Source organism: Variovorax paradoxus, from assembly GCF_040544635.1.
Lineage (GTDB): Bacteria > Pseudomonadota > Gammaproteobacteria > Burkholderiales > Burkholderiaceae_C > Variovorax > Variovorax paradoxus_R.
This window is the reverse complement of record NZ_JBEPKJ010000019.1, coordinates 1-85,068: the sequence shown is the minus strand read 5'-3', so window position 1 is coordinate 85,068 and position 85,068 is coordinate 1. Positions and strand designations below refer to the sequence as shown.

Here is an 85,068-nt window from a genome sequence, read left to right as displayed (position 1 = left end):
CGCCGCCGTCGCCGCCGTGGGCGTTGACGGTGCTGTCGTTGAGGCCGCCCGTGCCGCCCTGGCCGTCGCTGCCGCCTGCGCCCGCGTGCAGGGTGGGGTCGCCCACGGGCTGGCCGCCGGCGCCGCCTAGGGAGTCTGCGGCACCGGCGGGCAGCGCCGCACCGGCGGCCAGCAGCAGCACCGACACGGCGATGGCGTGCAGGTGCAGATCGCCCAAGGTGGGGGCGCGGTCGCCCGAAAGTTGACGGGCAGCAACCTCGGCGTCGGGCGCAGGATTCCAAAATGCGCGAATAGTCTTGTTCACAGCCTTTTCCTTAATGCTTAAGTTCTTGCGGCCACATCCAGAAAAGGCATTCGAAAAGTTGCCTCCAACAACCTGGACCTCACTCCGCCAGAGCAATGTAAACAGACGTATTAACTCGTGACATACCCCGCCGGGTACCTCATTTGAGGCAGGCCGGGGGAAGCCGCATCGTTTCGCAGCGGCCGAGCGGTAGGTGGAATCGGAGGCAAATCGCGCCGCCACGGGCGGGCAAATTCATCCCATCGCCAATGATTGCGTCGAGATGTAATTAATGTTTCTTTAGACGAAATGGCCGCCGAGCTCAATGCCGGTCAACGCTGCATCTCGATGGTCGAGCGGCGCTCAGAGAGCTGCCTGCCCGATGACGAAAGAAGATGCTGGCGCCGGACGAATTGCGAAATCCCATGCTGATTCGCAGGCTCACTTCAACCCGGGGGCGAAGACCCGCGCTCCTATGCTCATAGCGCACGACATCCCATATCCATCGCCGCTACGGCGCCCTCGCCTCTCCCTGTACCGATTGGAGCTTTTCGCATGCCCTTGCAAGATTTCAAGGTTCTCACGTTCGACGTCGTCGGCACGTTGATCGATTTCGAGGGAGGCATGCTCGCCTACCTCCGCTCGGCCGTGCCTGATGCACGCGTGAGCGACGATGAATTTCTGGCCGCTTACCGAACCGCCCGCGCCGACGGCAAGGCCGGCTGGTATCCCGACGACCTGGAGCGCTGCTGGCACGCCATCGCACCCGGACTGGGACTGCCCGACACCGATGCGCTGGCACAAGGCCTGCGCGATTCGGTCGCGCAATGGCCGGCATTCCCGGATTCGGTGGAGGCGCTCAAGCGGCTGCACAAGCGCTTCAAGCTGGTCACGATGACCAACGCGCAACACTGGGCGCTGGCCCACTTCGACAAGACGCTGGGCTCGCCCTTCGACATGCTGCTGAGCTGCGACGACGCGCTGTGCGAAAAGCCCGACGCGCGCTACTTCGCCTATGCGCGCGGCCGCTTCGAAGGCGCCTGGGGCTACAAGCAGGCCGACAACCTGCATGTGGCCCAGAGCCAGTACCACGACATCGGTATCTCCAAGCAACTGGGCATTGCTACCTGCTGGATCGAGCGCCGCCATGCGCAGAAGGGCTCCGGCGGCACCATCGAGTCGAAGCGCACCGAGCCCGACTACCACTTCCACACACTGGCCGAACTGGCCGACGCGGTAGAGGCAGGACGCTGACCATGAGCATTACCGTTCTGCCTCAGTCCGCCACCATCGACGGCCTGCAAGACCAGGGAACGCCTGCGCGTCCGCTGAGCCAACCACCCTGCCAGCTGCGCGGCATCGACGTCGAACTCGCCGGCGCGGGCGGCAACAACAGCGGCATCTGGGAATGCGAGCCCGGCCGCTTCGAGCGCCAGCTGTCCAACGCCGAAGTCATGCACATTCTCACGGGCGCCTGCACCTTCAAGCCGACCGACGGCGAACCATTGAACATCCGCGCGGGCGACACGCTGTTCTTTCCGGCGAACACCACCGGCGAATGGCATGTGCACGAGACCTTGCGCAAGGTCTTTGTGGTGATGGCGATTTAGCTTTGCTCTTGTTAGCACCAATTCTGAGAACAGACAGCATCGGAGTTTTCTGAAAAACTGATAACCCGATGCTGCGCGTGAGGCCTGCTTTGGGGCGAGGTGAACTTCGGCTTGGGGCCCGAAGCGGAATTCGGCGGCTCGCGAAAGCGGCCATTTGAAAGGAATGTCCTGAACGAGAACAAGGCGAGTTTGCTGCCGTGGCTTTCTTTATCGTTCGTGGCACCTGCACGGTTCCTTAGGGTCTAATTCCACTATGTTTCAAGATGACGGCCTCGATGAACTCTCCGCAGCGCTAGCGGCCGTGGGGGTGCGCAGCGAACTATTTCATGACTGCATCCACATTCCTTTGTTGGAAGATCAAGGCTTTGTCGAGGTGAAATCTTGGGGCGGCAGAGAGCGCTCCGTACAGCTCCTCAGGGGGAGAGATTCTCGCGACCTGGCGGTAGCGCCAGGGGAGTTCGATTGCGCACCGACTGAAGCCGTAGAGCGTCTGCTTCAAAGGCTTACGGAATGCCGGGTGTACACCCACCCGATAAGCGAAGAATAGATGTCCGGGTGTGGCCGGCAGCTGCGTCACACTTGAGCGAAGATCAGTTGAACGCCACCCTCGGTCGCCGCAGGCACAGCGATGGTCGCCAAGAAGTGCTCTACGCATGGCACCAATTGCCACCCGGCATTGGCGTCGAACGGTGCCGGCGCACCCGAAGCGTTGTAGATAACTTTGGCGGCGTTCTCGGCGACAAATAGAAGGCTCTTCAGGCTCGGGTCGATGGCACTGTCTCGCGCTTCGGCCACCAACGTCATCCTGCGGACCTCATTGAAGGCCGCATGCGCGAGCCGCCAATCGGATGGAACCTTTGCCAACTCCACGACGCGGTCGATGGCAGGTAACGAGGGGCTGTATTGCATGCAGAACATCAAGAGATTTGCCGCCCAGTTGACCCGCTCTTGTGGCTGCAACGGCTCGTATAGCGCCTGCCCACAGTCTAGGAAGCGCCCCTCTGCCCAGGCTTCCTTCGCTTTGACGATCGACAGAGTCTGCTTCATGCTTGCAACTATGGCATGGCCACGGAGCTAACGTTCGCAAGAGGCCGCTTTTGGTCGGATGTGACCTTTTTCTACTGCCGGTTTTTCTCGAGGTTGTCGGCTTGGACACGCGCGATATCCCCAAAGGCTTTCCAAGGGCATGAGCTGGCAAAAGATCGCAATGCCGAGATCGCGGCCTGCAAGTTTCCTTCCGACCGTTGGTCGTCCGCATGTATTAGCGCTTCACCGAGGGCTCGATTCCACCCACGTTGGTTGGCCCTGAGCTCGAGGACCGTCGTCGCAAATTCGGCGGGTGGTTGGTTATCCGGTGGCACGTGGCCCGGCAGGCTCGCAGTCACAAACTTCTCGAACCTCGTGCGGTTGGCGTCAGTCGCTTGCTGGACAAGTTCTTCGACAGGCAGCTTTGCCAAATCATGGAACCATTCGACCTCGTTGTGAGGCGCTGCTTCTTGGCTCATCGTGCGGCTTCTCTGATCGGAGGACTGGTTCTGGCCGCTTGAGGTCGGTTGCTCATTGAGCGCCTTCAAGGGCCTCGATGTATGGCAGCACCTGTGGATGAGCCTGAACCCACTGCTCGCCCAAGTACGCCGCTACGGAGCCCGAGCCGATGACGCTCTCGATTGACCCGCATTTCGAAGCGGCCTGCAGCAGGCCGTGGGCCGCATGCATTGCCTCCTCGCTCGCGGCCGACTCCGGCTCCCCAGCTTCGATGCTCCACTCCTTTTGTATAGCCACAATGAGTTTGCCAGCGGCAGACTCAAGTGGTGTTCGTGAGCGTGTCATGGATGCCAATCTAACCTGCTTGTGAAGGTCCGGTTATGGGCCGCTATTAGACTCGGCCGGCATGTCGCTCGACGAACAGCTTAGCTTCGGCCAAGGTCGCAGGGTAGTCCACGAGTGATCCACTCGGCTGCTCGTGGATAGATTGAAAGCGAAACCCGTGGCTGACCAGGAACTCGACCTTGCGCCACTGCTCAACGTCGGTCATTCTGGGCGCTGAAAATTTCCGACTCAGCATCACCATCGGTCCGTGGCACTGCGGGCAGAGCCGAGCAATCTCCCGCGTTGGCTTCTTGAAGGACTTACGGCACGAGAAGCAGACGTGCGGAAACAGATGCCTCTGCTCCTGGCGCGGCTTGGCAAAGTACACGTGGTGTTTGAACTTCTTCATGGCTTCTGGGGCGGCGACCAACAGATGCGAAGGGCAGCTTTTGGCTGGGGGGTTCAACCCATTCGCGCATCGGCTTCGGCGCTTGGATAGACGATCACAAAATCGGCAGGACGCGCAGTTTCATCGAGCATGAAGGTCATAAAGCTGATTCTCGATGCTGAGCCGAACTTCCGCTAGTGGCCGATTGTTGCCCGAGTCAGTGCACCCGCGCTTCAGAGCGTCGTTGCAGCATTGCACCAAGGATGAATGCTGGCACAGGCAGCACGACGGACGCCACTCTGGACCAAAGCGGGATGGGCAGGGAATACGGCACAAGATTGCTGAGCAGCGCAAACGCTGCCACCAGGGTCCCAGCAACGGCGGCGCTTCGAATGTGCGAGCTTTCGCTTAGCTTTGCCGCCCATAGGCCGCCGGGCAAAAGGCATAGAAATCCGACAACGTGGGCGAATAGAAGATACGAAGTGGACCCATACGCGCGGACATAGGATTCGTTCCCTGGCACACCTTGGGCTACAAGCACCCACAGAAAAACTAGCCCAAAGATGAAGAGGACGACGTAGCTCAAGGCGTTGCCGACCGCTGCGCCAATCAACACCGCCGTGACTGGGCGAATGGCCCGAATCTTCTGTCCGCTTGACGTTGCTTCGTTTGTCATATGTCTACCGCTCAGCGGATCGCTGGCTGAAATGTCTGGTGTTGGCCGCATCCTGCCACACCTGCACTGCCAGCAACGGACTTGATGTCGAGCGCAAAGCGTCCCGAGAAACGGAAACTCAAGGCTGCGCGGCACAATGGCTTTCCCGACCAACCGGAAATCACGATGACTCATCCGAGCTTCGGCAAGGCAATCCCTGTACTCGCTTCACTCGACATGAGGCGCACCCTAGATTTTTACGAGAACGTGCTCGGCTTCCGGACGCAGCACTTTGAGGGATTTTCGTACGGTATGGCGGTGCGCGACGACACGGAGATTCACTTCTGGGCCTGCGATGAAAAGCACATTGCCGAGAACACCTCGTGCTACCTCCGCGTCGAGGACATCGCGGCCGTGCATCGGGAGCTCAGCCCGAAGCTGCCTGCGCTGCAGGCCGTGGCTCGCACGGAATGGGGAATGGATGAACTCTACGTCATCGACCCGGACGGTAACCTAATCAAATTTGGGCAGGAATCTCCGGCCGAGTAGTACGGGGGCGATACTGGAGGAGGCGAACACCAGGTTGGGAAAGACGCATCGAAGGTCCGCTCCTGGCCGCATTCTGCCCGTCGGCCGGCGTCGCACTCATGAGGAAAACCGGCCAACAAGGCGCGCACATGCAGCGCGAACCTGCTGCCGGTGAAGAACCTCGAGCTCTCGCGCCTCGCGTTCACACTGTTCTAGCCAGGCCGACGCACACTGACTGCGGAGCTCGTGCGGCGGCAGGTGGTCCGATTCGCTCGCAATAGCGACGAACAACGTGAAGTCCGGGTCATGGTCAAGCCGTGACACCTCGAATCTCAGGGCTGCCAACTGCCTTACACCCTCAACAAATAGGACCGTGCCATCCGCGAGGCCCCGAGCGGTGTCCACCACTGCCTTGCGCGCCGCGCGGAGATGGCCTTCGTCAAGCATGCTCACGTCGCTCCCCTACACATGTTCACTGTCATCCGGTCCGGCTCTTCGAAGATCCGCTATTGGCCGAAGCCGGGTGGTCGGCAGGAGTCAACGCGCAGCGTCGGAACGGACGCGCGGCGCGCTGCAAGAGGCGCAGTAGTTCGCGGCGGGAGTGCGAAGCGGCTTCCCGCATTCAGAGCAAGGTGGCCCATAGAGGCTCAGGCGATGGTGGTAAAGAGCAAGAGGATTGGTCTCTTTGAAGCCGGTGATGCGCTCATAAGTTGCTAGCGCTTGCTCTCCAACGTCCGCCTGTGCCTGACGTAAGTCGGCCCCTGTTTTCTCGCGATATTCCCGTATCTGGTCGATGAAACTCTTAGGGAAGACCAGTTCATATTCCTCCTCCGTAAGAATCGGGAGATCGATCTTGCATCGCCAGCAATACATAGTGGTGGCCACTCTTCTCGATCCTTTCTATGAGGCACATGCTTCTGGAAGACAAAACTGGACGTCCGCCCGAATGTCCGGTTCTGGCCGCAATACGACTATAAGCGTGCTATCGAAAATAACCCGCCTCGACTGCACAGGCTGCAAACGGCGCGTCTTGTCTCCAGGCGGATGCAAGGTCGAATATTTGAAGAATCAAAGTAGTTGGGTCGATGGAAGTTGGCTGCGCATTGACGATCAATCGGTTATCGACAGTTTGAAACAGCCCCACGCTCGATTCAAGCTCTATAAAACGGCGAAGTGAAGGTGGCAGGCTAGGCTTTTGCGCCTCGACCAACTTCTCACCCACTACATCTGTCGCAAGCTCTTGCGGGGAGCTTTTCTTTCGTACGATGAACCCCACGCCGAAGGCTTGATCGATCCCGGCTCGGATCTGAATACCGATCCGCGTGACCTCTGCCAATTTCCCTGCTCTGCAGAGTGGCTTACCTGTCGCCGCGACCTCGACGAAGCCCGCCGCACAGAGAGGTATGTGAATGCGACCTCTCTCACCGAGGAGGCGAGCCAGCGTTTCGACGTCAAGGGTGTCGAGAAGAACTGCCGGGGCGGGACAGGCCTCATCTGCCCGAACATTGACGCCTGCAATCAGCAGCAGCCAGAGCATGCATACAGCCGCTAGACTTCGAACGTTGAGGCTTTTTCTTTGCGGGATCATGGGATTTAAGCGCAGGGCGAATGTCTGGTTTTGGCCGACTGTAGCCGGTCGTATCGCCGTCGTGAACGGGCCCCGGGCGGGCATTGCGATTGCTTCGAAGCGGGCGCTCGACACTATCTCGCAGGCAAATTAATTCAAGCACTCTCCCGTCTGACCCTCCGTGTGGGCATCGATCCACGCGTCCAATGCGGGGCCGCTTCGCACAATTCCACGCGCCGTAAGCACGTGTAGGCCTGCGTCAAACCTCCACGGCTGGCCGCGGCCGCCGTTCTGCAGCAGCCATGCCGCTACGACGCCGGGGTCGTCCGATTCGAAGCGGCGCTTGTCAAGAAACCAGTGCTCCTGAATGACGCGAAACTTCGCCATAGGTTGCCGCGTGAACTTGAAAATCGACAACATCGAAAGACCTTATGCCGTTAGCTCTGGTTGCAGTGGAGTGTGGCGCATCGGAGATCCTCGGACGACCGACCGCATTCGGCCGTATTCTGTCGCAGCGAGGGATCAGCTCTCGGCTGCGGCAGCCTCGAGCGCACGCCAGTAGGAAGTGAGGCGCAGGCTCGCTCGAGACAGATGTTGCATACGCAGCATGACGACACGGTCCTGTCTCACCCTTTCCCAGAAGGCATCGACTCGGCGCCTACGGTCTTCGAACACGCCTTTCTTGTCAGAGTCATCGAACCCACAAAAGAAGAAGGTGCGACGCAAAGCTTCATAGGCAACGTCCTCGTCCGAATCGTGCAGCGCGCCTACTAGCTCTTCACCTTCGTCTGCCGCTGATGGATGAAGAATGCTAACCAGGCATCCGCGCCAATTCGCTGGCCTCACCTTCGCTGAGCGGAACAGCACTGCGCGTTCATCTGTGTTCAGTTTCGCCAGGAGCGCCTCACCATCCTCGTACTCATACTCACCCCAGTCGGAAGAGTCTTGATTGGATTTCTCCAGCAGAACATCGAGTTCGGCAAGTGAGTTGGACGGCTGCATAGGCGATGTGATGTGCGATTACCGGTTGCGAATGTCCGCTTGCGAGCGGATTGATAGGCGCCCGGCGAACGACCGGTGTTGGCCGATCGCGGTCTGTCGTGCGTCTGCAATTGACGTCCGCTTCTTGCTAGTGAACTGCCCTTCAACGCGGCTGCTCCGACTACCAGCGGGAAGAAAAGCTGGCCACAAAAGCCGGGGTGATTCAGTTCGCCCTGTGCTGTTAGCCTTACTTGGTCGGCAGGGCCTCTGCCACGCCAACTCCGGCCATCGTGCCCAATTTTAGAAGTGAACTCACTATGACCAGCCCGCTGTACAACGCCTCCGTTCCCGTCATGCAGCAGATGCTGCGCGCCCTGTCCGACGTGCTCAAGAAGGCCGAAGACCACGCGACGCAAAAAAATATCGATCCAAATGCGCTGCTGCAGGCGCGGCTGTTCCCTGACATGTTTCCGCTGGTACGTCAGGTACAGATCGCCGCAGACTTCTCCAAGGGCATTGCCTCCCGCCTGGCTGGTGCCGAGGTGCCGTCCTGGCCCGACACTGAGGTCAGCTTCGCCGACCTGCAAGCGTTGATCGCCAAAGCTTTGGCCCATATCGGCTCCTTCAAGTCTGAGCAATTTGATTCAAGCGAGAGCCGCGAGATCGTATTGCGCCCCGGCACCCCCAAGGAAAAGAAGCTGACCGCAGGCGCATATCTTCTGCACTATGGACTGCCGCAGTTTTTCTTCCACGTGACCACCACCTATGCCATCTTGCGCCACAACGGTGTTGAGATCGGTAAGCGCGACTACATGGGTGCCTACTAACCCAAGACAGACAGGAGTTCAGCCACTCTGGCCACTGCCGCTCGATAGCAACTAGAGCCTCCGTCGCTGCGCGATTTCAGCTAGCTGTGGATGGCGGCTTTATCTACCCCAATTTGCCTGGCGCCTGGTCAAAGCTGACCAAATGTCTGCTGTTTAGTCTGTGAATTACACAGTCGACCCGTTGCGAGCGTTCGACGTTGGTCTGCTGATGGCGGCTATGCAGCGATTGCTGCCGGTGATGTCGGCCCCCTGAGTTCACGGTCTTGGCCATGCAGCGGTCATTCATGCGCCAGTGTCATCTCGGACCCAGTGGCCGGTTTCAACGGACTGCTGACCTTGCCAGCCAGCCGGTATGTTCACGACGCCTGAACGTCTGCTGACCTCGGCCAGTTCGGCGTGAACTTGCTTGCGGCTTAATGAACCCGCAGCACCTCAAACTGCCGTCGGGTTAGAGCCACCTGTATTGACACCTCATCACCCTCGCATTTGCCCAGCATGGCCCTGCCTAAAGGTGCTTCGCTACTGATGACCTGAACGAGCTGAGCGCCGCTGACCAACTTCATGCTGCCCCCATCCGGCCCGAGAAAGAGCTGTTGCTGCTTGTCGTCGGAATCGACTAGGCAAACCAGCGCGCCGAGCTGTATACCTTCGCTGGCGTCGTAGGGGCGCGGGCGGAATTGGCGCCAATTGGCCATCGCCTGGCGGATCGCTTCGGCACGCCGAGCTTGGCCGGTGGCCAGGTAGGCGGCTTCGAGCCCCAATGTGTCGTATTTGTTTTCGGCGATGTTCTCTTCGTGAGTCGCCGTTTCATGGGCCGCCCGCACTGCCTGCTCGGCTTGCAGCAGGTCTTCAGCGAGCCGTTCCAGCACCTGCTGTTGCAGCAAGAATTTATCCATGACGAAAGTTCGGCATCTCGAGCAAGCGGGGGGTAGGTTTTGAATATGAAGGGCTCCAGAACCTTCGACGCTTATGTTGGCTGCAGGTTAACCTCAGCTATGGGCCCCACTGCGGTCTTCCGACATTGTCCAAAGCTGCCGGTCGTCGCGCCAAAGCCAAGAGACATCTCCTTCCACGCATTGTCTAGCCAGGCACGCTGAATAAAATCCAGCCATGTCCGCCGCTTTAGCCCCACGCCCCCGGTGCACCGCTTGCCTGCGCCCGCTCCGCGCCTGCATTTGCCGCTGGGTCGCGCCCACCGCCCACGCGGTGGAGGTAATAGTGCTGCAGCACCCGCTGGAGGTACACGAAGCCAAAGGCAGTGCCCGCCTGCTGCACCTCAGCTTGGCGCACTGCCGCTTGGTGGTGGGTGAGGCATTTGCCGTGCCCGTCTGGCCCGTGGACGGCAAGCACACGCTGCTGCTGTACCCGGACAGTCTGCAAGATACCGCCCCGGACCTGCGGGCCCCGCCCCCGCTACCGCCCGAGTGGCCGGAAGCCCAGTCGCGCCTGCGCCTGGTCGTGCTGGACGGCACCTGGCGCAAAAGCCGAAAGATGCTCTATCAAAGCCCGCCACTGCAACAGTTGCCCCGCTTGGCCCTGCACAACCTGCCGCCTTCGCACTACCGTATCCGCAAAGCCCATGGGCCCGACCAACTTTCCACGCTGGAGGCGACCTGCTACGCCTTGTGCCAACTGGAAGGCGGTGCTGCGCGGTTCCAGCCCTTGTTGAATGCCTTCGACGGGTTTGTAGAGTACTTGGAGCAGGCTGGCGGGCAGCGAAACGCGCAAACCGACAAGTCCTGCCCTCGACCGAGGGTTACGGGGTTCATTTAAGTGACCAGCTAAATGGCTGGTTTTGGCCGACTGTAGCCGGTCGCTTGCGAGCGGCAACTCTTGGCTATGGAGGCGAGGTGTGGCTGCACAGCAAATTCGGTCAAGACGCGAAGCCATCCCTTTGACATGATTCAGCCATGAACAGCACGGCACCACCAGTGCTCGACCCGCTCTCGAGCGTCGTTGCCTGGATAGAGCAGCAGCTCGACCAATCGTTGACTCTGGAGTTGGTCGCGGCGCAGGTTGGCCTGTCGCCGTATCACTTCTCACGGCTGTTCACCGCACGCATGGGCCGCAGCGTCATGGCCTATGTGCGCGGCCGCAGACTCGTGCGCGGGGCCCGACGGCTCTGCGATGAGCCAGACCTGAAGCTCGTCGATCTTGCGTTCGACTGCGGATTCGAATCCCAGGAGGCGTTCACGCGCGCGTTCAAGCGCCTGTTCGGCGTATCCCCGGGCCGGTTCCGCAGCGGATTCGCGGTCGAACCCATTGAAGGCCAATATCCTATGAACCTCCCTCCTGCACAGAATACATTCGTCTCTCGTTTGCCCGAGCTCGTAACGATGCCTGCTTTCCGCGTCGCCGGCCCTTCGCGCCGCTTCGACGAGGCTACCAAGTCGGAGATCCCGCAGCTGTGGTCCGCGTTGATCGGTGCGCTGCCATTCGCAGGCCAGGTCCAGAGCTGGGCGACCTATGGTGTTGTCTCCATTGTTGACAAGGCTGAGGGCTCTTTTCAGTACATGGCGGGTGTCGGTGTCGAATCCACCTGCGTGCCGCCGCCCTATTTCTCGACGATGGAGATCCCGGCCGCAACCTACGTCGTGTTCCGAATCACACTCAATGGCACGGCGCTGCAACCGCAAGTCAAAGAGGCTCTGGCATCCATATGGGGCGAGTTGATCCCGACCTCGGGCTTAAAGGTCGCCGACGGTCCCGACTTTGAGCTCTATGACGGCCGTTTCGATCCGCAGCAGCCAGGAGCATTTATCGATTTCCATGTTCCTGTGGAGGCCTGAATTGAAGGAAGGCGACGAATGTCCGCTGCTGGCCGGATGTGGCCACGGCCGCCGGAGCCAAGATGCGCCAGCGGTGCCCTTCCCAATCCTCAATAGCGTCCTGCTCAGGCGGCGCTCTTCGCCAGAATCCTGCGAGCGATCACATCAACCCCTTCGTCGCTTTCGCCTGGGCTCGGATTCAGGGCCATGCGCAAAAGGTGCGGCTCGACCGCCGCCGCGAGTTGAGACGACGGATCAACAAGTTTCTCGAGTACCCAGTACTTCCAGACGTAATCCTCGGATTCGAAGATCGCGTGTAAATGAGGTGCCAGCGGCTCACCAATTCCGGCCAAGAAGGGAGTGAGGACCTTTGTGGCAGGCCAGTTGATGTCTTGCATCCAGGCGAGCAACGCAGGAAGCAGCGCGTCGACGGCAGGGTAGCCGAGAGCGACGATTGCTTCTGCCTTCGGGAGATCGTGTTTGTCGACTGGTAGAAGGTGCGCCGTGTTGGGCAAGAAATTCTCCTTCGTCTTCAACAGCCGCTACTGGCCGAATTCTGCAGTACGGTTGGCCGTCAGTGTTCATCCAGGGGCGTTCGCAATCGCCATATGACACCGCAGCTCAAGGTCGCTCGGCAGCTCACAACCATTCGCCTCGGCCAGCGCTTGAAGGAGAAGGGAGACAGCGACGCGCTTATCTTCTGGCGATAGGGGACCCCGCGGAGAGTAGAGGCACACCGTTTTCTCCTTGAGATGTATCGAAGTCCGCAAGTTCTCGCCTCTGGCAAGAAGCACCTTGCCAACAGCCGTTCCCCATGAGGGTGGAAGATGTTGAATGACTGCCTCTGCTTCGCTGCGGGCTAGGCAGTGGTCTGCGCCGTTTTGGATTACAACTTTCACGGCTTGCTCTGGCTTACAGCTTGCATGGTTCGCCTTCAAGAGAGGGCTGGGGCGGAGGTCGGCTTGTGGCCGACTGTAGCCTCCCGCGCCGCCGGCAAAAAGTGGCCCTAAAGCGGTCCTCGTTATTGCCAAATAGCGGGCGCTCAGAAGCGACGTGTTGCGTTGAAGGCTAGGCCAATCAATTGGGTGACATGCTCTTCAAGGCAGGGTTAGACGTTACCGTCGTACTTCTCCTTCAACTCGAAGTACACCTTCTTGCAATGCTCGTAATACTCGCGCTCGTCATCCGCTCTTTGCTGAGCTGGTTCTCCACTTTGAACAGGATCTGCCGCAGCGGCTTCGATGACCTCCAAGGACACCTTGTCTCCCGGCTTGAGGTCGTAGTCCTCAAACCAGACTAGATGATCGTCCTGGATGCCGGGGCCCCGCGAAGTAAGCCCACCAAGACGGAGGTGAATGTCAACGTCTTCGACGGCTCTGTGGGGGCGGCTTGCAGACCCAAGCTTACCAACAGCACTAATGGTTGTCGTCAGAACGCCCAAATCATCTGCCCCTCCAACTACTGGCTGCTGATCGTTGAGTTGGACTCGAAATGCAAGCATGCTGTGCCTTGTTGAAAGGATGTAGAAAGTCGCCTCTGGCGCATTCTGCCGCAGCGCGAGGGCCGGCCTGCCCAAAACAGGCGGCTCAGACGTGCTTCAGTGTGTCGTTCTCTGGTACTCAACGAAGAGCCGGTGCCGGACCCATCGCGTCCTGTCTGGCGCCATCACCCTGGCATAGCGGAACCTGATGGCTCCAGACTCGTAGGGAAGCTCGGCGATGTTGAGCTCAGCGTCCGATGGTTATGCTTTTGGGATTGACGGGCAAATTGGTAGGCCGTCAGGAACGTCCGATGTTGGCCGAGGATTGACTATTGCCATCTTGCAGATGCAAGAGCCGCTTTGAATCGCGCAAAGGCTTCAAACGCATCGCCGTCGCCAGAAACCATGATGAGACTGAAATCACCTTGCGGTGAAACGACTGCGTAGTTCAAGACATAGCCCGGAATGTTGTTGGAATCGCTTTGCATCGCGCTTGAGATATGGACATCACCCGCGGTCGATACGGTGGTTCTCAGCGGCCAGAGCGACCGCCCGAACTCCCGTTCGATGTCACGAAACTCTCGCGTTGTCTGCCCAACAATTGTGCGAGCCTCGCCACGCGCCTCCTCCGCAGTTCGATTGCGCCGCGTAGGCACCGTGACTATTCGAACGCGCTCACCAGCAGGGCCCCTGTAGATTGCGGGGCTGGTGCCATCAACATGAGAGAACCCGTCTGGCCAAGACATGATGAATCGGCCGAACGTCAGCTCTTCGGCCGGGACACGCCCACATAGGAAGAGGACGAATAGGAAGGTAACGATTCGGATCATCCGATTTGGCATCTGGTTTACGGTCGACTGCAGCAGCGAACTTCCGCTCAGGGCCGCATTCTGAACTGGCTATAGCAGCAGAATGTTCCGACTTGGCAGGTGCGACACCTCGTGCAATTGTTGGTGGGCAAAGCCATCCCACACGATGGGCTGTTGGCTTTTCGCGTGCAGATAGTGGTGGGTAAACACCGCCAGGTATGCCTCCAGCGTTTGCTCGGCAACGCGTTCGCCCGCGAGCTTCATGCACAAGGCGGCCACCTCGCTGGTGCAAAGGTGGTCGGTGCGCCCGGACCTGCGCAGCTTGTATTGCGATGTCCGGTCGGGCTCCAGGCTCAACACCGGCAGTCGGTCCAGGTAAGGGCTTCTTCGGAACATCTTGCGCGCCTCGGACCAGGTCCCATCTAGAACGATGAAGAGCGGGCGCTTCTGCTGAGCCTCATCCCGGAGGCTGTTGGTAGGTTCAACGGTGCGCACCACCCGTTCGGGCGCTGCGTACTGGCCCGGGAACACTACGTATGGCTGCCATTGCGGGTCACGCAACAAGGCCAGGAGGTCTCGGTCGGTTTCGGTGCGCGTCCAACCAAAGGCGAAGGTATCGGCCACCACATCAGCGACCAACCAGCCCGTGTTGCTCGGTTTGAGCGGCTCAATGTCCGCCATTAGCAAACACACCCCTGCGCGCGTGGTCAACGAAGGGCGCAAGGTACACATGCAATGGCTGGGCACCAGCCGGCAATCCACACAGCGCTCGCGCTTGAAACCACCACGGGCGAGAAAGGGTTTGGAGCTGCGCGCCAGGCGGGCGGAGCGCAGGCGGGAGACTGCATGGGGCATGCGGAGATTCTCGGGCATCCTGGACGGCAAGCGGTCCGAACCGAACAGACACATCATTGCGCGGGCGCCCGCGAACGTCGGCTAGGTTTGCTCAACTAATTTCCGTGCTTGTGCATCCGTAGGTCGAGACTCGGTTTCTGGGAACGATGGGGAAACCTATTGCGTTGGGAGTTCGATAGGCAACTGCTGCGCGAAAGCGGCAGCCGAGGCGATTGCGGGAATCAAGACGCAGAGAATTGTTCGCATTTTCGATGCCTAGCGTTTGATATGAGAGGGCCGACGTCCAGAAACGATTCAGCTACTCGTTGAATGGCAGCATGATTTCTGAACCTTGGACGTCGATGGTCACGACGCCCTCCTTGACTGCGAGCGCGGCAATGTTGTCCATGAAAGCGACCGTATCGCCTGGCCCGCGGGCTGTCACCGAGAGCGAGGAGTCATGTGGGGTTAGTTCGAAACTCATCTCATCCCGAACGGCAATGGCTGTGCCGCCGGTCCAAGGCACGGGTCCAAAAAGCCTTTCGGCGAGGTCTGTGTAGTCGTTCCGCTTGAATGCGGCATCTTCTTTGATTTCCGACAGTACGCGCGGTTGCCCGTGCGACCTAACAAGAACGAAATCGAGACTCATAGTTTTGCTTCCACCGGCGAATGTCCGATCTTGGCCGACTGTAGCCGGTCGCTGCCTCCGGAGCTTTGGGGCCCAAGCCGTCGGGCAGTCGTTCGAGGCTCTTGCCCAAACCTGCTGCAACAGCATGTGGCCTCGCACGCGCACTTCGCCGCGGGTCAGGCGGCCTCTCGCTTTTGCCGTGCGGCCCTCGGCGCCTCGATTCGCGCCAGCCACAATCCGCTCGCAATAATCAACGCGCCGCCGCCCAGCGTCCATGCATCGGGTGCGGCCTGCCAGAACGCCCAGTCCAGCACAAGCGCCCACGCGAGGGCGCTGTATTCGAAGGGGGCGATAGCGGCGGCCTGGCCGTGGCGGAAGGCTTCGGCTATGGCCATCTGGCCCAGAAAGCCGCTGATGGCCAAGCCCGTCAGCACCCACGTGTGCTGAGCCTGGATTGGCCCCCATTGCGGCGCCGATAGCAGGCAACCGCCCACAGCCATGCCGGCCGTGGTCCAGAAGACCAGGGCGGCGCTCGATTCGGTGCGGCTGATGAGCCGGCCCAGCACGTTCGACAGCGCGTAGCAAACTGCGGCCACCAAGATTGCCAGAGCGCCCATCGAGAGGAAGGCTCCCTGCTCGGGCCGCAGCGCGATCACGACACCGACGAAGCCCAGCCCGATGGCGATCCAGTGTCGCGGCTGGACCGACTCGCCCAGCATCGGCACGGCGATGAGCACCATCAGCAGCGGAGCGATGAAAGTGAGTGTGTAGGCCTCTGCCAGGCCCAGGGTCTTCAGGCCATAGACGAAGAGCACAAGCATCGTCATGTTCAGCGCGGTGCGCAGCAGGTGCAGGCGCCAACGCAGCCGACGGCTAAAAACGCCGGACGCCTCGCGCCGCCACGCGATGTACAGGCACACCAGGGGCAGCGCCGTGAGGCCGCGCAGTGCCATCACCTGCACCGGCGGGTAGTGTCCGGCCAGGCTCTTGAGCAGCGCGTCCATGCAGGCGAAGAAGGCGCATGCCAACAGCATCGCGGCGATGCCGCGCAGGGTTCCGGTCGAGTGCATGGTCGGGTTATCTCGCGGCAGTGGCCAGGGGACGGGACTTGTTCTTGACGGCCTAGCATAGGTGCTGAGAACGTCCGGTCTTAGGCCGGCTACGGCCAGACAAAACTATTGCGTGTGGGCTCTGAATCCCAGGTAGAGAAAAAAGCGACGACAGCGCCAATGATGGCAAGCGCCATCGGCCACGGAATGTCCGTGTCGCGATGGTCGCGAGGCGGAACACCACCCAAGCGGGCCAGCGTTGCTCGTCGCTGGTCCGGTGTATTGGCGATGAACTTGACGGTGCGGAAACGAAACGCGGATGACTGCTCTCGGCCAAATGTCGCTGGTTCCAGGCTTCGGCCAACAACGATGGGCTAGGCATCCTGGCTGGGGTCAATCTCAAAGACATCGCCGTTCGTGGGCGTCGCAGACTCATGGTAGATGTCGTAGAGATACTGCGCTAGCTCGGCGCGGGGCAACTCGGACGGAATCGCGAGTCCTGCAGGCCGACGCTTGCCCTCGTTCCCTGTAAGGTGAGCTGCCCATACGTCACCGACCCGCTCGATGGCAATGATTCGTCCGAAAACGTTGAAGCGATATCGCATAGCTCATCCATTTTCAACAATCTTGAGTCGAGGCTGCTCGAGCTCATCTACTCGGAGAATGCTACGCCATACGAAACGTATATACTTCATATACATTTCATACAGAGGCCACTGATGGGTATCGTAAAAATTTCGGACCTGATGCACGAGAACCTGCGCGTGGCTGGGAACGCGCTCAGCAGGTCCATCAATGCGCAGGCAGAGCACTGGATGCGCGTCGGCATGCTGACCGAGATGCACCCGGAGTTGGACCACCGGGAAATCTGCCAACTGTTGATACGAGCCGAACTCGCGGGGGGCCTGGACATTACCGTGGCTGTCACGCCCCCTCCCGGCAAGCCACGCGCATCCTCGACGGGGAAGCACTGATGGCTCACGGTGTTCCCATCAAGTCCACCGGGGAACTCGAGATGGCGCGGCGGGCCGCCCTCCTTGCCGCAGAGGTTCTAAGTGTGGTCGAGCCCTACGTCGTGCCGGGGGTGAGCACGGAGGCGCTCGATCGCATCTGCCACGATCACATCGTGAATGTCCAGGGCGCCATTCCAGCCAACGTGGGGTACCAGGGGTATCCGAAGACCATCCTCACCTCCGTCAATCAGGTGGTTTGCCACGGCATCCCCTCTCCGACCAAGATTCTGAAGAAGGGCGACATCATCAACATCGATGTCGCGGTCATCAAGGACGGCTGGTTCGGTGACACCAGTCGCATGTACTTCGTCGGAGCCCCCAGCGTGCTGGCTCGGCGCTTGGTGGAGACAACCTACGAAGCCATGCTGGCCGGCATCCGGCAGGTCAAGCCTGGCGCGACGCTGGGCGATGTTGGCCATGCCATCCAGATGGTCGCCCAGCGGGAGCATTTCAGCGTGGTGCGCGAATACTGCGGCCACGGCATCGGGCAGGTCTATCACGATGAACCGCAAGTGCTGCACTACGGGCGGCGCGGGGAAGGCCTCGAGCTGGAGCCGGGGATGGTCTTCACCATCGAACCGATGCTCAACGCCGGCAAACGCGAAACCAGGCAATTGCCCGACGGGTGGACCGTCGTGACCAAGGACGGATCTCTGTCCGCACAGTGGGAACACATGGTCGCCGTGACGCCCGAGGGATATGAAGTGCTCACGGCCTGGCCAGGAGGCACAGGTGCCTACGCACCGGCTTGACGCTCAGCATGGGCGAGCAACAATCCCCAAGTCGCACCAGATTGGAGGTGAAGTATGAATGTCACTGTTGCAACCCTGCAGGCCTTCGCCGATGCCTGGAACAGGCACGATGTTGAATCGCTCATGAGCTTCATGACGGACGACTGTGTGTTCGAAGCGTCCGCCGGCCCCGAGGTTTGCGGAACCTCGTACATCGGCAGAGAGGCCGTTCAGGCCGGCTTCTCCGACGCCTGGAAGACTTTTCCCGACGCGCGGTGGCTCTACCCTCATCACTTCGTTTGCGGCGACCGCGGGGTGTCCGAATGGACCTTCACCGGAACGCGGGCGGACGGCTCGCGCGTCGAGGTCAACGGCTGCGACGTGTTCACTTTCCGGGAGGGAAAGATTGCGGTCAAGAACTCGTACCGCAAGAATCGCCCGCCACTTCCGGCGAGATAGCGCTCCCCTTCAACCGTTGAAGCTCCCTATCTGCACCGGACTCGATTGCTCAAAAGACGAGCGGAACATCTCTCAAGAACACCGGCAAGTCCATGGTGGGTGGGCGAAATGACGCTTGGTACAGCATCTGCGCGACGTATCCGCGGTGATAGGTTTTGTGATTCACCACATGGAGCAGTATGTCGCCCCGGGTCATTGCCCCTTGACCACCGTCGACGAAGTCGAAATGCACGATTTCATCGTGCGCCTCGCCGGAGATTTGATCGGCATACTTGACGTACCAATCGTCAATGAGCGCTTGGGCACTGCGCAGCTCCTCAAAGCCTGGCTGCACATCTGTGTTGCGCGACGTGAAGCCATGACGTCTTCCCTCGAGATGAGCCCTCCAGATGAGGTCAACCACGTACGCGTGATTTAACGTCTTGACCATATCGTCCAGTATGGGCGCCTTACTCGCGCTGGTCTCGCCCTCGGGCAGCTCGGCCAGCACGCCGAAAAGGCGCGAGTTGGCCCAAGCCGTGTAGCGCGCGAGCATGCGTATGTTCCTGGTGTCGGTCACATTACCTCCCTGAATTGCAGGCGACAAGCGGCCTCCTCCAATTCCCGCCGCCCTTACGAGGCAAGGACGACGAAAGCCTGCAGTTCGGCCATCTTGCCATCACGGAATCGCCAGACATCGCAGTACGCATGGGGCCGCGTGTTCCCCTCCTCGTCCGTCAACGTGATCTCGCCGAGCGCGGCAACGAAGTCGCCGTCGCCGATCATGTGATGAACCTGGAAGCGGGGCGGCTCTTTATACGTGACCGCCATCCACTCGCGAACGGCCTGCTTGCCTCGCAGGATCGTGTCACCCACGAAGTTCCAGACGGTGTCTTCGGTGCAGCACTTCAAGAACCCTTCGAAGTCGCCGTCCATGATGGCGGCGTTGGCGGTCGCGAGAATTGTCTTGTGATCTTCGGGCATTTCAGCGTCTCCATTCATGAATGGCGGTGGGGGCCGCGCGAGTGATCAATGAATCACGGCCGTGACGCGTATTTCGAACCGCATGGCCGGTGCTCCGAGTGCAGCGACCCCGACCTCGGTCCAGATGGGGGCGTGGTCCGGCATGTAGTGGCGGTATAGCCGCGCGATTGTCTGATTCACCTCGGGAGGAAATCCTCCGACGTGGTACGTGTTCACATGCACGACATGGCCCCAGTGCGCCCCGGCGGTCGCCAGGGTCTTCTCGACGTTCCGGAATGCCTGGGCGATCTCCTCCTCGAGCGACTCGGGGAACTCCAGTTCATCGTTCCAGCCTCCCTGGCCGGAGATCTCGACACGGTCGCCGATTTTCACGGCTTGCGAGTAGTGCAGCGCCTCATGCTGGCGGGGCCCATATCCTGGGGTGACAAAGAATTCGGGTTGATTCATAGCTGCCTTTCAGTAGTTCGCAAAGGCGATGTCCTTGTGCGTGATCTGAACTTTAGTGACCGGACGTGCGTCGATAAAGACGCAATGCCCGAAATCACATTTTGGCAAGCCCAAACAATCGCGGCCCGCGGAAGGAGCAATGGACCGAAGCTAGCCCAAGCGAGGACCCGCTGCGCCGCGAATCGTGATTTCCGTGAGGCTGCTTCTGGCCCAGAAGCGGCACTGCCCTTTATGAAAGGCTCTCCGGGAATCGGTGATACATGAAGAACTGATCGTCCTGCTTCCAGCCCCTCTCCTCGTAGAGCCTCTGGGCCGAAGTGTTGCCACGCGCGACATTCAACGTCACGCGAGCGGATCCCAGCGACCAGGCATAGGACTCGAGGGCCGAGAGCAGCTTGGACGCCAAGCCTTTGCGACGCCCCGACTCCTGAACGAAGAGGTCATTCACGACAAAGACCCGGGAGAGCGAGACAGAAGAAAAACTCGGGTAGAGCTGAGCAAATCCCACGGCCGTTGTGCCGTCGTGGCAGATGAAAAGCACCGACTCTCCGTGATCGAACCTTTCGCGCAGAAACGAACGTGCGGCGGCCACATCGCTTGCCTGTCCCTGGAACTGCCGGTACTGGTCAAAGAGCGTGGAGAGCTCATCGAGATCGGCCAGAACGGCTTGGCGGACGGAAGTTGAGTTCATGTCGTGTTGAAACGAGTGTTGGGAACTGGACGTTCGAGCTGATCCGCGAACGCCCGCGCGCCGGTCGGCCCTCCCGATCACCCATGCTGCTGGTCGCATTCTGCCGTCGTGCACGACTCCGGCATAGGGCAACACCATTACTGCCGATGTAGCTGAAGTACTTCGAGATGCCGGTGTTGCGTTCGAGCAGTTCCTCGATCACTTCCTGGTAGTGGTTGACGCCACGCTTCAGAAAGCGCAGCAGGTAGTCGTAGCCGCCGCTCACCAGGTGGCATTCGAGCACCCATCGCACCCGTGGGTGCGTTCCTTCAGCGGGGCAGGTCGTCGGCCGCGGACTGCGTGCCGCCGCGCCGTGCCACGAGATCGATCTCGATGCGCGCGCCCTTGGCCAGCCCCGTCACGCCGACGCAGGTGCGGGCGGGCCTTCGCCCGCTCGCGAAATGGCTGGCATAGACCGCGTTCATCGCCGCATAGTCCTCGTCGAAGTGCGTCAGATAGACGCGAACCGACAGCGCGTGCTCCAGGCCAAGCCCGCAGCCGGCCAGAACCGTCTGGAGGTTCTTCAATACCTGGCGCGTCTGCGCCTCGATGCCCTCGGGATAGGGCGCGTCCAGCGAAACGCCGGTGAAAGGCATCTGCCCGGTAACGAACACCCAGCCGTCGGTTTCGACCGCGTGGCTGAAAGGAGCGACCGGTTCTGGTGCACCGGCAATCATGTGGAAGATGGGAGACATCGCGGCAAATTGAGGCGGCTGCGGCAGCCGCTGTCGGTGCGGCTGCCGCCCCGGGCCCCGGAGTTCGACATGCACCTGCGGCAAGCCAGTAGCGTGCCAACTTCGGGCATGGCGCGTGGCACGTGTCTTGCGCACTCTGCGCAAGCAACCAGAAAGCGCCGCCGTGCAGTTCGAACAGTTCTCGACCGACTCCTATCCGGTGCACCAGCGGCCCCACGCCTGGCGCGATGCCTTGCATCTGCACCGTCTCAGGCCCGAAATGGCGCCGGCAGCGGCTCCCTTGTACGGCACCCTGACGGCGGGCCGCACCGCACGCGGGGTCGGCATGGCGCGCATCACCTCGTCGCCGCAGACCATCCAGCGGCTGGGCGACACGGCCGACGCCATCTGGCTCGCGCTGCACCTGAGCGGCGATGCCGCGCTGCACGACGGCCAGCGGACGATCGAACTGGCTCCCGGCGACATCGTCTTCGGACCGGCCCAGGCGCAGGCGGGGCTGGATTTCCGCTCCAACTTCCGGCAGTTCATGGTGTCCATGCCACGCGCCAGCCTGAAGGCGCGGCTGCCCGGCAACCCTGGCTTCGCGCTCGGCCACTTGCCAGGCCGGGCGGGCCTGGGCCGCATGTTCGCGGGCACGCTGACCGCGCTGGCCGACGCCTTCGACACATTGAGCGATGACGACGTCGCACCGGTCGAGTCCGCCTTGTCGGAGTTCATTGCAACCAGCCTGGCCGCACAACGGGACACCACCCTGCCCACCATCAGCAGCACCCAGGCTGCCACGGTGCGCCGGCTTTGCCAGTACGTCGATGCCAACCTGAGCGATGCATCGCTGTCGCTGGCCGCCGTCGCGGCCCACGGGCGCGTGTCCGAGCGCCTGGTGCAGAAACTCTTCGAAGGCCTTGGCCAGACCTTTACCGCCTATGTGCGCCAGCGCCGCCTCGAACGGTGCCGCGCCGACCTCGCGAACCGCCAGTACGGACACCTGTCGATCTCGGACATCTGCTTTCGCTGGGGCTTCAATGACCCGGCGCATTTCAGCCACTGCTTCCGCGACCGCTACAGCATGTCGCCACGGCAATACCGGCAGCAGGCCAACGAGGTGAGCCAGCAGTCGCTGCGCAAGCGTATACGGCGCGGCTGGCCTTCGGGCTACTTCGAGTCTCCGGCCGAGGACCCGGTGCCCTTCACCGCGCGCATCGACACGCGGGCAGCGGCAGGCGATGCCACCGGCACCACCGGAATTGCCGCGCAAGCGGCAGCGGCCGTGCCGCACGACACCAGCGCCGCGACGGGCCATCACCACCATCTGCCGGCCACCGCGCAAACCATTCACTGGGGCTACTTCGGCCGCTCGATTCCGCCTGTGCTGACCATTGCCTCCGGCGACATCGTGACGATCGAGACGCTGACCCAGCACGCCTACGACGACCACGAGCGCATGATCAAGGGCGACTCCGGCGCCGAAAGCGTTTTTCATTGGACGCGCGAGCACAAGGCCGTGGACCGCCGCGGCGCCGGTCCCACCGATGCATCGATCTACGGCCGGGGCAGCGGCGAGGGCTTTGGCGTGCACATCTGCACCGGGCCCATCTACGTGAAGGACGCGCAGCCCGGCGACGTGCTGGAGGTGCGCATCCTCGATCTCGCTCCACGCCTCGCGGCCGACGCCAAGTACGAAGGCCGGGCCTTCGGCAGCAATGCCGCCGCGTGGTGGGGCTTTCACTACGACGACCTGATCGAGGAGCCCCGGCAGCGCGAGGTGGTGACGATCTACGAGGTCGACTGCAGCCAGGGTCATGCGTGCGCCCACGCCGTCTACAACTTTCGCTGGACGCCGCAACTCGACCCAAACGGCGTGCTGCACCCCACCATCGACTATCCCGGCATTCCGGTCGACCGCGCATCGATCATCGAGAACCACGGCGTACTCCAGGGCGTGACTATTCCTGTGCGCCCGCACTTCGGCGTGATCGCCGTCGCGCCCGCCGAGACCGGCCTCGTCGACTCGGTGCCGCCCTCATGCTTCGGCGGCAACCTCGACAACTGGCGCATCGCCAAGGGCGCCACCGTCTACCTGCGCGTCGGGGTCGACGGCGGGCTGCTGTCGGTGGGCGATCCGCACGCCTCGCAGGGCGACAGCGAACTGTGCGGCACGGCCATCGAATGCTCGTTGACCGGCGTCTTCCAGATCGTGCTGCACAAGGCCGATCAGCTGCAGGGCGAACCCTACGCCGACATCGACTACCCGCTGGTTGAGACTGCCGACGAATGGGTGATCCATGGCTTCAGCCACCCGAACTACCTGAAGGAATTCGGCGACAAGGCACGCAGCGCGATCTACGAAAAGTCTTCGCTCGACCCGGCCATGCGCGATGCCTTCCGCAAGACCCGGCGCTTCCTGATGACCGCCATGCGGCTGAGCGAAGACGAGGCGATTTCGCTGATGTCGGTTGCCGTCGACTTCGGCGTGACGCAAGTCGTCGACGGCAACTGGGGCGTGCACGCGGTCATCCGCAAGTCACTGTTTGCCGGCCGCCAGTTGCCGGCGGCTGCGGCTGCGGCAGTCAACGGTTCGTGAAGACGCTCTTGCGGATCGAACCATGGACGCCCCAGTTGGCGTCCACCACCTGCGTCACGCCGAAGTCGGCCGCCACCGACAGCAATGCAATGGCTTCATCCTCGCTGAGGCGGTGCACCGTCATCAGAAAGCGGCGCAGCTTGCGGAAGGCATCGCGCATAGCCGGGTCGAGCGACGACTTGCCGGCAATCGCCGTCTGCGCGTCGGGCCCCAGAGCGGCCAGGTAGTTGGGGTAGGTAAAGCCGTAGACGGACCATTGCTCTTCGGTCTCCAGCAGCGGATGGTCCAGGCCTTCGAGCAAGGTGCCGCCCAGTTCGGACTGCTTGTGCAGAATGAATTCGAAGTCTCCCGTCAGCGAGGTCTCGATGGCCGTGCCACCCAGCTCGCTGTCGCCCTGCGCCGCGTGCGGGTCGCCCACCGAAAAGAACGCACCGGGCACGGCCACCGGGTAGTACATGCGCGCACCCTTGCCGATGCGCCAGTCGTCGATGTTGCCGCCGGTGTAGCTGGGTGGAATGGAGCTGACGAAATCGGACTCCGAAGGCGCAAGGCCCATGGTGCCGAAATGCAGCCGCGCCGGCACCTTGACGTTGCGCAGGATGTCTTCCCGCTTGCGCACCAGCGTGTGGTCGACCGGCACGCCGGGGTAGCCGATGGTGGCATGCACCACGCCGTCGGGGTCGGTCTGCGGCGTCCACACGTAGTTGTACACGGCACGTGCGAAAGGCTCGCCCGAGGTGTCGAGCTCGAAGATCGTCACCACCTCGCGCGGCTTGGGCTCTTCGATCAGGTCGCGGTAATGAAAGCCCCACGACGCGGCCGCGTTCGAGCCGAAGCAACGGCCCGCATAGCAATGGTTGCAGCTGGGCCGCAGCCGCACGTCGAGGATGCGCACTTCCAGCACGTCGCCCGGCTCCGCGCCTTCAATGACCACCGGGCCGGTCAGCAAATGCACGCCCACGCCTTCGCCCTCGCCGAGCTTGAAGGGCCCCGTTACCGGACCGGCGCCGCGGCGCGGCACGGCCTTGTGCTCGCGCGTCCACGCGAACACCGATTCGGCGCCGGGGTCGCCGGCGATCATGCGCTCGTGATCGTCGTTCGCATGGTGCGTCAGGGTCTCGATGGTCACGCGGTCGCCGGACTTCACGACCAGCGACGGCGCGACCGCCTTGCTGAAATAGCCCCAGTGGATGGTCTGGGGGGAGACGGGCAGGATGTGGTGTTTCATGGGGTCCTATAGGGGCGGGCTCAGGCGGGCACGGGTGTCGAAGCGACCGGCAGCACGTCGGCCGACATCACGCTCAGGAATCGGGCGGTTTCGCGCTGCCGCGGGTGCTGCAGCACCTCGAGCGCCGGGCCGCTTTCGACGATGCGGCCGCCGGAAAGAAACACCACGCGGTCAGCCACCTCGGCCGCAAACCGCAGCTGGTGGGTGGAGATGACCATCGTCAGTCCTTCCTCGACGGCCAGGCGCCGGATCACCTCCAGCACCTCGTTGACCAGTTCGGGGTCGAGTGCCGACGTGGGCTCGTCCAGCAGCAGCATGCTCGGCCCCGGCGCCAGCGCACGGGCGATGGCGACACGCTGCTGCTGGCCGCCGGACAGGTGGCGCGGCAACGCTTCGGCGCGGTGCGCCAGGCCCACGCGCATCAGCAGTTCACGTGCGCGCCGGTCGGCGTCTTCCGCCGTCCAGCCGTGCACCCAGCGCAGCGGGCCGGCCACGTTCTCCCGCGCCGTCAGGTGGGCGAACAGGTTGAACTGCTGGAACAGCATGCCCACACCCAGGCGCGCACGCTCGCGGGCCAGGTCGCTCGGGGTCATCAACTGGCCGTCGGGCCGGTAGCCCAGGCGCTGGCCGCCGACATGGACCTGTCCCGCGTCCCAGCTTTCGAGATGGTTGATGCAGCGCAGGAGCGTGCTCTTGCCAGAGCCGCTCGGTCCCAGCAGCGCGACCACTTCGCCGGCGTGCACCGTCAGGCTCAAATCCTTGAGCACGGCCTGCGGACCATAGGCCTTGGACACGCCGTTGATGCGCAAGGCCACCGGCGCATCGGCCAGCCGGGAAGCGCGGGCCGTGCGTTCGCTGGACGATGCGGCGGGAAGCGGCCGAACAACGGGGGCCGCATCCTCAGGCTCGACCGCTGAAACCTCTGCGCCTGCGTCTTCTTTCGAAACCGAAGGGCTGGCGGACGATGCCGCGGCACGGCGCCACGGCAGCCACCGCGCCAGTCCGCTCAGCGCCTGCGGGCGGTCCAGGTCGAAGCGCGCTTCGAGCGCCAGCTGCACCAGACTGATCGCGCCGGTCAGCATCAGGTAGATCAGCCCGGAAGCGAAGAAGACCGAGAAGAAATCGAAGGTCGACGAGGCCAGCTGCGAGCTGCGCAGCGTGAGTTCCTGCACCGCGATCACCGAGGCGAGCGAGGAGTTCTTGAGCGTGCTCACCGCCTCGTTGCCCATCGCCGGAATCATCGATCGCAGCGCCTGCGGCGCGATGATGCGGCGCATGAGCACGCGCGGCGTCATGCCCAGCGCCTGCCCGGCCACCACCTGGCCGCGGTCGACGCCGACGACGCCCGAGCGGAACATCTCGGCGATGAACGTGGCCTCGTTGAACGCCAGCGCCAGGCCGGCGGCCAGGAGCCCGGGCAGCACGATGCCCACGTGCGGCAGCGCGTTGTAGAAGAAGATCATCTGCAGCGCCAGCGGCGTGCCGCGGAAGATCACCGCATAGCCCCGGGCAAACGCGGCCAGCGGCTTGAAGCGGCTGAGCTGCATTGCCGCAAGCACCAGCCCCACCACCACCCCGCCCGCCAACCCGATGCCAGTGGCTGCAAGCGTGAAGACGATGCCCTGGATCAGGTAGGGCATGGAGAGGTAATGGAGGAACAGGTCCATGTCAGTACCGCCCGGCCGTTCCGAAGGTACTGACAGCCCCCTCGGGGGGCAGCGAACGGAGTGAGCGTGGGGGCCTCATTTCACTTCGCCACGAGCAGGCGCGGCGCCTCGAGGTTCTCGACCGGCAGGCCGTTCTTCTTGAGCAACTCGGTCTGGATTCCGGCCTTCTGTATGGCCACCAGCGCGGCCATCACCGCGTCGCGGAACTCCGGCTTGCCCTTGGGCACGGCAATGCCCACCGAGTACGGAAGCGTCACCGCGGCCGCCTTCTCCAGCTTGTCCGGGTAGGCCTTGACGGCGCTGTCCACCGTATTGACGTCGTTGATGTAGGTGTCCGCACGACCCGCGAGGATGGCCTGGATGCAGTTCTGGTTGTTATCGTAGAGCTGGACCTCGGGCTCAGGCTTGCCCATGGCCTTGCACTGCGGCGCGAGCGCCTGGATGAGCGGCACCTCGACATAGCCGGTGTTCTCGGCAGCCACGGTGCCGCACAGCGAGGTGTTGATGCCGGTGATCTTCTTCGGGTTGCCCTTGGCCACCAGCACGCCGTCGAACACCTTCGAGTAAGTGATGAAGTCGGCCGCCTTGGCACGCTCTTCGGTGGCGTAGATGTCAGAGATGACGATGTCGGCCTGCCCGGCCTGCAGCGTGGTCAGCAGCGCCGCAAAGGTCACGGGCTTGTAGGTGAGCTTGAAGCCCAGGCAGCCGCCGATGGTCTCGCCCAGGTCGATGTCGAAGCCGATGTACTTGCTCGGATCCTTGGGATCGATGGTTTCGTAGCCGGGGGTGTGCGGGTTGATCGCGTTGACCAGCGTCTTGCCCTTGAATTGCGGGTACTTGGCCTGCAGCGTGGCGCATTCCGCCGGTGCCTTGACGGCCTCGGCGTGTGCGGGTGCGGCGGTCAGCGCAAGGGCCGACAGGCCGATCGACACAGCGGCCGCAGCGCGCATGCCGGCCAGTGCGAGCGCGCGAAGCCGGACGCAGCGTCCGGCCGGGAGGGGAAGGGTTTGCATGGTCCGAGGCTCCTGTGGAGACGGCGCAAACCGGCTGGCACCACGCCAGCCTGTTGCACCGCACCATGTGAGCGTAGGAGCTGCGCCGCCGCCGCACTTGTGTGTGGGCGCACGACTGCTTGTGCGAACCGCGATACGACCAGGGCAAGCCCTGCCCTTCCAGACGCAATCAGCGCGGGTGTGGGAACAGCCGCTCGATCGGGCAATGCGTCTTGATGAACGGCGACTTGATGACGATGTAGCTGAAGTACTTCGAGATGCCGATGTTGCGTTCGAGCAGTTCCTCGATCACTTCCTGGTAGTGGTTGACCCCGCGCGTCAGAAAGCGCAGCAGGTAGTCATAACCGCCGCTCACCAGATGGCATTCGAGCACCTCGTCCACCTCGCGGATCGCGGCCTCGAAGCGCACGAAGTCTTCGCGGTGGTGGTCTTGCAGCGTGACCTCGGTGAACACGGTGAGCGTGTCGCCGAGTTTTTCGAGCCGCAGGTGCGCGCCGTAGCCGGCGATGTAGCCCGCCTGCTCCAGCCGCTTCACCCGGATGAGGCAAGGGCTGGGCGACAGGCCGACCGCGTCGGCCAGGTCGACGTTGGTCATGCGCCCGTTCTGCTGCAGTTGGGCCAGGATGCGCAGGTCGAGTCGGTCGATCTTGAAAGCTTCAGACATAGCGGTCCTGAGTAACGGAGAAAGTCCGATTCTGCTTTGCCGGCGGAGCCCTGGGGCAGTACTTTCCCGGTCAGGCGGCCAGCGCCGCGCGCACGTCGGCGGCGTCCAGCACCTCGTCGAGCGTTTTCTTCAGGCGCACGAACATCTGGGCGAACTCGTCTTCTGTGAAAGTCAGTGCCGGCGCAAAGCCCAGGATGTTGTCGCCGAAGGCGCGGAACACCAGGCCATTGCGGTAGCCCGCGGCAAAGATGCGGTCCGCCAGCCCGAGCGATGCATCGAAGCCGCGCTTGCTTTGCTTGTCGCTCACCAGCTCCAGCGCGCCCAGCAGGCCGCGGTGCCGCGAATCGCCCACCAGCGGATGCGCGCGCAGCGCATCGAGCCCCGCCGCAAAATGCGCCGCAACGCGCTGGCCGTTGGCGAGCACCCCGCCCTCTTCGTAGAGACGCAGCACTTCGAGCGCGACCGCCGCGCTCACCGGATGGGCCGAGTAGGTTGCGCCGTGGCCCACCGAAACGCCCGCGGGCGCGCCGTCGGCGATGCCGGCATAGATCTTCTCGGACATCATGGTCGCGCCCATCGGCACATAGCCCGATGTCAGGCCCTTGGCCATGGTCATCAGGTCGGGCTCCACGCCTTCGGCCTCGCAGGCGAACATGGGGCCGGTGCGGCCGAAGCCGGTGATGACTTCGTCCACGACGAAGAGAATATCGAGCTCGCGCGCCGCATCGCGCATGGCCTTGAGCCAGCCCTTGGGCGGCACGATGACGCCCCCCGAGCCCTGGATCGGCTCGCAGAAGAATGCGGCCACGTTCTCGGCGCCGAGTTCGGCCACCTTGGCGCGCAGAGAGGCCACGGAGGCGGCGATGAGCGCCTGCGGGTCGCTCCCTTCGGCGTGGCGGTACGGGTTGGGCGACGGAATGTAGTGCTGCGTGGGCAGCGGCAGGTCGAAGCCCCGATGAAAGGCCGGCAAGGCCGTGAGCCCCGCGCCGGTCGACGAAGAGCCGTGGTAGCCGCGCTCCAGCGCGATGAACTGCTTTTTCGATGGCTTGCCGATGGCGTTGTAGTACTGCACGATGAAGCGCACGGCGGCATCGATGGCTTCGGAGCCACCGAGCGTCATGTACACGCGGGTCAGCGAAGCGGGAGTGATCTGCACCAGCTTTTCCGCAAGGCGGATGGCCGGTTCGCTGCTGAAGTGAAAGTAGCCCGTGGCGTACGGCAGGCGCCGCATCTGGTCGGCCGCGGCTTGCACCACGCTCTCCTGGCCGTAGCCTACGTTCACGCACCACAGGCCCGCGAAAGCGTCGAGCAGTTCATGCCCGTTCGCATCCGTGAGCCATGCGCCGCGGGCCGAGGCCAGCACGGTGGGGCCGCGCTGCTCGTGGGTGCGCCACGGCGAGACGGGATGGATGAGGTGGGCCCGGTCGATGGCGTCGAGCGTGGCGAGGTGCGGCAATGCGGTGGGATGCGTCATGGCGGTGTCGAGTAAAGCGAGAGCGAAGGAAGCTTTCGAATGCCCTCAGCTTAGGCGGCCCGCCGCATGGCGTGGTGCTGCTTTGGGGGTGCTGCGCGAAGCACGCTGCGGTTATGCGCCCTCCGACAGCACATCATGCGGTCGGGCTTTTTTTTCAGTAGCCCTTGGCGCGGTCCACCCGGCCGACCATGGGCTCGCCTGCTTCGAAGCGGCGCAGGTTGTCGAGCAGAGCCTCCGCGGCGCTCAGCGGCTGCGTCATGCTCGCGATGTGCGGCGTGAGCTGAATACGCGGATGGCGCCAGAAGGCATGCGCGGGCGGCAGCGGTTCGGGGTCGGTCACGTCGAGCACCGCATCGCCGATCTGCCCGCTGGCGAGTGCTGCCAGAAAGTCGGCCTCTACCAGGTGCGGCCCGCGGCCCACATGCACCAGGCCCGCGCCCACGGGCAACATCGAGAACAGCTTCGCATCGAGAAAGCCGCGCGTCGAATCGGTGAGTGGCAGCAGGCACACGAGGATGTCGGTGCGGGCAAGAAACGCGGGCAGCTCGTCGGCACCCGCATGGCACTGCACGCCTTCGACTTCATGCCGCGAGCGGCTCCAGCCCGCGCAGACGAAACCCAAGGAGACCAGCTGCGCCAGCACCGCCTGGCCGAGCGATCCCAGCCCCAGAACACCCACGCGCCGCTCGCCGGCGGGCCGCACCGGCAGCGCCTTCCACTGGCCTTCCTGCTGCTGGCGCCGGTACTGCGGCATGTCGCGATGCAGACCGAGCACCGCATGCGTCACATACTCGACCATGCCGCGAACGATGCCCGGCTCGACCATTCGCACCACGGGCAGCTCGGGCGGCAACGCTGAGAAGTCGAACTGGTCGACTCCCGCGCCTGAAGAGAACAGCACCTCGAGATTCGGGAAGAGCTCGGCGATGTCTTTGGGCGGCTCCCAGGCCGCCAGGAAACGCACCTTCGCCGGATCGCCGATGTCGGGCCAGATGCGAAAGTCGATGTCGGGCCGGTGGCGGCCGAACACCTCGGCCCATTGGCGTCCGCGCACGGGATCGGACTTGTAGAGAAAGGTCGTTGTTTTCACAGGCGGCTCCTTCAGCCCACGGCCTGCGTAACGATGGCAAAAAGCGAAGGCCCGCCCGGCGGAACGGCAAGCGACTCACCCCTCACCATCGTCGTCGGCGCATCCACGCGCAAGAGCCCGATGCTTTCGAGCCACTCGGCCAGCCCGCTGTCGAAGTCGATGTCGATGCGCGTGAAGTTACCGGCGTTCAGGCTCGCAAGATGCGCGATCAGCGCCTTCGCACCCTGGGCATCCGGCGCGACCACCGGGCCGATGGCATGGCCCCGCCCGAAGCGCCGAAGCATGGCGAAGCCCTTCGGCTGGTTGTCGTGGTCGAGCACCACGCAGGCATCGGCGTTTTGCAGCAGCTCGGCGATGAGTGCATCGCGCGGCATGCCCCGCGATGCTGCGTCGAGCGCCTGCAGCGCGGGCAGTTCGTTGAGGCCCGCGGGCCGCAGGCGCCAGCCCGGCTTCAGCGCAACCAGTGGTGCCGGCTGCGCAATGCCCTGGTGCTGCCGCATCTCGCCGGTACGCACGAAGCCCAGCCGTTCGTAAAGACCCCGCCCTTCGGCGGTGGCGTGCAACAGCACCGTGCGGTCTTCGAGCCCTTCGAGCAATGCGCTCATGAGCCGATGCCCGATGCGGCGGCCCTGGCAGGCAGGCGTGACGATCACCAGGCCGATGGTGGCGTGGCTTTCGCCCCAGCGCCAGCGCAAGCCGGTAGCGATGATCTCGCCGTCGCGTTCGACCGCAATGCCGTCGGCGTGCGCGAACATCTGCTCCCAGTCCGCGGGGCGATGCGGCCAGCGCAACTCGGCAGACAGCGCATGCGCATGCGGAAGGTCGGCGGCCGTCATCGGTCTGAGCACCACGCCGTCCACGGCGGGTGCGTTCGAAGTAGGTTCGGGCATAGGGAAAACTCTCTGTTGCGAAGGAATGGCGCATCCATCTTGGACGACATTGCGGCGCCGCACCAGACCGAAATGGCCCTCTTTTGCAACTTGCAAGCTTCGGTTGCCGCATGCCCCGGTTTCGCAATTCGCTGCGGCGGTGGGCTCGCATACGCACACAAATGCTGCGCCAACCTGCCTAGGATCGACCGCCACTTCCTACGACCTGCGCCATGCAAGCCTTCGACCCGCTAAACATCCATCTGCAAGGAGCTGAAACGCCGGGCGGCCGAGGCCAACCTGCGGTTCAAAAGCGTGCTCATCGGCTTTGCGGTGACGCACCAAGGTGCACGGCCGCACGCATCAAGGGCACACCGCATGGCATGCCGTCGCTGCCCCCGCAAACCGCAGCTTCGTTTCGCCAAGCACCGTTTTTCCCTACATACCTCGAGCGAGGGCGTGCTGCAATCGCTTCGTAATTAGTTCGTCATCAGTTCGTCGCATTTCCCACCCTTTACACAGGATCAGAGACCATGACTTTCCGTCCCAAATACGTGACCTTCGACTGCTACGGCACCCTTACCCGGTTCCGCATGAAGGAGCTGACCGTCGACCTCTTCGCCGACCGCATCCGGCCCGAGCAGATGGAGCAGTTCGTCACCGACTTCACCGCCTACCGCTTCGACGAAGTGCTGGGCGCCTGGCAGCCCTACGAGGTGGTGCTGAAGAACGCGGTGCGGCGCCTGTGCAGGAAATGGAAGATCCAGTACCGCGACAGCGACGGGCAGAAGTACTACGACGCCGTGCCCACCTGGGGCCCTCATGACGACGTGGCCGCGGGCCTCGCCAAGGTGGCCAAGGAAATCCCGCTGGTCATTCTGTCGAACGCCTCGGACGACCAGATCCAGAAGAACGTGGCCATGCTCGGCGCGCCGTTCCACCGCGTCTACACCGCACAGCAGGCCCAGGCCTACAAGCCGCGCCTGCAGGCCTTCGAATACATGCTCGACTCGCTGGGCTGCAACCCCGAAGACGTGCTGCACGTGTCGTCCAGCCTGCGCTACGACCTGATGTCGGCGGACGACATCGGCATCGTCAACAAGGTGTTCGTCAATCGCGGCCACGGACCGGGCAACCCGGCCTACCGCTACACCGAGATCCAGGACATCGGCGGCCTGCCAGGCGTCGTCGGTCTCTGATCCTTCCAGATTGAAACGCCCCACGCCATGAAGCTCGACTCCTACTGGACCGATTCCGCGCCGGCCTTCTCTCCCGCGGCGCATGCGCTGCCGGCGCAGGTCGACGTCGCCATCGTGGGCGGCGGCTTCACCGGCCTGTCGGCAGCGCGGGCGCTGGCCAGCCGCGGGGCCCGCGTGGCGGTGCTGGAGGCCGGCACCCGCGTGGCGGCAGAGGCATCGGGCCGCAACGGCGGACACGTGAACAACGGGCTGGCCGTGGACTATGCCGAGGTAGCAGCCAAGGTCGGCATTGAAAAGGCCCGCGCCTGGTACCGCGCCTACGACGATGCGGTGGACACCGTGGCGCGGCTGGTGCGCGACGAGGCGATCGACTGCGACTTCATGCGCCACGGCAAGCTCAAGCTCGCCACGCGCGCCAACCAGATGGCGGCGCTCGAACGCAGCGCGCAGCGCCTGGTGGCTGACGGCGTGGACACCGACGTCGAGATCCTCGATGCAGCGCAAGTGCACAGTGAGGTGCAGAGCGAGCGCTTTCACGGCGGCCTGCTCTACAAGCGCAGCGGCCAGATGCACATGGGCCGCTTCGCCCAGGGCCTGGCCGCGGCCGCGCAGCGCCATGGCGCGCAGATTCACACCGGCACCGCGGTGAACCGCATCGAACGCCTGGGCCAAAGCCATGCGCACCGGCTGCACACCGCCGGCGGCACCGTCACGGCGCAGCAGGTGCTGCTGGCCACGGGTGCCACGCGTCACGGCGGCTATGGCAGCTTCGGCTGGCTGCGCCGGCGTATCGTGCCGATCGGCAGTTTCATCGTCGTGACCGAGCCGCTCGGCGCGGAGCGCGCACAGGCGCTGCTCGCGGCCCGGCGCACCTACACCACGGTCGCGAACATCCATCACTACTTCCGGCTCACGGCCGATCACCGGCTGGTGTTCGGTGGCCGCGCGCGCTTCTCGGTTTCCAGCCCGCAGGCCGATGCCGCCAGCGGCGAGATCCTGCGCGCCGGGCTGGCCGAAACCTTTCCGCAGCTCGGCGCCGTACGGCTGGACTACTGCTGGGGCGGACTGGTCGACATGACGCAAGACCGCCTTCCCCACGCCGGCGAGCGCGACGGCCTCTACTACGCCATGGGCTACAGCGGCCACGGCACGCAGATGTCGGTTCACATGGGCGAGCGCATGGCGGCCGTGATGAACGGCGACGCCAGCGCCAACCCCTGGCAGGGCCGCGACTGGCCCGCCATTCCCGGTCACTTCGGCGCGCCCTGGTTCCTGCCGGCGGTCGGGCTTTACTACTCACTCAAGGACAAGCTGGCCTGAGCGCCGCGCGAGTCCATCGTTTTCGTTCCGTGTTTGTTTGTTCTTCAACCATCAGTCATCGGCTTCACAGGAGTACCCCACCATGAGCGACAGCAGCAACAAGAGGTTCGAAAACCTCGTCGGTCCCGGCGAAAGCCTTCGTGTGATGGAGTCGCTGAAACGCGGCGCCTCGCGGCGCGACATCCTCACGATGCTGATGGCCGGCGGCATGCAGGCCACACTCGCCGGCAGCCTCGCCGGCATGGCGGTGTCCGCCCATGCGCAGACGCCCAGGAAGGGCGGGCGCATTCGCGTGGCAGGCGCCACGGCCGCCGCCACCGACACGCTCGATCCGGCCAAGCAGTCGAACCAGACCGACTACTCGCGCTGCAACATGATCTACAACGGCCTGACCTCGCTGGACGCCAGCCTCACGCCGCAGCCCGCGCTGGCCGAATCGTTCACCACCAAGGACGCCAAGACCTGGGTCTTCACGCTGCGCAAGGGCGTGGCCTTCCACGACGGCAAGGCGCTCACGCCGGCCGACGTGGTGTTCTCGGTGATGCGTCACAAGGAACCGGCCACGGCTTCCAAGGCCAAGGTGCTGGCCGACCAGATCGAGAGCGCCAAGGCCACCGGCCCGAACGAGGTCACCTTCGTGCTCAGCGCGCCGAACGCCGACTTGCCGGTGATCCTGGGAACCTTCCACTTCCAGATCGTCAAGGAAGGCACCACCGACTTCAATGCCGGCATCGGCACCGGCCCCTACAAGCTCAAGGAATTCAAGCCCGGCGTGCGCTCGCTGATGGTGCGCAACGACGCCTACTGGAAGCCCGGCAAGCCCTACCTCGACGAAATCGAGTTCGTGGGCATCGGCGACGAGAGCGCGCGCGTCAACGCGCTGCTGTCGGGCGGCGTGGACCTGGTCGGCTCCGTCAACCCGCGCTCGGTGGAGCGGGTGAAGGGAACGCCCGGCTTCGGCATCTTCGTGACCCAGTCCGGCCAGTATTCCGATCTGGTGATGCGCAAGGACGTGGGCCCCGGTGCCAACCCGGACTTCGTGCTCGGCATGAAGCACCTGTTCGACCGCGAGCAGATGAAGAAGACCATTGCGCTCGACTACGCCGTGGTCGCCAACGACCAGCCCATCGACCCGACCAACCGCTTCTACTTCGCCGGCCTGCCGCAGCGCCCCTTCGACCTCGACAAGGCGAAGTTCCATCTGCAGAAGTCCGGCATCACCGGCAAGGTGCCGATGGTGGCCTCGCCCGCGGCGCTGTATTCGGTGGAGATGGCGCTGCTGCTGCAGCAGACGGCGCAGCGCGCGGGGCTGGAGATCGACATCAAGCGCATGCCGGCCGACGGCTACTGGTCGAACCACTGGCTCAACAGCCATGTGGGCTTCGGCAACGTCAACCCGCGCCCGAGCGCCGACGTGCTGCTGACGCAGTTCTTCCAGTCGGGTGCGGCCTGGAACGAGTCGCGCTGGAAGAGCGAGAAGTTCGACCAGTTGCTTGTGGCTTCGCGCGCCGAGACCGACCTGGCCAAGCGCAAGCAGATGTACGCCGACATGCAGACCATGATCCACCAGGACGCCGGCATCGGCATCCCGTTGTTCCTCTCGAGCATCGACGGTCACACCTCCAAGCTCAAGGGCCTGTCGCCCATCCCGCTGGGCGGCCTCATGGGCTACAACTTCGCCGAGAACGTATGGCTGGAGGCATAGGAGTGAGCTCTCCCCCAAGCTTGCTCACTTCGTGTAGCCGCCACCCCCCTCACCGGGGGCAACACCAGCGGCCCGGCAAAGCCGGTTCCGCGGTGTTCCCCGAACGGGCCTGGCTTCGCCGGCCGCGGTGGGCGTGAAGCGCATAACGCAGGGAAGTCACTGATATGAATCACGTCATTCTCAAACTCCTCGCCCAGCGCATCGCGCTGGCGCTTCTGTCGCTGCTGACGGTATCGGTGATCGTGTTCTCGATCACCGCGGTGCTGCCCGGCGATGCCGCGCAGGAGCAGCTCGGCCAGGACGCCACTCCGGAGGCCGTGGCCGCGCTGCGCGCGCAGATGGGCCTGGACGTGCCGGCGCCCGAACGCTACGCGAAATGGCTGTTCGGCATGGTGAAGGGCGACCCCGGGCTCTCCGCAACCACGCAGCTGCCGGTGGCCGAGCTGATCGCCAGCCGCCTGCCCAACTCGCTGCTGCTGGCCGCCGTCACGGCGCTGTTCTCGGTGCCGATCGCGCTGGCGCTCGGCATTGCCTCGGCGGTGTGGCGCGGCTCGTGGTTCGACCGCGCCGCCTCGACGGCGGCGGTAGGCGTGGTGTCGGTGCCGGAGTTCCTGGTCGCGACGCTGGCGGTGCTGGTGTTCGCGGTCCAGTTGCGCTGGCTGCCGGCGCTCTCCTTCGTCAACGACATCGAGTCGCTGGGCCAGTTGCTGCGCGCCTTCGCAATGCCGGTGCTGGTGCTGTGCTGCGTGATCGTCGCGCAGATGATGCGCATGACGCGCGCCGCGGTGATCGACCAGCTCGAAGCCCCCTACATCGAGATGGTGCGGCTCAAGGGCGCCTCGCCGATGCGCATGGTGCTGGCGCACGCGCTGCCCAATGCGGTGGGCCCGATCGCCAACGCCGTGGCGCTGAGCCTGTCGTACCTGCTCGGCGGCGTGATCATCGTCGAGACCATCTTCAACTACCCCGGCATCGCCAAGCTGATGGTCGACGGCGTCTCGCAGCGCGACATGCCGCTGGTGCAGACCTGCGCCATGATCTTTTGCTGCGCCTACCTGATCCTGGTGACGACGGCCGACATCTGCGGCATTCTCGCCAACCCGCGGCTGCGGCACCGCTGAAGGAAGCTCCATGGAAACGTCCACCTCTCCAACGGTCGCGAGCGCCACGGCTTCCCTCGCGCCCATGCCGCAAGAGCGCCGCGGCGGCCCGCTGCGCTGGCTCACCGGCTTCGGCCCATCGGGCCTGCTCGGCCTCGCGGTGCTGCTGTTCTGGCTGCTCGCGGCGCTCCTCGGCCCCTGGATGCTCTCGCACGGCACGGCGGCCGCGGGCACCTCGAACGTCTTCGCACCGATCAGCGCGAAGCACTGGCTGGGCACCGACTACCTCGGCCGCGACATGCTGGCGCTCATCATCGAGGGGGCGCGCTACACGATCGGTGTCGCGTTGTTTGCCACGCTGCTGGCCAGCGGAACCGGCATCACGCTGGCGCTGCTGGCCGCCGCCAGCGGCCGCTGGATCGACGCGGTGCTCAGCCGCGGCCTCGACACGCTCACGGCAATCCCGAGCAAGATGTTCGCGCTCATCATGGTGGCGGGCTTCGGCTCCTCGGTGCCGATGCTGGTGGTCACGGCGGGCATCATCTACGTGCCGGGCGCCTACCGCATGGCGCGCTCGCTGGCCGTCAACATCAACGCGCTCGACTACGTGACCGTGGCGCGCACGCGCGGCGAGGGCACGCTCTACATCATGCTGCGCGAGATCCTGCCCAACATCCTGGGCCCGATGCTGGCCGACCTCGGCCTGCGCTTTGTCTACGTCGTGCTGCTGCTGGCGAGCCTGAGCTTCCTGGGCCTGGGCATCCAGCCGCCGGCGGCCGACTGGGGCTCGCTGGTGCGCGAGAACATCGGCGCGCTGGCCATGGGTGGCGCCTCGGTGATCGTGCCGGCGCTCGCCATCGCGAGCCTGACCATCGCGGTCAACCTTGTGATCGACAACCTGCCGGGCCGCACCGCCCGCGAAAGAGGAGCACGCTGATGGGCGCACCACTCACTGTCCAAGGCCTGCGCATCGTGGCCGGCGACACCACGCTGGTCGATGACTTGAGCTTTTCCGTGCAGCCCGGCGAGGTGCTGGCGCTGATCGGCGAATCGGGTTCCGGCAAGACCACCACCGCGCTGGCGCTGATGGGCTATGCACGCCACGGCTGCCGCATCTCGGCCGGCCGGGTGCAGATCGGCGACACCGATGTGCTGGCACTCGACGCGGCGCGGCAGCGCTCGCTGCGCGGCCGCACGGTCTCCTACATCGCGCAGAGTGCGGCCGCCTCGTTCAATCCCTCGCGCACGATCATGGACCAGGTGGTCGAGCCGACCGTCATCCACGGCCTGTGCAAGCGGGCCGAGGCCGAGGCGAAGGCGGTGCAGCTGTTCCGCGAGCTGGCGCTGCCCGATCCGGAAACCATCGGCGCGCGCTATCCGCACCAGGTCTCGGGCGGCCAGCTGCAGCGGCTGATGGCGGCGATGGCGCTGATCGGCGACCCCGACCTCGTGATTCTCGACGAGCCGACCACCGCGCTCGACGTGACCACGCAGATCGAAGTGCTGCGCGCCTTCCGCCGCGTGGTGCGCGAGCGCCGCGCCACCGCCGTGTACGTGAGCCACGACCTGGCCGTGGTGGCGCAGATGGCCGACCACATCCTGGTGCTGCGCAACGGCAAGATGAGCGAGCTGAACGCCACCGAGCAGATCCTTTCTGCCCCGGCGGACGACTACACCAAGTGCCTGCTGGCGGCCGCGCGGCCCGCGGTGCGCGCCTCGGGCCAGGTCTCGGGCGATTCCGGGCTGCTGCTCCACGTGAACGAGCTTTCGTGCGGCTACGGCGCTGTGGACTCGAAAGGCCAACCGGCCAAGCTCATCCTCGAGGACATCAACCTCAAGCTCTACCGCGGGCAAGCCATCGGCGTGATCGGCGAGTCGGGCTCCGGCAAGACCACGCTGGCGCGCGCCGTCGCCGGCCTTTTAAAGCCCTGCCACGGCAGCGTCATGTTCGACGGGCACGCACTCAAGCCCACGCTGCAGCAACGCAGCCCCGAGGAGCTGCGCCGCATCCAGATCGTCTTCCAGATGGCCGACACGGCGTTGAACCCGTCGCAGACCATCTGGCGCATCCTGGCGCGGCCGCTGCAGTTCTACAAGGGCTTGCGCGGCGAACCGCTCAAGCGGCGCATTCATGAACTGCTCGACCTGGTGAAACTGCCGCGCTCGGTGGCCGACCGCCTCCCGGGCGGACTTTCGGGCGGGCAGAAGCAGCGTGTCAACCTGGCACGCGCGCTGGCGGCCGAGCCCGACCTGATTCTGTGCGACGAGGTGACCTCCGCGCTGGACACCGTCGTGGCCGCGGCGGTGCTCGACCTCATGGCCGAGCTGCGGCGCGAGCTCGGCGTGTCCTACCTCTTCATCAGTCACGACCTGCACACCGTGCGTTCGGTGTGCGACGAGATCGTCGTGATGCAGCACGGGCGCAAGCTCTCGCAAGTGGCGCGGGTCGACTACGACCGCGGGCCGCATCACCCCTACTACGAACTGCTGGCGCGCTCCGTGCCCGAGCTGCGCCGCGGCTGGCTGGACGACATGGACCGCACGGCGGCCGCAGCGGCAAGGGCAACCGCCCCATCAACCAGAGAGGCTCGGATATGACCCCCACGTTCCGGATTGCGCTGATTGCCGGCGACGGCATCGGCAAGGAAGTGATGCCCGAGGGCCTGCGCGTGGTGCTGGCCGCCGCCGAGCGCTTCGGCTTCGAGCTCGACTGCCGCACCATCGACTGGGCCAGCTGCGACTACTACGCCGAGCACGGCCAGATGATGCCGGACGACTGGAAGGAGCAGCTGCGCGGCGTGGACGCGCTCTACTTCGGCGCCGTCGGCTGGCCGGGCACCGTGCCGGACCACGTCTCGCTCTGGGGATCGCTGCTCAAGTTCCGCCGCGAGTTCGACCAGTACATCAACCTGCGCCCGGTGCGCCTGTTCGAAGGCGTGCCCTGCCCGCTGGCTGGCCGCAAGCCCGGCGACATCGACTACCTGGTGGTGCGCGAGAACACCGAGGGCGAATACACCTCGCTCGGCGGCGTGATGTACGAAGGCACCGAACGCGAGATCGTGATCCAGGAATCGGTCTTCTCGCGCCACGGCACCGACCGTGTGCTGCGCTACGCCTACGAGCTTGCCGAAAGCCGCGCGCGCAAGCACCTCACGGTGGCCACCAAGAGCAACGGCATCGCGATCAGCATGCCGTGGTGGGACGGCCGCGCCGATGCCATCGGCCGCGACTACCCCGACGTGACGGTCGACAAGCAGCACATCGACATTCTCTCGGCGCGCTTCGTGCTGCAGCCCACGCGCTTCGACGTGGTGGTGGCGAGCAACCTGTTCGGCGACATCCTCTCCGACCTCGGTCCGGCCACCACCGGCACCATCGGCCTTGCGCCGTCGGCCAACCTCAACCCCGACCGCAAGTTTCCGTCGCTGTTCGAGCCCGTGCACGGCTCGGCGCCCGACATCTACGGCCAGAACATCGCCAACCCCATCGCCATGATCTGGTCGGGTGCGCTGATGCTCGACTTCCTTACACAGGGCCAGGGCGCGGGCCGCGCCGCGCACGACGCCATCCTCGGCGCCATTGAGGCGGTGCTGCGCGAAGGACCGCGCACGCGCGACCTGGGCGGCACGGCCTCGACCACGGAGCTGGGCATGGCCATTGCCGAGCGCGTGTCCGCGGCCTGAAGCCCACCCCCGCCAAAATTTTTCAAGAACTTTTCAGACCATGCCACTCACCCTCCAACGCCAAGACCTGCTGCCGGGCCGCCAACTCATCGGCGCCGAATGGCGCGAAGCCAGCGATGCGCGCCGCCTCGACGTGACCGACCCCGCCACCGATGGCGTTTTTGCAAGCGTGCCCGACGGCACGGCCGCCGATGCGCGCGCCGCGGTAGCTGCCGCTCACGCCGCCTTCCCGGCCTGGCGCGCCGTGCCCGCCAAGCAGCGCGCACAAATCCTCAAGCGCTGGAACGACCTCATGCTGGCGCACCAGGAAGACCTGGGTCGCCTCATCTCGCGCGAACAGGGCAAGCCGCTTGCCGAGGGCCGCGGCGAAGTGGCCTATGCGGCCAGCTACGTCGAGTGGTTCGCTGAAGAAGCCACGCGCGCCAACGGCGACGTGATTCCCGCGCCGGTCACGGGCCGCCGCATGCTCGCCGTGAAGGAACCGGTGGGCGTGGTCGCCGCGATCACGCCGTGGAATTTTCCGGCCGCGATGATCGCCCGCAAGATCGCGCCGGCCCTGGCCGCGGGCTGCACCGTGGTGTGCAAGCCGGCCGAGGACACACCGCTGACTTCGCTCGCGCTCGTGAAGCTGGCCGAGGAAGCGGGCGTGCCGGCGGGCGTGCTCAACATCGTCACCGCCTCACGCGAACGCACGCCCGAGGTGGTCGATGTGTGGCTCGCCGATCCGCGTGTGCGCAAGATCAGCTTCACCGGCTCCACGCCGGTCGGCAAGCACCTGGCGCGCGCCTCGGCCGACACGCTGAAGAAGCTGTCGCTCGAACTCGGCGGCAACGCACCCTTCATCGTGTTCGAAGACGCCGACATCGATGCCGCGGTCGAAGGTCTCATGGCCGCCAAGTTCCGCAACGGCGGCCAGACCTGCGTGTGCCCGAACCGCGTGTTCGTGCAGTCGAAGGTGCACGATGCCTTCGTCGACAAGCTGGCGGCACGGGTCGGCGCACTCAAGGTCGGCCCGGCCGCCGAGCCCGATTCGCAGATCGGCCCGATGATCAACGCGCGCGCGGTCGACAAGATCGAGCGCCACGTGCACGACGCCGTGGCCCGGGGCGCACGCATCGTGGTGGGCGGCGAGCGGCTGCGTTCGGCGCGCTGCAACGGCCCCAACTACTACGCGCCCACCGTGCTGGTGAATGCCGACGCAACCATGGCGTGCAGCTGCGAAGAGACCTTCGGGCCCGTGGTGCCGGTCACGCGCTTCGAGACCGAAGCCGAGGTGGTGGCCGCCGCCAACGACACGCCCTTCGGCCTTGCCGCCTACTTCTATTCGAACGACGTGCGCCGCATCTCGCGCGTGGCAGACGCGCTCGAATCCGGCATCGTCGGCATCAACGAAGGCGCGCTCGCCGCCGAGGCCGCGCCCTTCGGCGGCGTGAAGGAGTCGGGCTACGGCCGCGAAGGCTCGGTGCACGGCCTCGACGACTACATGCACACCAAGTATCTCTGCCAGGGCGGCCTTTGAGCGTGCTCCCGCGGGTGGCCTCGGCGCGCCCGCGGAATTGACCCCGGGGCCTCCCGGCCCCGTGGCTCGGCCTTGTATTTTGAAGCCCGACTTCAAAAGGCATGCTGTATTGGCCACTATCTCTTTCAGCCCCCCGTCTCTACAGTCGCGCATCACACGATGAGCGCCGCAACACAAGGGGCCTGAAAGAAATGAACGAAGACCGGAAACCGCAACGCGGCCCTGGCCGCACCACCACCATCCCGCGCGCCTTGCTGGCTTCGCTCGTGGCCGTGCCGTGCATTGCCGCAGGCATTGCCTGGCCAGCGCCTGCCGCGGCCAGCCAGGCGCTGGCCCAGAAGTACGCATGCGTTGCGTGCCACCAGGCCACGGCAAAAGTAGTGGGGCCCTCCTGGAAAGACATCGGCGCAAAGTATGGCGACGGCAAGGGAACGGCCGCGCAGCTGGCTGCAAGCATCAAGGCCGGCAGCTCCGGAAAGTGGGGGCCGATGCCGATGCCCGCGCAAGCACAGGTTCCCGATGCCGACGCACAGTTGCTCGCGCAATGGCTGCTCGACGGCGCCAAGTAGTCACAAGAAATCATCCCCCACCTTGCGGAGAAAAGAACATGAGCGCGCTCCACGTCAATGGCCGTGAACACACGGTCGACGCCGACCCCGGCACCCCCATCCTCTGGGCCCTGCGCGACTCGCTGGGCATGACCGGCACCAAGTTCGGCTGCGGCGCCGCGCTGTGCGGTGCCTGCACCGTGCACCTGGACGGCCAGGCCATCCGCTCGTGCATCACGCCGATTTCGGCGGCCGAAGGCAAGAAGATCGTCACCATCGAAGCCGCCACCGACGGCAGCGACCGCGTGGGCGCGGCCGTGCACGCCGCATGGGTCAAGCACGACGTGGCGCAATGCGGCTACTGCCAGAGCGGCCAGATCATGAGCGCCACGGCATTCATCAAATCGCTCCCACCCGGCAAGCAGCCGAGCACCGACGAGATCGACTCGGCCATGGCCGGCAACATCTGCCGCTGCGGCACCTACGCCCGCATTCGGGCCGCGGTGGCAGACGCCGCCAAGACCCTGGCCTGAAGGAGCACCCGACATGTTGTTGCCCACCCATATCGATCCGAGCGAACTGCCGCGCGCCCTGCAACGCCTGATGGCCGCAAGCCAGCCTGAGCCCGGCGCCGGCGCCGCCGCCCTGCCCCGCCGCAGCTTCCTGAAGCTGGCCGGCGTCGGCGGCCTGGCGATCGGCGCGTTTCCCCACATGGCCATGGCGCAGGCCGACGGTGCGGCCAAGCCGGCCGGCGGCCTCAAGCCCACGCAGCAGCCGCTTGCCTTCGTGCAGATTGCCCCCAACGGCGAAGTCACCGTGACCCACAACCGGCTCGAATTCGGCCAGGGCGTGCAGACGGGCCTGCCGATGATCCTGGCCGAAGAGCTCGATGCCGACTGGAGCCTGGTGCGCAGCAAGAGCGGCACCAACGATGCCGCCTACCACGACCCCGTGTTCGGCATGCACCTGACCGGCGGCTCCAACTCCATCAAGAACAGCTTCACGCAATACCGCGAGCTCGGCGCGCGCGCACGGGCCATGCTGCTTTCGGCCGCCGCTGCGCGCTGGAACGTCGACGTGGCCACGCTGCGCACGCAGGCCGGCACGGTGCTGGGCCCGGGCGGACGCAAGCTGGGCTACGGCGAACTGGCCGAAGCCGCCATGGCGCTGCCGGTGCCCGAGAAGGTCACGCTGAAAGATCCGAAGGATTTCAAGATCATCGGCCGCCCCACCACGCGGCTGGATGCACGTGCCAAGAGCAGCGGCCGGCAAGACTTCGGCATCGACGTGAAGCACGCCGGCCAGCTCACGGCCGTGGTGGCCCATCCGCCGGTGTTCGGTGCGCGCCTGAAGTCGATCGACGACAGCGCGGCGCGCGCCGTCAAGGGCGTGAAGGCGGTGCTGCGCGTGCCGCTCGATCGCGGCGCCGAAGGCGTGGCGGTGGTGGCCGACGGCTACTGGCCAGCCAAGCTGGGCCGCGATGCGCTGAAGCTGCAGTGGGACACCTCCGCCGTCGAGAAGGTCGACAGCGAAAAGCAGCTGGTGCAGTACCGCGAACTGGCCGCCAAGCCCGGCCCGCGCAAGTTCGACGCCGACATGGCGCCGCTGGCCAAGGCGCCCAAACAGCTCGAAGCCGAGTTCGTGTTCCCCTACCTGGCCCATGCGCCCATGGAGCCGCTGAACTGCACCGTGAAGCTGTCGGCCGATCGCGCCGAGCTCTGGGTCGGCACGCAGAGCGCCGGGCTGGACGCCGCCGCGGCGGCACGTGTGCTCGGCCTCAAGCCCGAGCAGGTGAGCGTGCATGTGCAAATGGCGGGTGGCGGCTTCGGCCGGCGCTTCGTGGGTTCGAGCGACTATGTGGTCGAGGCCTGCCAGATCGCCAAGGCCGCGCGCACCGCGGGCCTGACTGCGCCGGTGCGCCTGCTGTGGAGCCGCGAGGACGACATCAAGGGCGGCTACTACCGCCCCATGCACCTGCACCGCGCACGCATCGGCTTCGACGAGCGCGGCAAGGTGCTGGCGTGGGACCACGTCATCGTGGGCCAGTCCATCCTCACGGGAACGGTGTTCGAGTCGTTCCAGGTCAAGGACGGCATCGACGCTTCGGCGACAGAAGGCATGCGCGAGCCCTATCCGCTGCCGATGCGACTGACCGTGCACCACCCCAAGGTCAACGTGCCGGTGCTGTGGTGGCGCAGCGTGGGTTCCACGCACACCGCGTTCGTGATGGAAACGCTGATCGACGAGATCGCGCACAGCACAAAGCAGGACCCGGTGGCCTATCGCATGCAGCTCTTCGGAGACAAGCACCCGCGCCATCGTGCCGCGCTGCAGCTGGCGGTCGACAAGAGCGGCTACGGCAAGAAGCAGCTGGCACAGGGCCGCGCCTGGGGCGTGGCGGTGCACGAGTCCTTCCAGTCGGTGGTGGCCTACGTGGTGGAGGCTTCGGTCAAGGACGGCCAGCCGGTGCTGCACCGGGCGACCGCCGGCGTGCATTGCAACCTGGCCGTCAACCCGCGCAGCGTGGAGGCGCAGGTGCAGGGCGCCGCGGTCATGGGCCTGTCGATGTGCCTGCCGGGCGGCGCCATCACGCTGAAGGATGGCGAAGTGCAGCAGAGCAACTTCGGCGACTTTGCCGTGGCCCGCATCACCCACATGCCGGAGTTCGATGTTCATGTCGTGCCCAGCGCCGATGCGCCCACCGGCATCGGCGAGCCCGGCCTGCCGCCGCTCGCGCCGGCGTTCGCCAATGCGCTCGCGCGGCTGACGGGCAAGCCGCTGCGCCAGCTGCCTTTCAACCTGGCGTAAACGCTGCGGGGCCGGCCTGCCCCGCCAGTGCCGGTCAATCCTTCGTCAATCCGCCTGGACGCCCGCCGCGCGAATCACCTTGCCCCACTTCTCGGTTTCGGCCGCGAGGTGGGTGCGCAGGGCTTCGGGCGTGACCTTGTCCATCGGCACGGCCTCGGTGCTCAGTTCGGCGAAGCGGTGCTTGACCATGTCGTCCTGCAGCGCCGCACGCAGCGCCGTGTTGAGCTTTTGCATCACCGCCGGCGGCGTGCCCTTGGGCGCGTAGATGCCGTGCCACACCTTCACGTCGAAGCCCTTCAGGCCCTGCTCGTCGAGCGTCGGGATGTTGGGCATGCTCGACAGCCGCTTGGGCGTGGTCACGCCGAACACCTTGACGCGGTTGCCGTCCTTGATGACCGGCGCGGTCTGCGTGGTCTGGTCGCACAGCAGGTCGACCTGCCCGCCCATGAGGTCGTTGAGCGCGGGGCCGGCGCCCTTGTAAGGCACGGTGGTGAGGTGCACGCCGATCTGATGCGCCAGGAGCATGCCGCACAGCTGCGACACGGCCCCGATGCCGGCGTTGGCGAGCGTGACCTTGTCCTTGTTCGCCTTTACGTAGGCCAGCAATTCCTGAAAATTGTTGGCCGGAAAGTCCTTGCGCGAAAGCAGCGTCATCGGCACGTCCATCACCTGGCCGACGTATTCGAAGTCTTTCAGCGGGTCGTAGCTGAGCTTCTTGTAGAGCGCGGGCGCGGTCGCCATGCCCATGTGATGGATCAGGATGGTGTAGCCGTTGGGCGCCGCCTTGGCCACGCGCCCGGGGGCAATGGTGCCGCCCGCGCCCACGGTGTTCTCGACGATGACGGTCTGCCCGAGCGACTTGCCCATGGGAATCGCGAGCATGCGCGCCACCACGTCGGTGGGGCCGCCGGCCGAATACGGCACGACCATGGTGATGGGCTTGTCGGGCCAGGGTGCCTGCTGCGCCGTGGCCGGCGCTTGAACGGCCAGCAGGCAGGCGCCCAGCGACGCCGCCAGCACGGCCCGTGTTTTCCAGTTCTTCGTTGCTTTCATTTCGTTGTCTCCTTGAGGTTATTGATCTGGAATATCCGAAGCCCGTCACCCGTCAGGACGGGGCTTTTGCGAATCGAATGCCAGCAGGCGTTCCGCAAGGCGCACCACGGGTGCGTCGACCATGCGGCCGTCGAGGCTCACGACACCGCCGCCCGCGGCCTGGGTCGCGTCCATCACGCGGCGCGCCCATGCCAGTTCGTCGGCTCCCGGGCCAAGCGCGGCATGCACGGGCGCGACCTGGTCCGGGTGAATGCAAAGCTTGGCGCCGAAGCCACCGCGTCGGGCGCGCGCTGCATCGGCGGCGAGCCGCGCCGCATCGCGCCAATCGGGCGTGACACCGTCGATGGGTGCTGCAAGGCCGGCGCGCCGCGAGGCGAGGACCAGCGCCAGGCGCACGGGCAGCAGTTCGGCTTCGTCGGCATCGCAGGCCAGCCCCAGGTCGGCCTGGAAATCAAGGTTGCCGAATGCGAGCCGGAGCACCTGCGGCGCCGCCGCGAGTTCGCGGGCGGCGTCCAGGCCCGCGGCCGATTCGATCAACGGCACGAGCACGCCGTTGGGCCCGATGCCCGCGGCGAGCTGCTGCAAGTCCGCAGCGCGCTCAGCCTTCGGAAGAACGACGCCGGCAATCAAGCCTTCGGCGGCGAGTTCGCCCACCAGCGCGCGGTCGCCGTCGAACCACGGCGTGTCGCGGGCATTGATGCGCACCAGCAGGCGCCCTCTTTCCGCGGCGCTCAATGCCGCGAAAGAAGCTCTCAGTTGCGCACGCGCCGCCGCCTTGCGTTCGGGCGCCACGGCGTCTTCGAGATCGACGATCACACCGCCCGCATGGGTGGCCAGCGCACGCGCATGGCGCTCGGGCCGGTCCGCAGGAACGAACAGGAAAGTGCGCGCCAATGCCAGTGCGAGCGCTGCAGGCGTCGCGCTCACACCGCCCCCGCCTCTCGCAGCGCGGCGATCTCGGCATCGCCTCGCCCCAGGCTGCGCAGAATGGCTTCGGTGTGTTCGCCGACGGCCGGTATCGCATCCATGCGGTAGTCGAAAGCGCTCTGGCGCCCTGCAGGCAGCAAGGCCGGAATGTCGCCGGCCGGAGAACCCACCTGCCGCCAGCGATCGCGTGCCTGCAATTGCGGATGCGCCCACAGCCCGGCCATGTCGTTCATGCGCGCATTGGCAATCTGCGCGGCGTCGAGGCGTTCGACCACCTGCACGGTGCCGAGCGCGGCGAAGGTCTCCACGATGATGGCGCGCAGCGCATCGCGGTTCTCGTTGCGCCGCGCGTTGCTGTCGAAGCGGGCGTCGGTGGCAAGCCCCGACTGCAGCAGCACCTTCTCGCAGAACACGCGCCATTCGCGCTCGTTCTGCAGCCCCAGCATCACCGTGCCGCCGTCGCCCGCGGGAAACGGACCGTAGGGGTAGATGGTGGCGTGCGATGCGGCGCTGCGCGGCGGAGGCGGCGCGCCCTCGTAGGCGTAGTACATCGGGTAGCCCATCCACTCGGCGAGCGACTCGAGCATGGACACGTCGATGTGCGAGCCCTTGCCGGTCTTGCCGCGTTGCAGCAGCGCCGCGAGGATGCCCGTGTACGCATACATGCCCGCCGCAATGTCGGCGATGGAATTGCCCGACTTGCACGGATCGTCCGGCGTGCCCGTGACCGACAGGAAACCCGCTTCGCTCTGGATGAGCAGGTCGTACGCTTTCTTGTCGCGGTAGGGCCCGTCTTCGCCGTAGCCCGAAATGTCGCAGACGATGAGCCGCGGGTGCTTCGCCTGCAGCGCCTCGGCGCCCAGCCCCATGCGCGCGGCCGCGCCGGGCGCGAGGTTCTGCACCAGCACGTCGGCATCGGCCACCAGCTCCTGCAGCACCGCGAGCGCGGCGGGCTGCTTGAGGTCGAGCGTGAGGCTTTCCTTCGAGCGGTTCACCCACACGAAGTGCGAGGCCTCGCCGCCCACGCGAGCGTCGTAGGCGCGCGCGAAGTCACCGACGCCCGGGCGCTCCACCTTGATGACGCGGGCGCCCAGGTCGGCCAGCTGCCGGGTGCAGAACGGCGCCGCAATCGCGTGCTCGAGCGAAACGACGGTGATGCCGTCGAGGGGTCTTGTCATGCGTTTTTTCTCCCTGTGTTCATGCGAGCACGGCCGTGGCCTGCATCGTGAGCCAGCCATCGGCGTCTTCGCCCCACAGGCTGAACGTCTTGCCGTGGGCGCTGCCTTCGGCCGGCTTGCCGTGCACGCGGAACGGCGCAATGTCGAAGGTCGGCCGCACGGCGCGGAATTCGAAGCGCGCAAGCTGCGCGCCCGGCACGTTGCGGCGCAGCAGGTCGACCAGCAGTGTCGCGATGAGCGGGCCGTGCACGATCAGGCCCGGGTAGCCCTCGACCTGCGTCACGTAGCGGCGGTCGTAGTGGATGCGGTGGCCGTTGAAGGTGAGCGCCGAGTAGCGGAACAGCAGCACGTCGTCGGGGACGAGCTCGCGGCTGAAGGCGGCGTCTTTCGGCGCCGGTGTGGGCGGCGGGGTTTTCTTGCCGGGCTCGGCCGCGGCGCGGTAGACGATGTCGTGCTCCTCGGTAAGCGCGAGGCCGCGTTCGTTGCGTACCTCGTGGCGCACGAGCACGAACACCAGTTCGCCGGTGCGGCCTGCCTTGTGGGTGACAGAAGCGATGGTCGAAGTTCGCTCGACCTTGTCACCTACTTGCAGCGGATTGCCCTTCTCCCACATCAGCCGTCCGCCGGCCCACATGCGGCGCGGCAGCGGCACCGGCGGCAGGAAGCCGCCGCGCTTTGCATGGCCGTCTTCACCGATTTCGGATTGGCGGTGGTGCGGCAGAAAGTAGAGCCAGTGCCAGAGCTCGGGCAGGCGCGTGCCGGCGGCAGGCGGCGAGTCGTCGCGGTCCAGCGTGGCGGAGAGTGCGCGCACGGGTGCGGCGGTGACTTCGTCGGCCAGCGTTTCGCTGCGGCCTTGCCATGCCTGGAGCGTTGCCAGCGTATCGCCGTCCATCGGGCGGGAGGAATTCTCTGGGGTGTGATGGCTCATGGTTCTTTTTTCAGTCGACCGCCGCACCGGATGCCTTGACGATGCGCGCCCACTTGGCGAGGTCGTCCTGCAGCAGTTTCGAGAATTGCTCCGGCGTGGTGGGTGCCGCAATCTCGACCCCTTGCTGGTCGAGCTTGTCGCGCAAGTCCTTCGCGGCCAGCGCCTTGCGCGTGGCGTCCTGCAGCGTGGCCAGCACGTCGGCCGGCACGCCCGCGGGCGCGAACAGGCCGATCCAGAGCGTGCCGTTGTAGCCCGGCACCGCCTCGGCAATGGTGGGCACGTCGGGCAGCACCGGCGAACGCTTGTCGCCGCTCACGGCCAATGCGCGCAGCTTGCCGGCCTTGATATGCGAAAGCGCCGAAGGCAGGCTCGCGAACACGATGGGCAGTTGCCCGCCGAGCACGTCGTTGATCGCGGGCGCCACGCCCTTGTACGGCACGTGCTGCATCGAGATGCCGGCCATGCTGTTGAGCATTTCACCGAGCAGGTGATTGAGCGTGCCGTTGCCCGCGGAGGCGTACTGGTAGTTGGCGCCCTTCTGCCGTGCGAGCTTCAGGAATTCGTTGAAGTCCTTGGCCGGAAACGAGGGGTTGACCAGCAGCACGTTGGGCACCGCGCCGATCAGGCCCACGGGCTTGAAGTCCTTCACCGGGTCGAAGCCCGGGTTCTTGTAGAGCGCCGGGTTGATGGCCTGGCTGCTGCTGATGGTCATGAGCAGCGTGTAGCCGTCCTTCGGGCCCTTGGCGACCAGTTGCGTGCCGATGTTGCCGCCCGCGCCGGGCCGGTTGTCGACCACCACGCTGGCGTTCATCATCTCGCCGATCTTCTGGCCCACCAGGCGCCCGACGATGTCGTTGGTGCCGCCCGCGGCCTGCGGCACGATGAGCGTGATGGGACGCGAGGGATACGGCTGCGCAGCGGCCGGGCCAGCGTGAATCAGGGCGGCTGCGGCGGCAAGCGCCAGAGTCGCGAATACGCGAAAACCCATGTTTGCAGGGTTGGTAGAGCAGCGGACTTTTAATCCGTTGGTCGCTGGTTGGTGTTGTGTCTCCATGGCCGCATGGTGTTCCGCCCTATCGCTGCGCGCAATCTGCGATTTCGGAACCCAGCCTTCTGAATTAACGAAGGCTTGGGTACCATGGCACCATGCTTTTCGATCTGACCGACCTGCGCCTTTTCGTTGCCACGGCCGAACTCGGCAACCTCACGCGCGCGGCCGAGCGGCAGCATCTGTCGCTTGCGGCGGCCAGCGCGCGCATCAAGGCGCTCGAAACCCAAGCGGGCTTGCAGCTGCTGCAGCGCGAGGCACGCGGCGTTCGCCTGCTGCCGCCGGGAGAAGCCTTTCTGCACCACGCGCGCCTGGTGCTGCACCAGACCGAGCAACTGCGCGCCGACCTGCTCGAATACGGTGGCGGCCTCCGCGGCCATTTGCGCGTGTTCGCCAACACCACGGCGGTGACGGACTTCCTGCCTGAAATACTGCCCGGCTTCCTTGCGCAAAACCCGCGCATCAACGTCGACCTTCAGGAAAAACCGAATGCTCAGATCCCGCGCGGCGTGCTCGACGGCCGTGCCGACATCGGCATCGTGGCGGGCCGCGTCGACACGCTGGGCCTGGAAGCCATTCACTTCAGCACCGACCGGCTGGTGCTCGTCACTTCGCGCAAGCACCGCTTCGCAAAGCGCCGCAAGATTTCGTTTGCCGAGACGCTCGACGAAGACGCTATCGGCATGCAGCAAGGCAGCACCTTGCAGACCTTTCTCGCGCAAATTACCGACAACCTGGGCAAGCGGCAGAAGCTGCGCATCCAGCTGGGGAGCTTCGACGCCATGTGCCGGATGATCGGTAGCGGCGTGGGCATTGGCGTGGTGCCCGAGTCGGCGGCACGCCGAAACCAGGAGAGCATGCAGCTCGCGCTGATCGACCTCAGCGATGCATGGTGTGTGCGGGAGCGGTATCTGCTGGTGCGAGACCGGGCTGCACTGCCGATTTATGCGCAGGCGCTGGTCGAAACGTTGTGCCGACACTATGCCGACGAGCAGGCTGCCGTCGACTGATATCCGGCTTCTCTGCCTCGGAAAATCAAGTACTTACTGTCGAATTGCGAGGAAGTCGGTGCCGTCCCCAATTTCCGTGGACAACTTTGGGGATAACTGATGTGCTTCCTTGTAAACGCGATTTAAGTTGTTGTTTTACAAGGGGAATAATCAGTTTGCTGAAAATTTGGGCGGTGAACAAGCTTAGGCTGCTGTTCAGGGCTGGTGCAAAGGCCACCGGGTACTCCCCTCCGCGAATGTCCCCCGGGGCTGCGCCCCTCCTCCTTTATTTCGCTGCGGGGAGCACCCGATGCCCTGTGCACCGGGGCACGCTGCTGGTGTTCCGCTGATCAACCACGGCTCTGCGCAACGCACCCGCTGATGGGGTGCCTTGCGCAGCGAAATAAAGGAGGAGGCCGCAGGCCGGGGGACATTCGCGGAGCAAGGTACCCCGTCGGCGGGTGCGCCGCCCTGAACAAGCGGCGCCCAAACACCGAATCAGCCTAAGGGAAACCCCGTCTGCCTCGCCCCCATGCCGTCGAGATACTCCGGGAGTCACACCCCGGAATCTCCGAAGCGGGTCCACTCCAAAGGCACAACACCCATGGCAGGCAAAAACTCGCTCTATCCGATCCCGCATCCCGCGAAGAAGCCGTTCGTCGGCAACCTGCTGTCGATCGGGTCCGACTCTCCCGTGCTCGACATGTGGAAGATCGCACAGGATCTCGGCGGCATCTACTGGCTCGACATGCCGGGCATGCCGGTCATCGTGGTGTCGTCGCCCGCGCTGGTCGACGAGCTTTGCGAAGAGGCGCGCTTCGACAAGAGCACGCGCGGTGCGCTGCGCCGGTTGCGCGCGGCATCGCACGGGCTCTTCACATCCGATACGCATGAGGAGACCTGGTCGAAGCCGCACAACATCCTGTTGGCCAACTTCAGCCAGCGCGCCATGCAGGCCTATCACCCGATGATGCTGGACATCGCGGGCCAGCTGGTCACCAAGTGGGAGCGGCTGAACTTCGACGAAGAGGTGGACGTGGTGCGCGACATGACGGCGCTCACGCTCGACACCATCGGCCTGTGCGGCTTCGGCTACCGCTTCAATTCGTTCTACCGCGAAGGCTTTCACCCCTTCGTCGATGCGATGGTGCGCACGCTCGAAACGGTGCAGAACCGCCGCGGGCTGCCGCTGGAAGAGTTCATGCTCAAGAAAGAGCTGACCCAGCAGCGAAAAGATATCCGCTTCATGCACAAGATGGTGGAAGACATCATCGAGGAGCGCCGCGCGAGCGGCGCCGACATTGCCACCAAGCCCGACTTGCTGAGCTACATGATCGCGGGCGTCGACAAGAAGAGCGGCGAGAAGCTCACCGACAAGATGATCCGCGACGAGTGCATCGAATTTCTCATCGCTGGACACGAGACCACGAGCGGGCTGCTTTCCTTCGCCATCTACTTTTTGCTCAAGAACCCCGAGGCGCTTGCCAAGGCGCAGGCCGAAGTCGACAGCGTGTTCGGGCCCGACACCTCGCAGAAGCCGACCTATGCGCAGGTCAACCGCCTGCAGTACGTGATGCAGGTGCTGAAAGAAGCGCTGCGGCTTTACCCGACCGCACCCGCCATCGCCATGCGCGCCAAGGAAGACACGACCATCGGCGGGCAGTACACGATCAAGAAGAAGAACATGGTCATCATGCATGCGCTGGCGCTGCATCGCGACAAGGGCGTGTGGGGCGAGGACGCCGACGAATTCAACCCGGACCACTTCAGCCGCGAAGCCGAGCGCGAACGGCCGGTGAATGCCTTCAAGCCCTTCGGCAACGGACAGCGCGCCTGCATCGGGCGCCAGTTTGCACTGCAGGAAGCCGTGCTTACGCTGGGCATGATCCTGCAGCGCTTCAACCTCGTCGATCACACGGGCTACAAGCTCAAGATCAAGGAAGCGCTCACGATCAAGCCGGAGAACTTCAGGATCAAGGCGCTGCTGCGCGACCCGGCCTCGCGGCCGCGCGGCAACGGCGAAGCAGCCGCGACACCGGCAACGCCGGCCCAACCCGCCGTGCGCAAACCGCAGGCCGCACGGCACGGCACTTCGCTGCTGGTGCTGCAGGGCTCCAACCTCGGCACGGCCGAAGACCTGGCACGGCAGCTGGCCGAAGCCGGCGAGCTGCGCGGTTTCTCGACACAGGTGGCTTCGCTCGACGATTACGCCGAGCGGCTGCCCGCCAACGGCGCGGTCGCCGTCGTCTGCGCGTCGTACAACGGCGTGGCGCCCGACAACGCCGCCGAGTTCCATCGCTGGCTCGACAAGGCCGACGACTCGCTCAACGGCGTGCGCTTCAGCGTGTTCGGCTGCGGCAACACCGACTGGGCCGCCACCTACCAGGCCGTGCCGCGGCGCATCGACGAGCGGCTCGGAGCGCTGGGCGCCACGCGCGTGCATCCGCGTGGCGAGGGCGACGCGCGCGAGGACATGGACGGCGCCTTCCAGGATTGGAGCGACGCACTCTGGCCCGAGCTGGTGAAGGCCTTCGGCATCCAGTCCGGCGCCGATACGCCGGCCGAGGCCGAACCGCTCTACACGCTCGAGGAGCTGCCGCCGCCGCAGAAGAACGCACTCGTCGACGCATTGGGTGCGGTGGCGTTGCGCGTGGTCGAGAACCGTGAACTGCAAAGACCCGGCAACGACGCCGAGAGCAGCCGCTCCACGCGCCATGTCGAGCTGATGCTGCCCGAGGGCCTGAACTACGTTCCCGGCGACCACCTGAGCGTGGTGCCGCGCAACAGTCCGGCGCAAGTGGAGCGCGCGATGGCGCGTTTCGGTTTCGACCGTTCCGCGCATGTGCGGCTGCATGCCGCTTCCGGCCGCAAGACGGCCTTGCCGGTCGACCAGGTGATGGCGGTCGATCGCCTGCTCGGCGACTATGTCGAGCTGCAGGACGTGGCCACGCGCAAGCAGATCGCCACGCTCGCGGCGCACACCGAATGCCCGTTCACCAAGCCGAAGCTCGCCGCCCTCTCGGGCAGCGACGAAGCCTCGCAGGCGGCCTACAAGGCCGAGGTGCTCCACAAGCGCAAGTCGCTGCTCGACCTGCTGGAGGAGCATCGCGCCTGCCAGGTGCCGTTCGCGGTGTTCCTCGAAATGCTGTCGCCGCTTTCGCCGCGCTACTACTCGATCTCGTCGTCGCCCTCGATGACGCCGGGGCGCTGCAGTGTCACGGTGGGCGTGGTGAGCGCACCAGCGCTCTCGGGCAACGGCACCTTCGAGGGCGTGTGCTCCAACCACCTGGCGCGCGCCGAAGCGGGCGACACGGTGCACGGCGTGATCCGCGAAACCACGGCCGAGGGATTCCGCCTGCCCGAGGATGCGCGGCGCCCGCTCATCATGATCGGCCCCGGCACCGGCCTTGCGCCGTTTCGCGGCTTCCTGCAGGAGCGTGCAGCGCAGGTCGAGCGCGGCGAAGCATTGGGCGATGCCATGCTGTTCTTCGGCTGCCGGCACCGGGAGCAGGATTTCATCTACGCCGAGGAGCTCGAGGCCTGGTCGCACCGCGGCCTGATGACGCTGCACACGGCTTTCTCACGCGCGGGCGAACGCAAGGTCTATGTACAGGACCTGATCCGCGAACAGGGCGCGGCCGTGTGGAAGCTGCTGGAGGCCAATGCGATTGTTTACGTGTGCGGCGACGGCTCGCGCATGGAGCCCGACGTGCGGCGCACGCTCACCGATCTGGCGCGCGAGCATGGGCACGACAGCACGGCCTGGATGGACAAGATGATTGCCGACCAGCGCTACGTGCTCGACGTCTGGGCAGGGGCATAGCCCCGGCGGCTCAGACCTCCCGGTCAGGATCGGGATAGACCAGCGGCCCCAGCAGGCCGCGGTTGAACGGCTTCCACTGGCCCTCGGGCTGCGCCAGGCGGTCGGCCACCGCATAGAGCACGGCGGGGTGCCCGCCCAGCCCCAGATGGCTCGCCACCACTTCGATGTTTTCTGCCTGCGGCCCCGGCTTTTCGAGGCTGCAGCGCCACGCGACGACGCCGTCGGTGCGGCTGAAGATCGAGGTCGTGGGCACCGGCGGCGTGGGCTCCACGAACTTCATGCGGCGCGGGTCGTGCGAACTCTGGCCGCTCACGCCTTCGTACACGCGCCAGGCGTTGGTGGCGCGCGGGCTGCCGGAGAACGGGCTGCCCAGGGTGATGACGTTGCGCACCAGGTCCGGCTGCGCGGATGCCAGAAGGCGCGCATAGATGCCGCCAAGGCTCCAGCCGATCACGCTGACCTTCTGGCCACTCTTCTCGCGCAGCGACTGCAGCAGCTCGACCATTGCGTCTTCCACGCCTTTGCGCGGACCGAAATTACGGCCCAGGCCCCAGCCGTGCGCGTCATAGCCGCGGCTGCGCAGGTATCGGCGCAGCAGCAGCGTGGAGCCGTCGCCCGCCACGAGCCCCGGCAGCACGATCACCGGATGTCCGTCGCCGCGCGGCGTGAGCTGCAGCAGCGGCCACATTGCGACGCCGGCACCTGTTTCCCAGAGTGCACGTGCTTCGGCCAGCATCAGCAGGCCCGACGGCGGCGCAATGTGGTCTCGGGTGGCGGTGGTCATGAGGGCGGCTTTCCTTTCTGTTCTGCGTTTGTTGTTCGCTGGTTGTTCGCTGTTGTATGAGACGAGCATGGAGAACCGAAGTTTCACCGCCTCGTCGGACAACAGCGATGTTTATCCGAGGTATTTGCCCCGCAGGTAATCAAGATAAGCCCTCGATTCGCTGGAAACATACGGGGAAATCAAGGTGAGCGTGTAAAAAGCCGCCAACCCCGGGTCGGCTTGCGCGAGCGCGTCGCGCCCCGGCACCAGCCGTTCGAACGAAAGCCAGCAGGTGGTGGTGAAGACCATCTGCAACGCAAGGATGCGCGCCTGCTCGGCGCTGGTCTCGATGACGCCCGAGGCCACCAGCCCTTCGCAGAGCGCCTGGGCCGCCAGCAGGTTCTGCGCGGTGAGTGCCTGCGCGCGCTGGCCGAGCGCGGGGTATTCGCCGGCCAGAAAAGCCATGTCGCGGTAGATGAACCGGTATTCGTCGATGGCCTCGAAGCGCAGGTGCAGGGCGAGCCAGAGGTCGTCGATGGCGGCAATCGAATCGGAAGAGCCATTGAGCACCTCGAGCCGCTGCTCGAAACGCCGGAACAGCCACTCGACGATCAGCTGCTTGGCCTTGAAGTGGTAGTGCAGGTTGCCCGGGCTCATGCCGAGCTCGGCGGCAATCTTGTGGGTGGACACCGCCGCAAGGCCTTCCGCATTGAACAGCGCAAGGCTGGTCTGCAGGATGCGATCTCGCGTGGTGTTGGAACTGGCCACAACCGGCTGATGCGTGCGTCGGTGTTCGCTGGGCCGGGGGCTCAGCGCTTGCCGCTGCCGCGCGGGCCGGCGTTTTTCGGGTCGAGTTGGGCGAGGCGTTCGCGCAGCTGGGCCACTTCCTCGCGCAGCGCCTGCACTTCTTCTGCGGCGGGCATGCCGAGCCGCTGCAGCGCAGTGGCCACGCGCTGGTCGAATACGTCTTCGAACTTGCGCAGGCCGAAGCTGTCGAGGCCTGGAAAGCCACGCGTGAGCGGCGCCTTGCCGGCACTCGCCGCATCGAACTTGCCCTGGCCGATGCCGAGCAACCCTTCGATCACGTTGGCCTGGCGCTTGGCGACGTCGTCGCGCACGTTGCCGAGCGCCTTCAGGCCCGCACGGAGCAGGCCCTCGGCGCCGCGGGTCTTTTCGTTCGACCGGGCGTTCGGCGTGACAGCCGCGGTTTTTTTCTTCGCTGCCGCGGCCGTTTTCTTGGCTGCGGGTGCCTTCCTGGTCGCAGGAGCCTTGGTTGCAGGCTTCGCAGGCGCCGCCCTCTTCTTCTTCGGATCGTCGGTCGGATCAGTCGAACGGGGTCGGGTCGCCATGCGTTGTTGCTCCAGGGTCAGGTCAGGCTGCCTTGCGGGCTGCGGTGCGGCGAACCGGCTTCTTGGCGGCGGCGGCCTTGGCCTTCACGGTGCGCACGGGCTTGGCTTCTTCGGTGCCGCTCACGCGCACTTCGATCTGCTTGGCGCCGGCCACGATCTTGTCGGCGATTTGCACCGACACGTTGGCGATCGGCTGGTTCAGCGCATTGAAGGTCTTGACCACCGAGGTGACGACAGGCGACTCGACACCCGCCACGCGGCCGGCCACGGCTTCGATGCCGCTGGTCGTGCCTGCGGCCACGCGGTCCATCACCGAGACGATGCGGCCGGTGTCGATGTCCAGGCGGTTGGCCAGGAAGCCGTTGATCTTTTCCTGCGCGCCGATCAGGTTGGCCTTGACCTGCTCGCTCACCAGCGGAATCTGGCGGCTGCCCAGGAATTCGCTGTAGCGCGAAGCGGCGCCGCCGAGCAGGCGATGAACGCCGGCGCGATAGGCACCCACCAGGGTCTTGCCTGCGTCGTTGTACTGGCCGATGACGTGGATGGCGGCGGAAGAGAAAGAAGCTTGCGTGGTCATGTGGATTTCCTGGAAGTTGAACGGTTCGCGGGATTCGCGATGGGGTGATCTTCTTCCGGAGTGCCTAGGCCTGAAAAACTAGAACTGTGGGAAAACTAGTCCAACTGCCCCAATTTTCTCGCTGCGAGCCTGCGGATCATGCCGCAGCCGCCGCTCTGGCACGCTTGACCGGCGCCGCGGGCTTGCGGGGCGCGGCCTTGCCCGCGGCCGTTCTGGCAGGCGACTTCCTGGCCGGAGCCTTGGCCACCTGGGCTTTCACCGCCGGGGCTTTCACTGCGGGCGATTTCTTCGCCACCGCCTTTTTCGCGACGGGTTTCGGCACAGCCTTCGGGGCAGGCTTTGCAGCGGGTTTGGCCGTGGCCTTTACGACCGGCGCCGGCCCCGGAGCAGCCGCCGCCTTCGCAGGCGCCGCACCCGCAGCCGCCGGATGGGTCTGCGTCAGGTCCATCAGCAGCTTGTGCTCGGCCAGCATGTAGTCGCCGATCTCGGTGATGTCGGGCACCGCCCGGCGGCAGGCGATGAGGCCGTAGTCCATGCGGCCGTTGTAGCTCTGCACCGTCACGTTGAGGGCCGTGCCGTGGCTCGCGATCGACACCGGGTAGTAGCTGGTGACGAGTGCACCCGCAAAGTACATCGGGAACGGCGCGCCTGCCACGTTGGAAATGGCCACGTTGGCGGCCGGCGGCAGCAGGTTCACCAGGCCCGATCGGCCCACCATCGAGGCGATGCCCGACACCAGCCAGGGCGCCGCGAAGGTCGGGAAGTCGTCCAGGATCATGGCCTTGAAGCGGTTCATCGTCGACTTCGACGAGTTCGACGAGGCATTGATCGCCTTCAGCCGCTGCACCGGGTCGGTGATGTCCGTGGCCAGGCTCACGAGAATCATGCTGGCCTGGTTGTTGGCGGTCTCGTCGCCGGCTTCGCGCAGGCTCACGGGCACACCGGCCACCAGCGGCTTGGCCGGCAGCTCGTTGTTGTCGGCCAGGTAGTGGCGCAGCGCGCCGGCCACCGTGGCCATGACCACGTCGTTGAGCGATACGCCGAAGTGCTTGGCAATGTGCTTGGTCTCAGCCAGCGAGATGGTGCGGCCTGCAAACGTGCGCTGGTTGGTGATCGACACGTTCAGCGAGGTGCGCGGCGCAAAGAGGTTGAACTTCTTCGGCGCGGTGGCGGCGTCTTTCTCGGCCGCCTTTTCGTCGGGCTTGGCGAGGCCGCCGAGTGCCCGCGCAATGGCCGGCGCCATCTTGAAGAGCTTGACGTACTGCTGCGCCGTGTTGCGCAGCGCCGCGGTCGCGAGTTCGGCCATGCCGAGCTGGTAGCCGCTGCTGCGCGGGCGCGCGCGCGGCGGCTTCACCACGCGACCCGTCGCCTCCAGGTCGAAGATGGCCTTGCCCAGCGCCACGCCGGCCTGCCCGTCGATGCCCGCATGGTGCACCTTGGTGTACAGCGCCACCTGCCCGCTCTTCAGGCCGTCGATGATGAAGAACTCCCACATCGGGCGGCTGCGGTCGATCAGCGTCGAATGCAGCCGCGCCACGTACTGCTGCAGCTGCCGGTTGGTGCCGGGCTTGGGCAGCGTGATGTGGCGCACGTGGTAGTCGAGGTCGATGTCGTCGTCTTCCACCCACACCGGGTTGGTCATGTCGAACGGCATGAGCGCGAGCTTGCGCGTGAACACGTCGGCCAGGTGGATGCGGCTGGCCATGAACTGCTTGGCGTCTTCGTAGAAATCGCCCTTGTAGCCCTTGGGCAGATCGAGCACGTTGAGCGAGCCCACGTGCATCGGCATCTCGGGGGTCTCAAGGTGCAGGAAGGTGGCATCAAGACCGCTCAGGTGTTTCATGTGTCATGTCTCCATGTATGCGCAGGCGCCGTTCGGCAGGATACCCGTGGGCGGCCCTGTGAATCGAGCCGAATCCATCGAACGCGGGTTTGTCCCGAGCCCCATGCGCGGCGCGCTATGAATTCAATAGCTTTCGCCGGCCCTGCCGGGGGCATGCCCTCTTTCACGCGGGATTCGTACACTGCACCCATGACATCCATCGCTTCCACGCAGACCGACGAATTCCTGTGGCTCGAAGACATCGACGGCGGCGAACAGCTCGAATGGGCCCGGCAGCACAACGCGAAGACGGTGCAGCACTACACGCAGTCGCCCGCCTTCGAACGGCTGGAGAAAGGCATTCTCGAAGTGCTCGATTCGGACGACCGTATTCCGATGGTGCGCAAGATCGGCCCGCTGTTCTACAACTTCTGGCGCGACAAGAAGAACCCCAAGGGCCTGTGGCGCCGCACCACGCTGGCCGAATTCCGCAAGCCGCAGCCCGAATGGGAAACCGTGATCGACCTCGACGCGCTGGCCACGGCCGACAAGGAAAACTGGGTCTGGCACGGCGCGCAATGCCTGCAGCCCGAGTACAAGCGCTGCCTGGTTTCGCTCTCGCGCGGCGGTGCCGATGCCAACGTGGTGCGCGAGTTCGACCTGGAACTCAAGCAGTTCGTCGCTGGCGGCTTCACGCTGCCCGAGGCCAAGAGCAACGTGGCGTGGAAGGACATCGACCACCTCTACGTGGCCACCGACTTCGGCCCCGGCTCGATGACCAGCTCCAGCTACCCGCGCATCGCGCGCGAATGGAAGCGCGGCACGCCGCTGGAAAGCGCGACAACGGTGTACGAAGGCAGTGCCGACGACATGACCGTGAGCGCCTGGCGCGACACCACGCCCGGCTTCGAGCGGGACTTCGTCTCGCGCCAGATGGACTTCTACGACAGCGAAACCTGGCTTCGCCATGCCGACGGCCGGCTCGTGAAGATCGACGTGCCCGACGACTCGAACACCGAGGTCACGCGCGAATGGATGCTGGTCGAGCCGCGCAGCCCCTGGACCGTGGGCGGCACCACCTACAAGCCGGGCTCGCTGCTGGCCGCGAGGTTCGACGACTACATGGCCGGCAAGCGCGAGATCACGGTGCTGTTCGAGCCCGACGACACCACCGCGCTCGACGACCACTCGTGGACCCGCCACCACCTGATTCTCAATGTGATGCACGACGTGGTGAACAAGCTCGAAGTGCTCACCCCGCAGGCCGGCTCGCAGCCATGGAAGCGCGAAAGCCTGGGCGGCGCGCCCGAGCTTTCGACCATTGCGGCCGGCGGCATCGACGAAGACGAGAACGACGACTATTTTCTGACCGTGAGCGGCTTCCTGCAGCCGACCACGCTGTACATGGGCACCATCGGCAAGGGCGAGCCCCAACCGCTGAAGGACAGCCCTGCGTTCTTCGACGCCTCCGGCTATCGCGTGAGCCAGCACTTCGCCACCTCGAAGGACGGCACGCGCGTGCCGTATTTCGAAATCGCGCCGAAGAACCTGCAGGCCAACGGCAAGAACCCGACGCTGCAGTACGCCTACGGCGGCTTCGAGATCTCGCTGCAGCCGAGCTACAGCGGCGCCATCGGCCGCGCATGGCTCGAGCAGGGTGGCGTCTACGTGGTCGCGAACATCCGCGGCGGCGGCGAATACGGCCCGCGCTGGCACCAGGCCGCATTGCAGCAGAACCGCCTGCGCACCTGCGAAGACTTCGCGGCCGTTTCAGAGCACCTCATTGCGCGCAACATCACCTCGCCTCGGCACCTGGGCGCCATGGGCGGCAGCAACGGCGGCCTGCTGATGGGCAACATGCTCACGCTCTATCCGCAGCTCTACGGCGCCATCGTGAGCGAAGTGGCGCTGCTCGACATGAAGCGCTACACGCATCTTTCGGCCGGCACCTCGTGGATTGCCGAATACGGCGATCCGGACCAGCCTGAAGAATGGGCGTGGATCAAGGCTTTCTCGCCCTACGAGAACGCGAAGAAGGGCCAGGCCTACCCGCCCGCGCTCTTCACCACATCGACCCGCGACGACCGCGTGGGGCCGGTGCATGCGCGCAAGATGGTCGCGAAGCTGGCCGCCATGGGATACGACGCCAGCTTTTACGAGAACATGGAAGGCGGGCACAGCGCCGCGGCGGACAACAAGGAATCGGCCTTCATGGACGCCCTGGGTTATGCCTATCTGTGGAAGCACATCGGGCCATCGACATGAGCAATGACAACGGCATCACCCTCGAACTGATCGGCGCGCCCACCGACATCGGCGCCAGCGTGCGCGGCGCGGGCATGGGCCCCGACGCCCTGCGCGTGGCCGGCCTTCCGGAAGCGCTCACGCGGCAAGGCTTCACCATCATCGACCGCGGCAACCTCGCGGGCCCCGCCACCCCCTGGACCGCGCCGGCCAACGGCCTGCGCCACCTGGACGAAGTGATTGCGTGGAACCGCTCGGTCTATGCCGCGGTAGACACCGCGCTGGGCACCGGCCATGTGCCGCTCATGATGGGCGGCGACCATTGCCTTGCCATCGGCTCCATCAGCGCGGTGGCCTGGCATGCGCGCAAGCGGGGCAAGAAGCTGCGCGTGCTGTGGCTCGATGCGCACTCCGACGTCAACACCGAAACCACCAGCCCGAGCGGCAACCTGCACGGCATGCCGGTGTCGTGCCTGCTCGGCCACGGGCCCGCGGTGCTCACCGGCTGGAGCGGCGAACGCGCGGCGCTGGAGCACGACGCCATCCGCTTCATCGGCATCCGCAGCGTCGACACGGACGAGAAAGAAGCCATTCGCACGCTCGGCCTCCACGTGTTCGACATGCGCCACATCGACGAGCACGGCATGCGCACCACCATGACCGAGGCGCTGCAGGACGTGGACGAAGACACCCACCTGCACGTGAGCTTCGACCTCGACTGCCTCGACCCGAACATCGCGCCCGGCGTGGGCACCGGCGTGCGCGGCGGGCCGACCTACCGCGAGATGCAGCTGTGCATGGAAATGATCGCCGACACCGGCCGGCTCGGCTCGGTCGACGTGGTGGAGCTCAACCCCGCGCTCGACGTGCGCAACCAGACCGCCGAGGTGGCGGTGGAACTGATCGAGAGCCTGTTCGGAAAATCGACGCTGGTGCGCTGAACGGTTTCAGCCCGGGTCGGGTACCGGCTTCACCGGAAAGGTGGTGGCTGGTGCCGGCGGCGCCGGTGCCGCGGAAGGCCGCGGCGCTTCGGGCGCGACACTGGGAACTTCAGGTTCTTCGCCGCCCTGCCCTTCGAGAAAACGATCGAGCAGCGTAAAGAAGCGGTCGTAGAAGAGCTCGTCGGTGAGCGTTTCGCTCGCCACCTTGACCATTGCGTCGTCGCTGCCGGCAAAGGGCAGCGAGAGCGATCCGAAGGCGCCCACGCCAACGCTGGCCGAGTTGTTGACCTTCTTGATGCCGTAGCGGTCTTGCAGTGCGGTCGCGAAGGCCACGGTGCTTCGTTTGCCGGCCTTGCCGCCTTCGCGCGCGCACACCACGCGGAACTCGACCTCCACATGCACCTCGAACGCCGGCTGGAAGCTCTTGCGGCCCGTCACCAGGTCGGCGTTGGCCGCGCTGATCATGTAGCCCTGGCTCAGCAGCGCGCGGCGCGCGGCTTCGCAGGTCTGGGCTTCCGTGGCGGTGTAGGTGCGCGTGTGGGTGGTGGTGGAGTCGAACTCCTCGGTCTCGTAGGAAATGCGGCGCGTGCTGCTGCTGCCGCAGCCGGCGAGCACCAGGGCGGACAACAGGCTCAGAACGAGAACCGGAGCGCGAAGAACTGAAAAAGCAGAAGAGAAATTGGGGTGCATGGTCGTCATGGAGCGGCGAATGCTAACCGGCTGACCGGCATCGCTGCCGGCGAAGCTTCGAGCATGGCGCGGCGCCGGCGTTCCCCAAAGACGGAGAAGAATTTTCAGGACCAGTGCAGCACGAAGTGCGCGCGCTCGCGCGTCGCGGCAATCAGCCGTGCATTGGGCGCATCGGTGCCGGCCACCCAGTCGCGTGCAGCCTCGGGGCTGCGGCCGAACTGCTGGTGGCGCTTCAGCAGGCGCTCTTCGCGCACCGCATCGTCGATGTCGACGTACCAGACCTCGTCGAGCATGCCGGCGGCACCGGCCCATGGGCCAGCATCGTGCAGCAGGTAGTTGCCTTCGGTGATGACCAGCTGCGTCGAGGGCAGCACCGCGATGGCGCCGGCGATCGGCTCTTCGATCTCGCGGCGGAACTCGGGGGCGTAGACGATGGGGTCGTCCGGCCCCTGCTCGCGCAGCCGCTGCAGCAGCGCCACATAGCCGGCACTGTCGAAGGTGTCAGGGGCGCCCTTGCGGCCGGCACGGCCGAGCCGTTGCAGCTCGACGTTGGCCAGATGAAAACCGTCCATCGGGACGACCTGCGCGCGGTCGGCCCCAGCGGCACGCAGCAGCGCCGCCGCCAGCGTGGACTTGCCCGCACCGGGTGCGCCGACCAGCCCCAGCAGCTTGCGCTGCCCGCCGGCCATCAGGGCCTGCAGGCGGGCGAGGCCGTCCGCAGGAATGGAAGGGAGTTTCTGCACGGGGATGGTGGTCATGCCCCGAGCGTACCGCCCCTTGCCGTCAAGACATCAGGGGTACAGGCCGCGTTCCTGGCGAGCCATCAGGATGCGCTCGCAAGCCACCGCGTAAGTGGCGGTACGCAGCGTGATCTTGTGCTTGTCGGCCGTGTCCCAGATCTGGTTGAGCGCGTTCATCATGATGCGATCGAGCCGCACGTTGATCTCGTCCTCGTCCCAGAAGAAGGACGAGAAGTCCTGCACCCATTCGAAGTAGCTCACCGTCACGCCGCCGGCATTGCAGATCACGTCGGGCACCACCAGCACGCCGCGTTCGGCGAGGATGTCGTCGGCCGAGGACACCGTGGGGCCGTTGGCGCCTTCGAGCACCAGCTTGGCCGTCGTTTTCTGCGCGCGTTCGGCGGTGATCTGGCCTTCGAGCGCGGCAGGAATCAGGATGTCGCAGGCCGTGTCCCAGAAGGCTTCGTTGGGCACCACATCGCCGCCCTTGAAGGCAATGACGCCTTCCTTGTTGGCGATGGGAATGAGCTTGGACAGGTCGAGGCCGTTGGTGTTGACGATGGTGCCGGTGTGGTCCTGCACCGCGACGATCTTGGCACCCGCTTCGGCAAAGAGTTCGGCCGCGACCGAGCCCACGTTGCCGAAGCCCTGCACCGCGATGCGTGCACCGCGCAGGTCCATGCCCAGGCGGCGCGCCGCTTCGCGGCCGGTAACGAACACACCGCGGCCGGTGGCCTTGACGCGGCCCAGCGAGCCACCCAGGTGCAGCGGCTTGCCGGTGACCACGCCGGTGGCCGTACCGCCGACGTTCATCGAATAGGTGTCCATCATCCAGGCCATGATCTGGCCGTTGGTGTTGACGTCGGGCGCGGGAATGTCGGTGTGCGGGCCGATGATGATGCCGATCTCGCTGGTGTAGCGGCGGGTGATCTTTTCCAGTTCCTGCAGCGAGAGCTTCTTCGGGTCGACGCGGATGCCGCCCTTGGCGCCGCCGTACGGCAGGTTGACCGCGGCGGTCTTGATGGTCATCCAGGCCGACAGGGCCATCACTTCTTCGAGCGTGACGTCGGGGTGGAAGCGCACGCCGCCCTTGCCCGGGCCGCGGCTCATGTTGTGCTGAACGCGGTAGCCCTCGAAGTGGGCAATGGTGCCGTCGTCCATCTCGATCGGCACGTCGACGATCAGCGCGCGCTTGGGGCGCTTGAGCGTTTCGACCCAGCGAGCCAGCGGGCCGAGGTACGGCACCACGCGGTCGACCTGCGAAAGGTAGGTGCCCCAGGGGCTGTTGGCGGTCGGATTGACGAAGGAGAGCTTTTCACTCATGGGAGATCCCTTGGTTTGAACGGATGGCCGCAACGATAGACCTCTCGCGCCCGACGCGCCATGGCTTATGCGCGCCGCGAAGGCGGTTATGCAAGAGAGGTTTGACCCGCGGCGTTCGCGCACGAACACCGCCGTGCGCTTCCCGCTTCCCAAAGCAAGGGAGCCCGCCCGCGCGTTCTAGGCCACCGCGCTCAACAGCGCGGCATTGCCCCCGGCCGCCGTGGTGTTGACCGTGACCGTCTGCTCGGCGCAAAAGCGGTAGAGATAGTGCGGCCCGCCGGCCTTGGGGCCGGTGCCGCTCAGCCCTTCCCCGCCGAAAGGCTGCACACCAACCACCGCGCCGATGATGTTGCGGTTCACATAGATGTTGCCCACATGCGCGCGCGTGGCCAGCGCCTGCGCGCGTGAGTCGATGCGGGTCTGGATGCCGAGCGTGAGGCCGTAGCCAAGCGCATTGATGCGTTCGATCACTTCCGCCGGATCGCTCAGGTCGCCCTGGCCCCAGCGCGCAATCTGCAGCACCGGGCCGAAGATTTCGCTGGTCACGCTGTCGATGGACGGCACCTCGTAGGCCTGCGGGGCAATCAGGTTGCCGTCCGTGTCCTTGCCTTCTGAAGATGAAGCGGTTTCAAGAAGACGCTTCCCTTCCGAGTCCAGGCGCGTCAGGTGGCGCCGGATGTTGTCGGCGGCTTCGCGGTCGATCACCGGCCCCACGTCGGTCGACAGCAGGGCCGGGTCGCCGGCGGCCAGCTCCCCGGCCGCGCCGCGGATCATTTCGATCACCGCATCGGCAATGCCCTCGTGCAGCACCAGGAGCCGCAGCGCGGAGCAGCGCTGGCCTGCCGAACGGAACGCGCTCTGCACCACCGCGTCGACCACCTGCTCGGGCAGCGCGCTCGAATCGACCAGCATCGCGTTGATGCCGCCGGTCTCGGCAATCAGCGGCACGATGGGGCCGTCCTTGGCAGCGAGCGCGCGGTGGATGACGCGCGCCACCTGGGTCGAGCCGGTGAACACCACGCCCGCCACACCCGGTGCGGCGACCAGTGCGGCGCCCACGGTTTCACCCGGGCCGTGCAGCAGCTGCAGCGCATCGGCCGGCACGCCGGCGGCATGCAGCAGCTTCACGGCTTCGAGCGCGACGGCCGGTGTCTGCTCGGCCGGCTTGGCCAGCACGGTGTTGCCCGTGGCAAGCGCGGCCGCCACCTGCCCCGCGAAGATTGCGAGCGGAAAATTCCACGGGCTGATGCACACCCAGGGCCCGCGCGCGGTGAGCCGCAACTCGTTGCTCTCGCCCGTGGGGCCGGGCAGCGCCACGGGCTGCATGATGCGCTCGGCCTCGTCGGCGTAGTAGCGCAAGAAGTCGACAGCCTCCCGCACTTCGGCGACCGCATCCCCCCAGGTCTTGAAAGCCTCTTTCACCAGCAGCGCGCAAAAACGCGGCAGCTCGTGCTGCAGCGCATCGGCAGCCTGCCGCAGCATGGCGGCGCGCGTTTCGACCGGCGTCTTGCGCCAGCTGCGGAAGGAAGCGGCACTGGCGGCAACGGCCCTCGCCGCGCTGGCGGCATCGAACTCTGCGACCCGGGGCACTGCGGTGGTCTCCAGGGCCGCAAGCAGCGGCGCACGCATCGATTCGACGGCGAGGTCCACGCCCTCGCTGTTGCGCCGCGCGGGCGCCGGGCCGAAGAGCGCCGGCGGCAGCGGCAGGGCGGGGTTCTCGGGTTCGAGCCAGAGCGGCGACTCGAGCAGCTCGTCGATGTCCACGTCTTCATCGCCCAGCTGGTTCACGAACGATGAATTGGCGCCGTTCTCCAGCAGCCGCCGCACGAGGTAGGCGAGCAGGTCCTTGTGCTGGCCCACCGGTGCATACACGCGCACCGGCGCGGCTGTGCTCTTCATGACTTCGCGATAGACGCCCTCGCCCATGCCATGCAGGCGCTGCAATTCGAAAGGCGCCTGGGCCACCTCGGCCATCTGCAGGATGGCCGCGATGGTGCCCGCGTTGTGGGTGGCAAATTGCGGATAGACCGCGTCGGGCGCCGAAAGCAGCGCGCGTGCGCAGGCCAGGTAGCTGATGTCGCTGTGGTGCTTGTGCGTGAAGACCGGGTAGTGCGGCAGGCCGAGTTCCTGCGCACGCTTGATCTCGGCGTCCCAGTAGGCGCCCTTCACCAGGCGGCACATCAGCCGCAGGCCGTGCTTGCGCGCCACCGATGTGACGTGCTCGATCAGTTCGAGCGACCGGGTCTGGTAGGCCTGCAGCGCCAGGCCAAAGCCGCGCCATTGCGGCTGTTCGGCGGCCACGCGCGCGGCCAGCGCCTCGAATACGTCGAGCGAAAGTTCGAGCCTGTCGACCTCTTCGGCGTCGATGGTGAGGTTGAGGTTCGCAGCCGCGGCGAGTTCGCACAGCTGCCACACGCGCGGCACCAGCTCGCGCATCACGCGCTCGTGCTGCGCATATTCGTAGCGCGGGTGCAGCGCGCTGAGTTTGATGGAGATGCCGTCGTTGTGTTCGGGCGGGCGCGCCGCATCGGCACCGGTTGCGATGGCGTTGATGGCATGCGTGTAGCTGTCCAGGTAGCGCAGCGCGTCGGCGTCGGTGCGCGCGCCTTCGCCGAGCATGTCGTAGCTGAAGCGCAGTGCGCCTTGCTTGCGGTGCGCCGAGCGCGCTTCGTCCATGGCCTCTGCGATGGTCTGGCCCAGCACGAACTGGCGCCCGAGCAGTTGCACCGCGCGCAGCGTGGCGGCCACCACCGTGCGCGCACCGAGCTTGGCCATGAGGCCGGGCGGGTGGTCGCTTTCGGGCAGAAACTTCTTCGACATAGCAATCGCGGCGGAAGACAGCCGCGACAGCGTGGAATCGGCCGAGCCCTCGAAATCGGCGCGGCCCAGCTGGTCGGCCGTGAGCGCGACGGCCGTGGCGGCGTCGGGCACGCGAAGCAGCGCCTCGGCCAGTCGCATGAGCGCCAGGCCCTCGGCGCTCGAAATGGGGTACTCGCGCAGCAGGCTTTCCATGGCCCAGAACGGCGGCGGATGGCGGCGCACCGCCTCCACCCAGGGCTTGGCGGCGGCGGCCGCGGCGGCCCAGTCGAGTGCGCCTTCGAGTGAGGCAAGGCGGTGCGAGACGACGTCGGCTTCGGGGCGGTATGGAATGGGCAGGTGCATGGCAGTTCCTTGGTTCTATCTCCTATGGTCTTTGGATATAGGCCGAATCTTTTGCCAAAAAATGATTCTCAAACCGGATAATTCACCAATGTCTGACCTGGACCTGGACCGCATCGATCTCCGGCTGCTGAAGATTCTTCAGGAAGACGGCCGCATCACCAATCTCAAATTGGCAGAGGCGGTGGCGCTCTCGCCCACCGCGGTGCTGGCACGGGTGCAGCGGCTCACGCGCGACGGTTTCATCCAGGGCTACGAGGCGCGGCTCGATCCGCACAAGCTCGGGCGCGGCCTCACCGTGTTCGTGGAAATACTGCTCGACCGCACCACCGCCAACGTGTTCGACCAGTTCAAGGCGGCCGTGCAGGTGCGCGACGAAATCATGGAATGCCACATGGTCGCGGGCGGCTTCGACTACCTGCTCAAGACCCGCATGGCCGACATGGCGGCGTACCGCGATTTCGCGGGCACGGTGCTGTGGCAACTGCCCGGCGTGCGCGAAACCCGCACCTACGCGGTGATGGAAGAAGTGAAGAGCAGCGCGCGGTTGCCGCTGGGCATATAGCCCAGATCCAGTCAGGCAGGTTTGCCTGGACGGCCGCCGAAGATGGCCGTGCCGATGCGAACCATCGTGCTGCCGGCGCTGACGGCCGCTTCCAGGTCGGCGCTCATGCCGAGCGAAAGCGTGTCTATTTGGATGCCGGCGGCGCGAATGGCGTCGTAAACAGCGCGGGCACGCAGGCACAACGCGCGCTGCGCGGCGAAATCCGGCGCCGGTTCGGGAATGGCCATGAGCCCGCGCAGCCGCAAATGTGGCAACGCCGCCACAGCGCGCGCAAGCGGCAAAGCTTCTTCCGGAGGTATGCCGGACTTGTTCGCACCGCCGTCCACATTGACCTGAAGGCACACCTGCAGCGGCTGCAAATGCGCCGGCCGCTGGGCCGAAAGACGCTCGGCAATCTTGAGCCGGTCGATGCCGTGCACCCAGTCGAAATGCTCGGCCACGGGCCGCGTCTTGTTGCTTTGCAGAGGGCCGATGCAGTGCCACTCGAGCTCCGCGCGCAAATCAGAAAGCGCCTCGATCTTGTCCAGGCCCTCCTGAACATAGTTCTCGCCGAAGGCCCGCTGGCCCGCCGCATGGGCCTCGCGCACGGCCTCCGGACCGAAGGTCTTGGACACCGCCAGCAGTCGGACTTCGGCCGGGTTGCGCCCCTCGGCGGCGCAGGCCTTTGCGATCCGGTTCTTTACTTGCTGGAGGTCGTCGCCAATCATCGTCATAATCGTCCAAAATCGTATCAAAACGTCACCGAACTCGAGTCGAGGATCCCCGTGGACATTACCCAACTGCTGGCATTCAGCGTCAAGAACAAAGCCTCCGACCTGCATTTGTCGGCCGGCCTGCCCCCGATGATTCGCGTCCATGGCGACGTGCGGCGCATCAATGTCGACGCGCTCGACCACAAGTCGGTGCACGCCATGGTGTACGACATCATGAGCGACACGCACCGCAAGCACTACGAAGAGTTCCTGGAGGTCGACTTCTCGTTCGAGATCGACGGCCTGGCGCGCTTCCGCGTGAATGCCTTCAACCAGGCACGCGGCGCGGCCGCGGTGTTCCGGACCATTCCTTCGAAGATCCTGACGCTGGAGCAGCTCAACGCGCCGAAGATTTTCGCGGAACTGGCGCTCAAGCCGCGCGGGCTGGTGCTGGTGACGGGGCCCACGGGCTCGGGCAAGTCGACCACGCTGGCCGCGATGGTCAACTACCTGAACGAAAACGAGTACGGCCACATTCTCACGGTGGAAGACCCGATCGAGTTCGTGCACGAATCGAAGAAGTGCCTGATCAACCAGCGCGAAGTCGGGCCGATGACGCTCTCGTTCTCCAACGCCCTGCGCTCGGCGCTGCGCGAAGACCCGGACGCGATTCTGGTGGGCGAGCTGCGCGACCTGGAAACCATTCGCCTGGCGATGACCGCGGCCGAAACGGGCCACCTGGTGTTCGGCACGCTGCACACCTCGTCGGCGGCCAAGACCATCGACCGGATCATCGACGTGTTCCCGGGCGAGGAAAAGGAAATGATCCGGGCCATGCTGTCGGAGTCGCTGCAGGCCGTGATTTCGCAGACGCTCTGCAAGACCAAGGACGGCCAGGGCCGCGTGGCGGCGCACGAGATCATGCTGGGCACGCCGGCCATCCGCAATTTGATCCGCGAGGCCAAGGTGGCGCAGATGTATTCGGCCATCCAGACCGGCCAGGGCTCGGGCATGCAGACGCTGGACCAGAACCTGACCGACCTCGTGCGCCGCAATGCCATTTCGGCGGCCGAAGCACGTGGCAAGGCCAAGATCCCAGAGAATTTCCCCGGCTGATCCACAGCCCTTCGGAGTACCGACATCATGGAACGCGATCAAGCCAGCCAGTTCATCAACGACCTGCTCAAGCTCATGGTGAGCCGCAACGGCAGCGACTTGTTCATTACCGCCGACTTTCCGCCCGCCATCAAGGTCGACGGCAAGGTCACCAAGGTGTCGCAGCAGGCGCTGGGCGCGCAGCACACGCTGGCGCTCACGCGTTCGGTCATGAACGACCGCCAGACGGCCGAGTTCGAGCGCACCAAGGAGTGCAACTTCGCGATTTCGCCGACCGGCATCGGCCGCTTCCGCGTGAACGCGTTCGTGCAGCAGGGCAAGGTCGGCATGGTGCTGCGGACCATTCCGGCCAAGCTGCCGACCATCGACGGGCTGGGCATGCCGCAGGTGCTGAAGGAAGTGTCGATGACCAAGCGCGGCCTCACCATCATGGTGGGCGCCACGGGCTCGGGCAAGTCGACCACGCTGGCGGCAATGATCGACTGGCGCAACGAAAACTCCTACGGCCACATCGTGACGGTGGAAGACCCTGTGGAGTTCGTGCACCCGCACAAGAACTGCGTGGTCACGCAGCGCGAAGTGGGCATTGACACCGACAGCTGGGAAGCTGCGCTCAAGAACACGCTGCGCCAGGCGCCCGACGTCATCTTGATGGGCGAAATCCGCGATCGCGAAACCATGGAGCACGCAGTGGCTTTTGCCGAAACCGGCCACCTCTGCATGGCCACCCTGCACGCCAACAGCGCCAACCAGGCGCTGGACCGGATCATCAACTTCTTCCCCGAAGAACGCCGCGCGCAGCTGCTGATGGACTTGTCGCTGAACCTGCGCTCGCTGGTTTCGCAGCGCCTGATTCCCACCGAGGACGGCCAGGGCCGCGTCGCCGCGGTGGAAGTGCTGCTGAACACGCCGCTGATTTCCGACCTGATCTTCAAGGGTGAAGTGGGCGAGATCAAGGAAATCATGAGGAAGAGCCGCAACCTCGGCATGCAGACCTTCGACCAGGCGCTGTTCGACCTGTTCGAGAGCCACTCGATCACCTTTGAAGACGCCATCCGCAACGCCGATTCGGCCAATGACCTGCGGCTGCAGATCAAGCTCAACAGCCAGCGCGCGCGCAGCACAGACCTGTCGGCCGGCACGGAGCATTTCGCGATTGTTTAGACGCCCCCCGAAGCGCCTTCGGCGCCCCCCCCACTGGGGGGCGCACCCAGCGGCCCGGCAAAGCCGGTTCCGCGGGTGCGCTGGGTGAATCCGCTGCGAGACGAAGGCCGCTCATTGGCTTTAAGCTCTCGCCCATGAGCAGCATCACCCCCCGAACCTACGAATCCACTCCCGCGCAGACGGTGGCCTTTCTGGGCCTTGGCGTCATGGGCGGGCCGATGGCCGGCCACCTGGCCAAGGCCGGCCACAACGTCACGGTCTACAACCGCACGCCGGCCAAGGCCGAAGCCTGGGTTGCCGAATTCGGCCCGCCGGGCCGCTACGCCGCCACGCCGCGCGACGCGGCCGCCGGCGCCGACATCGTGTTCAGCTGCGTGGGCAACGACGACGACCTGCGCTCCGTGGTGCTGGGCCCCAACGGCGCCTTCGCAAGCATGAAGAAGGGCGCCGTGTTCGTCGACCACACCACCGCGTCGGCCGACGTGGCGCGCGAACTGTCTAGCGCGGCCGAGGCGCTGGGCCTGCATTTCATCGACGCGCCGGTTTCCGGCGGCCAGGCGGGCGCACAGAACGGTGCGCTCACCGTGATGTGCGGCGGCGACAAGTCGAGCTTCGAGCGCGTCAAACCGGTAATCAACGCCTTTGCGCGCGCCGTCACGCTGCTGGGCGCCAGCGGCGCCGGCCAGCTCGCCAAAATGGTGAACCAGATTGCCATTGCGGGCCTGGTGCAGGGCCTCTCCGAAGCCATTGCCTTCGGCCAGCGCGCCGGCCTCGACATGAAGGCGGTGCTCGAAGTGATCGGCAAGGGCGCCGCGCAAAGCTGGCAAATGGACAACCGCGGCAAGACCATGATCGAAGGCAAGTTCGACTATGGCTTTGCCGTCGACTGGATGCGCAAGGACCTGGGCCTGGTGCTCGACGAAGCAAAGCGCAACGGATCGCGCGTGCCCGTGACCGCGTTGGTCGACCAGTTCTATGCCGACGTGCAGCAGGCCGGCGGCAGCCGCTGGGACACATCGAGCCTGATCATCCGGCTCAAATAAAAAAAAAGCCCGCGCAAGCGGGCTTTTTGTTTTCTGCCTGGCTGCGCTGGCGAATGATCAGCGCACGGGCGAGGTGGTTACGCTGCCCGGCTGGCCGGCCGGTGGCAGCGGTTCCATCGGCGGCAACGGCACACGCGAAGACGATGAAGAAGGCGCCGGAGCCACCGAGGTCGGTGCCGGCGCGGGAGCAGCGCCCGTGCCGCCGCGCTGGGCTTGGCTGGCCAGCTCGGCCTCGCTCACGATTTCGACCACGCGCACCACCTTTTGCACGCCCGAGATGCCGCGCGCGATCTCCGTCGCGCGGTCGGTTTCGCGGCGGGTGGCAATGCCCATCAGGTAGACCACGCCGCGTTCGGTCACCACTTTGAACGAGTTCGCGAAGATGTCCTTGGCGTCGAGCAGCGACGCCTTGATCTTGCCGCTGATGAACACGTCGTTCGAACGGTCCTGGAAGGTGCTGGACTGGCCGATGGTGAGCTCGTTGACCACCGAGCGCACGTTGTCCACGCGCTGCACCACTTCTTCGACGCGGCGGCGGTCGGCCTCGTTGCCCACGGCGCCCGTCAGCAGCACCTGGCGGTTGTAGCTGGTGACGCTCACGTACATGTTGTCGTTGGCAATCTCGCGCACGCGGGCGGCCGCGCGCAGTTCGATGCCCTGGTCGTCGAGCTGGGCTCCGGAGCTGCGGCGATCGGTCGCCACCATGCCCACGCCCATTGCCGCGGCGCCCCCCACCACGAGCGGCACGCAGCCGGAAAGCCCGGCAACCAGCACGGCTCCCGAGGCGAATGCAATGGCGAGGCGTTGGAATGGTGTCGTCGTCATGTGGAAGCTTCCTGTTCTCCGAGTAGCTGGGCATCCACACCGTCGCACAGGCAATGCAGCGCGAGCAGGTGGACTTCGTGGATGCGTGCCGCACGCTCGTGCGACACACCGATCTGAACGTCAGTTTCGCGCAGCGCGCGCCCGATGGCACCGCCGGTTCCGCTGCTGCCAGCAGCAGGCGAGGCCGGCTGGCCGATGCTGGCATTGCCGAGCAGGGCCACCACCGTCATGTCGCGCTCATGCGCAGCCAGCACCGCCGCGAGCACCGCAGCCGACTGCCCGCTGGCGCTGATTGCAAGCAGCACGTCGCCGGCCTGGCCGAGCGCACGCACCTGGCGGGCAAAACGGTCGGCGTCGATGGCGCCGGCGCTGTCGGCCAGGGGGTCGGTGCTGTCGCCGGGCAGCGCAATGGCGCCCAGCTCGGGGCGCTCGCGCTCGAAGCGGCCGACGAACTGCGCCGCGAACTGGGCCGCGAGCAGGCCCGACACGCCCGCACCGCAGGCCAGCACCTTGCCGCCGCTGGTCACGCATGCCAGGATGGCCTGCATTGCCTGCGATATGGGTTTGCTGAGGACTGGGCCGGCCTGGTACTTGAGGTCGGCGCTATCGATGAAGTGTTGCTGAATCCGTTGCTCGAGCATGGGGCGGGATGATACCGGGGGGCGTTGAAACAAGACGTTTGCGGTGTGGAGCCTTTGGCGGGCAATCAGTTCCCGCTCGGGCCGAGGGCGATGCTAGCCTGCGTCGAATGCTCCCTTCAGCCAGGTGATGCGCTCTTCGACCAGCACCACGTCGAAACGGCACGGCGGCAGCGTGCGCAGGCCGTTCAGATAGTGCCGCGCAGCGAAAACGATGCGCCGCTGCTTGATGCCCGTGATGCTGCCCCCGGCGCCGCCATGCGAGGCCGTGCTGCGCTGCCGAACCTCGACGAACACCAGCGTTGCGTCGCGCGGATCGCGCATGATCAGGTCGATCTCGCCGCCGCCGCGTCCGGGCGTTCGATAATTGCGTGCAACCAGCGCCAGGCCGGCATCCTGCAGATGGTCGAGCGCGGCGTCTTCCGCCGCATCGCCTCGATGCTTCGTCGTGATGGTCGTCATGCGTGCTCCCTGCCGGCTTTCTTTTTTTGTTTCTTCGGAGAAACCCATTGGCTTCACTCGCACCCGCTTCTTTTGGCGCCGCCCTTGCGGCCGCGCACGACGCCTCGGGTGCACAGCATTATCCGCAAGGCACGCTGTACGTGGTGGCCACGCCCATCGGCAACCTGGCCGACATCACGCTGCGCGCGCTGCATGTGCTGCAACTCGTCGACGTCATCGCCTGCGAGGACACGCGCCATACGCAAAGCCTGCTGCGTGCCTACGGCATCGACCGGCCGAATGCCCGGCTGCTCGCCGTGCACCAGCACAACGAGGCCGAGGCCGCGCAGGCCGTGGTCGCGCGGCTCGCCCAGGGTGAGCGCATCGCCTACGTGAGCGACGCCGGCACGCCCGGCGTGAGCGACCCCGGCGCCCGGCTGGTGGCGGCGGTGCGTGCAGCCGGACAGCGCGTGCTGCCCCTGCCGGGCGCGAGCAGCGTGACCACGCTGATCGGCGCGGCCGGGCTCGTTGCCGACGGCGGCGACGGCAACGCCAGCAGCGCCTTCGTGTTTGCGGGCTTCCTGCCGACGAAGGCGGGCGAACGCGACACCGCCGTGCAGGCGCTCGCGCAAGAGCCCCGCGCCGTGGTGCTGCTCGAGGCGCCGCACCGCATCGAAACCCTGGCCCGCGCGCTGGCCGCGCTGGGCGAGCGCCGCATCACCGTAGGGCGCGAGCTCACCAAGCAATTCGAAGAAATCGCGACCGTGCCGGCCAGCGCCCTGCCCGATTGGTTCGCCGCCGACCGCGACCGCACGCGCGGCGAGTTTGCGCTGGTGCTGCATCCTGTAGCCGTTGCGGGCAACGACGGCGCGGAAGGCGAGCGCGTGCTGCGGCTCCTGCTGGCCGAGCTGCCGGTGAAGACCGCCGTGCGCCTTGCGGCGGAGATCAGCGGCGCGCCGCGCAATGCGCTGTACGAGACGGCACTGCGCATTCGCAACGATGCCGGCTCGGCTGACGACGACGACGACGAATAAGCTCAGCCGTCCAGCTCCGCATAGCGCCTGAAGATCCCGTCTTCATTGAACGCGATGCGGCGCGGGCTTTGCAGGTAGTCGTGCACGCGCTGGCGGCGCTTGACGTTGTCGTGCAATTTCTCGACCTCCGGCGTGGCAGCCAAGGCCCGCGCGGTGGCCTTCGGAAATGCGTAGTGCAGGCCATCCACCAACTGGAAGAGCGACAGGTCGGCGTAGGTCAGCACGTCGCCCACAAGGTGCGAAGACCCCGCGGGATTGCGCTGCAGCACCCGCTCGAACCAGTTCAGGAACTTGGGAATGCGCTCTTCGCGGAAGGCTTGTGCGCGCTGCATGGCCGCGTCGCGCTGGTCTTCGTAGTAGGCCCCTGTGGAGATGGGGTGGTGGGTGTCGTGCGCCTCGGCCACCACGTCGGCGATGGTGAGCTGCAGCTGGTGCGTCCACAGGCCGTCGGATTCGCCGACACCTGCCAGGCCGAGCCGTGGTCCGAGGTAAAGCAGGATGGCGGCGGTCTGCCCGACAACGATGTCGCCGTCGATCAGGAACGGCGGCGCGAACGCCGGGCGCACGATCTCCGGGTCATCGAGCCGTTCGCCCAGCGCGGATTCGCCACCGCCCTTTGACTCGGGCAACCGCGCCACGTCCACATAGTCCGCACCGGCCGCCTCGAGCGCGAGCCGCACGAATTCGCCTCGGCCCTGGATGGTGGGCCAGTAATGAAGTTGGTACGTCATGCGGCCATGGTGTCAGGGTCTGCGCGACCCTGCAACCGGCCCGCTCTTAGCCCTTAGAGCCCCTCTGCGAGCTCGGTGGCCCTGCGTTTTGCCTCGGCTCTTGCGCCGGCATCGACCTCCGGGCCCCTCAGCGTCTTTTCGACGACGACCGAGCGCACCTCGCGTACACCGATGAACCGCAGCCACGTCTCGATGTAGGGCAACTGAAAGTCGAGCGCGTGCGCGGAGCCGTCTTTGCCCAGCGGGTAGTCCAGCCCGCGCGCGCAGACGACGGTCGCCATGCGGGTCTGGAGCATGCCCGAGAGGCCCGAAGAGTCGAAGCGGAACAGCACGTCCTTGTGCGAAACCACGTCGATCAGGTGCTTCAGCTTGTAGGGAATGCCAAAGTTCCAGAGCGGCATTGCAAGCACGATGTGGTCCGCGGCGTGGAAGGGCGCGGCAATGCGCCGCACTTCGTCCCACGCCGTTTGCTGGGCCGCGGTGAGCGGCACGCCGTTGATGCCGGCGTATTTGGCGTCGAGCATGTCTTGCGACAGCTCCGGAAGCTCCATCGTCCATGGGTTCAGGGTGGTTACGCGGCAGCCGGGGTGGACGCGCGTTACCTCGTCGATGAATGCCCCGGCGACCTCGATGCTGGCGGAGCGCGCAGCCCTCGGCGACGTCTCGATGTACAGAAGTTCTTTCATGGCATGCGGTGAGTGAATGGTTCAGGAAAGCCGAGGCTAGGCATCGCACCCAATGCACACAAGCAACATAATTTGCACCGATTCAGAACCAATTGCACTGAAACCCATGCTCGACTCCCAACAGCTGCGCGCCTTCGTCTCGGTTGCCGACCACGCCAGCGTGACGCGCGCGGCCGAAGCCATGCACCTGACCCAATCGGCCGTCAGCGCGCAGATCAAACGACTGGAGGAGCAGTTGGGTTGCCGCGTGTTCGACCGCACCACGCGCTCGCTGCAGCTCACAGCGCAAGGCAGCGTGCTGCTGAGCTATGCGAGGAGCATCCTCAGCCTGCAGCAGCAGGCCGTCTCCAGGCTCGCTGCGCCGCGCCATGCGCCGACGACGCTGCGCCTCGGGTGCTCGGAAGGGTTCCCCAGCGAGTGGTTGTTTGCCGCGCTCGCGAGCTTTCGCAGCCGCAGGCCGGACGTGCATGTGGAAGTCACCTGCGGCATCAGCACGATGCTTGCCAGGCAGGTGCGGGAACGCTCGCTGGATCTGATGGTCGGCACCGTCTGCGATGCCGGCAGCGACACCGAAACCCTCTGGATGGAACCGCTCGTCTGGGCTTTTTCAGAGAAGTCGCTGCTCGACCCCGAGGGGCCGATTCCGCTCGCCTTTCTTTCGGAGCCCTGCCCGTTCCGCGAAGCCGCGCTGGCATCACTGGCGGGCCATGGCGCGACCAACTGGCAGATCGTGCTGACCGCGCAGGGCTCGAGCGCGTTGGCGGCAGCGGCCGTTACCGGGCTGGCCATCACGGTGCTGACGCCCTCGGGCATGTCGCCGGGACTGAAGGCCATTCCGGCGGGAAGCTTTTTGCCGGCGCTGCCCCCGGCGCGGTTCGTGATTCAGCGCACCGGGAGCGGCATGGCGCCCGAGGCGCTGTCGGCGCTGGTTGATGAGGTTCGGGAGGCTTGCTTTCGATGGAGGGGGTCGCGTGCAGGAGCGGCCGGGGTATAGCGCCTCGCAAATCACCGGCTCCGATCTCGATCACCCGTCGCGCGAAGCCGCTGGCCGCGATCGACGCCTACGTGGTAAATGCTGGCCAACTCGCATGGTCGCCAGAAATCCAGGCCTTCCAACGCATTGGTGATGTCGACCTTCGCGAGCAGAGAGAATCCCAGGACCACCCCTTGCGCGAATGCCAGGATCAACGGCTCCGCGTGCTCGGTACTCCTCAAGCTGCCGCGGATCAGTTGGCCGCCAAGCTCCATGAGCTTCAGTGTGTGGGTAGATGCAGTTGCGGTACTTTCCTTCGGCACCCGCAGACACCAAAGCCTGGAACCGAGCGTCCACACCATGTGCCGCGGAACCTCGTCGCACCGCGCCTCTTCGATCGCGATCTGCCTTGCGCGGATTGCACAGAAGTTGCGATGGTCCCGGCCGTAGAAGAATTCAGCGAACTCATCGGCCTTTTTCTCCAGCGCGCGCTCGCCACGTGCCATGTTCTCTGTCGCCCTAAGGCCGGAGACATGCTCGACAAGGAAACCGAACTCATCGTCTGACATTCGGCGACCGGACGCGCGGCGGTCATACCAGACCGCTAGTTGGGCCAAGGTCTTGCATTCCGTGAAAGCCCTGTCGAAGGGCATATCAGGAGCGAGGCAAGCGAGCCGCTTGAGCTTGCCTTCAATCCGCTCCAGAGCAGCGTCCCGCCGCTCGGGCCACGCTCGAGAAAACTTCCCGCACCTCATTTCGAATCCCCCTGCCAATTATTGGTATCGCGTCGGTCAGTTGCCGCCGCGCAGGAAAGATCGTAACTTAAAAGATGCTTATAGACCGCGACTTTATGGACCGCCAACTTATGGACCGTGGAGTCTTGGACCTTCTAGGGCGACCATCGAGAAATGGCCCGAGTACCACCCCCACCAGAAGAAAGACACCCTGCGCTGGTGGCTTTTGGCCAGGCCGTGCGAAACCGGCGGAAGGCGATGAATTTTTCACAAGAGTCGTTCGCCGACGAGTGCGGAATCGACCGAAGCTACATGGGCGGCGTGGAACGCGGCGAACGCAACCTGGCCATGGTGAACATGATGAAAATCATCGACGCCCTGGGCGTCCAGCCCTCGGAGTTCTTCAAGGCACTAGATAAGCCCACCAAAAAGAACAAGTCTGCGTAGCGGTCCTGGGCTGCTCCAACTGCCGATCGGGGGAACAGTGCTGGGCGTCGGGCAATTCCACTCGAAGATCTCGAATCACCGCTGAGCCCTTGGCAGCAGTTGATCGAAACGGTTGGTGAGGAACAGCTTTCGCGCATGTTCAATGAGGCATGTGGCCGAGGTGCATGAGTGGCCGTGATCCATCTGTGCAGCGTCTGGGGACATTCACAATTGCAGATTGGCTGTCGGCTATTCGCCCATCGCGTCCATAGTTGGATCGGGCAGAGCTATATCGGCGAGGCCGTTCTGCTGGGCGCGCGCTCGATACAGCTGACGCTAGGCAAATGACCAGAGTAAAGCTTTAAGGCAAGCAGAGGCATCGGGGTTGAAGTGACGAGCCTTACCCCTGGCATTGACTACGCAGTTAGGGCTGCTTGGTTCCCCACCTGACCCGGTTGACCACTTCACCATGCAGGGAGGCCCGTCAGCACTTATTCCCTAAGGACACTTGCACTGCGTCAGGTGCGTCGAGCGCTCCGGGTTGACACAGAGCCCACAGTGCACTGGAGTACCCGATACTTCGTGCCGACATCCCGAGACACCGAACGGAATATGGACGCACAGCACACACATGCCAGAAACCTCTTGAAGCTGATACGCGACCGTGTTGAAGCGAAAGAGCCTCCGATCGTCGGGTACGCCGTAGCAGCGACGCTCATGGGTCTGAAGGGCGCAGCTTATGCTCGCATGATTGGTCAAGTCTGCTCGCGAATAGACGCGGCCTCCTTCGTAGCCGGCTGGCCAATGCTCGCGCTCCACATGGTGCGTAAGCCGGACGGTGGCCTGAACCCAGCTTCGTTTGAAGACCCCGGATGGATTCCATGGGAGCAGGAGTTCAAGAATGAGGCGCAAAGCCATCAATGGTCTGTTGAGCAAGTCGACGACGTGCTGAGCGCTCTGGATGGATTGCCCGATGAAGGCGCGTTAAGCATCTGGGTCGGTTACCTGAAACGCGAGTCCCAAAAGCCAGGCTTCATCCGATACAACCTGCATCGGAAGGTCAAGTCGTAGTGGCATGACTGACGTGTGCGGATGGCGAGCGCCCTCCGGTCTGCGCCTCGCAGCGACCATGTCAACCAGCACCGACACATCAACGGATTTGCAATCCGATGGCCCTGCGATGGCCTGCAGAGGGAGCGCAAGGCGTTTGGGGGGCCGGCACAGGTCGCACCATGCGCCGCGCTGCGGTAGCGGGGATCGCATAGCGCCTGCGCGCGGCCACGGACAGCCCGAACCTGCCAGGACTGCGAGCGCCGCCAGAGCTACGGGCGGGGCCACGGGGCGCCTCGATCGGACCGGGGTGCACCAGCAGTGGGCACGAATTTCGGGAAGTTTTTGTCGGTTTGGTCCGAAAGACTAGCTAGCCTCGATCATGGCTCGACACATTGCCGTCAGGTCGGCTAGGCTGGCGGCTCGAAAAATAACGAGGAGATCGGTCATGGCGGACAAGCGCATTCACCTGTTTGTGGACAACTCGAACGTGCTCATTGAAGGCCGGAGGCTGGCCTATGCCAAGCGGAACGCTGGCGGTCGTCGTGGCCCGCACTGCGATGCGAGCTATGAGATCGACTGGGGCAAGTTCCTTTACTTGGTTAAGAGTCGAGGCGACCGGCTGCTCTCCCGTGTCCCAACTCTTTATGGTTCGCGCCCGCCGCCCGACGATTCGGTGTGGGAGCAGATACGCAAGGAGGGGTTCGACGTACGTGTGTTTGACCGGAACATCCGCGACAAGGAAAAGGGCGTGGACATGGAGATGGGCATGGACGTCGTCGAGCGCTTCTTCGAGGTGAATCCGCCTGAACTCCTGGTCATCGCTGCCGGCGACGCTGACTTCAAGGGCATCGTTGAACGGGCAAAGAAGCGAGGATGGGAGGTCGAAGTTTGGTTCTGGGGCAACGCCGCTCATGAGATGCAAAAGGCCGCAACCTTCATCGACCTCGACGGAGCCTTCGACTACCTCCGCAAAGGCGGTGGAATCGCGCTGCCCCCCAAGCTTTAAGTCGCCCCAGCGTCCATGATTGCGACTGAGCAAGACGTCCCGTGAACAGCCTCTTTGATCAAGCCGAGGCTCTACAGAGTCTTTTGGTTTCCCATGCAACGGGCGGGAGCGAGGACGATGCCGAGTACATGCGCCTGCGCCAAGCCGTGCTATCGCACGCAGCACTTGAGCCACTCATTCCGAGGTTCCTGCGTACCTCCCGCAGCCTTGGTCAGTTCTGGCAGTTCATCAAGGGCAAGTACGGCACATATGCAGAGAGGCGGACCTACCTTTGGGACGAGTTCCGCCCCATCTTGGAGATACTTGAGCGAGGGGGCTTGTCGCCCTCAGATCAAGCAGTCACTGCGGCGATCAACAAATTCGATTCGGCTCATGTCCAAGCTGCTTGGGCCAAGGCATTAGATCGGCGAGCTTCCGATGCAGAAGGCGCGATCACCATGGCGCGCACTCTTCTCGAATCCGTGTGCAAACACATTCTGGAGGAGGCGCATACGAAGTACGACGACAGCCCCGACATCAACAAGCTCTACAGGCAGACGGCGGAGGTGCTGAAGCTCTCGCCGTCACAGCACACGGAGCAAGTCTTCAAGCAGATTCTGGGAGGCTGTACCGCCGTCGTAGAGGGTCTCGGCGCGCTTCGTAACCGGCTGAGTGACTCGCACGGCACCGGGAAGGTCGGCGTGAAGCCAGCGCCGAGGCACGCGGAACTCGCCGTCAACCTCGCAGGGGCGTTGGCGATCTATCTCCTCGCAACATGGGAGGCACGAGCAGCACCTTCGCAATGAAGGCTGCTCGCTGCGCCCGCTACATCGCTCAATTCAAGGGTTTACCACTGCAGCCGACGCAGACCGAGCGTTACAGGTCGCTAGATACTTCGGGCATGAAACCATCTGCAGCCTTGATCTGATCGCCTTCTAGGCGTAACGGCAAGACCGACTGCTGTCGTCCGGTCGTCCTCGACGCTCTGTGAGAATGTCGCGACTGTGTTCATTGCGCAGCAATGTGCATGGCGGCATGGGTGCACTTTGGGACAATCGGCTATGCCGAACCTTAATCACGCCCTGCTGCGCTATTTCCTGCCCCGTCTTCTCGCCCGCAACGCTGAAGCCACTGTCCCACGGAGCGGTCCAGAGGGAGCCAGGATCAACGCCTTTACAGTCAAGACGGGCGAGATGCCTCGGGCTCGATACGTGCTAACCGGTATGCGCGGCGAGCTTGTGACAGCCCTGGAGCATAGCGGCGAAGCGTATTCCGTTGACGCTGTGATTCCCATCGGGTCAATCGATCCGGAGGCGCTCAAGGTACGTCACTACTACGGCCTCGATACGGTTGACTACACGGGTATCTGGGCGGTGGCTTTGGGCCGTATCACTGCGTGGCCCTACGCCCGTATCAGCGCTGCTCGACTATGGAACCACATTGCTCAACACGTTTTCAATCGACGCACGCTCACAACGCGCCGCCGCAGCGAAATTCTTGCTGAGGTAGTGAGTCTCGTTGAGCAAGGGGAACCAGGGGTGAGCGCCATGGCACTTCTGAGTAACAGGTACGGGCATCGATGGGCGAGCCATCCGGATTGGGAACCGCTCAACAACGGAGTTGAATTCCATCTCGACATGCTCGTGGATTCGGGCGAGTTGCGCAAAGCAGGACATCGCTATACGCCGACCGGTTTAGCCCTTAAAGCGCTCGAAGAAACTCAGGAGCAGGAGCGCCGCCACAAGGCAAATCTTCGCCTGCAAAGTGCGCTGGCCGCCCTGACGCTCGTGGCTGCGGCGGCAGCCGCTGTGCAGGCAAATCTGGTCAAGGTTCCCACGATTCTTGACCTCACTGTTGACCATGCGCAACGCTGCGCGGCTGCCTCGCAACCTGCGAGCTGACAAGAAAACAGTGGCTCCGGAATTCATGCATCCGTTCAAAGACGGGCGCGCGAACACTCGGGCTCATTTCGAGAAATACGCGCCATGGGTCGAAGATGTGTCAAGGCTGCCTCGGGAACTCGAGGGATGGCGGCGACCGGCGTGTTTCGCCTAGCATCGAGTTCATGAGTTCAAAGAGAAAAATCGAGGAAGCCGCTTTCTTCATCGAACTACTGCATGCTTTGCAGGAGCGTTCGGAGCCGCTGACTCACCTGGATGATGTAGATGCGGAAGCCTCATTCCTTTATGCAGCGATCCTCAATGCCTTCTATTCAACCGTGGAGACGATGACTCATGAGGGCATCGATACCAAGTCTTTCAGAGCCAAGTATCCGGAGATTTACGCGTTTGGCTCCAAGGGCGGAGAGAGAGCAAAGACTGTTCACTTGGGGCATACGGAGGTAGCTCCAACTAGCTATCAACCTTCGACTACGCTTGTTTTCCGCCGACCCGCCCGCCTAGTCGAAGAACGCGAACTCGCAACGCCTGCGCCACGAAATTCGTTGATCTTTAAGAAGGAGTTCTACTTTTATGTGGAGTTGGCCGGTCAGAACGTCCATGCGCTGCAGTTCTGTGAGGAACACATGGGTGAGCTTTGGGCATTCCACGTTGCGCAATCGACATAGGGCGGCTCGGGGGCCGAGGACTAGATGTGAAGCTTCAATAGGTTGTATCCGGTGTTCATCCGGATTGGGTTTGAGAGACTGGAAGTCGCCAAACACCCAATCCACTCAGGACGCCCAACC

84 protein-coding genes, 1 other RNA gene and 3 pseudogenes are annotated in these 85,068 nt (G+C 64.9%); 37 read left to right on the top strand and 51 right to left on the bottom strand.

Features of this window, described 5'->3' with window-relative positions:
• Positions 1-304, bottom strand: a pseudogene (locus ABIC94_RS26000) (hypothetical protein); the annotation flags it as partial.
• Between the two features lie 534 nt (positions 305-838).
• Here ABIC94_RS26000 and ABIC94_RS25995 point away from each other — a divergent pair.
• Complete coding sequence (locus ABIC94_RS25995) at positions 839-1,537, top strand: HAD-IA family hydrolase (protein ID WP_354375884.1); 699 nt, start codon at positions 839-841, stop codon at positions 1,535-1,537.
• Between the two features lie 2 nt (positions 1,538-1,539).
• Complete coding sequence (locus ABIC94_RS25990) at positions 1,540-1,893, top strand: cupin domain-containing protein (protein ID WP_354375882.1); 354 nt, start codon at positions 1,540-1,542, stop codon at positions 1,891-1,893.
• A gap of 573 nt (positions 1,894-2,466) precedes the next feature.
• On the opposite strand, the gene ABIC94_RS25985 is transcribed toward ABIC94_RS25990, so the two are convergent.
• The 4 genes from ABIC94_RS25985 to ABIC94_RS25970 all read right to left on the bottom strand — a co-directional run bounded on the left by ABIC94_RS25985 (position 2,467) and on the right by ABIC94_RS25970 (position 4,766).
• Complete coding sequence (locus ABIC94_RS25985) at positions 2,467-2,940, bottom strand: hypothetical protein (protein WP_354375880.1); 474 nt, start codon at positions 2,938-2,940, stop codon at positions 2,467-2,469.
• A 71-nt stretch (positions 2,941-3,011) separates the two neighbouring features.
• Positions 3,012-3,398: a hypothetical protein gene (locus ABIC94_RS25980; RefSeq protein ID WP_354375878.1), complete on the bottom strand. Its 387-nt coding sequence runs from the start codon at positions 3,396-3,398 to the stop codon at positions 3,012-3,014.
• Between the two features lie 371 nt (positions 3,399-3,769).
• Entirely contained in the window at positions 3,770-4,111 is a 342-nt protein-coding gene (locus ABIC94_RS25975; protein WP_354375876.1) for a hypothetical protein, read from the bottom strand.
• A gap of 196 nt (positions 4,112-4,307) precedes the next feature.
• The gene (locus ABIC94_RS25970) at positions 4,308-4,766 is read right to left on the bottom strand and encodes a hypothetical protein (RefSeq protein WP_354375874.1); all 459 of its coding nucleotides are present in this window, start codon (positions 4,764-4,766) and stop codon (positions 4,308-4,310) included.
• Between the two features lie 165 nt (positions 4,767-4,931).
• On the opposite strand from ABIC94_RS25970, the gene ABIC94_RS25965 reads away from it, so the two are divergent.
• The gene (locus ABIC94_RS25965) at positions 4,932-5,294 is read left to right on the top strand and encodes a bleomycin resistance protein (RefSeq protein WP_436318104.1); all 363 of its coding nucleotides are present in this window, start codon (positions 4,932-4,934) and stop codon (positions 5,292-5,294) included.
• A gap of 516 nt (positions 5,295-5,810) precedes the next feature.
• Here the strand turns inward: ABIC94_RS25965 and ABIC94_RS25960 are convergent.
• From ABIC94_RS25960 to ABIC94_RS25950, 3 genes are all read right to left on the bottom strand, one after another.
• Entirely contained in the window at positions 5,811-6,158 is a 348-nt protein-coding gene (locus tag ABIC94_RS25960) for a hypothetical protein (protein WP_354375870.1), read from the bottom strand.
• A 97-nt stretch (positions 6,159-6,255) separates the two neighbouring features.
• Positions 6,256-6,810, bottom strand: a complete 555-nt coding sequence (locus ABIC94_RS25955; RefSeq protein WP_354375868.1) for a hypothetical protein — start codon at positions 6,808-6,810, stop codon at positions 6,256-6,258.
• A 552-nt stretch (positions 6,811-7,362) separates the two neighbouring features.
• Positions 7,363-7,842, bottom strand: a complete 480-nt coding sequence (locus ABIC94_RS25950; protein WP_354375866.1) for a hypothetical protein — start codon at positions 7,840-7,842, stop codon at positions 7,363-7,365.
• Between the two features lie 296 nt (positions 7,843-8,138).
• Between ABIC94_RS25950 and ABIC94_RS25945 the strand changes: the two genes are divergently transcribed.
• Positions 8,139-8,648, top strand: a complete 510-nt coding sequence (locus tag ABIC94_RS25945) for a DUF1993 domain-containing protein (RefSeq protein ID WP_354375865.1) — start codon at positions 8,139-8,141, stop codon at positions 8,646-8,648.
• Positions 8,649-9,061: 413 nt separating this feature from the next.
• On the opposite strand, the gene ABIC94_RS25940 is transcribed toward ABIC94_RS25945, so the two are convergent.
• Positions 9,062-9,544 (bottom strand): GreA/GreB family elongation factor, encoded by a 483-nt coding sequence (locus tag ABIC94_RS25940; RefSeq protein ID WP_354375864.1) that lies wholly within the window; start codon positions 9,542-9,544, stop codon positions 9,062-9,064.
• 214 nt (positions 9,545-9,758) lie between these two features.
• Here ABIC94_RS25940 and ABIC94_RS25935 point away from each other — a divergent pair, with 214 nt between their 5' ends.
• On the top strand, positions 9,759-10,421 hold the full coding sequence (locus ABIC94_RS25935; protein ID WP_354375863.1) for a tRNA-uridine aminocarboxypropyltransferase: 663 nt from the start codon (positions 9,759-9,761) through the stop codon (positions 10,419-10,421).
• A 137-nt stretch (positions 10,422-10,558) separates the two neighbouring features.
• Positions 10,559-11,437 (top strand): AraC family transcriptional regulator, encoded by an 879-nt coding sequence (locus tag ABIC94_RS25930; protein WP_354375862.1) that lies wholly within the window; start codon positions 10,559-10,561, stop codon positions 11,435-11,437.
• Positions 11,438-11,541: 104 nt separating this feature from the next.
• Here ABIC94_RS25930 and ABIC94_RS25925 read toward each other — a convergent pair whose 3' ends face one another.
• From ABIC94_RS25925 to ABIC94_RS25895, 7 genes are all read right to left on the bottom strand, one after another.
• Positions 11,542-11,931, bottom strand: a complete 390-nt coding sequence (locus ABIC94_RS25925; RefSeq protein WP_354375861.1) for a DUF5071 domain-containing protein — start codon at positions 11,929-11,931, stop codon at positions 11,542-11,544.
• 593 nt (positions 11,932-12,524) lie between these two features.
• Positions 12,525-12,917, bottom strand: coding sequence for a hypothetical protein (locus ABIC94_RS25920; RefSeq protein WP_354375860.1), 393 nt, complete (start codon positions 12,915-12,917; stop codon positions 12,525-12,527).
• Between the two features lie 308 nt (positions 12,918-13,225).
• Complete coding sequence (locus ABIC94_RS25915; protein WP_354375859.1) at positions 13,226-13,726, bottom strand: hypothetical protein; 501 nt, start codon at positions 13,724-13,726, stop codon at positions 13,226-13,228.
• A gap of 69 nt (positions 13,727-13,795) precedes the next feature.
• The gene (locus ABIC94_RS25910; RefSeq protein WP_354375858.1) at positions 13,796-14,560 is read right to left on the bottom strand and encodes a tRNA-uridine aminocarboxypropyltransferase; all 765 of its coding nucleotides are present in this window, start codon (positions 14,558-14,560) and stop codon (positions 13,796-13,798) included.
• A gap of 298 nt (positions 14,561-14,858) precedes the next feature.
• Positions 14,859-15,188, bottom strand: coding sequence for a hypothetical protein (locus ABIC94_RS25905; RefSeq protein ID WP_354375857.1), 330 nt, complete (start codon positions 15,186-15,188; stop codon positions 14,859-14,861).
• A 155-nt stretch (positions 15,189-15,343) separates the two neighbouring features.
• Positions 15,344-16,237 (bottom strand): DMT family transporter, encoded by an 894-nt coding sequence (locus ABIC94_RS25900; RefSeq protein ID WP_354375856.1) that lies wholly within the window; start codon positions 16,235-16,237, stop codon positions 15,344-15,346.
• A gap of 353 nt (positions 16,238-16,590) precedes the next feature.
• The gene (locus ABIC94_RS25895; RefSeq protein WP_354375855.1) at positions 16,591-16,821 is read right to left on the bottom strand and encodes a DUF7661 family protein; all 231 of its coding nucleotides are present in this window, start codon (positions 16,819-16,821) and stop codon (positions 16,591-16,593) included.
• Between the two features lie 114 nt (positions 16,822-16,935).
• Here ABIC94_RS25895 and ABIC94_RS25890 point away from each other — a divergent pair, with 114 nt between their 5' ends.
• The 3 genes from ABIC94_RS25890 to ABIC94_RS25880 are packed head-to-tail and all read left to right on the top strand — an operon-like array spanning position 16,936 to position 18,419.
• On the top strand, positions 16,936-17,190 hold the full coding sequence (locus ABIC94_RS25890) for a ParD-like family protein (protein WP_354375854.1): 255 nt from the start codon (positions 16,936-16,938) through the stop codon (positions 17,188-17,190).
• The gene (map, locus tag ABIC94_RS25885) at positions 17,190-17,981 is read left to right on the top strand and encodes a type I methionyl aminopeptidase (RefSeq protein ID WP_354375853.1); all 792 of its coding nucleotides are present in this window, start codon (positions 17,190-17,192) and stop codon (positions 17,979-17,981) included. Before ABIC94_RS25890 ends, map begins: the two co-directional genes overlap by 1 nt.
• Positions 17,982-18,035: 54 nt before the next feature.
• The gene (locus ABIC94_RS25880; protein WP_258508338.1) at positions 18,036-18,419 is read left to right on the top strand and encodes a nuclear transport factor 2 family protein; all 384 of its coding nucleotides are present in this window, start codon (positions 18,036-18,038) and stop codon (positions 18,417-18,419) included.
• Between the two features lie 49 nt (positions 18,420-18,468).
• Here the strand turns inward: ABIC94_RS25880 and ABIC94_RS25875 are convergent, their stop codons facing one another.
• The 6 genes and pseudogenes from ABIC94_RS25875 to ABIC94_RS25850 form a co-directional block, all read right to left on the bottom strand.
• On the bottom strand, positions 18,469-18,954 hold the full coding sequence (locus ABIC94_RS25875; RefSeq protein ID WP_354375852.1) for a DinB family protein: 486 nt from the start codon (positions 18,952-18,954) through the stop codon (positions 18,469-18,471).
• A 77-nt stretch (positions 18,955-19,031) separates the two neighbouring features.
• Complete coding sequence (locus ABIC94_RS25870) at positions 19,032-19,382, bottom strand: nuclear transport factor 2 family protein (protein ID WP_354375851.1); 351 nt, start codon at positions 19,380-19,382, stop codon at positions 19,032-19,034.
• A 45-nt stretch (positions 19,383-19,427) separates the two neighbouring features.
• A complete protein-coding gene (locus ABIC94_RS25865) occupies positions 19,428-19,829 on the bottom strand; it encodes a RidA family protein (RefSeq protein WP_354375849.1) in 402 nt (133 codons plus the stop codon).
• Positions 19,830-20,058: 229 nt separating this feature from the next.
• Entirely contained in the window at positions 20,059-20,520 is a 462-nt protein-coding gene (locus ABIC94_RS25860) for a GNAT family N-acetyltransferase (RefSeq protein WP_354375848.1), read from the bottom strand.
• 145 nt (positions 20,521-20,665) lie between these two features.
• Positions 20,666-20,803 (bottom strand): annotated as a pseudogene (locus ABIC94_RS25855) (Lrp/AsnC ligand binding domain-containing protein); the annotation flags it as partial.
• 25 nt (positions 20,804-20,828) lie between these two features.
• Positions 20,829-21,254 (bottom strand): RidA family protein, encoded by a 426-nt coding sequence (locus ABIC94_RS25850; protein ID WP_354375847.1) that lies wholly within the window; start codon positions 21,252-21,254, stop codon positions 20,829-20,831.
• 163 nt (positions 21,255-21,417) lie between these two features.
• On the opposite strand from ABIC94_RS25850, the gene ABIC94_RS25845 reads away from it, so the two are divergent.
• The gene (locus ABIC94_RS25845; RefSeq protein WP_354375846.1) at positions 21,418-23,835 is read left to right on the top strand and encodes an acetamidase/formamidase family protein; all 2,418 of its coding nucleotides are present in this window, start codon (positions 21,418-21,420) and stop codon (positions 23,833-23,835) included.
• On the opposite strand, the pseudogene ABIC94_RS25840 reads toward ABIC94_RS25845, so the two are convergent.
• The 7 genes and pseudogenes from ABIC94_RS25840 to ABIC94_RS25810 all read right to left on the bottom strand — a co-directional run.
• A pseudogene (locus ABIC94_RS25840) lies at positions 23,822-25,060 on the bottom strand (acetamidase/formamidase family protein); the annotation flags it as partial. The gene ABIC94_RS25845 and the pseudogene ABIC94_RS25840 sit on opposite strands and share 14 nt — an antisense overlap.
• A 23-nt stretch (positions 25,061-25,083) precedes the next feature.
• The gene (locus ABIC94_RS25835; protein WP_354375844.1) at positions 25,084-26,730 is read right to left on the bottom strand and encodes an amino acid ABC transporter permease/ATP-binding protein; all 1,647 of its coding nucleotides are present in this window, start codon (positions 26,728-26,730) and stop codon (positions 25,084-25,086) included.
• An 80-nt stretch (positions 26,731-26,810) separates the two neighbouring features.
• Entirely contained in the window at positions 26,811-27,743 is a 933-nt protein-coding gene (locus ABIC94_RS25830) for an ABC transporter substrate-binding protein (RefSeq protein WP_354375843.1), read from the bottom strand.
• A 169-nt stretch (positions 27,744-27,912) separates the two neighbouring features.
• Positions 27,913-28,407, bottom strand: coding sequence for an Lrp/AsnC family transcriptional regulator (locus tag ABIC94_RS25825; protein ID WP_015865681.1), 495 nt, complete (start codon positions 28,405-28,407; stop codon positions 27,913-27,915).
• 70 nt (positions 28,408-28,477) lie between these two features.
• Positions 28,478-29,881 (bottom strand): aspartate aminotransferase family protein, encoded by a 1,404-nt coding sequence (locus tag ABIC94_RS25820; protein ID WP_354375842.1) that lies wholly within the window; start codon positions 29,879-29,881, stop codon positions 28,478-28,480.
• Between the two features lie 154 nt (positions 29,882-30,035).
• Positions 30,036-30,971 carry a 2-hydroxyacid dehydrogenase gene (locus tag ABIC94_RS25815; RefSeq protein ID WP_354375841.1) on the bottom strand — a complete coding sequence of 312 codons (936 nt, stop codon included), beginning with the start codon at positions 30,969-30,971 and terminating at the stop codon, positions 30,036-30,038.
• A gap of 11 nt (positions 30,972-30,982) precedes the next feature.
• Positions 30,983-31,861, bottom strand: a complete 879-nt coding sequence (locus ABIC94_RS25810; protein WP_354375840.1) for a GNAT family N-acetyltransferase — start codon at positions 31,859-31,861, stop codon at positions 30,983-30,985.
• Positions 31,862-32,373: 512 nt separating this feature from the next.
• Here ABIC94_RS25810 and ABIC94_RS25805 point away from each other — a divergent pair.
• The 11 genes from ABIC94_RS25805 (at position 32,374) to ABIC94_RS25755 (ending at position 45,722) form a co-directional block, all read left to right on the top strand.
• Complete coding sequence (locus ABIC94_RS25805) at positions 32,374-33,039, top strand: haloacid dehalogenase type II (protein WP_354375839.1); 666 nt, start codon at positions 32,374-32,376, stop codon at positions 33,037-33,039.
• 27 nt (positions 33,040-33,066) lie between these two features.
• Complete coding sequence (locus ABIC94_RS25800; protein WP_354375838.1) at positions 33,067-34,359, top strand: NAD(P)/FAD-dependent oxidoreductase; 1,293 nt, start codon at positions 33,067-33,069, stop codon at positions 34,357-34,359.
• Between the two features lie 82 nt (positions 34,360-34,441).
• A complete protein-coding gene (locus ABIC94_RS25795; RefSeq protein WP_354375837.1) occupies positions 34,442-36,064 on the top strand; it encodes an ABC transporter substrate-binding protein in 1,623 nt (540 codons plus the stop codon).
• Positions 36,065-36,228: 164 nt separating this feature from the next.
• Complete coding sequence (locus tag ABIC94_RS25790) at positions 36,229-37,185, top strand: ABC transporter permease (RefSeq protein WP_354375836.1); 957 nt, start codon at positions 36,229-36,231, stop codon at positions 37,183-37,185.
• Positions 37,186-37,195: 10 nt separating this feature from the next.
• The gene (locus tag ABIC94_RS25785) at positions 37,196-38,101 is read left to right on the top strand and encodes an ABC transporter permease (RefSeq protein WP_354375835.1); all 906 of its coding nucleotides are present in this window, start codon (positions 37,196-37,198) and stop codon (positions 38,099-38,101) included.
• Complete coding sequence (locus ABIC94_RS25780) at positions 38,101-39,762, top strand: ABC transporter ATP-binding protein (protein WP_354375833.1); 1,662 nt, start codon at positions 38,101-38,103, stop codon at positions 39,760-39,762. Before ABIC94_RS25785 ends, ABIC94_RS25780 begins: the two co-directional genes overlap by 1 nt.
• Positions 39,759-40,847: a tartrate dehydrogenase gene (locus ABIC94_RS25775; protein WP_354375832.1), complete on the top strand. Its 1,089-nt coding sequence runs from the start codon at positions 39,759-39,761 to the stop codon at positions 40,845-40,847. The genes ABIC94_RS25780 and ABIC94_RS25775 overlap by 4 nt, the downstream gene beginning before the upstream one ends.
• Positions 40,848-40,887: 40 nt before the next feature.
• Positions 40,888-42,366, top strand: coding sequence for an NAD-dependent succinate-semialdehyde dehydrogenase (locus ABIC94_RS25770; RefSeq protein ID WP_354375831.1), 1,479 nt, complete (start codon positions 40,888-40,890; stop codon positions 42,364-42,366).
• Positions 42,367-42,557: 191 nt separating this feature from the next.
• Positions 42,558-42,935 carry a c-type cytochrome gene (locus ABIC94_RS25765; RefSeq protein ID WP_354375830.1) on the top strand — a complete coding sequence of 126 codons (378 nt, stop codon included), beginning with the start codon at positions 42,558-42,560 and terminating at the stop codon, positions 42,933-42,935.
• Positions 42,936-42,973: 38 nt separating this feature from the next.
• On the top strand, positions 42,974-43,447 hold the full coding sequence (locus ABIC94_RS25760) for a (2Fe-2S)-binding protein (RefSeq protein ID WP_126748614.1): 474 nt from the start codon (positions 42,974-42,976) through the stop codon (positions 43,445-43,447).
• Between the two features lie 13 nt (positions 43,448-43,460).
• On the top strand, positions 43,461-45,722 hold the full coding sequence (locus tag ABIC94_RS25755) for a xanthine dehydrogenase family protein molybdopterin-binding subunit (RefSeq protein WP_354375829.1): 2,262 nt from the start codon (positions 43,461-43,463) through the stop codon (positions 45,720-45,722).
• A gap of 45 nt (positions 45,723-45,767) precedes the next feature.
• On the opposite strand, the gene ABIC94_RS25750 is transcribed toward ABIC94_RS25755, so the two are convergent.
• From ABIC94_RS25750 to ABIC94_RS25730, 5 genes are read right to left on the bottom strand one after another with little or no spacing between them, the layout of a single operon-like run.
• The gene (locus tag ABIC94_RS25750) at positions 45,768-46,775 is read right to left on the bottom strand and encodes a tripartite tricarboxylate transporter substrate-binding protein (RefSeq protein ID WP_354375828.1); all 1,008 of its coding nucleotides are present in this window, start codon (positions 46,773-46,775) and stop codon (positions 45,768-45,770) included.
• A 45-nt stretch (positions 46,776-46,820) separates the two neighbouring features.
• Entirely contained in the window at positions 46,821-47,702 is an 882-nt protein-coding gene (locus tag ABIC94_RS25745) for an HpcH/HpaI aldolase/citrate lyase family protein (protein ID WP_354375827.1), read from the bottom strand.
• Positions 47,699-48,880 carry a CaiB/BaiF CoA transferase family protein gene (locus tag ABIC94_RS25740; protein ID WP_354375825.1) on the bottom strand — a complete coding sequence of 394 codons (1,182 nt, stop codon included), beginning with the start codon at positions 48,878-48,880 and terminating at the stop codon, positions 47,699-47,701. The genes ABIC94_RS25745 and ABIC94_RS25740 overlap by 4 nt, the downstream gene beginning before the upstream one ends.
• Before the next feature lie 19 nt (positions 48,881-48,899).
• The gene (locus tag ABIC94_RS25735; protein WP_354375824.1) at positions 48,900-49,808 is read right to left on the bottom strand and encodes an FAS1-like dehydratase domain-containing protein; all 909 of its coding nucleotides are present in this window, start codon (positions 49,806-49,808) and stop codon (positions 48,900-48,902) included.
• A 10-nt stretch (positions 49,809-49,818) separates the two neighbouring features.
• Positions 49,819-50,796, bottom strand: a complete 978-nt coding sequence (locus tag ABIC94_RS25730; protein ID WP_354375823.1) for a tripartite tricarboxylate transporter substrate binding protein — start codon at positions 50,794-50,796, stop codon at positions 49,819-49,821.
• A 158-nt stretch (positions 50,797-50,954) separates the two neighbouring features.
• On the opposite strand from ABIC94_RS25730, the gene ABIC94_RS25725 reads away from it, so the two are divergent.
• Both ABIC94_RS25725 and ABIC94_RS25720 read left to right on the top strand, forming a co-directional pair.
• The gene (locus ABIC94_RS25725; protein ID WP_354375822.1) at positions 50,955-51,866 is read left to right on the top strand and encodes a LysR family transcriptional regulator; all 912 of its coding nucleotides are present in this window, start codon (positions 50,955-50,957) and stop codon (positions 51,864-51,866) included.
• A 583-nt stretch (positions 51,867-52,449) separates the two neighbouring features.
• Complete coding sequence (locus ABIC94_RS25720; RefSeq protein WP_354375821.1) at positions 52,450-55,668, top strand: bifunctional cytochrome P450/NADPH--P450 reductase; 3,219 nt, start codon at positions 52,450-52,452, stop codon at positions 55,666-55,668.
• A gap of 10 nt (positions 55,669-55,678) precedes the next feature.
• Here ABIC94_RS25720 and ABIC94_RS25715 read toward each other — a convergent pair whose 3' ends face one another.
• The 5 genes from ABIC94_RS25715 to ABIC94_RS25695 form a co-directional block, all read right to left on the bottom strand.
• Positions 55,679-56,452: an esterase/lipase family protein gene (locus ABIC94_RS25715; protein WP_354375820.1), complete on the bottom strand. Its 774-nt coding sequence runs from the start codon at positions 56,450-56,452 to the stop codon at positions 55,679-55,681.
• Between the two features lie 111 nt (positions 56,453-56,563).
• The gene (locus ABIC94_RS25710) at positions 56,564-57,199 is read right to left on the bottom strand and encodes a TetR/AcrR family transcriptional regulator (protein ID WP_354375819.1); all 636 of its coding nucleotides are present in this window, start codon (positions 57,197-57,199) and stop codon (positions 56,564-56,566) included.
• Between the two features lie 41 nt (positions 57,200-57,240).
• Positions 57,241-57,780: a phasin family protein gene (locus ABIC94_RS25705; protein WP_354375818.1), complete on the bottom strand. Its 540-nt coding sequence runs from the start codon at positions 57,778-57,780 to the stop codon at positions 57,241-57,243.
• 22 nt (positions 57,781-57,802) lie between these two features.
• Entirely contained in the window at positions 57,803-58,357 is a 555-nt protein-coding gene (locus ABIC94_RS25700; protein WP_354375817.1) for a hypothetical protein, read from the bottom strand.
• Between the two features lie 136 nt (positions 58,358-58,493).
• A complete protein-coding gene (locus ABIC94_RS25695; RefSeq protein WP_354375816.1) occupies positions 58,494-60,200 on the bottom strand; it encodes a WS/DGAT/MGAT family O-acyltransferase in 1,707 nt (568 codons plus the stop codon).
• A gap of 153 nt (positions 60,201-60,353) precedes the next feature.
• On the opposite strand from ABIC94_RS25695, the gene ABIC94_RS25690 reads away from it, so the two are divergent.
• Positions 60,354-62,444 carry a prolyl oligopeptidase family serine peptidase gene (locus ABIC94_RS25690; protein ID WP_436318100.1) on the top strand — a complete coding sequence of 697 codons (2,091 nt, stop codon included), beginning with the start codon at positions 60,354-60,356 and terminating at the stop codon, positions 62,442-62,444.
• A complete protein-coding gene (gene rocF / locus ABIC94_RS25685) occupies positions 62,441-63,364 on the top strand; it encodes an arginase (protein WP_354375814.1) in 924 nt (307 codons plus the stop codon). The genes ABIC94_RS25690 and rocF overlap by 4 nt, the downstream gene beginning before the upstream one ends.
• 6 nt (positions 63,365-63,370) lie before the next feature.
• Here rocF and ABIC94_RS25680 read toward each other — a convergent pair whose 3' ends face one another.
• From ABIC94_RS25680 to ABIC94_RS25665, 4 genes are all read right to left on the bottom strand, one after another.
• Entirely contained in the window at positions 63,371-64,063 is a 693-nt protein-coding gene (locus ABIC94_RS25680) for a DUF2242 domain-containing protein (RefSeq protein ID WP_354375813.1), read from the bottom strand.
• A 95-nt stretch (positions 64,064-64,158) separates the two neighbouring features.
• Positions 64,159-64,812, bottom strand: a complete 654-nt coding sequence (locus ABIC94_RS25675; RefSeq protein WP_354375812.1) for a nucleoside/nucleotide kinase family protein — start codon at positions 64,810-64,812, stop codon at positions 64,159-64,161.
• Positions 64,813-64,845: 33 nt separating this feature from the next.
• Positions 64,846-66,117 (bottom strand): Glu/Leu/Phe/Val family dehydrogenase, encoded by a 1,272-nt coding sequence (locus tag ABIC94_RS25670; protein WP_354375811.1) that lies wholly within the window; start codon positions 66,115-66,117, stop codon positions 64,846-64,848.
• Positions 66,118-66,294: 177 nt separating this feature from the next.
• Entirely contained in the window at positions 66,295-69,279 is a 2,985-nt protein-coding gene (locus ABIC94_RS25665; RefSeq protein ID WP_354375810.1) for an L-glutamate gamma-semialdehyde dehydrogenase, read from the bottom strand.
• Positions 69,280-69,367: 88 nt separating this feature from the next.
• Here ABIC94_RS25665 and ABIC94_RS25660 point away from each other — a divergent pair, with 88 nt between their 5' ends.
• Positions 69,368-69,841 (top strand): Lrp/AsnC ligand binding domain-containing protein, encoded by a 474-nt coding sequence (locus ABIC94_RS25660; protein WP_354375809.1) that lies wholly within the window; start codon positions 69,368-69,370, stop codon positions 69,839-69,841.
• 11 nt (positions 69,842-69,852) lie between these two features.
• On the opposite strand, the gene ABIC94_RS25655 is transcribed toward ABIC94_RS25660, so the two are convergent.
• A complete protein-coding gene (locus ABIC94_RS25655) occupies positions 69,853-70,554 on the bottom strand; it encodes a YggS family pyridoxal phosphate-dependent enzyme (RefSeq protein ID WP_354375886.1) in 702 nt (233 codons plus the stop codon).
• 51 nt (positions 70,555-70,605) lie between these two features.
• On the opposite strand from ABIC94_RS25655, the gene ABIC94_RS25650 reads away from it, so the two are divergent.
• From ABIC94_RS25650 to ABIC94_RS25640, 3 genes are all read left to right on the top strand, one after another.
• Positions 70,606-71,649, top strand: a complete 1,044-nt coding sequence (locus ABIC94_RS25650) for a type IV pilus twitching motility protein PilT (RefSeq protein WP_021012685.1) — start codon at positions 70,606-70,608, stop codon at positions 71,647-71,649.
• A gap of 27 nt (positions 71,650-71,676) precedes the next feature.
• Positions 71,677-72,813: a PilT/PilU family type 4a pilus ATPase gene (locus ABIC94_RS25645; protein ID WP_354375808.1), complete on the top strand. Its 1,137-nt coding sequence runs from the start codon at positions 71,677-71,679 to the stop codon at positions 72,811-72,813.
• A 134-nt stretch (positions 72,814-72,947) separates the two neighbouring features.
• Entirely contained in the window at positions 72,948-73,856 is a 909-nt protein-coding gene (locus tag ABIC94_RS25640; RefSeq protein ID WP_354375807.1) for an NAD(P)-dependent oxidoreductase, read from the top strand.
• A gap of 57 nt (positions 73,857-73,913) precedes the next feature.
• Here ABIC94_RS25640 and ABIC94_RS25635 read toward each other — a convergent pair whose 3' ends face one another.
• From ABIC94_RS25635 to ABIC94_RS25625, 3 genes are all read right to left on the bottom strand, one after another.
• Positions 73,914-74,681 carry a BON domain-containing protein gene (locus tag ABIC94_RS25635; protein WP_354375806.1) on the bottom strand — a complete coding sequence of 256 codons (768 nt, stop codon included), beginning with the start codon at positions 74,679-74,681 and terminating at the stop codon, positions 73,914-73,916.
• Positions 74,678-75,322 (bottom strand): SIS domain-containing protein, encoded by a 645-nt coding sequence (locus ABIC94_RS25630; RefSeq protein ID WP_354375805.1) that lies wholly within the window; start codon positions 75,320-75,322, stop codon positions 74,678-74,680. Before ABIC94_RS25630 ends, ABIC94_RS25635 begins: the two co-directional genes overlap by 4 nt.
• Positions 75,323-75,415: 93 nt before the next feature.
• On the bottom strand, positions 75,416-75,829 hold the full coding sequence (locus tag ABIC94_RS25625; protein ID WP_436318099.1) for a YraN family protein: 414 nt from the start codon (positions 75,827-75,829) through the stop codon (positions 75,416-75,418).
• On the opposite strand from ABIC94_RS25625, the gene rsmI reads away from it, so the two are divergent.
• Positions 75,829-76,794, top strand: a complete 966-nt coding sequence (gene rsmI, locus ABIC94_RS25620) for a 16S rRNA (cytidine(1402)-2'-O)-methyltransferase (RefSeq protein WP_354375803.1) — start codon at positions 75,829-75,831, stop codon at positions 76,792-76,794. The genes ABIC94_RS25625 and rsmI overlap by 1 nt on opposite strands.
• A 2-nt stretch (positions 76,795-76,796) precedes the next feature.
• Here rsmI and ABIC94_RS25615 read toward each other — a convergent pair whose 3' ends face one another.
• Together ABIC94_RS25615 and ABIC94_RS25610 are read right to left on the bottom strand one after the other, a co-directional pair.
• Positions 76,797-77,525 carry a glutathione S-transferase gene (locus tag ABIC94_RS25615; RefSeq protein WP_354375802.1) on the bottom strand — a complete coding sequence of 243 codons (729 nt, stop codon included), beginning with the start codon at positions 77,523-77,525 and terminating at the stop codon, positions 76,797-76,799.
• Between the two features lie 53 nt (positions 77,526-77,578).
• Entirely contained in the window at positions 77,579-78,211 is a 633-nt protein-coding gene (locus tag ABIC94_RS25610) for an FMN-dependent NADH-azoreductase (RefSeq protein ID WP_354375801.1), read from the bottom strand.
• A gap of 106 nt (positions 78,212-78,317) precedes the next feature.
• On the opposite strand from ABIC94_RS25610, the gene ABIC94_RS25605 reads away from it, so the two are divergent.
• Positions 78,318-79,205, top strand: coding sequence for a LysR family transcriptional regulator (locus ABIC94_RS25605; RefSeq protein WP_354375800.1), 888 nt, complete (start codon positions 78,318-78,320; stop codon positions 79,203-79,205).
• Between the two features lie 11 nt (positions 79,206-79,216).
• Here the strand turns inward: ABIC94_RS25605 and ABIC94_RS25600 are convergent, their stop codons facing one another.
• Positions 79,217-79,753: a hypothetical protein gene (locus ABIC94_RS25600; RefSeq protein WP_354375799.1), complete on the bottom strand. Its 537-nt coding sequence runs from the start codon at positions 79,751-79,753 to the stop codon at positions 79,217-79,219.
• Between the two features lie 339 nt (positions 79,754-80,092).
• Between ABIC94_RS25600 and ABIC94_RS25595 the strand changes: the two genes are divergently transcribed.
• Positions 80,093-80,365 (top strand): helix-turn-helix domain-containing protein, encoded by a 273-nt coding sequence (locus tag ABIC94_RS25595; RefSeq protein ID WP_354375798.1) that lies wholly within the window; start codon positions 80,093-80,095, stop codon positions 80,363-80,365.
• 368 nt (positions 80,366-80,733) lie between these two features.
• Here ABIC94_RS25595 and ffs read toward each other — a convergent pair.
• Positions 80,734-80,830, bottom strand: an RNA gene (ffs, locus tag ABIC94_RS25590) — signal recognition particle sRNA small type.
• A 126-nt stretch (positions 80,831-80,956) separates the two neighbouring features.
• Between ffs and ABIC94_RS25585 the strand changes: the two genes are divergently transcribed.
• The 5 genes from ABIC94_RS25585 to ABIC94_RS25565 all read left to right on the top strand — a co-directional run bounded on the left by ABIC94_RS25585 (position 80,957) and on the right by ABIC94_RS25565 (position 84,948).
• Positions 80,957-81,415 (top strand): hypothetical protein, encoded by a 459-nt coding sequence (locus tag ABIC94_RS25585; protein WP_354375797.1) that lies wholly within the window; start codon positions 80,957-80,959, stop codon positions 81,413-81,415.
• A gap of 427 nt (positions 81,416-81,842) precedes the next feature.
• Entirely contained in the window at positions 81,843-82,403 is a 561-nt protein-coding gene (locus ABIC94_RS25580) for an NYN domain-containing protein (protein WP_354375796.1), read from the top strand.
• A gap of 41 nt (positions 82,404-82,444) precedes the next feature.
• On the top strand, positions 82,445-83,188 hold the full coding sequence (locus ABIC94_RS25575) for an abortive infection family protein (protein WP_354375795.1): 744 nt from the start codon (positions 82,445-82,447) through the stop codon (positions 83,186-83,188).
• 255 nt (positions 83,189-83,443) lie between these two features.
• Positions 83,444-84,283, top strand: coding sequence for a hypothetical protein (locus ABIC94_RS25570; RefSeq protein ID WP_354375794.1), 840 nt, complete (start codon positions 83,444-83,446; stop codon positions 84,281-84,283).
• A 164-nt stretch (positions 84,284-84,447) separates the two neighbouring features.
• Positions 84,448-84,948, top strand: a complete 501-nt coding sequence (locus tag ABIC94_RS25565; RefSeq protein WP_354375793.1) for a hypothetical protein — start codon at positions 84,448-84,450, stop codon at positions 84,946-84,948.
• Positions 84,949-85,068 lie beyond the last annotated feature (120 nt).

Coding starts and splice junctions, on each gene's coding strand:
- ABIC94_RS25995 (WP_354375884.1), top strand. CDS start 839: ATGCCCTTGCAAGATTTCAAGGTTCTCACGTTCGACGTCGTCGGCACG.
- ABIC94_RS25990 (WP_354375882.1), top strand. CDS start 1,540: ATGAGCATTACCGTTCTGCCTCAGTCCGCCACCATCGACGGCCTGCAA.
- ABIC94_RS25985 (WP_354375880.1), bottom strand. CDS start 2,940: ATGAAGCAGACTCTGTCGATCGTCAAAGCGAAGGAAGCCTGGGCAGAG.
- ABIC94_RS25980 (WP_354375878.1), bottom strand. CDS start 3,398: ATGAGCCAAGAAGCAGCGCCTCACAACGAGGTCGAATGGTTCCATGAT.
- ABIC94_RS25975 (WP_354375876.1), bottom strand. CDS start 4,111: ATGAAGAAGTTCAAACACCACGTGTACTTTGCCAAGCCGCGCCAGGAG.
- ABIC94_RS25970 (WP_354375874.1), bottom strand. CDS start 4,766: ATGACAAACGAAGCAACGTCAAGCGGACAGAAGATTCGGGCCATTCGC.
- ABIC94_RS25965 (WP_436318104.1), top strand. CDS start 4,932: ATGACTCATCCGAGCTTCGGCAAGGCAATCCCTGTACTCGCTTCACTC.
- ABIC94_RS25955 (WP_354375868.1), bottom strand. CDS start 6,810: ATGCTCTGGCTGCTGCTGATTGCAGGCGTCAATGTTCGGGCAGATGAG.
- ABIC94_RS25950 (WP_354375866.1), bottom strand. CDS start 7,842: ATGCAGCCGTCCAACTCACTTGCCGAACTCGATGTTCTGCTGGAGAAA.
- ABIC94_RS25945 (WP_354375865.1), top strand. CDS start 8,139: ATGACCAGCCCGCTGTACAACGCCTCCGTTCCCGTCATGCAGCAGATG.
- ABIC94_RS25940 (WP_354375864.1), bottom strand. CDS start 9,544: ATGGATAAATTCTTGCTGCAACAGCAGGTGCTGGAACGGCTCGCTGAA.
- ABIC94_RS25935 (WP_354375863.1), top strand. CDS start 9,759: ATGTCCGCCGCTTTAGCCCCACGCCCCCGGTGCACCGCTTGCCTGCGC.
- ABIC94_RS25930 (WP_354375862.1), top strand. CDS start 10,559: ATGAACAGCACGGCACCACCAGTGCTCGACCCGCTCTCGAGCGTCGTT.
- ABIC94_RS25920 (WP_354375860.1), bottom strand. CDS start 12,917: ATGCTTGCATTTCGAGTCCAACTCAACGATCAGCAGCCAGTAGTTGGA.
- ABIC94_RS25915 (WP_354375859.1), bottom strand. CDS start 13,726: ATGATCCGAATCGTTACCTTCCTATTCGTCCTCTTCCTATGTGGGCGT.
- ABIC94_RS25910 (WP_354375858.1), bottom strand. CDS start 14,560: ATGCCCCATGCAGTCTCCCGCCTGCGCTCCGCCCGCCTGGCGCGCAGC.
- ABIC94_RS25905 (WP_354375857.1), bottom strand. CDS start 15,188: ATGAGTCTCGATTTCGTTCTTGTTAGGTCGCACGGGCAACCGCGCGTA.
- ABIC94_RS25900 (WP_354375856.1), bottom strand. CDS start 16,237: ATGCACTCGACCGGAACCCTGCGCGGCATCGCCGCGATGCTGTTGGCA.
- ABIC94_RS25895 (WP_354375855.1), bottom strand. CDS start 16,821: ATGCGATATCGCTTCAACGTTTTCGGACGAATCATTGCCATCGAGCGG.
- ABIC94_RS25890 (WP_354375854.1), top strand. CDS start 16,936: ATGGGTATCGTAAAAATTTCGGACCTGATGCACGAGAACCTGCGCGTG.
- map (WP_354375853.1), top strand. CDS start 17,190: ATGGCTCACGGTGTTCCCATCAAGTCCACCGGGGAACTCGAGATGGCG.
- ABIC94_RS25880 (WP_258508338.1), top strand. CDS start 18,036: ATGAATGTCACTGTTGCAACCCTGCAGGCCTTCGCCGATGCCTGGAAC.
- ABIC94_RS25875 (WP_354375852.1), bottom strand. CDS start 18,954: ATGCTCGCGCGCTACACGGCTTGGGCCAACTCGCGCCTTTTCGGCGTG.
- ABIC94_RS25870 (WP_354375851.1), bottom strand. CDS start 19,382: ATGCCCGAAGATCACAAGACAATTCTCGCGACCGCCAACGCCGCCATC.
- ABIC94_RS25865 (WP_354375849.1), bottom strand. CDS start 19,829: ATGAATCAACCCGAATTCTTTGTCACCCCAGGATATGGGCCCCGCCAG.
- ABIC94_RS25860 (WP_354375848.1), bottom strand. CDS start 20,520: ATGAACTCAACTTCCGTCCGCCAAGCCGTTCTGGCCGATCTCGATGAG.
- ABIC94_RS25850 (WP_354375847.1), bottom strand. CDS start 21,254: ATGTCTCCCATCTTCCACATGATTGCCGGTGCACCAGAACCGGTCGCT.
- ABIC94_RS25835 (WP_354375844.1), bottom strand. CDS start 26,730: ATGGACCTGTTCCTCCATTACCTCTCCATGCCCTACCTGATCCAGGGC.
- ABIC94_RS25830 (WP_354375843.1), bottom strand. CDS start 27,743: ATGCAAACCCTTCCCCTCCCGGCCGGACGCTGCGTCCGGCTTCGCGCG.
- ABIC94_RS25825 (WP_015865681.1), bottom strand. CDS start 28,407: ATGTCTGAAGCTTTCAAGATCGACCGACTCGACCTGCGCATCCTGGCC.
- ABIC94_RS25820 (WP_354375842.1), bottom strand. CDS start 29,881: ATGACGCATCCCACCGCATTGCCGCACCTCGCCACGCTCGACGCCATC.
- ABIC94_RS25810 (WP_354375840.1), bottom strand. CDS start 31,861: ATGCCCGAACCTACTTCGAACGCACCCGCCGTGGACGGCGTGGTGCTC.
- ABIC94_RS25805 (WP_354375839.1), top strand. CDS start 32,374: ATGACTTTCCGTCCCAAATACGTGACCTTCGACTGCTACGGCACCCTT.
- ABIC94_RS25800 (WP_354375838.1), top strand. CDS start 33,067: ATGAAGCTCGACTCCTACTGGACCGATTCCGCGCCGGCCTTCTCTCCC.
- ABIC94_RS25795 (WP_354375837.1), top strand. CDS start 34,442: ATGAGCGACAGCAGCAACAAGAGGTTCGAAAACCTCGTCGGTCCCGGC.
- ABIC94_RS25790 (WP_354375836.1), top strand. CDS start 36,229: ATGAATCACGTCATTCTCAAACTCCTCGCCCAGCGCATCGCGCTGGCG.
- ABIC94_RS25785 (WP_354375835.1), top strand. CDS start 37,196: ATGGAAACGTCCACCTCTCCAACGGTCGCGAGCGCCACGGCTTCCCTC.
- ABIC94_RS25780 (WP_354375833.1), top strand. CDS start 38,101: ATGGGCGCACCACTCACTGTCCAAGGCCTGCGCATCGTGGCCGGCGAC.
- ABIC94_RS25775 (WP_354375832.1), top strand. CDS start 39,759: ATGACCCCCACGTTCCGGATTGCGCTGATTGCCGGCGACGGCATCGGC.
- ABIC94_RS25770 (WP_354375831.1), top strand. CDS start 40,888: ATGCCACTCACCCTCCAACGCCAAGACCTGCTGCCGGGCCGCCAACTC.
- ABIC94_RS25765 (WP_354375830.1), top strand. CDS start 42,558: ATGAACGAAGACCGGAAACCGCAACGCGGCCCTGGCCGCACCACCACC.
- ABIC94_RS25760 (WP_126748614.1), top strand. CDS start 42,974: ATGAGCGCGCTCCACGTCAATGGCCGTGAACACACGGTCGACGCCGAC.
- ABIC94_RS25755 (WP_354375829.1), top strand. CDS start 43,461: ATGTTGTTGCCCACCCATATCGATCCGAGCGAACTGCCGCGCGCCCTG.
- ABIC94_RS25750 (WP_354375828.1), bottom strand. CDS start 46,775: ATGAAAGCAACGAAGAACTGGAAAACACGGGCCGTGCTGGCGGCGTCG.
- ABIC94_RS25740 (WP_354375825.1), bottom strand. CDS start 48,880: ATGACAAGACCCCTCGACGGCATCACCGTCGTTTCGCTCGAGCACGCG.
- ABIC94_RS25735 (WP_354375824.1), bottom strand. CDS start 49,808: ATGAGCCATCACACCCCAGAGAATTCCTCCCGCCCGATGGACGGCGAT.
- ABIC94_RS25730 (WP_354375823.1), bottom strand. CDS start 50,796: ATGGGTTTTCGCGTATTCGCGACTCTGGCGCTTGCCGCCGCAGCCGCC.
- ABIC94_RS25725 (WP_354375822.1), top strand. CDS start 50,955: ATGCTTTTCGATCTGACCGACCTGCGCCTTTTCGTTGCCACGGCCGAA.
- ABIC94_RS25720 (WP_354375821.1), top strand. CDS start 52,450: ATGGCAGGCAAAAACTCGCTCTATCCGATCCCGCATCCCGCGAAGAAG.
- ABIC94_RS25715 (WP_354375820.1), bottom strand. CDS start 56,452: ATGACCACCGCCACCCGAGACCACATTGCGCCGCCGTCGGGCCTGCTG.
- ABIC94_RS25705 (WP_354375818.1), bottom strand. CDS start 57,780: ATGGCGACCCGACCCCGTTCGACTGATCCGACCGACGATCCGAAGAAG.
- ABIC94_RS25700 (WP_354375817.1), bottom strand. CDS start 58,357: ATGACCACGCAAGCTTCTTTCTCTTCCGCCGCCATCCACGTCATCGGC.
- ABIC94_RS25695 (WP_354375816.1), bottom strand. CDS start 60,200: ATGAAACACCTGAGCGGTCTTGATGCCACCTTCCTGCACCTTGAGACC.
- ABIC94_RS25690 (WP_436318100.1), top strand. CDS start 60,354: ATGCCCTCTTTCACGCGGGATTCGTACACTGCACCCATGACATCCATC.
- rocF (WP_354375814.1), top strand. CDS start 62,441: ATGAGCAATGACAACGGCATCACCCTCGAACTGATCGGCGCGCCCACC.
- ABIC94_RS25680 (WP_354375813.1), bottom strand. CDS start 64,063: ATGACGACCATGCACCCCAATTTCTCTTCTGCTTTTTCAGTTCTTCGC.
- ABIC94_RS25675 (WP_354375812.1), bottom strand. CDS start 64,812: ATGACCACCATCCCCGTGCAGAAACTCCCTTCCATTCCTGCGGACGGC.
- ABIC94_RS25670 (WP_354375811.1), bottom strand. CDS start 66,117: ATGAGTGAAAAGCTCTCCTTCGTCAATCCGACCGCCAACAGCCCCTGG.
- ABIC94_RS25665 (WP_354375810.1), bottom strand. CDS start 69,279: ATGCACCTGCCCATTCCATACCGCCCCGAAGCCGACGTCGTCTCGCAC.
- ABIC94_RS25660 (WP_354375809.1), top strand. CDS start 69,368: ATGTCTGACCTGGACCTGGACCGCATCGATCTCCGGCTGCTGAAGATT.
- ABIC94_RS25655 (WP_354375886.1), bottom strand. CDS start 70,554: ATGACGATGATTGGCGACGACCTCCAGCAAGTAAAGAACCGGATCGCA.
- ABIC94_RS25645 (WP_354375808.1), top strand. CDS start 71,677: ATGGAACGCGATCAAGCCAGCCAGTTCATCAACGACCTGCTCAAGCTC.
- ABIC94_RS25640 (WP_354375807.1), top strand. CDS start 72,948: ATGAGCAGCATCACCCCCCGAACCTACGAATCCACTCCCGCGCAGACG.
- ABIC94_RS25635 (WP_354375806.1), bottom strand. CDS start 74,681: ATGACGACGACACCATTCCAACGCCTCGCCATTGCATTCGCCTCGGGA.
- ABIC94_RS25630 (WP_354375805.1), bottom strand. CDS start 75,322: ATGCTCGAGCAACGGATTCAGCAACACTTCATCGATAGCGCCGACCTC.
- ABIC94_RS25625 (WP_436318099.1), bottom strand. CDS start 75,829: ATGGGTTTCTCCGAAGAAACAAAAAAAGAAAGCCGGCAGGGAGCACGC.
- ABIC94_RS25615 (WP_354375802.1), bottom strand. CDS start 77,525: ATGACGTACCAACTTCATTACTGGCCCACCATCCAGGGCCGAGGCGAA.
- ABIC94_RS25610 (WP_354375801.1), bottom strand. CDS start 78,211: ATGAAAGAACTTCTGTACATCGAGACGTCGCCGAGGGCTGCGCGCTCC.
- ABIC94_RS25605 (WP_354375800.1), top strand. CDS start 78,318: ATGCTCGACTCCCAACAGCTGCGCGCCTTCGTCTCGGTTGCCGACCAC.
- ABIC94_RS25600 (WP_354375799.1), bottom strand. CDS start 79,753: ATGTCAGACGATGAGTTCGGTTTCCTTGTCGAGCATGTCTCCGGCCTT.
- ABIC94_RS25595 (WP_354375798.1), top strand. CDS start 80,093: ATGGCCCGAGTACCACCCCCACCAGAAGAAAGACACCCTGCGCTGGTG.
- ABIC94_RS25585 (WP_354375797.1), top strand. CDS start 80,957: ATGGACGCACAGCACACACATGCCAGAAACCTCTTGAAGCTGATACGC.
- ABIC94_RS25580 (WP_354375796.1), top strand. CDS start 81,843: ATGGCGGACAAGCGCATTCACCTGTTTGTGGACAACTCGAACGTGCTC.
- ABIC94_RS25570 (WP_354375794.1), top strand. CDS start 83,444: ATGCCGAACCTTAATCACGCCCTGCTGCGCTATTTCCTGCCCCGTCTT.
- ABIC94_RS25565 (WP_354375793.1), top strand. CDS start 84,448: ATGAGTTCAAAGAGAAAAATCGAGGAAGCCGCTTTCTTCATCGAACTA.